Annotated in this window: 98 protein-coding genes and 15 pseudogenes (1 of these 113 running past the window's edge); 52 read left to right on the plus strand and 61 right to left on the minus strand. The window is 59.9% G+C overall.

Translation table 11 applies throughout. The annotated features are described in order from the left end of the window. A pseudogene (locus NKH16_RS16865) lies at positions 1 to 221 on the plus strand (TadE/TadG family type IV pilus assembly protein); the annotation flags it as partial. Between the two features lie 890 nt (positions 222 to 1111). Here the strand turns inward: NKH16_RS16865 and NKH16_RS16870 are convergent. Continuing rightward, complete coding sequence (locus tag NKH16_RS16870; protein ID WP_352648747.1) at positions 1112 to 1234, minus strand: KTSC domain-containing protein; 123 nt, start codon at positions 1232 to 1234, stop codon at positions 1112 to 1114. Between the two features lie 279 nt (positions 1235 to 1513). On the opposite strand from NKH16_RS16870, the pseudogene NKH16_RS16875 reads away from it, so the two are divergent. Further along, positions 1514 to 1865 (plus strand): annotated as a pseudogene (locus tag NKH16_RS16875) (transposase); the annotation flags it as partial. Between the two features lie 22 nt (positions 1866 to 1887). Here the strand turns inward: NKH16_RS16875 and NKH16_RS16880 are convergent. The 3 genes from NKH16_RS16880 to eglC all read right to left on the minus strand — a co-directional run bounded on the left by NKH16_RS16880 (position 1888) and on the right by eglC (position 6432). Continuing rightward, positions 1888 to 3198, minus strand: a complete 1311-nt coding sequence (locus NKH16_RS16880) for an HlyD family type I secretion periplasmic adaptor subunit (protein WP_352900522.1) — start codon at positions 3196 to 3198, stop codon at positions 1888 to 1890. Then, a complete protein-coding gene (locus NKH16_RS16885) occupies positions 3198 to 4943 on the minus strand; it encodes a type I secretion system permease/ATPase (protein WP_352900525.1) in 1746 nt (581 codons plus the stop codon). The genes NKH16_RS16880 and NKH16_RS16885 overlap by 1 nt, the downstream gene beginning before the upstream one ends. A 97-nt stretch (positions 4944 to 5040) precedes the next feature. Continuing rightward, a complete protein-coding gene (eglC, locus tag NKH16_RS16890; RefSeq protein ID WP_352900527.1) occupies positions 5041 to 6432 on the minus strand; it encodes an endo-1,3-1,4-beta-glycanase EglC in 1392 nt (463 codons plus the stop codon). Between the two features lie 328 nt (positions 6433 to 6760). On the opposite strand from eglC, the gene NKH16_RS16895 reads away from it, so the two are divergent. The 3 genes from NKH16_RS16895 (at position 6761) to NKH16_RS16905 (ending at position 10664) form a co-directional block, all read left to right on the plus strand. Continuing rightward, positions 6761 to 7843 (plus strand): sensor histidine kinase, encoded by a 1083-nt coding sequence (locus NKH16_RS16895; protein WP_352900530.1) that lies wholly within the window; start codon positions 6761 to 6763, stop codon positions 7841 to 7843. A gap of 446 nt (positions 7844 to 8289) precedes the next feature. Further along, positions 8290 to 9399, plus strand: a complete 1110-nt coding sequence (locus NKH16_RS16900) for an OmpA family protein (RefSeq protein WP_352900533.1) — start codon at positions 8290 to 8292, stop codon at positions 9397 to 9399. A gap of 11 nt (positions 9400 to 9410) precedes the next feature. Beyond that, positions 9411 to 10664 (plus strand): caspase family protein, encoded by a 1254-nt coding sequence (locus tag NKH16_RS16905; protein WP_352900536.1) that lies wholly within the window; start codon positions 9411 to 9413, stop codon positions 10662 to 10664. Between the two features lie 62 nt (positions 10665 to 10726). On the opposite strand, the gene NKH16_RS16910 is transcribed toward NKH16_RS16905, so the two are convergent. After that, positions 10727 to 11233, minus strand: a complete 507-nt coding sequence (locus NKH16_RS16910) for a DUF6931 family protein (protein WP_352900539.1) — start codon at positions 11231 to 11233, stop codon at positions 10727 to 10729. Between the two features lie 257 nt (positions 11234 to 11490). On the opposite strand from NKH16_RS16910, the gene NKH16_RS16915 reads away from it, so the two are divergent. Further along, positions 11491 to 12027: an OmpA family protein gene (locus NKH16_RS16915; protein ID WP_352900541.1), complete on the plus strand. Its 537-nt coding sequence runs from the start codon at positions 11491 to 11493 to the stop codon at positions 12025 to 12027. 65 nt (positions 12028 to 12092) lie between these two features. Here the strand turns inward: NKH16_RS16915 and NKH16_RS16920 are convergent, their stop codons facing one another. Continuing rightward, complete coding sequence (locus NKH16_RS16920) at positions 12093 to 12530, minus strand: hypothetical protein (RefSeq protein WP_352900544.1); 438 nt, start codon at positions 12528 to 12530, stop codon at positions 12093 to 12095. Positions 12531 to 12823: 293 nt separating this feature from the next. Further along, positions 12824 to 12991, minus strand: a pseudogene (locus NKH16_RS16925) (integrase core domain-containing protein); the annotation flags it as partial. 244 nt (positions 12992 to 13235) lie between these two features. On the opposite strand from NKH16_RS16925, the pseudogene NKH16_RS16930 reads away from it, so the two are divergent. Then, positions 13236 to 14303, plus strand: a pseudogene (locus NKH16_RS16930) (IS110 family RNA-guided transposase). Positions 14304 to 14316: 13 nt separating this feature from the next. Here NKH16_RS16930 and NKH16_RS16935 read toward each other — a convergent pair. From NKH16_RS16935 to tssL, 7 genes and pseudogenes are all read right to left on the minus strand, one after another. Further along, positions 14317 to 14529 (minus strand): annotated as a pseudogene (locus NKH16_RS16935) (DDE-type integrase/transposase/recombinase); the annotation flags it as partial. Between the two features lie 95 nt (positions 14530 to 14624). Then, positions 14625 to 16958: a M23 family metallopeptidase gene (locus NKH16_RS16940; RefSeq protein ID WP_352900547.1), complete on the minus strand. Its 2334-nt coding sequence runs from the start codon at positions 16956 to 16958 to the stop codon at positions 14625 to 14627. Next, positions 16955 to 17365, minus strand: coding sequence for a DUF1036 domain-containing protein (locus NKH16_RS16945; RefSeq protein ID WP_352900549.1), 411 nt, complete (start codon positions 17363 to 17365; stop codon positions 16955 to 16957). The genes NKH16_RS16940 and NKH16_RS16945 overlap by 4 nt, the downstream gene beginning before the upstream one ends. A 108-nt stretch (positions 17366 to 17473) precedes the next feature. Next, entirely contained in the window at positions 17474 to 20161 is a 2688-nt protein-coding gene (locus NKH16_RS16950) for a serine/threonine-protein kinase (protein WP_352900552.1), read from the minus strand. A 5-nt stretch (positions 20162 to 20166) separates the two neighbouring features. Next, complete coding sequence (locus tag NKH16_RS16955; protein ID WP_352725110.1) at positions 20167 to 20940, minus strand: PP2C family protein-serine/threonine phosphatase; 774 nt, start codon at positions 20938 to 20940, stop codon at positions 20167 to 20169. 173 nt (positions 20941 to 21113) lie between these two features. After that, positions 21114 to 24677: a type VI secretion system membrane subunit TssM gene (tssM, locus tag NKH16_RS16960; RefSeq protein ID WP_352900555.1), complete on the minus strand. Its 3564-nt coding sequence runs from the start codon at positions 24675 to 24677 to the stop codon at positions 21114 to 21116. Between the two features lie 22 nt (positions 24678 to 24699). Next, on the minus strand, positions 24700 to 26208 hold the full coding sequence (gene tssL, locus NKH16_RS16965; protein ID WP_352900557.1) for a type VI secretion system protein TssL, long form: 1509 nt from the start codon (positions 26206 to 26208) through the stop codon (positions 24700 to 24702). Here tssL and NKH16_RS16970 point away from each other — a divergent pair. Beyond that, positions 26171 to 26473: a hypothetical protein gene (locus NKH16_RS16970; protein ID WP_352852202.1), complete on the plus strand. Its 303-nt coding sequence runs from the start codon at positions 26171 to 26173 to the stop codon at positions 26471 to 26473. The genes tssL and NKH16_RS16970 overlap by 38 nt on opposite strands. A gap of 24 nt (positions 26474 to 26497) precedes the next feature. On the opposite strand, the gene tagH (NKH16_RS16975) is transcribed toward NKH16_RS16970, so the two are convergent. Beyond that, positions 26498 to 27553 (minus strand): type VI secretion system-associated FHA domain protein TagH, encoded by a 1056-nt coding sequence (gene tagH, locus NKH16_RS16975; RefSeq protein ID WP_352900560.1) that lies wholly within the window; start codon positions 27551 to 27553, stop codon positions 26498 to 26500. Positions 27554 to 27795: 242 nt separating this feature from the next. Here tagH (NKH16_RS16975) and NKH16_RS16980 point away from each other — a divergent pair, with 242 nt between their 5' ends. Genes NKH16_RS16980 through NKH16_RS16990 form a run of 3 tightly spaced genes read left to right on the plus strand, consistent with a single transcriptional unit; the run spans position 27796 to position 30956 of the window. Beyond that, the gene (locus NKH16_RS16980) at positions 27796 to 30126 is read left to right on the plus strand and encodes a type VI secretion system Vgr family protein (protein WP_352900564.1); all 2331 of its coding nucleotides are present in this window, start codon (positions 27796 to 27798) and stop codon (positions 30124 to 30126) included. A gap of 12 nt (positions 30127 to 30138) precedes the next feature. After that, positions 30139 to 30564, plus strand: coding sequence for a DUF6484 domain-containing protein (locus NKH16_RS16985; RefSeq protein WP_352692836.1), 426 nt, complete (start codon positions 30139 to 30141; stop codon positions 30562 to 30564). Next, on the plus strand, positions 30564 to 30956 hold the full coding sequence (locus NKH16_RS16990; protein ID WP_352746843.1) for a hypothetical protein: 393 nt from the start codon (positions 30564 to 30566) through the stop codon (positions 30954 to 30956). Before NKH16_RS16985 ends, NKH16_RS16990 begins: the two co-directional genes overlap by 1 nt. Here the strand turns inward: NKH16_RS16990 and NKH16_RS16995 are convergent. The 18 genes from NKH16_RS16995 to NKH16_RS17080 are packed head-to-tail and all read right to left on the minus strand — an operon-like array spanning position 30926 to position 51339. Continuing rightward, on the minus strand, positions 30926 to 31765 hold the full coding sequence (locus tag NKH16_RS16995; protein ID WP_352900567.1) for a hypothetical protein: 840 nt from the start codon (positions 31763 to 31765) through the stop codon (positions 30926 to 30928). The genes NKH16_RS16990 and NKH16_RS16995 overlap by 31 nt on opposite strands. Further along, the gene (locus tag NKH16_RS17000) at positions 31762 to 32880 is read right to left on the minus strand and encodes a DUF4150 domain-containing protein (RefSeq protein ID WP_352900569.1); all 1119 of its coding nucleotides are present in this window, start codon (positions 32878 to 32880) and stop codon (positions 31762 to 31764) included. Before NKH16_RS17000 ends, NKH16_RS16995 begins: the two co-directional genes overlap by 4 nt. Next, on the minus strand, positions 32877 to 33902 hold the full coding sequence (locus NKH16_RS17005; RefSeq protein ID WP_352900571.1) for a beta-ketoacyl synthase N-terminal-like domain-containing protein: 1026 nt from the start codon (positions 33900 to 33902) through the stop codon (positions 32877 to 32879). The genes NKH16_RS17000 and NKH16_RS17005 overlap by 4 nt, the downstream gene beginning before the upstream one ends. Continuing rightward, complete coding sequence (locus NKH16_RS17010) at positions 33899 to 35002, minus strand: DUF2169 family type VI secretion system accessory protein (protein ID WP_352692826.1); 1104 nt, start codon at positions 35000 to 35002, stop codon at positions 33899 to 33901. The genes NKH16_RS17005 and NKH16_RS17010 overlap by 4 nt, the downstream gene beginning before the upstream one ends. Next, the gene (tagF, locus tag NKH16_RS17015) at positions 35002 to 35529 is read right to left on the minus strand and encodes a type VI secretion system-associated protein TagF (RefSeq protein WP_352900574.1); all 528 of its coding nucleotides are present in this window, start codon (positions 35527 to 35529) and stop codon (positions 35002 to 35004) included. The genes NKH16_RS17010 and tagF overlap by 1 nt, the downstream gene beginning before the upstream one ends. Next, positions 35526 to 39059, minus strand: a complete 3534-nt coding sequence (gene tssM / locus NKH16_RS17020) for a type VI secretion system membrane subunit TssM (protein WP_352900577.1) — start codon at positions 39057 to 39059, stop codon at positions 35526 to 35528. Before tssM (NKH16_RS17020) ends, tagF begins: the two co-directional genes overlap by 4 nt. 1 nt (position 39060) lies before the next feature. Further along, complete coding sequence (gene icmH / locus NKH16_RS17025) at positions 39061 to 40383, minus strand: type IVB secretion system protein IcmH/DotU (RefSeq protein WP_352900579.1); 1323 nt, start codon at positions 40381 to 40383, stop codon at positions 39061 to 39063. 4 nt (positions 40384 to 40387) lie between these two features. After that, positions 40388 to 41722, minus strand: coding sequence for a type VI secretion system baseplate subunit TssK (tssK, locus tag NKH16_RS17030; protein ID WP_352900582.1), 1335 nt, complete (start codon positions 41720 to 41722; stop codon positions 40388 to 40390). Positions 41723 to 41761: 39 nt separating this feature from the next. Beyond that, on the minus strand, positions 41762 to 42217 hold the full coding sequence (tssJ, locus tag NKH16_RS17035; RefSeq protein ID WP_352900584.1) for a type VI secretion system lipoprotein TssJ: 456 nt from the start codon (positions 42215 to 42217) through the stop codon (positions 41762 to 41764). Between the two features lie 3 nt (positions 42218 to 42220). After that, complete coding sequence (gene tagH / locus NKH16_RS17040; protein WP_352900587.1) at positions 42221 to 43696, minus strand: type VI secretion system-associated FHA domain protein TagH; 1476 nt, start codon at positions 43694 to 43696, stop codon at positions 42221 to 42223. Next, positions 43693 to 44754, minus strand: coding sequence for a type VI secretion system baseplate subunit TssG (tssG, locus tag NKH16_RS17045; RefSeq protein WP_352900589.1), 1062 nt, complete (start codon positions 44752 to 44754; stop codon positions 43693 to 43695). The genes tagH (NKH16_RS17040) and tssG overlap by 4 nt, the downstream gene beginning before the upstream one ends. After that, positions 44718 to 46592 (minus strand): type VI secretion system baseplate subunit TssF, encoded by a 1875-nt coding sequence (tssF, locus tag NKH16_RS17050; RefSeq protein WP_352692810.1) that lies wholly within the window; start codon positions 46590 to 46592, stop codon positions 44718 to 44720. Before tssF ends, tssG begins: the two co-directional genes overlap by 37 nt. Before the next feature lies 1 nt (position 46593). Next, entirely contained in the window at positions 46594 to 47349 is a 756-nt protein-coding gene (gene tssE, locus NKH16_RS17055) for a type VI secretion system baseplate subunit TssE (RefSeq protein WP_352749835.1), read from the minus strand. Continuing rightward, complete coding sequence (locus NKH16_RS17060; protein ID WP_023678576.1) at positions 47336 to 47797, minus strand: Hcp family type VI secretion system effector; 462 nt, start codon at positions 47795 to 47797, stop codon at positions 47336 to 47338. The genes tssE and NKH16_RS17060 overlap by 14 nt, the downstream gene beginning before the upstream one ends. A gap of 46 nt (positions 47798 to 47843) precedes the next feature. Next, positions 47844 to 49346, minus strand: coding sequence for a type VI secretion system contractile sheath large subunit (gene tssC / locus NKH16_RS17065; RefSeq protein ID WP_023720342.1), 1503 nt, complete (start codon positions 49344 to 49346; stop codon positions 47844 to 47846). A 2-nt stretch (positions 49347 to 49348) separates the two neighbouring features. Continuing rightward, positions 49349 to 49885: a type VI secretion system contractile sheath small subunit gene (gene tssB / locus NKH16_RS17070; RefSeq protein WP_352452817.1), complete on the minus strand. Its 537-nt coding sequence runs from the start codon at positions 49883 to 49885 to the stop codon at positions 49349 to 49351. A 6-nt stretch (positions 49886 to 49891) separates the two neighbouring features. Next, positions 49892 to 51070, minus strand: coding sequence for a type VI secretion system protein TssA (tssA, locus tag NKH16_RS17075; protein WP_352900593.1), 1179 nt, complete (start codon positions 51068 to 51070; stop codon positions 49892 to 49894). Positions 51071 to 51117: 47 nt separating this feature from the next. Continuing rightward, a complete protein-coding gene (locus NKH16_RS17080; RefSeq protein ID WP_352692803.1) occupies positions 51118 to 51339 on the minus strand; it encodes a hypothetical protein in 222 nt (73 codons plus the stop codon). Between the two features lie 67 nt (positions 51340 to 51406). On the opposite strand from NKH16_RS17080, the gene tssH reads away from it, so the two are divergent. From tssH to NKH16_RS17090, 3 genes and pseudogenes are all read left to right on the plus strand, one after another. Further along, complete coding sequence (gene tssH, locus NKH16_RS17085; RefSeq protein ID WP_352900597.1) at positions 51407 to 54157, plus strand: type VI secretion system ATPase TssH; 2751 nt, start codon at positions 51407 to 51409, stop codon at positions 54155 to 54157. Between the two features lie 278 nt (positions 54158 to 54435). Continuing rightward, positions 54436 to 54582, plus strand: a pseudogene (locus NKH16_RS35020) (FadR/GntR family transcriptional regulator); the annotation flags it as partial. 234 nt (positions 54583 to 54816) lie between these two features. Next, positions 54817 to 54990: pseudogene (locus NKH16_RS17090) on the plus strand (DUF736 domain-containing protein); the annotation flags it as partial. Positions 54991 to 55089: 99 nt separating this feature from the next. Here the strand turns inward: NKH16_RS17090 and NKH16_RS17095 are convergent. Both NKH16_RS17095 and NKH16_RS17100 read right to left on the minus strand, forming a co-directional pair. Next, positions 55090 to 55614: a Ros/MucR family transcriptional regulator gene (locus tag NKH16_RS17095; protein ID WP_352900600.1), complete on the minus strand. Its 525-nt coding sequence runs from the start codon at positions 55612 to 55614 to the stop codon at positions 55090 to 55092. Positions 55615 to 57772: 2158 nt separating this feature from the next. Further along, positions 57773 to 58831, minus strand: a complete 1059-nt coding sequence (locus NKH16_RS17100) for a LacI family DNA-binding transcriptional regulator (RefSeq protein ID WP_352900603.1) — start codon at positions 58829 to 58831, stop codon at positions 57773 to 57775. Positions 58832 to 58992: 161 nt separating this feature from the next. Between NKH16_RS17100 and NKH16_RS17105 the strand changes: the two genes are divergently transcribed. The 5 genes from NKH16_RS17105 to NKH16_RS17125 all read left to right on the plus strand — a co-directional run bounded on the left by NKH16_RS17105 (position 58993) and on the right by NKH16_RS17125 (position 64423). Next, positions 58993 to 59982 (plus strand): autoinducer 2 ABC transporter substrate-binding protein, encoded by a 990-nt coding sequence (locus NKH16_RS17105; RefSeq protein ID WP_352692793.1) that lies wholly within the window; start codon positions 58993 to 58995, stop codon positions 59980 to 59982. 86 nt (positions 59983 to 60068) lie between these two features. Continuing rightward, positions 60069 to 61583 (plus strand): sugar ABC transporter ATP-binding protein, encoded by a 1515-nt coding sequence (locus NKH16_RS17110; RefSeq protein ID WP_352692791.1) that lies wholly within the window; start codon positions 60069 to 60071, stop codon positions 61581 to 61583. Beyond that, positions 61576 to 62577, plus strand: a complete 1002-nt coding sequence (locus NKH16_RS17115) for an ABC transporter permease (RefSeq protein ID WP_352692789.1) — start codon at positions 61576 to 61578, stop codon at positions 62575 to 62577. Before NKH16_RS17110 ends, NKH16_RS17115 begins: the two co-directional genes overlap by 8 nt. Then, positions 62574 to 63569, plus strand: coding sequence for an ABC transporter permease (locus NKH16_RS17120; RefSeq protein WP_352900606.1), 996 nt, complete (start codon positions 62574 to 62576; stop codon positions 63567 to 63569). Before NKH16_RS17115 ends, NKH16_RS17120 begins: the two co-directional genes overlap by 4 nt. 5 nt (positions 63570 to 63574) lie before the next feature. Further along, complete coding sequence (locus NKH16_RS17125; RefSeq protein ID WP_352648972.1) at positions 63575 to 64423, plus strand: sugar phosphate isomerase/epimerase family protein; 849 nt, start codon at positions 63575 to 63577, stop codon at positions 64421 to 64423. 518 nt (positions 64424 to 64941) lie between these two features. Here NKH16_RS17125 and NKH16_RS17130 read toward each other — a convergent pair. Further along, on the minus strand, positions 64942 to 65127 hold the full coding sequence (locus NKH16_RS17130; protein ID WP_352900609.1) for a hypothetical protein: 186 nt from the start codon (positions 65125 to 65127) through the stop codon (positions 64942 to 64944). A gap of 330 nt (positions 65128 to 65457) precedes the next feature. On the opposite strand from NKH16_RS17130, the gene NKH16_RS17135 reads away from it, so the two are divergent. Beyond that, complete coding sequence (locus NKH16_RS17135; protein ID WP_352900612.1) at positions 65458 to 66207, plus strand: NYN domain-containing protein; 750 nt, start codon at positions 65458 to 65460, stop codon at positions 66205 to 66207. Here NKH16_RS17135 and NKH16_RS17140 read toward each other — a convergent pair. Continuing rightward, positions 66208 to 66576 (minus strand): annotated as a pseudogene (locus NKH16_RS17140) (DUF2726 domain-containing protein); the annotation flags it as partial. 281 nt (positions 66577 to 66857) lie between these two features. On the opposite strand from NKH16_RS17140, the gene NKH16_RS17145 reads away from it, so the two are divergent. From NKH16_RS17145 to NKH16_RS17160, 4 genes are all read left to right on the plus strand, one after another. Continuing rightward, on the plus strand, positions 66858 to 67358 hold the full coding sequence (locus NKH16_RS17145) for a type I restriction-modification system subunit M N-terminal domain-containing protein (protein WP_352900615.1): 501 nt from the start codon (positions 66858 to 66860) through the stop codon (positions 67356 to 67358). Between the two features lie 4 nt (positions 67359 to 67362). Further along, complete coding sequence (locus NKH16_RS17150; protein WP_352900617.1) at positions 67363 to 67797, plus strand: HsdM family class I SAM-dependent methyltransferase; 435 nt, start codon at positions 67363 to 67365, stop codon at positions 67795 to 67797. 86 nt (positions 67798 to 67883) lie between these two features. Further along, complete coding sequence (locus NKH16_RS17155) at positions 67884 to 68234, plus strand: transposase (protein ID WP_352900620.1); 351 nt, start codon at positions 67884 to 67886, stop codon at positions 68232 to 68234. 116 nt (positions 68235 to 68350) lie between these two features. Continuing rightward, a complete protein-coding gene (locus tag NKH16_RS17160) occupies positions 68351 to 68695 on the plus strand; it encodes an IS3 family transposase (RefSeq protein ID WP_352900747.1) in 345 nt (114 codons plus the stop codon). Here NKH16_RS17160 and NKH16_RS17165 read toward each other — a convergent pair. The 13 genes and pseudogenes from NKH16_RS17165 to NKH16_RS17225 form a co-directional block, all read right to left on the minus strand. Next, positions 68635 to 68922 (minus strand): annotated as a pseudogene (locus NKH16_RS17165) (transposase domain-containing protein); the annotation flags it as partial. The gene NKH16_RS17160 and the pseudogene NKH16_RS17165 overlap by 61 nt on opposite strands. 903 nt (positions 68923 to 69825) lie before the next feature. Further along, on the minus strand, positions 69826 to 70464 hold the full coding sequence (locus NKH16_RS17170; RefSeq protein ID WP_352900623.1) for a ribbon-helix-helix domain-containing protein: 639 nt from the start codon (positions 70462 to 70464) through the stop codon (positions 69826 to 69828). Next, on the minus strand, positions 70454 to 70852 hold the full coding sequence (locus NKH16_RS17175; RefSeq protein ID WP_352900625.1) for a beta-barrel domain-containing protein: 399 nt from the start codon (positions 70850 to 70852) through the stop codon (positions 70454 to 70456). The genes NKH16_RS17170 and NKH16_RS17175 overlap by 11 nt, the downstream gene beginning before the upstream one ends. Positions 70853 to 70969: 117 nt before the next feature. After that, positions 70970 to 71563 (minus strand): hypothetical protein, encoded by a 594-nt coding sequence (locus NKH16_RS17180; RefSeq protein WP_352900628.1) that lies wholly within the window; start codon positions 71561 to 71563, stop codon positions 70970 to 70972. Continuing rightward, complete coding sequence (locus NKH16_RS17185) at positions 71560 to 72150, minus strand: L,D-transpeptidase (RefSeq protein ID WP_352900631.1); 591 nt, start codon at positions 72148 to 72150, stop codon at positions 71560 to 71562. Before NKH16_RS17185 ends, NKH16_RS17180 begins: the two co-directional genes overlap by 4 nt. Next, the gene (locus tag NKH16_RS17190; RefSeq protein ID WP_352900634.1) at positions 72134 to 73297 is read right to left on the minus strand and encodes a CpaE/TadZ family protein; all 1164 of its coding nucleotides are present in this window, start codon (positions 73295 to 73297) and stop codon (positions 72134 to 72136) included. The genes NKH16_RS17185 and NKH16_RS17190 overlap by 17 nt, the downstream gene beginning before the upstream one ends. Beyond that, complete coding sequence (locus tag NKH16_RS17195; protein WP_352900636.1) at positions 73294 to 73929, minus strand: TadE/TadG family type IV pilus assembly protein; 636 nt, start codon at positions 73927 to 73929, stop codon at positions 73294 to 73296. The genes NKH16_RS17190 and NKH16_RS17195 overlap by 4 nt, the downstream gene beginning before the upstream one ends. Before the next feature lie 2 nt (positions 73930 to 73931). Continuing rightward, positions 73932 to 74465: a TadE/TadG family type IV pilus assembly protein gene (locus NKH16_RS17200; protein ID WP_352900638.1), complete on the minus strand. Its 534-nt coding sequence runs from the start codon at positions 74463 to 74465 to the stop codon at positions 73932 to 73934. Continuing rightward, positions 74465 to 75949, minus strand: a complete 1485-nt coding sequence (locus tag NKH16_RS17205; protein ID WP_352900641.1) for a TadE/TadG family type IV pilus assembly protein — start codon at positions 75947 to 75949, stop codon at positions 74465 to 74467. The genes NKH16_RS17200 and NKH16_RS17205 overlap by 1 nt, the downstream gene beginning before the upstream one ends. Before the next feature lie 64 nt (positions 75950 to 76013). After that, positions 76014 to 76280, minus strand: a complete 267-nt coding sequence (locus NKH16_RS17210; protein WP_352753116.1) for a hypothetical protein — start codon at positions 76278 to 76280, stop codon at positions 76014 to 76016. A 10-nt stretch (positions 76281 to 76290) separates the two neighbouring features. Continuing rightward, a complete protein-coding gene (locus NKH16_RS17215) occupies positions 76291 to 77736 on the minus strand; it encodes a type II and III secretion system protein family protein (protein WP_502896531.1) in 1446 nt (481 codons plus the stop codon). Positions 77737 to 77790: 54 nt separating this feature from the next. Further along, positions 77791 to 78828 carry a Flp pilus assembly protein CpaB gene (cpaB, locus tag NKH16_RS17220; RefSeq protein ID WP_352900646.1) on the minus strand — a complete coding sequence of 346 codons (1038 nt, stop codon included), beginning with the start codon at positions 78826 to 78828 and terminating at the stop codon, positions 77791 to 77793. 85 nt (positions 78829 to 78913) lie between these two features. Next, positions 78914 to 79087: a Flp family type IVb pilin gene (locus NKH16_RS17225; protein WP_352507998.1), complete on the minus strand. Its 174-nt coding sequence runs from the start codon at positions 79085 to 79087 to the stop codon at positions 78914 to 78916. A 537-nt stretch (positions 79088 to 79624) separates the two neighbouring features. Here NKH16_RS17225 and NKH16_RS17230 point away from each other — a divergent pair. From NKH16_RS17230 to NKH16_RS17260, 7 genes are all read left to right on the plus strand, one after another. After that, the gene (locus tag NKH16_RS17230; protein WP_352900648.1) at positions 79625 to 81007 is read left to right on the plus strand and encodes a TadA family conjugal transfer-associated ATPase; all 1383 of its coding nucleotides are present in this window, start codon (positions 79625 to 79627) and stop codon (positions 81005 to 81007) included. Next, positions 81007 to 81978 (plus strand): type II secretion system F family protein, encoded by a 972-nt coding sequence (locus NKH16_RS17235; RefSeq protein WP_352900651.1) that lies wholly within the window; start codon positions 81007 to 81009, stop codon positions 81976 to 81978. Before NKH16_RS17230 ends, NKH16_RS17235 begins: the two co-directional genes overlap by 1 nt. A gap of 20 nt (positions 81979 to 81998) precedes the next feature. Continuing rightward, positions 81999 to 82940, plus strand: coding sequence for a type II secretion system F family protein (locus NKH16_RS17240; RefSeq protein ID WP_352900653.1), 942 nt, complete (start codon positions 81999 to 82001; stop codon positions 82938 to 82940). A 54-nt stretch (positions 82941 to 82994) separates the two neighbouring features. Beyond that, positions 82995 to 83546, plus strand: a complete 552-nt coding sequence (locus tag NKH16_RS17245; protein ID WP_352900655.1) for a tetratricopeptide repeat protein — start codon at positions 82995 to 82997, stop codon at positions 83544 to 83546. Positions 83547 to 83555: 9 nt separating this feature from the next. Then, positions 83556 to 84062 carry a prepilin peptidase gene (locus tag NKH16_RS17250; protein ID WP_352900658.1) on the plus strand — a complete coding sequence of 169 codons (507 nt, stop codon included), beginning with the start codon at positions 83556 to 83558 and terminating at the stop codon, positions 84060 to 84062. 122 nt (positions 84063 to 84184) lie between these two features. After that, positions 84185 to 84982 carry a sterol desaturase family protein gene (locus NKH16_RS17255; protein WP_352900661.1) on the plus strand — a complete coding sequence of 266 codons (798 nt, stop codon included), beginning with the start codon at positions 84185 to 84187 and terminating at the stop codon, positions 84980 to 84982. A gap of 19 nt (positions 84983 to 85001) precedes the next feature. Then, a complete protein-coding gene (locus NKH16_RS17260) occupies positions 85002 to 85631 on the plus strand; it encodes a methyltransferase family protein (RefSeq protein WP_352900664.1) in 630 nt (209 codons plus the stop codon). A 109-nt stretch (positions 85632 to 85740) separates the two neighbouring features. Here the strand turns inward: NKH16_RS17260 and NKH16_RS17265 are convergent, their stop codons facing one another. Beyond that, positions 85741 to 86025: a hypothetical protein gene (locus NKH16_RS17265; protein ID WP_352900667.1), complete on the minus strand. Its 285-nt coding sequence runs from the start codon at positions 86023 to 86025 to the stop codon at positions 85741 to 85743. Between NKH16_RS17265 and NKH16_RS17270 the strand changes: the two genes are divergently transcribed. After that, a complete protein-coding gene (locus NKH16_RS17270) occupies positions 86024 to 86713 on the plus strand; it encodes a phosphatase PAP2 family protein (RefSeq protein ID WP_352900669.1) in 690 nt (229 codons plus the stop codon). The genes NKH16_RS17265 and NKH16_RS17270 overlap by 2 nt on opposite strands. Positions 86714 to 86792: 79 nt before the next feature. Beyond that, a pseudogene (locus tag NKH16_RS17275) lies at positions 86793 to 86948 on the plus strand (transposase); the annotation flags it as partial. Positions 86949 to 86993: 45 nt separating this feature from the next. Here the strand turns inward: NKH16_RS17275 and NKH16_RS35025 are convergent. Continuing rightward, positions 86994 to 88365, minus strand: a pseudogene (locus NKH16_RS35025) (IS110 family RNA-guided transposase). 792 nt (positions 88366 to 89157) lie between these two features. On the opposite strand from NKH16_RS35025, the gene NKH16_RS17290 reads away from it, so the two are divergent. Both NKH16_RS17290 and NKH16_RS17295 read left to right on the plus strand, forming a co-directional pair. Beyond that, the gene (locus NKH16_RS17290; RefSeq protein WP_352900679.1) at positions 89158 to 91077 is read left to right on the plus strand and encodes a choice-of-anchor X domain-containing protein; all 1920 of its coding nucleotides are present in this window, start codon (positions 89158 to 89160) and stop codon (positions 91075 to 91077) included. 250 nt (positions 91078 to 91327) lie between these two features. Beyond that, positions 91328 to 91780, plus strand: coding sequence for a hypothetical protein (locus NKH16_RS17295; protein WP_352900681.1), 453 nt, complete (start codon positions 91328 to 91330; stop codon positions 91778 to 91780). A 154-nt stretch (positions 91781 to 91934) separates the two neighbouring features. Here NKH16_RS17295 and NKH16_RS17300 read toward each other — a convergent pair whose 3' ends face one another. Further along, complete coding sequence (locus tag NKH16_RS17300; RefSeq protein ID WP_352900684.1) at positions 91935 to 94400, minus strand: adenylate/guanylate cyclase domain-containing protein; 2466 nt, start codon at positions 94398 to 94400, stop codon at positions 91935 to 91937. A gap of 74 nt (positions 94401 to 94474) precedes the next feature. Between NKH16_RS17300 and NKH16_RS17305 the strand changes: the two genes are divergently transcribed. Next, positions 94475 to 95728 (plus strand): YcaO-like family protein, encoded by a 1254-nt coding sequence (locus tag NKH16_RS17305; protein WP_352900685.1) that lies wholly within the window; start codon positions 94475 to 94477, stop codon positions 95726 to 95728. Positions 95729 to 95847: 119 nt separating this feature from the next. Here the strand turns inward: NKH16_RS17305 and NKH16_RS17310 are convergent, their stop codons facing one another. After that, on the minus strand, positions 95848 to 96123 hold the full coding sequence (locus tag NKH16_RS17310) for a site-specific integrase (RefSeq protein ID WP_352900688.1): 276 nt from the start codon (positions 96121 to 96123) through the stop codon (positions 95848 to 95850). A gap of 424 nt (positions 96124 to 96547) precedes the next feature. Between NKH16_RS17310 and NKH16_RS17315 the strand changes: the two are divergent. Next, positions 96548 to 96823: pseudogene (locus tag NKH16_RS17315) on the plus strand (glycogen debranching N-terminal domain-containing protein); the annotation flags it as partial. Between the two features lie 140 nt (positions 96824 to 96963). Here the strand turns inward: NKH16_RS17315 and NKH16_RS17320 are convergent. Next, a pseudogene (locus tag NKH16_RS17320) lies at positions 96964 to 97506 on the minus strand (CNNM domain-containing protein); the annotation flags it as partial. Between the two features lie 372 nt (positions 97507 to 97878). Here NKH16_RS17320 and NKH16_RS17325 point away from each other — a divergent pair. The 5 genes and pseudogenes from NKH16_RS17325 (at position 97879) to NKH16_RS17345 (ending at position 102400) form a co-directional block, all read left to right on the plus strand. Beyond that, positions 97879 to 98409 (plus strand): ABC transporter ATP-binding protein, encoded by a 531-nt coding sequence (locus NKH16_RS17325; protein WP_352900690.1) that lies wholly within the window; start codon positions 97879 to 97881, stop codon positions 98407 to 98409. A gap of 217 nt (positions 98410 to 98626) precedes the next feature. After that, positions 98627 to 98733: pseudogene (locus tag NKH16_RS17330) on the plus strand (transposase); the annotation flags it as partial. Positions 98734 to 98833: 100 nt separating this feature from the next. Then, positions 98834 to 99841: an AI-2E family transporter gene (locus tag NKH16_RS17335; protein ID WP_352900692.1), complete on the plus strand. Its 1008-nt coding sequence runs from the start codon at positions 98834 to 98836 to the stop codon at positions 99839 to 99841. A gap of 1193 nt (positions 99842 to 101034) precedes the next feature. Beyond that, entirely contained in the window at positions 101035 to 101664 is a 630-nt protein-coding gene (locus NKH16_RS17340) for a DUF1007 family protein (protein ID WP_352900750.1), read from the plus strand. Positions 101665 to 101686: 22 nt separating this feature from the next. Further along, complete coding sequence (locus NKH16_RS17345; RefSeq protein ID WP_352466347.1) at positions 101687 to 102400, plus strand: HoxN/HupN/NixA family nickel/cobalt transporter; 714 nt, start codon at positions 101687 to 101689, stop codon at positions 102398 to 102400. A gap of 165 nt (positions 102401 to 102565) precedes the next feature. Here NKH16_RS17345 and NKH16_RS17350 read toward each other — a convergent pair whose 3' ends face one another. The 3 genes from NKH16_RS17350 to NKH16_RS17360 form a co-directional block, all read right to left on the minus strand. Then, positions 102566 to 103354 (minus strand): hypothetical protein, encoded by a 789-nt coding sequence (locus tag NKH16_RS17350; protein ID WP_352900695.1) that lies wholly within the window; start codon positions 103352 to 103354, stop codon positions 102566 to 102568. 11 nt (positions 103355 to 103365) lie between these two features. Continuing rightward, entirely contained in the window at positions 103366 to 104016 is a 651-nt protein-coding gene (locus NKH16_RS17355; protein WP_352900753.1) for a HupE/UreJ family protein, read from the minus strand. A gap of 135 nt (positions 104017 to 104151) precedes the next feature. Continuing rightward, the gene (locus tag NKH16_RS17360; protein WP_352720463.1) at positions 104152 to 104535 is read right to left on the minus strand and encodes a hypothetical protein; all 384 of its coding nucleotides are present in this window, start codon (positions 104533 to 104535) and stop codon (positions 104152 to 104154) included. Between the two features lie 104 nt (positions 104536 to 104639). Here NKH16_RS17360 and NKH16_RS17365 point away from each other — a divergent pair, with 104 nt between their 5' ends. The 4 genes from NKH16_RS17365 to NKH16_RS17380 are packed head-to-tail and all read left to right on the plus strand — an operon-like array spanning position 104640 to position 108100. Beyond that, on the plus strand, positions 104640 to 104921 hold the full coding sequence (locus NKH16_RS17365) for a metal-sensing transcriptional repressor (protein ID WP_352900698.1): 282 nt from the start codon (positions 104640 to 104642) through the stop codon (positions 104919 to 104921). 8 nt (positions 104922 to 104929) lie between these two features. After that, entirely contained in the window at positions 104930 to 106267 is a 1338-nt protein-coding gene (locus NKH16_RS17370; protein WP_352900701.1) for a cation diffusion facilitator family transporter, read from the plus strand. A 60-nt stretch (positions 106268 to 106327) separates the two neighbouring features. After that, positions 106328 to 107650 carry an MFS transporter gene (locus tag NKH16_RS17375; RefSeq protein WP_352900704.1) on the plus strand — a complete coding sequence of 441 codons (1323 nt, stop codon included), beginning with the start codon at positions 106328 to 106330 and terminating at the stop codon, positions 107648 to 107650. A 9-nt stretch (positions 107651 to 107659) separates the two neighbouring features. After that, complete coding sequence (locus tag NKH16_RS17380) at positions 107660 to 108100, plus strand: YqaA family protein (protein WP_352900707.1); 441 nt, start codon at positions 107660 to 107662, stop codon at positions 108098 to 108100. 102 nt (positions 108101 to 108202) lie between these two features. On the opposite strand, the gene NKH16_RS17385 is transcribed toward NKH16_RS17380, so the two are convergent. After that, a complete protein-coding gene (locus NKH16_RS17385) occupies positions 108203 to 108421 on the minus strand; it encodes a hypothetical protein (RefSeq protein ID WP_352900709.1) in 219 nt (72 codons plus the stop codon). Between NKH16_RS17385 and NKH16_RS17390 the strand changes: the two genes are divergently transcribed. Genes NKH16_RS17390 through NKH16_RS17400 form a run of 3 tightly spaced genes read left to right on the plus strand, consistent with a single transcriptional unit; the run spans position 108411 to position 109769 of the window. Then, entirely contained in the window at positions 108411 to 108656 is a 246-nt protein-coding gene (locus NKH16_RS17390) for an ABC transporter substrate-binding protein (RefSeq protein WP_352900712.1), read from the plus strand. The two genes, NKH16_RS17385 and NKH16_RS17390, sit on opposite strands and share 11 nt — an antisense overlap. 11 nt (positions 108657 to 108667) lie before the next feature. Beyond that, positions 108668 to 109138, plus strand: coding sequence for an ABC transporter substrate-binding protein (locus NKH16_RS17395; RefSeq protein ID WP_352900756.1), 471 nt, complete (start codon positions 108668 to 108670; stop codon positions 109136 to 109138). Between the two features lie 28 nt (positions 109139 to 109166). Then, the gene (locus tag NKH16_RS17400) at positions 109167 to 109769 is read left to right on the plus strand and encodes an ABC transporter permease (protein ID WP_352900714.1); all 603 of its coding nucleotides are present in this window, start codon (positions 109167 to 109169) and stop codon (positions 109767 to 109769) included. On the opposite strand, the gene NKH16_RS17405 is transcribed toward NKH16_RS17400, so the two are convergent. Further along, positions 109766 to 109972: a hypothetical protein gene (locus NKH16_RS17405; RefSeq protein ID WP_352900717.1), complete on the minus strand. Its 207-nt coding sequence runs from the start codon at positions 109970 to 109972 to the stop codon at positions 109766 to 109768. The two genes, NKH16_RS17400 and NKH16_RS17405, sit on opposite strands and share 4 nt — an antisense overlap. Positions 109973 to 110009: 37 nt before the next feature. Beyond that, positions 110010 to 110480, minus strand: a complete 471-nt coding sequence (locus tag NKH16_RS17410) for a chromate resistance protein ChrB domain-containing protein (RefSeq protein ID WP_352900718.1) — start codon at positions 110478 to 110480, stop codon at positions 110010 to 110012. A gap of 125 nt (positions 110481 to 110605) precedes the next feature. Here NKH16_RS17410 and NKH16_RS17415 point away from each other — a divergent pair, with 125 nt between their 5' ends. The 3 genes and pseudogenes from NKH16_RS17415 to NKH16_RS17425 form a co-directional block, all read left to right on the plus strand. Next, complete coding sequence (locus NKH16_RS17415) at positions 110606 to 111583, plus strand: chromate resistance protein ChrB domain-containing protein (RefSeq protein ID WP_352900720.1); 978 nt, start codon at positions 110606 to 110608, stop codon at positions 111581 to 111583. A 9-nt stretch (positions 111584 to 111592) separates the two neighbouring features. Further along, complete coding sequence (chrA, locus tag NKH16_RS17420; protein WP_352900722.1) at positions 111593 to 113002, plus strand: chromate efflux transporter; 1410 nt, start codon at positions 111593 to 111595, stop codon at positions 113000 to 113002. 81 nt (positions 113003 to 113083) lie between these two features. After that, positions 113084 to 113684: pseudogene (locus NKH16_RS17425) on the plus strand (MFS transporter) (its annotated part continues 618 nt past the right edge of the window); the annotation flags it as partial.

The raw sequence follows: 113684 nt of genomic DNA on the forward strand, positions 1-113684 counted from the left end.
TCGGCTGGGCTCTGAATGCTATGTCGAGTGTTCGGTACACGCTGGAAACGTCGTCACGTGCGCTGCAAATGAAGAACTCGCTGACGCAGGCCCAGATCCAAGCCATTGCCACGGAAAAATTACTGGATTTGGGATTGAAAGACGTCGACGTAACAATAGCAATCGACGCCCCCAGCGGCGGCTTTCGCATGGCACATCTGACCGCCAATATGCGTTCGTGATCGAGTTCCCGTATTTCAACCGATATCCGATAAATTATCAGACAACTGTCACAGTTCCGTTGATTGGAACATAAGCCCCACTCTAGTCGGACGCCGCGGCCCACCACCCCGGACGTTCCTCTGCCAACCACCTTTGAGCCTCCTCACAGGTTGGTGCCAGAGCGGCTGTAAGACCGGCCTTGCGAAGGTTCACTTCCAGATCGAGCGCGATCATTGGCTCATCCTCAGCGACAAGGACCAGCGGCTTTTTCATATTCAGCAGCAGTGCACGTTTGTTGAACAATTCCGAGCCCGATGAGTCGAGTTAGCCTTTGCGCGCTGGCAGCTCAAGGAACAAGCCGCTTTGCCATCATTGGGTTCCAAAGGGCCGAACATAAACAGGTTTTCAACATGGGAGAAGACAAGTTCGCTCGCGAGCGACTGAAGGAGGGCAGGTCCAAGTTTTAGCCGATGAACCGGCATTGCGCAGGCGCAGGCGCGCGAGCTGATCGAAATGATCGCACCGACTATGCATCATTGCTGCGCGAGGCGTGAATACTGAAGAGCAGCGCGAGCGCCATCTGCGACAAAGCAGGCTGAAAATGAAAGCCCGTATCCCCCAGGGGACGCCGGCTTCGGGAACCGACCTGGCAGCAATCGTGTGAGGGGAAGTTGGACCTTCACCGCGAGGCGATGTTCCAAGGTCGATCACAAAAAGTCCCGCCGCACATGCCAGGACGGCGGGACCGATCGAGCGCCTTTGCACCAGGCGGGGGGATGGGGGTTGGGCTTGCCCGGTGCGCGCGGACGGTTCGGGAAGCTTAGGCGTATCACCGGCAATACGTCCACCAACCGACGGTTGGAGCGACAAGGACAAATTCGGTCACCGGCAGGTCGGGTCATCCTGGGTGCTATCGCTCGCCACCAGACGGTACCGGATGGTTTCGGATATGGTCGTTAAAGTAGCGCCCCTTGGCGAAAGCGGCTTTGAATTCGGCAAAGGTTTTCGGCGGTACGGCCTCAAATTCGTGCAGTTTGCCGCTGACTACGAATCACACCGAGAGGATTTTACTGTCGGGATCGTATTCTGTTTTGCCTATCGAGGTGTTGGGCATGACGGCGGCTCGATCGAAAAGCAATCAACGACCGGAGAGGCCGTCGCGTTTCTTATAACTGCAGCTATGGTAAGCCACCCAGCTCAATTCGGAGCGCTGCCGGCGAGAAGATGTGGATAGGGTTCGTCATCATCCGGCGGGCGCGCGCAAGATCGGCCCGACGTGGCGCGTCGGCGGGGCAGTGGACCGGGTCGCCGCCCCATGCTCTTAGACGGGCCGATCAATGGTTTCCGGCTGTATGTCGAGAAGGTGCTCTTGCCCACCCTCAAGCCGGGCGACATCGTCCTCAACGACAATTCTTCACACGAGGACATGAGGGGCAAGGCCGTCCGGCACGCCCTCGGCAAAGCCGGCGCCAAGCTCTTCTTCCTGCCGGAAATACTCGCCAGACCTGAATCCGATCGAGATGCTCTTTGCCGGGCTCAAGCACCTGCTGAGAAAGGCCGCCAGATGCACCACCGACCCCGTCTGCAGCGCCATTGGCGAAATCCACGATGCTCCCAGATCAAAGGAATGCGCCAACTATTTCACCGGGGCCGAGTATGGGTGATGGCCGAGTCAAGCACGCGAACTCAGTCCTCCCTGAATGCCCGACGGATTTGATCGTCCAAAGGTTTTAGGAGGTAAGACAGCATTGTGCGGCTGCCGGTCGAGAAGAACACCTCGACAGGCATACCGGGCGACAAGGTCAGGCCCTTCAGCCTCGTAAGCTCTGCACGTGGCAGGCTGACACGCACAGTATAGAAGCTGGTGCCGCTTCGCTCATCGATGCTGAGATCGGGGGAGATCTCACTGACGACACCATTCAGCTCTGGCGTTATCCGCTGGTTGAAGGCCGAAAGTCGCAACGTTGCGCTCTGCCTTGGCATCAGCTGATCAATGTCTTGCGGTGCCACACGCGCCTCGACCGTCAGATCATCTTTCACAGGGACAATCTGCATGATGAGCTCTCCCGCGGATATGACGCCGCCGACAGTATGCACGCCAAGCTGATGGACGACGCCAGTTTGCGGGCTGCGTATATCGATACGCTTGAGCTGATCTTCGGCCGAGACCTTTTGCTCGACCAACTCGGCGAGCTTTGCCTGGACGTCACGGAGCTCGGTTGCCACCTCGCTGCGCAAATCCTGGCCGATCTGAATGATCTGCAAGCGGATTTCGGATGTATGGCCCTTCGATTGCGCGATTGCGGCAGTCAGCTTCCCATGTTCGCCTTCAAGCCGGACTGCGTCACGCTCAAGTGTCGTTATGCGATCGATTGAAACCAGCTTGCGTTCCCAGAGCTTGCGCATGCCGTCGAGCTCAAGCCCGATCAATTTGATTTCCTCCCTTTTAGCATCCCTTTGCTCGGTCAAGCCGGCGACTTCTTCGGTGAGCTGAGCAATGCGCTCTCTCAACTGAGCCTTCTGGCCAGCGCGTGCCTGGCGACGAAATTCGAACAAGGATAGCTCGCCGGCCATCGCACGTCGGATCTCAGGATCGTCCTGCCGCGACGTCAGCGAAGATGGGAAGGCGATGGCGTCGGTGCCATCGCGCTCGGCTTCGAGGCGGGCCAGACGGGCCTCGAATTCGTCCAGGCTCTTGGTGACCATGGCTAAATCGGCCCGGGTCACGGTTTCATCGAGACGGATCAAAACCTGGCCTGCCTTCACGGCATCGCCTTCTCGCACGAGGATCTGACCGACCACGCCACCCGTTGGATGCTGGACCTTTTTAACGCTGGAATCGACGACCAGCCTTCCCGAAGCAATGACGGCTCCAGAAAGCTCCGTGACCGCGGCCAGGCTTCCGGCCCAGCCAACCAGGAGCATGCAGACCGCGAGGCCGCCGAAGAGATAGCGTCGAATGGTCCGGTCGATCGCCGATGCCGCGTCTTGCGTCATCAGTGTGTCGCCTCCTCAGGGCCGGAGACGACCTTCAGGGGAACGCCGCCCGAACGGGTTACCTTGCTCAAGACCTCATTCTTGGGGCCAAACGCCTGGACACGGCCGTTAGCCATGACGAGTACCTGATCCAGGCTTGCAAGCGCGCTTGGCCGATGGGCGACCACGACAGCAATGCCGCCTCGCGCCCGCACGCCCTCAATTGCCGCCGCCAGCGCGGCCTCCCCTTCGGAATCGAGGTTGGAATTGGGCTCGTCCAAGATCACGAGGAACGGATCGCCATAGAGTGCCCGTGCGAGCGCAACCCGCTGTCGCTGGCCCGCCGAAAGCGCCGACCCGGCCTCGCCGATCCGCGTTTCGTATCCTTCCGGCAGATGGACAACAAGGTCATGAACGCCGGCCGCGCGCGCCGCCGCCAGTATCTTGTCCGAAGAGGCTTGAGGTTCGAAACGTGCGATGTTCTCGGCAATGGTGCCATCGAACAGTTGCACATCCTGCGGCAGATAGCCGACATGGTTGCCCAGCTCTTGCGGCAACCACTGGTCGAGTGTTGCTCCGTCCAGCCTGACGGTCCCGCGGGCTGGAAGCCATATCCCGGCTATTGCTCGGACAAGCGATGATTTTCCGGACGCACTCGGTCCCACGATGCCAAGGCCGGCACCCCTTTCTAGCGCGAACCCGACATCCTGCACAACCACACGACGCTCGCCGGGTGGCGTGACGCAGATGCTTTCTACCGCAAGAGAAGATACAGGTGCAGACAGCGAGACACTCGTGGCAGTTTCAGGAAGCAGGGCCAAAAGCTGGCTCAGCCGGGTCCATGCCTGGCGAGCACTGACGAAACCCTTCCAGTGGGCGATAGCCAGTTCGACCGGTGCGAGCGCCCGGCTCATCATAATCGAACTGGCGATCATAATACCGGCTGTCGCTTCTTGATGAATGACCAGATAGGCGCCGATCGCCAGTATACCCGACTGCAGCATCATGCGCAGGATCTTCGAGATCGTGCCGAGCGTCCCAGCCAGATCGCTGGCTCTTGCGTTCGTGTTGAGAAAGTCGGCGTTGACGCTTGACCAGCGCTCGGCGATGCGCGCGCCAAAGCCCATCGCCTGCAGAGCCTCTGCATTGCGACGCGTCGCCTCCGCAAGCGTATTGCGCGCTGCCGCCTGGCTGTTTGCCCTCTTCGCAGGCTCCCTGGTGCGAACTTCGGCAAGCACAGTCAGGCTAGAGAGAATGATGGCGCCTGCCAGCGCCGTCATGCCGATCCAGAGATGGAACAGGAAGCATATTGCCAGATACAGCGGCATCCAGGGCAGGTCAAAAAGCGCAGTCGGACCAGTGCTCGACAGAAACGAACGCACCTGGTCAAGATCCCGCAACGACTGAAGGCCGTCGCCTGGGAGCTTGGTGCGCAAGGGCAAACGCATAAGGGCGGTATAGACTTGCCCGCTCAATCGCGCATCCAAAGCCATCCCGATGCGCACAAGCAACCGCGACCGGATAAGCTCAAGAACGCCTTGGAAAATGAACAGCATGCCGGCAAATACGGCAAGCCCGACAAGCGTCGGCACACTGCGGCCGGGTACGACCCGATCATAGACCTGCAGCATGAAGAACGAGCCGGTCAGCGCCAGAACATTGACGACGCCGCTCATCAGGGCAATTCCAGCGAACGCGCGGCGGAAAGAAGCCAAAACCGCAGCGAGGGTTGTTCGTGGCGGCTCGGACGAATGGGAATGCGACATCGCCTTCACATCGGTTCCAGTTCGGTCCCCGGCGCAAGGACCGTGCCCGCAATCAGGCTCGGTGTCTCCATACCGCAGCCACCGTCAGGTGTTGCGCCTAGATATGCCAATCGTTCAGCGCGTACGCGTGGATGTAGTCGATCTGCATTTCCGCAGGTGTAGCAAGCCCGTCGGCGGGCGCTCCTGCGAGCCCACCGACCGCCAGATCGACCAGCATATACATGGGATCGTGCATATCGGAAGGCGTTGCGGCACGAGCAACTTCAACGTCATCGAAATACCAGACGAGTTCGTCTTCTGTCCACAGCACTCCGTAATTGTGGAACCCTTCGGTATCCGCGGCATAGGCCGTCGAGGACACTGTCGTATGAGTTCCCGTCTCGTTGGAGTGGCTTGTCATAATGAGCTTGTTTGGATCCTGACCGAGCATTTCCACGACGTCCAGTTCCGGTGGCCAGGAGCCGTCAGCCGGGAGAAGCCAGAAGGCCGGCCATACACCTTGCTTTTCGGGCATGTCAGCCCGAATTTCGAAATAGCCGTAGGTTTGTGCGAAGGACTCATAGGTCGTCAGCAAACCTGACGTGTATTTGTAATCGTTTATGTAGGGCTGGATTGCCGCGGGAGCCCGGGCGGCGGTAATCGTGAGAACACCGTCCTCAATACTGAACGGGTTGACCGAACGCGTCGGGGCATAGTTGGTGTCGATATACCATTGAAGCTCCTTATTGCTCGTGAGCGAGCTGCCGTTCGCCGCACCCCACCAGAAGTTCGAGTCCCAGGTGCCGCTCGAGCCATTCCACAGGTCGAGCGTGTTGAACTCGTCCGAGAAGGTGAGTTCCAGATGCGACCTGTCCAGGGCCAGATCGAACTGGCCTGGGGTGAACTGGTCGATGGTCTTATTGGCGAAAACGAGAAATTCGTCATCGGACAGGTTAAGTCTGACGTTCGCCCCCGACTGGACCATGTTGGCGTGCACATCCTCGAAGGAGGTGAAGCCGAAGCTCCCGACGCGCGCGGTATCATCGGCGCCAAAATCGAGGATCAGGTCACTGCCGTTGCCGGGGGTCACGACGAAAATGTCCGCACCGGATCCGCCCTTGAGAACGTCATCGCCCTGCAAACCGTCGAGCGTCTGTTGGCCGGAGCCGCCGGCAACGATGTTGTTTAGCTCGTTTCCGAAAGCATAGTGTTTGTCGCCGGTGACCGTCAGGTTCTCGAAATTCGCTGGGAGCTTGTAACTCATCCAGGTCGAGATGGTGTCGACACCCTCGTTGGGCAGCTCGACGGCCTTGTTTTTGGAGGAATACAGATAATAGATGTCATCGCCCTTGCCGCCGTACATCGTCACGGTGACGCTACCGTCGGCGTACATGGAGTCGTTATAGATGCTGCCATAAAGTGTCGGGCCGGAATTCGTCGCCGAATACCACTTCACGGAGGACCCGCTGTAGGGGAGTGGAACACCCTTGGCGTTCAATACGTTGGCCATTCTGGTCCTTTCTCCTCTTTCTCGCCTCGATATCGGGCCTAACACCTATTGAGAGCAAAAGGAGCCAGTACCATTTAGCTTTCGAGTTCGGAGAGTTACCAAAAGCTTAATACGCAGCGGAGCTACCGGGGCCGCGTCACCCCTTCAAGGGCACAAGGCGTCGCACCCGGCGCTTGCCGCTCTCCTTCGGCCGGTCGCAATGTTAGACGTATGGCCGTTGCACACGACGCAAGGCCTGTTGTCATGTGCATGACGCGGTGCGAAAGCAGCCTTGGCGATGGCGGGGGCTCTGCGTTGTTGATATTATACGCACGGAACAGGCGCGCAAATGACACCGGATTCAGAAAAGGCCGAGGCGGTCGAGCAGTTGCTTGATACACCTGAGCTTGCAACCGCACTGGAAAGCGAACAGTTCAAAAAATTCCTTGACCAGGTGCCCATCGCCATTGCCGTTGCGAACCTGGCCGCTGAGGAGCGCGTAGTCTACGCCAACCCGGAATTCGAAAAACTGTCAGGCCTGACGGCCGCCAGGCTCACACGAGCAAACTGGGCAGCCCTTTTGGGCAAAGGCCTCCACGAGCAGAAGGACCGGCCACTTGCCGAGGCCGTGGTCGAGGAAACCGATTTTGTCGGCACCTACAGGCTGGAACGCAACGAGGATAAGCCGACGATCGTCGACGTTTATTCTAATGTGATTGAGGATGACAACGGCAAGATGTGCTTCCGGCTGGTGGCGCTGGTCGATGTATCGGCCCATGGCGAGGCGGGAGATGAGCGATCGGTGGAGGAGCTTGTCAGCGAGAAAGACACACTGCTGCGCGAACTGCAGCACCGGGTGAAGAACAACCTACAGATGATCACCGCACTGATCCGGCTGGAAAGCCGCAACGCGACCGAGGCCGACCGGAGACGGTTCGAGCGGCTTGCCGGTCGCGTCCACGCTCTGGCGATCCTCTACCAGACGCTAACGGCCGACGAGCCGAAAGAGGAGGTCGATCTTGGCGTCTATCTCAGCCAGATCGCGTCCGCGGTGATGAGCTCGCATGCAGTCGAGGGGATCCGCCTGGATATGAAGGTGGATACATATCCCGTGTCAATAAACGTCGCCATGCCGGCGGGACTGGTCGTCAACGAATTGCTGACCAATTCACTAAAGCATGCGTTCCGGGGGCGCGACGGCGGCACGATAACACTGCACAGCGTCGTCGATGGCGACGGCTGCCGGGTTATAGTGGCGGACGACGGAATCGGCCTGCCGGAAGGCGAGGTGTGGCCCAAGCCAGGCAAGCTCGGAGCGCTGATCGCGCGCTCGCTGACCGAGAACGCCAAGGCGCAGCTAGCTGTCGCGTCCAGCGCCAACAAAGGAACGAAGGTGACCATCCTTTTCAAGCGGTCGGCGGCAGCAAGCTAAACGATTGCCGTCGAACATGGCAGGCTGGCGGCTGGCTTCATGTCGCGGCTTTGGGCAGGTGCCTGCAAATACGCGGGACGCGCTTCGCGGCCTGCTTCACATGGTCGAAATCTTCAATCGAAGAGCCGCCAGCTGCATTCCGCGGGAGAAGCAGGATGGAGTAAGCCGGGCGTTTCCCTCGCTTGGCTGGTCCAGCGTGACCGGCTTCAAGACAGCGGCAGGTAGCGCAGCGAATATTCTCCAATCAGCTCCATTGTTCGCCAACAAGACTGCTTGTTCGCCCAACACCATTTTGCCGGACTTCCGCAGCCTGGGACCTGAGCGGAATTTACACCATTGCGGTCGATTGGCCGATGCTCGCCAAGCCTTGACAATTGTTCTATGCTCTCTTTGGCACGGCATGGTGGTGATTGCGACACGGAAGGCTGTTGTCCTGTGGGGGTTCAATGTTCGAAGTCGTCGGAGACTGGCGGAAAACGGGCTCGAGAAGCTGGTTAGCCCTAAACACCCTTGGCTTGATCGTCGCGCTATCGGTGCTGTTATTGCCTGGGCTGGAAAGCGCGAATGCACAGACGAATTGGACACTCGACCCGACGGCCTCCGTGCTCACCTACCAGTCGGTCAAGAAGAACACGATCGTCGAAACAAACAAGATCAGGAACATAGCCGGCACCCTTTCTTCGACGGGTGAGGCCAAGATCACCTTCGACCTCAACTCTGTAGACACGGGTGTCGACCTTCGCAATGTTCGCATGCGGTTCCTTTTCTTTGAGACATTCAAGTATCCGTCCGCCGAACTGACCGCAAAAGTTGACCCTGCCGCATTTGCCGACCTGGCGACCAAGCGAAGGGTCAAGGCAGTGCTGCCATTCCGCCTCAATCTGCACGGGGTCGACAAGGATTTCGAGGCCAATATCGTCGTGACCATGATCAGCGACAGCATGGTCTCCGTCGCTTCGGAGACGCCTGTTGCCGTACATGTCGAGGACTTCGGACTGCTGCCGAATGTCGACAAGCTACAGCAGGCCGCCAATGTGACCAACATTGTTCCGACCGCTTCCGTGTCTTTCGATTTCGTTTTCAACGCCGGCGGCAGCAAGCCCGCGGCCGTGCAGACGATCGCTGCAAGTACTGCCGACGTCGGGCCCGTCGCCACCGATGCCGCGAAAGCGAATTTCAGTGATGAGGAGTGCCTCAACCGGTTCGCGGTGCTCTCCCGCACTGGGGCCATCTACTTTCGGTCGGCGAGCGCGCGGCTCGACAACCAAAGCCGTCCGCTGCTGGCAGAGGTGGTTGGCGTGGTCGGCAAGTGCCCCCGCCTGAAGGTAGAGGTTTCCGGCCACACCGATTCCGATGGTTCGCCTGTAACCAACAAGCTGCTGTCGGAGCGCAGGGCCCAGGCCGTTGCCGATGCCATTGTTGCCGCGGGTATTGCACGAACGCAGATCACGGCAACCGGATATGGCGAGGAGCGGCCCGTTGCGGCCAACGATACGCCGAAGAACAAGGCGCTCAACCGGCGGATCGAGTTTTCCGTCACCAAGCTCGTCAACTGAGGAAGGACCTCTTGTTCCGGTGGGGCTTCGATCTGATTGCCTGTTTTGGCAGTGCCCTGCGCGCGATCGGGCTGGTGACACTCTCGCTATTATTGACATTGACGGCGGCCAATGCGGAACGCCGTGTTGCTCTAGTCCTTGGCAACTCCCAGTACCAGCATGCGCCGGCGCTGACCAACCCGGTCCGCGACGCGCAGGCTGTTGCCGATCGCCTTGCGAAATTGGACTTTGAAGTCGTCTCCGGTTTCGATCTGACCAAATTGCAGACCCAGACGACGATTGCGCAGTTCGCAAAGCAGGTTCGCGGCGCCGACATTGCCCTTTTCTTTTACGCCGGCCACGGTTTGCAGGTTTCAGGCAGCAACTACCTGCTTCCGGTCGATGCCGCATTGGAAGACGAGACCTCGCTTGATTTCGAGGCGGTGCCTGTCGAGTTCGTTTTGCGGCAAATGTCGCGCGAGACCAGTATAAGACTGATTTTCCTCGATGCCTGTCGCGACAATCCCCTGGCCGAAGTGTTGGCAAAGGCCGCCGGCGTCGAGGGAGCGAGAAGCGGGCTTGCCGAAATCCCGATCGAGAATGGCGGTGCGGGTACGCTGGTCGCCTTTTCCACCAGTCCCAATCAGGTCGCCTATGACGGATCGAGCGAACATTCGCCGTTCACGTCCGCGTTGCTTGCCCATATCGGGGCTTCGAACATCTCCATCACCGACGCAATGAACAGGGTTACCGCCGACGTGTTCAAAGCAACCGCCGGCAAGCAGCGCCCGTGGATCAATGTCTCGCTGACCACCGAGGTCGTTTTGCACAGAGTCGATCTCAATGCGCCGCTGATCGTCGGCGAAGCGACGGCTCCGCAACAAGCGGAAGACGGCTCGGATGGGCGCAACACCACCGCAAATTCGTCAGGCGACGATGAGGCACAGCTTGCGCTTAATGTCCTGCGGCAGAAAATCCCGAAACTGGCTTCGGACGATCCGATCTTTTTCGACCAACCTGTCGATTTCGGAGATCCAGCAATCGACGGCAAGAGTATCGCCGAGCTGATCACAGGCAAACCACTCTTCACTCCCGTGGAAGGGCTCGACAAGGCGGTGTGGAAAGGCAAGCACTGCAACGGCTGTCATGAGTGGAGTGAGGATCGGCTATGCGAACAGGCGAAAAATTTCGCCGCCAACGATGTCTCCGTTCTACGCCTGCAACATCCGCTTGGGACACGCTTCAAGGTGGCGCTGGCCAAATGGGCGCAAGGCGGCTGCAAGTGAGATCTGGGCCTTTCGGTTCGAAACCCCTGGGGACTGCGTCTATTGGAATGGTTCGGGTCCGATTAGCGCTGCGCCTCGATCTCGGCCAACTGCAGGCCCATTTCGACAAAGGCGGAGAGAACGGCAAAGCGGTCCGCCAGTGCGACGCGCGCCAGCCCTGCTAGAACACCGGCATTGACTGCATGGGCGGCAGAATGTCGCGGCAAGGCCGTCGGCGCGGCTGCGCCGACGACAGATCCGGCAACGCCAAAACCATTGTCACGCCCTTCCGCAGCCAAGGCAATCCAGGCGCCCGGCGTTGTCGGCGGGGTTGCCGCAGCCTCGCTTACCGCGGCAAGATGGCGGGGACTGTCCGGTTCGCTGACCCAGTCGCGTACAAGCGCGAGCAGCTCTTGATCTGTCTTATCGAGCAGCTCGCTCAGATGCCCCAGGCATTCATGGGCCCACCAGACCGCAGCCCGATCAGGAAGCAGGTAGGCACAAAACGTGATCGCCTCTTCGGGAATGGGCCCGGCGAGGAGATCGCGGCAAAACTCGATCGAACGCTGCTCGGTTGGAAGGGCTCTCATGTCTCTGACGACAGCGGGACAAGCCACAAAAAGATCCCGTGCCGTTTTGAATCGGAGCCCATTGGCCATGACGCCACGCTTTCATCGAGGACCAGTCGGTACTCAAGCCCCCGGCGTGGCGCCGGTCAAGTCTCAACTCGTGGGGACGGGAGATCGGCCGACACAGCCACGGGCTCGGCTTTTATTGACAGACAGATGCGTGGGAATTTGGTATATTCACGCTTGATAATATCGGATGCTCAACAGGAGTAACCGCTATGCGGTGGGCCAGTTCACCCTTGGTGTTGGCGGTCGTGGCTTTCTCGACCCATGTTTCCGCCGACCCTGTCCAGAAATCAGAAGACATCGTCAAGTTTTTTGCTGGCGCGGCCGACCTCGGCAAGTCTCGAGGGATTTGTGTCGGCACCGAGGAGCAGTGCAAGAGCAAGACCAAGGCAAAAGACGGGCCGGCCGACAAATCCAGTCTCGACATGCTGATCAATTTCGGGCTGGATTCGGCCGAACTGGACGCGACCGCACGCGCTGAACTCGAGGAGTATGCCAAGGCCCTGAAGGACAGCCGGATCAGTACTTTCCACTTCGTCGTCGAAGGCTACACCGACGCTTCCGGTCCGGCGCACTACAATGAGCGGCTGTCGCAGCGACGAGCGCAATCGGTGACGTCCTTCCTCACATCCAGTGGCATCGAGGCTGACCGCATCAACGCGATCGGGTTGGGCGAAGCGCATCCGCGTAGCCCCAATCCATACGACGCCGTCAACCGCCGGGTGGAAATGCGTATAAAGGCCGAGTAGCGTACGGATGCCGCCTGAAACTGTGCAGCAGTGCGTCAGGAACTGAGTGGCAAGCGCAGCGGCAGTCAGGCGAATAGGCTTGGAACGACCCCGGTCAGTTCTTGAGCACGCCGCCCACCCACCACACCGGAGCCGAAGAGCAACGCCTTGGTCAGGAAGTCGTTATCCTGGGGCGGCGGAGGATCGTCCCGCCGCACCACGGCCTTGCGGAAGCGCCGTTTCTGAACGACCTGCTGTTGTTGGCGGGGTTTCTGCGCCACCGGCCGCTTGGTGCGGACCTTCTGCGCAACCTGCTTTTTCGGCTGCGTCGTTCGGGCTTGATCGGCAGTATATCCGGCACGCACGGCTTCCATCGTCGGATCTGTCTGAATCAAGAGGAATGCAAGTTGCTCGCGCGTCAGATAGGTGGTCGGCGGAAGACCATTCTTGGCTTGCCAGATGCCGATCACCAGGCGGGTCTGCGGACCTATGTTTCGGTCGATGCGGCCAAGTTCGTTGCCCAACCCCTCGATGCGCAGTTGCAGGTCGATGCGGCTTTGGCGGTCAAGACCGATCGCACTTCTGTCAATTCGGTGCGCGCTGTTTGCTTACCTGGTCCGAAACGCCGACCGATGTGCGCACCGCAGAATCCGAGCTGGCATTCGCCTGGTCCTCATGACGTTGCCCCCAGTTTCTATCCAGTTTTTGAGTTCGTTTCCGGCGTGGGTTGTGCCCTGCTGGGCGGGTGAAGCGACGGGCGCTGGCGCGGAGCTTTTGGCATAGCGCAGCGCGAGCGACCGTCGCAGATTGAAGGTGGTGCGAACTCGGCCGGTGTCTGCCAGGCGATTTGGGAATGCGGCCGCGCGGTGTTGTAGTCGGCGCGCCACAGGGCGATGGCGACGCGTGCCTGAGCCAGCGAACTAAACAGCGTCTCGTTGAGCAGTTCATCGCGCAGTCGCCCGTTGAAGCTCTCGATGAAGCCATTATCCGGCATGATGTTCTTGGTGCCATCGTTTGTTCGGTCGTCAGGTTCGTTAAGCTTGGCGCATCCGGGCCACGGGGCACCGGGAGAACGCAAGTGCGGGCAGGCCGTCGTATGCAGATGAACTGCGAGTTCGAGCACATTATCTGGCCGCCCCTACGACTCGCCCGGATGCGCTGCGAGCGCGGATCCGTATTTGTCGTGTTGCCCGCTCGCTCCCTGTTCGTGACCAACGATGGAGGGAACCGTGCGTATTATCGGCATGGACATACACCGCGTAGCCGCCGAGGTCGTGTCGTTGCTTGATGGCGAGATTGTCAAGCTCGGCCGCGTTCAAATGCTGCGCAATAAGCTTGAGGAGTTCGCCAGGAAGGAACTCACCCACGATGATCATGTGGTGGTCGAGGCGACAGGCAATGCTGCTGCCGTCGCGATCCGGGGACCCTTGCCCTCCGAAGACAGGTCACCAGGCGGACACAGCTGGTTCGCCAGCGTTCGCGGCCGAAGAACCTGATCCAGTCAATCCTCCACGCCCACCTGATCCCGCCGTGTCCGCATGGGAACCTCGTCGGGATCAGCCGGCGCAAATGGCTGACGAGGCAAATATTGCCTGCGGATGAGCGCGCCGCTATCGAGCGCCACCTCGGCTTGATTAACCAGATCAACGAGGCGTTGACTGTGGTCGAGGCGGATATCGCCGTACATGCCCTTCAGGATGCGACAATCCGCCGCCTAATGACGTTGCCCGGCCTCGACGTCACCGTGGCTGCGAGCGTTGCCGCGGCAATCGGCGACATATGGCGCTTCAGCGATCCACAGAAGCTCGTTGCCTATCTTGGCCTCAACCCGAGCGTGCGGCAGTCCGGTAAGGGGCCAGCCTATCACGGTCGCATCACGAAGCAGGGCCGCGGCCATGCGCGGGGAATGCTGGTCGAGGCGGCATGGGCGGCTGTGCGATCGCCAGGACCTCTTCGCGCCTTCCACAAGCGGATCGCCTCGCGCCGCGGCAAGCACATCGCGGCCGTCGCCACTGCGCGCAAGCTTGCAATGATCATCTGGCACATGCTGAGCAAGGATACCGACTACATCTGGGCCCGGCCGGCCTTGCTCGCCCGCAAGTTCAGATCGGCGAGCTGCGTGCCGGCGTTCCGACCAGCCATGCCAGACGCGGCACCGCCTTCGACTACAACATCCCGGCCAAGCGGCCGAAGAACGATCCCGCGTCGAGAAGGCGGAAGCTGCCTATGCAGCAGCGACTTCCCGATGGCGAACGAGGCCGGAAAGGCAGAAGGCTGTGGAAAAAGCAGCCGAATGAGAAGAACGGGCTATTCTACAACATCCGTCTGCATCGGCTTGCCGGGCACAATGTAATGCCATTCGACGCGGTTCTGATCCGCCCAGGAGAGGATAGCGTTCGAGGTGAACTCGCTGCCATTGTCGCTGACGATCATTCTCGGCCGGCCGCGCTCGGTGATGAGCCGGTCCAATTCTCGGGCAACCCGCATGCCCGAGAGAGACGTATAAACGATGAGTGCCAGGCACGTCTGCTAACAAGGTCGAGTATAGCACTCGTTGGACCGAAAACCGGTCGTCTGCGCGCACCCAGGCGGTTACGATTTGCCGGGGCCATGCAGGCTCAAAGTGCACTCTGAACAGAGCTCAGCATCGCCGTGATCGCCTGTTTGTACTTTGCGAACTCGGGCGATGTCTGCCGGAGCTCCGTGGTGGTGGTCGTCTGCTGGCCCGCCGCGGTTGTGGCTGGGCTCAGTTTGCGACCCATCTTCCTTTCGGCCCAGTCCGCGACATAGCTGGCGGTCTTGCCCGTCAGAAAAGGATTGGCCTGAATGACGGCTGACCCGAGCACGGCGCTCAATTGCGCCGAACCCGATGCCGACAGCACCTGATGCGCGCCCTCCATGCCGAGAAAGTGGCAGAGATAGAGCCGGCCGGCTGTGATTTGGTGGCCGCGCGCACGAAGATAGGCTTCGCCTTCTCGCGCCAGATTGCGAACCATCTCGCGCGAGATCGTGGCGTCGTATCGCAGGGCGAGCAGGTCGGCAGTCGAGAGTGTGCGTGCAAGTTCGGGGCGGTAAGTGTTCATCATCCGGATCCAGGTCTTTGTGATGAATTGGCCGGCGCCGGTCGCTGAAGAATTTGGGTTCTTGGCACGGGCGCTGCCGCCACTTTCGACATGAACGATACGGTCGGTGAGCGTTTCCACGGCGGAAAGATCCGAAGCGACCGCGGTAACCGTGCCCAGTGGGTCGATCGCCGCGCCATTCTGATAGAGTTCGAAATGCAAATGCGGTCCGGTCGAAAGGCCGGTGGTGCCGATATAGCCAATGATGTCGCCAGCCTTCACCTTGGTGCCGACGCCGCCCTCGATTGCGAATTTCTGCATATGAGCGTAGCGCGTCTCGCGCCCGTTTCCGTGCGAAATCTTGACCAGATTGCCGTAGCCGCCCCCATCGCCCTGGAAGCTGATTTCGCCATCGAAGGCGGCTGCGATCGGCGTGCCGACCGGCGCCGCCCAATCGACGCCCTTGTGGATGCGAACGGTGCCTAGAATTGGATGCTTGCGCGGCCCGAAGGTCGAGGTCAAGACCCCGTTGACCGGTGTGACCATGCCGTTGGTGACCGTCAGCGAGCGGACCTGATCGTCGCCTGTCACGCATGCAAACTGGCCGTCGCCCTGCTGGAAGACGAAACAGTCGAGACTTTTTGTCGTGCCCTGGACACCCACATATAGCACCCGCCCGGCGCCTTCGTCCTTGCCGCGCGGCGTCTGCGAATAGATCAGTACAAGACGCTGGTCCTCGCTTGCGAAAGCGTCCAGATCCTGTCCTCTCGACAGATACATGATCGCTTCGCCGATCACGCCGGTCGGAACGCTGTTGCGTGCCGCTGTCGAGTAAATCGCGTCGAGCAGACGATACTGCCTTTTGTGTGCGCCTTCTTCCGGCGCACCCGAGTAGTTGAACAAATCTTCGCGTACCCAGGGATCAGCCCCCGAGACGAACACGCCTGCGGCATCACGCGTCAGCGTCCCGACAAAAACGTTCTTGGCGTAGATCGACACCTGCATTAGGGACATTGTTGTCGTCTCGCGGTTGGGTCGGTATCCACGCAGGGCGACGACATAACCCGGTTCCAGGCCGTCCCGGCTAAAGAGCGCCTTCAGGGCCTCGCCTGCCAGCCTAGCGTCGTCGGCGGAGAAATGCGCATCGAGCGCAACGCTGTCCAGACTGCGACTGTTGAGGATCTTCACGAAAGTGTCTTCGGTGGCCTCGAACCGCTGATATTCATTCGTGACAGTTGCGACGCTGGTGTTGTTTTCGATCTGGGTCTTCTGGAATGCGGGAAGGGCTGCGTCGCCTGCATCGATTGTTTCACCCCAGCCGGCTTCGGGATCGTCGGTGTCGGCCTGTTGATCCGAAGCCGGCGCGAGCTCACCCGCGGCAGGAGATGGCTCAAGATCGTTCTGCAGATCGCTGGAGGGCGCGGGGGCGGTGTTTCGTTGCGCCTGGAAGAATGCAAAATCCTCCTGCGTCGACGGTATCGTCGTCATGAATTTTTCGCTGGCGCTAAGCATGACGTCGGACAGGAACTCGATGTGTGACGAAACCCCTGCCGGGTCGAGTTCTGCCGGACGCGGAATCACGCGGCCTTTCGTTGCTGCGCCGTTATCGGGTGCGAGCGTGATCCACATAGGGTCCCCCGCCAGGCCGATAATCGCAGGCACATAGACAGATGCATCGGCCGGCACATCGTCGGCTCCTTCTACCGCGCGCAACTCCTCGTCTTCGTCGCCAAATGACCAATAGTCCGCGGTGAGGTAGAAGCCGACGGCGATCGAACACAGGAAAATCAAGGCGAAGCCGGCAATGAGCCTGCGCCAAAGCGTGCGCCGGCGAAGGGCGGCGCGCGCCTGCTTTTTCGCCTTGAAGCTGGTGTCGATCGCGTGCGTCACGGAGTGCTTCCGGTCAGGAAAAACGTCCACCGCACCTGTTCAAACGTATCGACTTCCACAAATCGCGCCGCGATATGACCGCGCTGCCAGCACTCGTCGATGCCGCGTATCGAGAACCGTCGACGCTCGATGCACATTTCAGTCGACCCGGTCAGGATCGCGTGGCCAAAAACGTCCGTGGCGTAGATGTAGATGTAGCGGTTCGTCAGTTCCTCGCGAATGACGTTCACGCACTGATTTGCGCCGATGGTCCACCAGCCATCGGTCTGGTCGGCATTGTCGATTGTCTGGCCGATAGCGAGGTTGACGACGTCGAGTGTCTGATTGCAGACCGTGAATTCGGCGCGCGCTTCATTGCATGAGAGCACGGCCAGGAGTGCCGCGCCCGAAACGACCGGAAGCCTCATGCGGCCTGTCAAGACAAGCAAGGCTCGAAACCGATCGCGCTGCTTTACGGGCAGGCCGTCAGACGAGCGGGGCAAAGGCGAGCGGTGGCGTTCCATCGGGCGGCCATGCTACCCGCCGAGCCGGAAATATTTGGCACTGGCCGAGAACTGAGATCCGTTGGTCTCGATTTCTTCGAGAATTTTGGGCAACAGCTGCGAGGCTGGGATTGGCGTAGAGAACGCAGCCGCCTGAATGTCCTGGGGGCCGGTGATCACCATAATGATCTGCGGCACGGCCTTGCCTGCAGCCCTGTCGGCGGCGCCGAGGCCGATCGGGATGCTGAAGGTGGCCTTGTCCGATTGTACGACCATACGGTCGTCGAGGTTGAACATCATGCCTTTGTGGTCGATCAACAGCACGCTGGAAATGAGCCCGCCATGCGTCACCAGCGTGCCGCTGATCGGCGTACCGTTCGGCACCGATGTTCGATCGAGAACCAGCTGCGGCTTGACGACTGCAGTCTGGCCCAGAAAGCGCAGGAAGTTGGTGACTTCGCACTGGGGCGGCTCGATGAGGCGCACGCTTATGTCCGGCTCAACGTGGAACTTTGCCTGGAAATCAGTCAACATTCGTTCGAATGGCTGAACCGCCGTCCCAAATCCTTCGATGTCCGCCCTCTTGTCGGTTATCGACGTGACGGCCGCATAGAAACAGTCGCCGCCGCTGAAGTCGCGAACCCACGAGACCCGTTGCGCTACGTCGTCAATGACCGGAGGAACTTCCGGCTTGGGTACGTTCAAGGTGACCGTGGCCTGGTCTGGCTGTCTGGCCGGCTGGTCGGCCTGCTGGCCCTTTGCGCTCATCGCATCTGCCTGGCCTGCAGCCGGCTCGGGAAAGGGCGCGGCCGATTTCGCCTCCGCCGGCTGGTTTGCCTGTCGTTCAGACTTTTGGCTCACCGCGACATCGGGCTTGGGGGCTGGCGGCGTTAAAGCTTTTTCGGCTGGTGGAGCGATTGGAGCGATCTTGCCAAGCGGGGGAGGCGTCTTCGGGCTGTCGCCGGCCGCGATGTCGGGCTGAACTGCCGGCGACATTTTTTCGGCCGGCGGCTGTGCCGCGCTTGCTGACGATTTCGGTGTTTCCCTGGCTTGCAGGGGGATCTTGGCGGGCTCTGCCGGCTGCGGCTTTTGGCTTTCGGCGACGTCGGGCCGCGGCGCTTGCGGCGTTGACGTTTTTTCGGCTGGTGTTGGAGCTGGAACGAGCTTGTCAGGCGGCGGAAGCGTTGTCGGGCTGGCGTTGGCAGCGGTATCGGGCTGAATTGCCGGCGCTACGTTTTCGGCCGGCGGCAGCGCTGCGCTAGCTGATGGCTTCGGGGCTTCCCCGGTTTGTGGGAGTATCTTGGGCGACTCTGGCGGTTGCGGCTTTTGAGGCGCAGCCGCCTCTGCCTGATTTTTAGTTGGCGATGCGGTGGTCTGCGTTCGCGGCTGCGCGGGTGGAGCTAGCTCTGGCGGCTTAGGAGCGTTCGCAACATTATCCGTCGCGACCGGCTTTGATGCCTCTGGTGCGGGCTCTGATGGTTCTGGGGCAGATAGCGATGTCGTGCCGGCGCTCGGCGTGGTAGGCGTCATAAAACCGCTGACATAGAGGCCAGCAACCGCGGCGAGAGCCAGCGTCGCGAAGGCAGAAATCGCGATGATTCGGGTCTTTGTGGACTTTCCAGTCCTGCCACGTGCGACCGCGCGTGGCGGGCTGGCGACTGCTGAAGGCCGCCGCGGTTCGGACAGCAGCGCAGGCCGGACATGCGGGACGAAGCGCTGCCCACCTGAACTTGCCGTCGCAGGCGCGTCACGCCCCAAATCATAGGAAGGCTGGGCCTTGGACTCAGGCGCAAGTGTTTGCCCCGCTCGTGGCAAACCCGGCCGATCGCGGGTCGGGACGAACGTTGGTGGCGTTGTCCCTTCGTCCTCGTCACGCGTCATTCTGGCGATTTCCGCCATGCTCACCGGGCGGTCTCGCGGATCCGGCTGCAGCATGGCTTCAAGAATGCCACGAAAATCGTCCTCGATGTCGGACAGGTCGGGCACGGTCCGGCGCTTTTCGATGATCTCGAATTGCGACCCGCTCATGTCGATCGGCTTCCCGCGCAGAGCGGCAACCAGCACCAGCCCCAGGCTGTAGATGTCGGATTGCTCGCTGACGTCGCCGCTGTACAGCCCCAGCTGTTCGGGCGAAACGTAGTTGTACTTTCCCGCGAATTTTCCGCCGATCAGGGTCTCCCCGCCGACGGTCGCCGATCGCGCAATACCGAAATCGATGATCTTGGCGTGGTCGACTCTACCCCCTGGCAAGATGATGTTATCGGGCGAGAGGTCGCGGTGAATTGCTCCCGCTTGATGCACGGCGCTCAGACCCGACGTGAGGCGATGGCAGAGCTTGCGTACCTCTTCAGTCGGCATCGGGCCACGTCGCATGATGTCGTACAGCGACTCGCCGTCGACAAATTCCATGGCAAGGTAGGGACGGCCGATGCCTGGATCGATGGTGAAGACGTGATATCGCACGACCGCATCATGCGACAGGTGATTGAGGATTGACGCTTCCTTGCGGAACAAGGACAAGATCGTCGGGTCGCGGGCAAATTCGGGCAGGACGATCTTGATCGCGACGTGGTCGCCAGTCTGGATGTTGTGGCCACGGTAGACCTCGCCCATGCCACCGAATGCGATCCGCTCGTCAAGTTCGTAGATGCCGCTGAGTTGCGTGCCGACCGCGGTATTGGCCAGCTGCGGCGATATTCGCGTCTTGTCGTCGGCGCTCATCAGCCTCAACCCTCCGCTCTGGACAGATCAGGGTAGGGGGGGTGTCCGTTGTGCCCGTTTGCGAACTTCACCAGCACAATGGTGACATTGTCTGTTCCGCCCCGCGCCAGCACCATTTGCAGCAGATTTTCGCAAGCCGCCTGAGGGGTCGCAGACACCACCACGGCCCCGATTTCGGCGTCGGTCAAATGCGCCGTCAGCCCATCTGTGCACAACACGAAGATGTCTCCCGGCATAATTTCGCCTTGCTGGAAATCGATGACGATTTCGTCGCTGACGCCGACCGCATGCGTGATGACATTGCGGCGCGGCCAGGTGAGCGCCTCGGCTGCGCTGATCATGCCGCGATCGAGAAGTTCCTGAACTTCGGTGTGGTCCCTCGAGATCTGCGAGATCGAGGCATTACGGACCAGATAAACCCGGCTGTCGCCCGCCCACAGGCAGGCAAATCGCCCATCCATCGCCAACAGGGCGGCAACGGTGGAGCCGATGGTTATGCCGCGAGATTCGGAGATCCTGCGGATGTCGGCGTTGGCGCGGCTCAGCCTGTCTTCGAAGCGCGCACGAAGATCCGGCGCGGAACTAGCAATGCCGATCGTGGCCAGATGATCGACAATGCTGGCTGAAGCGACCTCTCCGGCTTCATGTCCACCCATTCCGTCGGCCACCACCCACAGGCCGGTTCGTGGCTCGACTAGATAGTTGTCTTCATTGTGCTCACGGACACAGCCATTGTGGCTCACGCCGAAGCTTTCAAAGGAAAGGGCGACATCGCTCACCTTGCCACCAAGCGCTTCTCAAAGCGTCCTCTGCGGCGCATCTTCAGGCGCTCGCTGCTGCCACTTTGCCACAGGCTGGAATATTAAAGTATCGAAATTTAGCTTTGAGCCCGTGACGCGGGATCGCAGCCAGCTTTGGCGCCCTAGTTGCACCAGGTGAGGCTCAAATCCTCTCAAAACGCCTTCGGGCAGCTGAATGCGGAAAGTGCGGGAAGTAAGAAGGGACTGGGTCCGGAACCGGTCTGGATCGTGTAGCTGACGTCGCGTCCGCCGATTACGAAGCGCGCCTCAACAGTGCCGTCTTTGCTGGTGATCGTCGCCTTGTCCAGCAACCTCTTGAGCGACCACGGCCCTTCGAAGCTGATAGCGGATTCGCGGCCCGGCATTTCCGGCATCAGTCTCAGACTGGCGGATGCCGAGGCCGCACCGCTCGGCCAGGACACAGTGCTTGGCGTGTTACCCGCCTGATTGCTCTGGACGATCTGGCCATCGACGTCGAGCACCGCAGTATCTGCATCACCGTTCAGCGAGAACGGGGTAAAGGTCAGGTTGACCGACGGCATTGACCCACCCGACGGGAAAAATGCGCCGCGGATTTCAGCAGCCAGCTGAAAGTTTTTCAGCGTCGACTTCGACAGGTCGCGTCCAAAGCGCGCATCCCGTTTCCAGCTCCAGTCCTGGCCGCTCATGTCGATCAAGGAAGCAAGGTTTTGTGCGAAGAACCGGTCCATCAGGCCGCCTGGAGAGAACAACTTGGCGAAGTCCGCCATCGCAACATCCTGGGTACCATCGCCGGCGAAGGGGTAGCGGCCGTTGACCGCCTCCTCGCAGGGCTGCGTGACGGCCTGGCCGAGCATCTCGTTCAAATTCGTCAAGGAAATTTCAGCCGCGTTGCCCTCAAATTCGTTTGCAGTTGCGTTGACCATTCTGCCGAGTTGCTTGGGCAGACGCGATGCATTGGCGCGAAGGGTGGCTATCTGCAGCTGCAGGTTGGCGTTGACACGTTCCGTCTGCAAGGGGACCTCGGTTGCCAGTTGCAGACTCTGGTGGATGTCGCGAAAATTCTGGGTCAGCGCATCGATGGGTCGGTGTCCAAAAGGCCCGCTTACCAGAGCCTGGAAGGACCTGAACTGCGCTTCGATGTTTGCCCCAGGGCTCTGGCTTTGAAATTTCGCGGACCCCGTACCGGCACGGCTTTGCGACTTTGCGGAGCTAATTTGAATGCCGATGCGAGCCAGGCCCTTGGCCATGTCCGCGACATCCTGATACTGGCGCATGAGGGTGCCGGCTATCACCCCAGTGCCCGAGTCTTCGCCGGAGACAGGGTCGCGCGCCAGGGCTGTTTCCTCGGCAATCGCGGTAAAAAGCTGTTCGATCGGCGAGCTTGGTGCGGCAACGGCGGAAAGCGCGACATAGTGCGGCTTGTCGTTCAGCATGGCTTTGAATTTCAAACCATCGAGAACGCTGTTCCACGCGGCTGCGAACTCCTTGCCGTATCGATCGAGAAGTTCGGGGCCGAGCTGGAGCAACTCCTGATCGATGCCGCCTTGCTCGCCGCCACCGCCCAGGACCCACTGGTCGTCGACGAGCGTCTGCGCAATGCGCGAAAGCTGTCCGAGATAAAAGCTGTTGAATCCGGCATGGGTGTAGAGACCGGGAATACGAAGCTTCGACAGATCGCCGCCATCGACGCGCTCGAACACAAGCTGCGCTTCCGGCCCGCCTTTTTGCGAAACAGAAAAATCGTCCAGCGCAGCCGCGTACACCGCCGACTTGATCAATGCGGACGCACGATCGGTAAGGCTCATGCGCCCGAGTGAACGTTGGGCGGCTTCCACAAGCGGCTGGTTGAGTTCGAAAACCGGATCATAGGCATCGTCCAACGCAAGCATGGCGCGCAGGTGCTTTTCGAGCTGCGCACGTCCTTCGCGGTTGCTCTCGCCTGGATACCGGTTCTGTTCCCAATCCTGCTTCATCCAGGAGATGATCAATGCGTCATCGACCTTGGGTGCCTTGCCGCCGAGCATCAGGTAGATCTTGAGCGGTTCGTAGAGCGCGGCGGGCTCAGCCGTCGTCGCCTGGACGGTCCGCTCCGCCTGCACAAGCAGACGCGACCGCAACATTCGTTCCAGTGCTTGCCGGTAGGCCGTTGTCGATGCCGAAAGAAGCCTTTCCCGCTGGCTAAGGCCGATCGTTTCCTCGATCGGGGTCGGTAAGTCACTGGTTTCAAAACCGGCCGGCATGTTGCGCAACTGGTCGAGCGGCCCGATGACGTTTTCAAGGTCGACATCGGTGACCGTCGTGCTTTTGAGCAGAGCGTCGGCTGTCTCGCGATATTGGCTCGTGGCCTGCGTCGTGGAGGCAATCAGCGAGCGGTTGGCCATGAAGCTCATCCCGAGCGCGCCAAGGGCCGCTGCAGTGATCAAGGCTATGATGCCAAAGCCGCCATATCTGAGGGCCGCTGCCCGCCTCTCGCTCGCTCGGTTATAGGAAACCCATCCGGATTCGGCGAAAATGACATCAGTCAGGAGATCGTGCAAAAAGAAGCTCTTGCCGGTCCCGGACAGGTGGGGGCGGGAATTGTTGCCGAAACTGCGGCCGATTGCGCCCAACACTTGATCGATCGGCGTTCCCTCTTGGGTCCCCGACGAGAAGTAGAGCCCACGCAAGCTGACGTTCACTTGGCTACGGACCGGATCGAACAGGCTGGTCACGAAATTGGCAATTCGGCCCTTGAGCGCGTAAAACTGGGCCGGAAAGCCAAAGATCGATATGCGCGAGACCGGGTCAGGCTCTTCCTGCAGGCGATCAGGCATCTCGTCCGCCAAGCGGATCGCCAGTGCATCGAATTCGGCCGAAGCCTCACCGGCCATGTTCTTGTTGCGGTCCGTGGTCTGGAATGTCGCGCCCCAGACCTTGCGCCTGCGCGGCTCCTCGAAACTGCCGAAATAATCCATGAAGCCGGCAACAAGATCGGCCTTGGTGAACAGCAGGTACACCGGAAACTGGATTTTCAGCGTCTCGTGGATCTCCCTCAGGCGACTGCGCATTTCAACGACATGGGCGTCAAGCTGCTGGTCATCGAGGCTGATGAGATCGGCAAGGCTGATGGCCAGGATAACCCCGTTGATCGGTTGTCTGGTGCGGTGTTTTTTGAGCAGTGACAAAAACGCAAGCCAGCTCTTGCTGTCGCTTCCAGCATTGGAATCCTGCGTGGTGTAGCGTCCCGCCGTGTCGATCAGCACAGCCTTTTCGGTAAACCACCAGTCGCAGGAGCGGGTGCCGCCAACACCGGCCACCGGCTGGGCGTGTCCTGAACCGGCAAGCGGAAAATTCAGACCCGAATTGACCAGTGCCGTCGTCTTGCCGGCGCCCGGCGGGCCAATGACGATGTACCAGGGAATGTCGTAAAGGAAATTGCGCTTGCCGCTCGACCGCTTGAGTGTTGCGATGGCCTCACTCATGCGCGCCTCGAGCACCGGTGAATCGTCATTGCGCCCGTCGTTGCGGACAATGACCGTCTCGAGCGCTTTTTGCGCCTTTCTCACATGCCAAGCGCGCACTCCGTAAACGAGGGCCGCGGTCGCCATGATCGTGCCGATGATTGTCGCACGCAACCAGACAGGTCCCAGCGGCCGGATATCGGCGAAGCGGATCAAAGGTCCAGCAAACCAGATCGCCGCCGCAAAACCGGCCAACGCGGCCGTGCTGAATATCCGCGGCAGCCAACGCATCATTGGCGTTTCCCACCGGCGGTGTTCACAGCGTTTCCTCCTTGAGGATCATCACGTCGACACGGCGGTTCTTGGCGCGGCCCTCGGACGTCGCATTGTCGGCAATTGGCTCATCTTCGCCCTTGCCCTCGGCGGTTACTCGCGAGGGATCGCTAAGCTTCGCGGCGATCATTGTCTCAACAGCCTTCGCGCGGGCGACCGAAAGGTCAAAATTCGATTTGAACGTGCTTGATTTCCGTGGTTTCACATTATCCGTGTGGCCAACGATCGTGATTGGCCCTGGCTCGTGCTCAAGGGCTGCGGCAATCTGTGTGGCCAGGGGCAGAAAGTCGGGCTTCACTTCGGTCTTCCCCGGCTGAAACAACAATTGATTGTTGATCTCCACTACGATGAAGTCGCCTTTTGTGCCGATGGTCATCCCGCCGAGCTCGACTTGCGTGGACAGTGCTGAGCGGATGCGGTCGATCTGGCCGGTCACGGCAGGCGAGGCGGCTGTCACCGGTTTGGCGAGTGGGGGTACCACACTGGCGCGCTCGATCGTCACAGTCGTCGAGGGATTGAGCGCCAGCAATTGTCTGGCTGCAGCATCGCCTTCATCGGTCATGAACGCCCGCAACGTGAAAAACGCGGCCGTCACCAGGGCTGACGCCGCTGCAGCAACTCCCCAGAGCGGCAGGCGGGTCGAAGACGGCACCATCATAGCGGCCATGCCTTGCCAGCGGGGGGAGATGTCCTCTCCGGCGCGGGCCCTGAAGTAGCGAAGCGTCTCGTAGACGTCGCGCCGCACAGGTTCGAGACTGGTATCGTCGCGCGCCAGGCCACGATACTGGCCCTCAAATCCCAGGGATAGGCAGACATGCATCAGCTCGAGCAGGTCTAAGTGTGGCTCAGGATTGGCCAGCACCTGGTTCAGTGCTTCGTAAAAGCCGCCGCCGGTGGGCTCGATGTGAAAGAACCGCGACAGCATACTGTGCTGTGCCCAGGTGTCCTCGCCGGCCCAAGGCAGGTTGCCGACAAGATCGTCGGCCGTTTCGCAAAGGGCAAACTTCGCGATCCGCGCATCCTCTTCGGCAACCCCTGACTTCTCCAGCATCCAGTCGAACCTCTCCATCGCCTCGGCGATATGTTCGGCCAATGGCGCCGCCTGTCTTTCGACCGGCACGAGCCTGAGATGCCCGAACAGGACGAGCAACGGTGCTGACCCAGCGAGGATCGGATTTGCCGTCGAATATTTTACCGTGTCTGCGGCGCCGAGCAGCACCTCCTGCTGAATGCTCGGCCTTGACCCGGCCGCCTCGGCTCTGACCGCTGTACCGGACGATGCTCCCTGATAAAGAATGGTTCCGGATCTCCAGTCCGGCGGCATATGCCGACCTATGTCAGGATCGAAAACTGTCGATTCCTTGACATGCGGGGGCGCGACGGTCTTCGCAATCGGTTCGTTTGCGGCTGGTTTCGCATTCTGCCCGCGTCGTGGATTGGTGCGGATGACGGTCTTGCGGACCGGGCCGAAAGGATCGTCCTTCGAGCTCATCGCCGATATGCCGCTGCCGTGCAGTGTCCGCGCTCGCGTGCGAGAGGCGCCAGATCTTTCCTGGCTGGATAGGGCAGGCAATGGTCCTTCCGGCAAGGCGGTCCGGAGCTACAAGAAACAATGGCGCCGCAATGTGACATTTGCCGCAGACCCCCAGGTCAATCAGGCTTACCCGCTTGGCGAACTGTCGTATGTGATCGTAGTCCCAGATGTTGTCGATTGGAACATGATGCGGCGCGCCGATGCGTTTTTCTTCGTCTGCTAAAGCGCCGCAGTCTGTTGGGCCGGTCTATTTTTGCTTGTCAGCTTTTGCATACGCTTCGCCAAAATAGGCCAAGAATATATCAAGCATGCCGTTTTCGTGTGGTTCCTCCATGCTCCTCCACGTCCCGACAAACGCGTCCCATGCTTGGGCCTTCTTCGAGGTAAACGATGTCGGCGGGAGCTTTTTACCGATCGCCTCCGGCGAAAGGTCATCAAGCAGTCGCGAGAGCGCTGCTTGCATAGCGGCATAGGTGGCAAATTCGTGCGCCTTGAGATCGCGGAATGCGTCCTCGATGCTGTGCCTGGCATCGAGATAGCCGGCCCTGCGCCGCGCGAACATGATTTCGAGTATGTCGTCGGTGCCTGGGACAAATTTGAGAGGATTGTTTTCAGCGGAGCTTATCATCGTCCGGTGTGGGCTCTTGGTTAATGTCTTTGCAGCCGCACGTGCCTTCAGCAGCATGGCCAGTTGCTCGACCACCGTGCGCAGCACCGCGCCGATTTCGGCAGCGACTTCATGCGGATCACGCAACTGGAACAATTCCGGCGAAATGCCTGCGGCGATTGCAATTTCCCGCAGCACCTCGTCTGTCGTCGAAGGCAAGGTTGCAGGCGGCGACGATGTCGATGGCGGCGCTTGCCCGAGCCATCGCTCTGCCGAACTGAAAAAAGGCTCGCCTCCGGAATCGGGCAGCCGATCGGCCGCGACCGGCATGTGTCGTTGCGTCGAACCTCGGTCAGCCTCCGGATGACCTGGCGTTGCGTGCTCGTCGTCAATCGATACAAGGATGACATAGCGGCCGACCAGGAGCCTGTCGCCGTGGTCTAGCCGGCGCGGACCGGTGATGCGTTGGCTCGATCCATTGATGAAAGTGCCATTGCGCGAAATGTCGTGCAGCCAAAACGCGCCTGCCTCGTATCGGATCTGGCAATGCCGGCCGGAGATGAACTTGTCAGGGTCGGGCAAGATCCAGTCGCAATGTTCGCGCCCGATTTTGAAGCTGCGATTACGCGATCTGTAGCCGGGCGACACGCCAGCGGGCAGGGCATCAACGTTGCTGATCTGCAGACTGATTAACATGCGAAATCGCCTGTGTGATCGCTGGCGGCCTTGCCGACAGGATACTCCATGTTTTTAGCGTGGCTAATCCCAATATTCGCATCCCAGTCGGTCCTATTCGTGGTCAGCTTTGGCCTGCACAACAAACATGTGGTACGCTCGAAATGGACTGGCAACCATCAGGGTTTGATGTGATTTCGAGTTCCTGATTAGGATCTTCAAATCCACTGGGCTGGCCGCCAGGCCGAGGAGGGGCACGACCCATGCCAAGTGAACAACGTGCCACGGTTGTGCAAACGCCAGTTGGCGCTGAACTGTTGACCTTTACACATCTCGTCGGGCGCGATGAGATCAGTCGTTGTCTGGCCTATACGGTCGGGTTCGTGAGCCCCAGCCACGATATCGATCCGCTGGAGATGCTGGGTGGCCCCGTCTCGATCGAAGGTGAAGCCGACCCCCAGCGCTGGTTCAGCGGCATCGTGTCGGAGTTTCGCCTCACCCGGATCGAGGATCGACTGGCCTATTACGAAGCAGTCGTCAGGCCATGGCTCTGGTTTCTCGGCAATACTACCGACTGCCGTATTTTCCAGAACATGAGCGTCATCGAAATCGTCGAAGAGGTTTTCTCGAAATATAGCACGGCAAAATTCGAGAAACGCCTGCAAGGTTCCTATCCGCCGCGCGAATATTGCGTGCAATATGATGAGACCGATCTCGACTTCGTGCAGCGGCTGCTCGAGCACGAGGGCATCTTGTATTTCTTCGAGCATGGTGAGGGCAAGCACACGCTTGTGCTCGCCGATGCCATGAACAAGCTCAAGCCGGCGCCGGGCTATGAAAAAGTGCCGTACCACTTTGAGGGGCAGGGCTCCCGGCGCGATGTCGAATACATTACCGAATGGATTCCGGGCAGCTCCGTGCGGCCGGGCGCCTATGTCCATACCGACTATGATTTCAAGAAGCCGGGCGCTGACCTGATGGCCAAATCCGCCCAGCCGTTCAGTCATAAGCTGGCTACGGGTGAAAATTACCGTCAGCCCGGCGCGCATCTCGAAGTAGGCCGCGGCGACAGCCTGGCGGCAATCCGGCGCGAGGAAATCCAGGCGGTGCACCAGCGCATTGCTGCAGTCGGCACCGTGCGCGGCCTGTATTCCGGCTGCACGTTCAAGCTGGACGGTTTTCCGCGCGAAGACCAGAACCAGGAGTATCTGGTGGTCAGCGCCGAATACAGGCTGTTCGATCCGGGCTACAGAGCCCTTGCCGATGTCGAAAGCGAAAACTTCAAGGTGATCCTCGGCGTGGCGCCGACCGCCTTGGCCTATCGCCCGCCGCGGGTCACGACACGGCCGATCATGCGCGGCCCGCAGACGGCGACGGTGGTCGGCCCGTCCGGCGAGGAAATATTCACCGACAAATATGCACGGGTGAAGGTGCAGTTCCACTGGGACCGTCTCGGCAAGAAGGACCAGAACAGCTCCTGCTTCGTGCGGGTCTCGCAGACCTGGGCCGGCAGCGGCTGGGGTTTCATCCAGATCCCGCGCATCGGCCAGGAGGTGATCGTCGACTTCATCGAAGGCGACCCGGATCTGCCGATCATCACCGGCCGGGTCTACAACGCCTCGCAGATGCCGCCCTACGGACTGCCGGGCAGCGCCACGCAATCCGGCTGGAAATCCGACTCGTCGAAAGGCGGCGGCGGCTACAACGAGCTGATGTTCGAGGACAAGGCCGGCTCCGAACTGGTCAATTTCCAGGCGCAGAAGGACCACAACCTTCTGATCAAGAACGACCGCACCAAGCTTGTGCAGCACGACCAGTCCGACCGCATCGACCACGACGCCAAGCACTCCGTCGGCCACAACCTCGACGAGGACGTCGGCAACAACAAGACGGTCAAGGTGGGCGTCGACCAGACCACGGATATTGGCAACAACGATACCGAGACGGTGGGGGTGAACAGGTCGCTGACGGTCGGATCGAACGAGACGATTCACGTTGTGGCGAATTCGACCGAGAATATCGATGCCAACCATTCGCAGACCGTAGGATTAGTTCAAACAATCACTGTTGGCGCGGCTCGTATCGATTCGGTCGGCGCCGCCGAGACCCGAACCGTCGGGGCGGTGCAGATGAACACTATCGGGGCGACACGGTCGGTCAGTGTGGGTCTCGGCCAAAGTCACGACATCGGCGCTTCCGACAGTTGGAAGATCGGAGCCAACCAGGGCATCGACATAACTGGCAACCAGAGCGTCAACATCGGCGGTGGGCAATCAACAGAGATCGGCAAGGCTCGGACAGCCAAGGTAGCCGCGGATGATATCACCGATATCGGCGGAGCCCACACGCTCAAGATAGCAAAGGGCAGCGGGATTACCATTGCCGAAGACGGCTCGATTGGTGTCGGGAAGAAGCTGGTCATAGACGCCGGAGACGAGATCACGATCAAATGCGGCGACGCCTCCATTATAATGAAGAAGGATGGAACGATCGGCATCAAAGGAAAGGACATAACAATAACCGGCAGCGGCAAGATATTCGCCAAAGCGTCCGGTGACATTGTCATGAAGGGTTCGGAAATCAAACAAAACTGAGGAAACCGTCAGGTGGCAAAGATCATCGAACGAATCGAAGGCGTCGTAATCGGGATTTTTCTCGGTTTCGGCGAAGGTGGCCCGCTCGTTGTGTTTCCGGGCAATCCGAAGGATACGGCCCTTCCGGCTCGTAGTCTCGCTGAACTGAATTCCGATATGATTGGCTCCGAGGTCGCATTGTTGTTTGAGGACGGCGACCTAGGCCGGCCACTAATTGTCGGGCGTATCGTTGAACCAAAGGGAAAATCTGTAGCTCCTCATGTCGTCCGCGACGGCGAACGGGTGAGAATCACAGGCGAGGAACGCATCGAACTGCGCTGTGGCAAGGCCGTGATCATCATGGAAAAGGATGGCCGCATCACCATTCGCGGCACCTATGTGACGAGTCATGCCAGTGCCGCGAATCGTATCCGGGGCGGTTCCGTGAATCTGAACTGATGCCGGCGCCCATCCTACGCGAAATCGTCCGCCAGCACGCCGAAATGGCGGCGTTTCTATGGACTGTCTACGACTACAATCTGCTGCATCCCGGCGAAAATCCCGAGATGGACGATGAGCGGATAGCTAGATTGGTCGAGAGACTAGAAGCACATCTGGATGGGCTGCGGGTGGCCGGAGATGCGGGAAAGGAAATCGTCAAGGAGCGCTACGACGAGTTTCCTGAGGCTGGAGAGCTTTTCGTCCTTCGAATGCTGACGACCAGATCGACTGTTCGCATCGTCGATCTCAATCTTGAGAAGGTTCGAAAATATCTCACCAATGCGGGCACATCGGTTGCGGCTAGCGTACGTGCTCCTGGTCAGTCTGGTATTTCCCTCCCAAAGAAATAGCGAACTCCCGGTCTGAATTCGAACAGGTCGACTTCGTCGAAGAGTTGCTCAAGGGCAGCGGCCGCAGGTTTTCGGTTCAGCTGAATATTCTTGTAAAATTGCGAAAGGTCGAATCCGGTGAATGCCTCTATTAGGTTTCTGGCGGTAACGACGTCTTCGTTGTCATAGGTCTCCCCAAGGGTATTCAACAAATTGAGCGCCAGATCCTCAATGTTTACGGGCTTGCCGTAGAGAAAGGACTGGCGCGAAGAATTAGGAAAATTTGCACGGATCTCATCGATTTTTAGCTCAACGGCTTTCGCGTATTCAACTACGTCATATTGGCGACGCCCAGGTTCATACTCATCGATCGAATCCGGCACAACTTGCGGTCCATCGAAGATATCTCCGACCGAAGCCTCCAAGGTGATCGACAAATGATATGGAAGGTCGGTATCGCTGTCGACGGTGACTTCATCTCTGTAGAACCAGACCGCCTTCTGCGTCGCATCCAAAATGCCGCTCCTTGAGAGAGCGATGCAGAGCCATTCAATGGATTGGCTATCTTGCTGCAGCGATTGGCGAATTGGGTCCGCCACATCCAGGAGCAAGGTCCTTGGTGTGACGTACGGCAACAGCGCAAACGCGTCGATAACTACTTCCACCGAGGGGGAGGCTTCGAAGACTGTTGGAAACATTGCAGATGATGCGAAGTTTCCCTTCTTGCACTCTTCAAATATCTGCAGCAGCCGCGCTCCGGCTGGCGTCGAACGGCTGCGAAACTCGTTCGTCCCGAAGTGGAAAAGTTTGCCGCGCGCCGAGAATGTCATGGATAAGGGTTTATTCCTTGAAGCGTGCCTTGCGCCTCATTGATTTTGTCGCATTCGCCGGAAAGGGCGCCTTGGCCTATCAAGTTCTTGGGGGAATCGGGACATCCACCGGCATCTATGGGGGTCATGTGGTGCACTTTGCCCGTGTTTGTTCCGGTGCCTTTGCCGTCCCGTTTTAGTATCGCTTTTTTCACGGAATCGGTAATTCCAAGTATTTTTGTACGGACATGATGCAGTATGTCGACGTGAATAAGGTCTTTTTCGTTCTTTCTTCCAGCGTGCTTGGTTTCTAATTCTCTCTTCTTTTCCGGGTCTGCTTGCTCAAGAATTTCGGAATAGCTACGCGTTCCCTTGAAGTGGACACCGCAATCTTTATCCTCCTCATGCAGGTTTGGGCATTTTTCTCCCGTTGCTCGTGCATTTGCTACGGTCTTAGACGCCTCCTTGCGTTTTTCGTACTGATCCCACGCTTTCATGCGAGGCACCAAGCCTAACGTACCGGCTTTGGCTGTTTCTTCAATATTGACGATCTTAGCATTCGCCCGCTGCATGCGCTCCTTGTAGTATTCGGCCTCGGGGACAGTATCACACATCTCGCCGTTGGCTTTCACCTGATTGGCGTGGGCGGGTTCTGTCCCGCAGCACGGGCACTTGGTCTTTGGCGCCGACCCGCCACCAGGTCCCGGTCTCCCCACCTTAGCCTGCGGAGGTGTGTTTCCAACCTGATCGCTTGTATGATTGTTTGTCGAGATATCTGAGAACCGGCTGACAGGGAGGCTGTCCGCCTTTACATTGCTTGACCACGCTCGCGCGTATTCCTTACTGGTGTTAGTAGACGAGATGACTCCTTTCTTGGCTGCGCTGCCGGCTTCCGTGCCAGTGGTCTTGCTGTAGTCCGATTTGTCCTTTTGGGTGATGTTCTCTCCGCCGATTTTGACGGTACCGGTGCCCTTCTCAGTATCCGAGTCCATTCCAAATGACGGATACGGGATCGGTACCCCTGGCGGTGTCGCTGGATTTTCGGGCGGAGTGAAACAGACATCTGGAAAGGCCGCGATGACCTTGTTGCCCTGGGCCTTTGCGGCCACCTCCAGTCCGTTGGCGAAGACAGTCACCAGGCGGCCCTCGCAGCCAGCACGGCAGCTCCACAAGCGCCTGCATCGTTGGAAGCCTCGACAAGCACCGGGTTCCCCGTCGCGTAGTTCTTTCTTGCCGCCATTAGTGCCATTCCGAGCATCAGAGGCGTGACCGCCGCACCAACATTGCCGAGGGTTTCCGCAGGCGACCACAGATCCTGGGACGGACACGGATTGCGCACCAGCCGTATCGATGCCAGCGCCGTCTGCTTAAACCAATACTGTTCGCCGATGAGATCTGAAATTCGATAGCCGAGGCGGTTCATCTCTATTCCAGTCTCACCCAACGCATGGCGATAAGCGGACGTCATACCGTCCGCCCTGAGCGGCAAGTCTTGCTTGTTGTAAATAGAGGCCGCCTCGCGCGAAAGGCCTAGTCCCGCTAGCCGAAATCCCCCCCGCCTCGGTGGCCCGCACAGGACTGCCGCCGCCGCTTCCCCAGGAATAAATCCGTTTGGATTGTCGGACGTTAGGAGTCGACGCTCCTTAAGGTAATACGTCGTGGCCAAGGTCGTCAAATAGCTATCAACGCCGGCAACCATCACGTATGGTATTTCGCCCGATACAATCATCCGACGCGCATGATCAAGCGCCACGTGTCCGGACGGTCGCCCATGGGCAACCACCCGTGACCGCGAATGCTTTTCGACTTCGGTGATCTCGGCGATACGGTCGAGCAGACGCAGCGTGCTTCTTACCGGCCGCCCTGGGCGGTCTTCCTCTGCCAAGCAAAGGATCAGCGCGGCTTGCCCACGCGCTTCCGGAACTTCTTCGAATGCCTCGACAATTGCGCCTGCGGCGAGATGCGCCATTCGTTTCTCGCCGATCCAATTGGCTGGCAAAGGTACCGGCGCGCCGATCAGCCACTCGTCATTTTCATCCTTGAAACGCGTTTCCTGAAAGCCATCAATCCCAGCCCGGATCGCTGCGCAAGCCGATGGTGCGTCAAGGCCAACCGCCGTAACCATGCCGACCGAAAGAATGTCGAGTGCCGGCCTCACGTGTTCTCCGCCTTCTGCGCCGCAGTCGTTTCATCGAAGCGAGAATAAGCACGAGCCGCAGCTCGTATCCGCACCATTGCCTCGGTCGGCGGGCCGATCCAGCATTCGCTGAAATCGAGAATAGTACGGTGAATGCGCTGCGATACGCGCCAGACCAACGAGAAGCGTCTGTTCTCCGGGTCGAAGAGGACAGTGTCTGGAAAGGTGACGCGCTCCGGGGCCTTCTGCCTACCCTCGAACAGCGTCAACGGCAATGCTGTCGATGGCAGCCGAAAACTCACCCGCCCGTCAGGTGTCAGATTCACCAGTTGCACTTCTTCGCCACCTCTTGGCAGGTCGATCTGCTGGTCCGGCGGTGCCATCTGGAAGTAGCGCTCGTCGAAATCCTGGGGCAGGAAGGGGAAGACATTGTCGATCCAGTTCTGGTCATAGGTGCCGCCAAATTCGATGCGTCCCGGCCAGCCGCGGCCCATCGGACCGAAACTCATCGGCTTATAGTCGCCGAATGGCGAGCGGATTTCTTCACCGACAGCTTGCGTATTCGGTAGCCGCAGGCCGGGAATGAGGCGCTGGTTCTTGGTTCGCGACCAGCCGGTGCCGACCGGGTTGTATTTGTAACTCGCTGGCAGTTTGTCCTCTGGATCGAGCCGGTCGGTGCCACCCCAGGCGACATCGTAGGAAATTGCCATGCGCAAGAAGGGCTGTGGCGACGTGGCAGTAAACACTGGCCCGACGGAGCGCCACTCGCGGTGGCCCACGACCTCGAAGAGCTTCGACCAATTGCCCACCTTGATGCCGACCGGCACGCGTTCGGCCGGACGTCCTCCCGGCGCATAGGCAAAGGCATTGGCAATCACGTCACAACGCGGCTTGCGGAAGGCGAAATCGGTTTCCCATAACGTGGCCGAATAACCAGGCACGCCGGTGTGCGTGTCGGCCATGACCAGCGGAATCTGTTCCACCGATTTTTGTACCGGTCCGCCGGGCGTGGCGGGAAAGTCGAACGTGCCTTTGACCACCACGACGATCCACTCATGGCCGGCCTTGTCCATGCCCATGGTGAATTCGTGCGGATACCCCATCTGGTTCCAGATCTGCATCAACTGGTCTCCCAGTTGGCGGCAAAGATCTGCTCCAGCGTAGCTTGCGGCGACAGCGGATCGACGTCGAAAATGTCCGAACGCGCTGTCCACATCACCATATCGCTGATGACCTCTTCGCCCGGCTCGACAGGCGGTACTGGCAGTGCGCTTAAAGCGGTATCCAATTCGCCAGGCGTCAGCTCGCCCTGCTGGGCGGCGACGGCCGCTTCTTCGATCCCGGAAAACCACGCATCGGCGCGAGCCAGCTGAACGGAAGCCTCAGAAAGCTGCGCGACGATGCTCAACGGAAACTGCCTGCCAACCCTATCGACGCTCTGCAAGATAATGCCCGCCGACGCGTCGACAAAGCCCGGACCCGTTAGGAACCGTAGCGCCGTGCCGCGCGGCCAGGTTTCCGAGCCCATCAGCGGCACAATGTGCTGCGCCAGCCAGCGGTCCCAGACGCGCACAAAATCCCCCGGCAGCCGCCGCGTGACGAAATCGCCGGTGGCAGGCATCTTGCCGTAAAAGCCGGGCAGGATCATATCTGCGGCGGACATGAAAATTTCTTGAACATTTGCAGGTTGTACGGGTTTTCGACGCTGGCGGCCTTGAGTTGGAAATCGGCGTACATGCCTTTTGTGCCAAGGCGCAGGCTGTAGACGTCCGACAGCGAGGTGCCTGTGAAGCGACCGCTGCGCAACATTCTCAGCCACGCCCAGCTGCCGGTCTCGTTGAGCAAGATTTCGGGCGAGCCATCGATCGGCTGGAAGGCAAGCGAGATGACGCCCGTGCCGTCCTTGCCAGGCCACGTCATCGGCTGCGGCCTCGTTGCGTTGTTATAATAGACGAGGTTCTGGCCATCGAGATTGAGCGTCACGCGCGCGACATTGGGCGACAGATCCTTCGGTTCGAGCGTGAAGCTCATAAGCGGGCCAGTACCGCCGGGAAAGAGATCATCGCGGATCCGCCTTGCCTGTTCAAACGCGGCCAGTGCCGAGGGGTCGAGGCCGAAATCAGCGCGCCATTTCCATGGCTGCGCCGACGTGTCGACATAGCTGATCAGGTGGTCGTTGATGAAGGTGTCGATCAGTCCTGCCGGTCCGAACAGGCGGGCGAAGTCGCGGACATTGACGTCGACGGCGCTGTCCGGGCTGAAAGGATAGCGGTTGTTGAGTGCTGCCTGGCAGAACGGCAGGATGTCGGCGCGCCAGATGGCGTTGAGCTCCGAGGTGACCGCCTTCTGCGTCAGCCCGCTGGTATCGCCAGCAATGCCGCCCAACCAGTCGTCGACCGGGTCGGGCAGGATCTGCGCCTGCCTGGCAACCGCTCCAGTCAGTTCGGCGAGGCCGCCCTGTTTCTTGATGGCGTCCTGGGGATCGGGATTGGCCGTCACCGTCTGCAGCACGTTGGACAGTGCGGTGAGCGCGACAATGGCGGCGTCGAGCGCCGGCGGCTGGCCGTCGACCTCGGCGATGGCACCCTTGAGCGGCTTGAAATGCTCGGCCACCAGAGTGCCGGTAAGATCCACTTCGTCGGCGGAGCCCGCACGCGGCAAAAGCTTTGCTCCGGTTTTTACGATCTTGCCAAGCTTGCCCAGCTTGCCCAGCAGTTTCGAGCCACCTGCCGCCGCCTTGTCGTTTGCCGGCGCTTCATCGGATCGCGTAAGCTCGGTCTCCTGGACCACCGCGGTGACCAGGCGCTTCAGCGCGGAGTCGGCGCTTGAAAGATCCTTGAGGTTTTCACTGGCGACGTTTAGGTCGGTCAATGGCGCCAGCCTCATGTCGCGCAGGAAGCTGTCCCATTGCGCAATATAGTCGTCATAATAAAGTTTCAGAATATCCTCTGACAGCGCCGACACCGAGGTTTCGGAATTTTCCGAGCAACCGCCGGCGAACACCGCCCGGTCGAGTGCTGCCTGGGCGGCGACATCCTCGACCCGGTCGAGAATGGCGTCATGGAAGCCGGCATAGGTGAATGCTCCCGAAATGCCGACCCGAAGCGTCTTGTCGGAACGCCGCGCAAAGACCTTGGCGCCGTTGGGGCCGGCGAAGTTGGCAGGAATCCATTCCTTGAGCGCAGCCACCGCCGGGTCGGCCAGCAGCTGCTTGTAGGCACGCGCCGGCAAGGAAATCGTGCAGACGGTTTTCAGTGCCTCCGCAACCAGCGCCTGGTCCGGGGCGATATAACTGGCGTCAACCGCCATGCGACGGATCGCGGCAAGCTGGTGCTCTTCGGCGTCAGCTGTCGGAAAGGGGGCAGCCGCGGCGAATTCAGGCAGACTGTTGACCCACCAGCTCTGGGCGAAGTCTGGATCCATCTGAGAAAGGCCGGTCATCATGCGATAGGTCTTCAGCGCGCCAAGCATGAAGTCCGGATCGCGGATCTGCCGCCACATCGTCGCCTCGAGCAGCGCCACCATGTGCGGCTCGAGAACGTTGCGCAAAGCATGGTCGTAAGTGTCGGTCTGTGCCCGCACCAATTCCGCCGAGGCTGATGGCCCCAGCAAATCCTGTGCCGCGCCAGGCGGCGGGGTGCGGGCATTTGCGACCTCATCCATCGCACCGAGGGCGACATCGATGGCAGGCTGTTCTACGGATGCCGGGTTTGCCGCGGCCGAGGTCAGTGGCGTTTGCAGCGCCTCGAACTGGCTTGCCTGGGCCGTGATCGCGTTGCGGTTGTCGTAATAGGACCAGGTGAATAAACCGCTGACCAGCAGGGCGGCTGCGGCACATGCGGCGGCCGCGCCACGCCAGATCCAGGCGCGGCGGCGTTGCGCCAGCGGATCGAAGGTGCCTAGGCCGGCTTCCTTGAAGATGACTTCTGTGAGCAGGTTCTTTAGGAAGAAGCTGCGTTTTTCGACACGCGGCGCGGCCAACGCCCGGCGCGGCGGAAGGCCGAAGGAGGCAGACAGCGCTGCGGTCAGCCGATCGATGGGCGCCCCTTCCTGGGTCGCCGACGTCAGATAAAGGCCACGCAGCCAAGCGGCCTCCTCATACCGGCTTTCGCCGAACATCGCCTCGATCAGTACCTGGATCGGCTCGGACAGGCTGGCGAGTTGGGCGGGAAACCTGAAGATTTCGGCGCGGGCAGCAAGCTTGTCTTCGTCCTCCAGCCGGGGCACCAGCCGCCGCTCGAGCTCGGTTGCTAACGTCGCGATTTCCCGCTCGATGGTCTTTGCATCGACATGCGCGTCGAGTGCGAACGTAGTCCCCCAGACCTGCTCGCGCGCAGCCGTCGACAAACCGCCGAAGAAAGGCTCGAACCCCTTGATCAGGTCGGCTTTTGTCAGCATCAGATAGACCGGAAGGCGGATTTCGAGGCGGTCGTTGAGCTCGGCCAGCCGACGGCGGATCTTGCGGCCATGCGCCTTGATGGCGTCGTCGCCCTCCGAAAGCACATCGATCGAAAGCGCGACGATCACCCCGTTGAGCGCCCGACGGCCCCGGTGCTTCTTCAAAAGGTCGAGGAAGCCCAGCCACTCCACTGCGTCGACGTCGGGTTGGCTCTCCTGTTGGACATAGCGGCCTGCAGTGTCGATCAGAACCGCACTCTCCGAAAAGAACCAGTCGCAATTGCGCGTGCCGCCGACCCCTTGCAGGTCGTCGGTCAGGTCGATCTGAAAATTCAACCCCGACTGGCGCAAGGCCGTGGTCTTGCCGGTGGCCGGCGGTCCGACGATCACGTACCAGGGCATCTCGCGCAGGAACTTGCGACCACCCAGTTTGCGGCGCTTCAGCTCGGCCATGACCTCGCCGAACTTGGCTCCGACGGCAGCGACATTCTCTTCGCCGGGGCTGAGTGGCTTCTCTACCGCCGGCGCGGCGATTTCGGCGACGAACATACGGTTGGCACGGATCGCCCGACGCTGGGCGGCGATCAGCCAGATCAGCCAGAAGATGACCAGCAGCGCGATGATGACGATGCGCACATTGTCCGCGGCGAAAGGGTCGTAGGGCCCGACCCTGACGATCGGCCCGAATACCCAGATAACCAACGAAAGCAGCGTGATGCCAATCAGTGTCCACAGCCAGCGCGATGTCAGGACCGCCCAGAGGAAGCGCAGGATGAACATCTCACAGCCTCTTTTCGACCAGCACCTCAACGCGCCGGTTCAGGGCCCGGCCCTCGCGCGTGCCGTCGTCGGCCACTGGATCCGTGGCTGCCCGGCCCTCGGAATGGACGCGTTCCTGCGGCACTCCGTTTTGTACGAGCATGTCGGCAATGGTCTGGGCGCGAGCCTCTGACAGTCGCTGGTTGGTCGACAGCGGATTGGTTCTTTGCAGAGGGACGCCGTCCGTATGTCCGACCACAGTGATGTTGCCGATCAGGTCCTGATTGGCCAGGATCACCTTGGCGATCGAGCCGATCAGCGGCTCGAATCCTTCCGTCAGCGTTGGCCGCGACGACTGGAACAGTTCGGGATTGGAGGCCTGGATGACCAGCTTGGCCAGCGAAACGCTCTCCGTGCCGCTCAGAGCCGATCTGAGATTGCCCGGCGCGCCGGCCTCAAATTCGGGCAGCAGCGCGAAATCCACAGTCTCCGGCGGCGGGACATCGACGGTTGGCGATACACGGCTGATGTCGGCACGGGTCGGCGGCGGCAAGGCGCGGACCAGAGCTGAAAGCTCAACCGCCTGGCTGCTTAGTCCCACCGAGAGCCCGACATAAGTCGCGGTGGCGATAACCGCTGCGGCCAGGGCCATCACCCAGATCGGAACGATGAAGCGCTGCGGCTCATCGGTTGCGATGACGCCTTTCCAGTTTGGCGACAGCGGGGCATTCTCGGCGTCGGCATCGCGCAGGAAACGTGCCGCCGCCACACGAACGGCATTGAGCGAGCGATCGCCCGACCGGCCGGGCACGCGATACTTGCCGCGAAAACCGAGTGCCAGGCAGTCATATTGAAGTTCCAGCAATTCGCGATCGCGGTTCGGATGGCGTTCCAGTTCGTCGAGCCGTGTGAAGAACTGCGTGCCGGCGTCGACGTCGCCGCGCAACATGACCACAAGCGGCTGACGCGGCCATACGCTGGCCCCGCCCCAGGGCGTGTTCAGGGCCAGATCGTCGAGCAAGGCAGCCACTACCCATGCTGCCTGATCGGCCCGTTCCATCGACGACCCCGCCGCCATCGCCGTGTCGCGTGCCCGAACCAGTTCTTCGAGCAGCCGAGTGCGTAACACTTCCGGATTCTCCGGTGGCAGCGCGCTCTCAAGCTCCGGCGCAAACTCGAGCAGGGGCGCGAAGGCGTTGACAAGGCCGTTCGGGTGGGTGCGCGAGCGTTTTACCGGCCCGCCCGGCAAGGATGCCCCCATCGGTCGCGGCATCGGCGTGCCGGTCAGCCTGATGCGAGTGCGTTCGCGATCCTCCGACAGTCCGAAAGGATCATCCCGGCTCATGGTTTCACCTGTTCACCGAATAGCAGTCCACCTGCGGTTCGCTCGGCAGTACACCCGAAACGCCAATGACGAAGCCTGGGGCACCGAGCAGCGATGCCCAGTGCTCGCTTTTCTGGTCGAGCTCAAGGCACAGCCGATCGCCGTCGTAAGGAATCTCGCGCGGTTGCGAATGAAGCGGTTTCAGCGGGATGCCGGGCAGGCGGGACTTCCACAGGCCCTCGAACTCATCCGCCGAGCCCACGGTCGCCTGGTTGACGAATATCTTGCGTAGCGCGTCCTCCGACAGTTCCGAACCGACCCGGATGACGATCCGGCTGGCCACCAGCAGCTTCGGATTGTCGATGCGGATTTTCCAAACATTGGTCGAATGGCGCATGACGGGCAGCGCGCGCGATTTCGGCTCGATGTAGCGCAGGCTCAGGATCAGTGAGCGCAATGCATCCGCCAGCGCCGAAAACGGTGGGCCGGGCGCCATGTGATCATAAGCCGGCAGCTCGCCCAGTCGCCGCGCGCTCGAGCCGTAGGTCGCCATCGAGCCGGCAAGCCCGGCCAGTTCCAAGTAAAGTTCGGCCGGATGGAAGACATCCTGCGCCAGCATATGGGCCAGTCGCGGACGCGCCGCGTTGGCGAGGTTGAGCATCAACAGGTCTTCGACGCTGCGCCCTGGCCCGCCCATGACCATCTTGCCATGCGCCTCGGCGATCTGGTCGAGGCCTGTGACGACTTCCAGAAGCAGTTGCCGGTACCAGGCCACTGCACCGGTAACCAATGCCGGTGGCAGGAACGTCTCGTCCAGCGAAACGCCGCCATCGGCACGAACCCCCTTGATGCCGGCTATCGGCAGGGCGGTATAGCCGCCGACCGATTTGCCGGGTGCAAGCAACAGCGATTGCGGTCGGGCGATTTCGATTTCTTCGGGATCTGAACCGCCCTGGACGGCATCGCGCACCGAAACGATCCGTCCATGATAGCGCGCACCGCTTTGCGGCGCATGCGCCGGATCGAAGCCAATGCCGCCGGCCGGCTCGAGCGGCAAGGCGACCAGCACCGGGCCGGCGCCTGTATCCGGGGTGACCGGCAGCGGACGCGGCGCGTCCATAAGATCCGGAATGGAGAAGGGGGTTCCGTCCGGGAAAATGCCTCGTGCAGACAGGATCGAGATCTGGCCGGCATCGAGCAATGCCTTATCCAGGGTCAATTGCTGAAAGCCGAACGTATGCAGCTGGCCGGCCTGCAACGCGCCGCGCACAGTCGCCTCGAAGAAACGATCCTGCTGCTGGAAATGCTGGGTCCGCAGAAAAAGGCCCTCGGACCACAGCACCCTGTTTGCATCGCTCATCCGGCTACTCTCTGCATCGAGCTCCCCTTGCCTTGGCCGTCAGGCGGAAATGCCGCCGCTGCCGAGTGTGACACTGATCGTAAAGTTTGATCCGGGCGAAACCGATTTGGTCGTCCGCCAGTTTCGTCCGCCAGGCTCACGGATAAATGCAACGAAGCCCAGGGCCGTCGCATCCGGTTCGACCGTAATGGTCTTGGTCGCAGTTTTTCCAGGCGCGACGGCAATCTGGTCGGATCCGATGAGATCACCTGCCAGTGCCGAGCCGGCATCCCCCTGCAAGGCAAAGTAGTCGGCAGAGTTGAACTTACCGGTGCTGCGTAGCCGCATGACCAGCACCGTCACTGGCCGGTCGCCGCCGCCTGGTCCAGGGTTCATGCCGGCCGCTCCTGACAGCTTGACCGTGATGACCGACGGTTTTGGCGGCCCGGCGCTTTGACAGGCCGTAAGCAGCCCGGTCGCGCCCAAGGCAACGATAAATTCGCGTCGATCGATCATGTCTTACTCCTCCTCATATGCATCCCGAAAATCGGCGCCGATTTCGCCGAGAAAGCTCTTTTCCGCGCTCTCGGCGATTTCACGATGGCGTTTCTGGTAGAGCTCCCACAGCTTGGCGCCGCGCCCGCCCGACAACAGCGTGCCGATCGCGGAGCTCGATTTCAGCTCTTCTTCGATGGCTGCCGGCTCAAAACGGTCGACCATCCGCCGCAAGGCAGCCTGCACGCCGCGCCAGGCGCGCACGTGATGCTGTGCCAGATCGCGAACCGCATCCGCGATAGCCGCTTCGCCGGCGAGAAATCCGGGGCTGCGTTCGGCGATAAGCGTCACGATTGCGTCGTCGACCGTCGGCAGAAACTTGAGTGGATTGACCTCGGAGGCTCCGACCATTGTCTGGGCAACGCGGGCATTTCCCTTTTCTTCGGCACGCTTGCGCAGCAGCTGCATCAATCCTTCCATCATAAGCCGGTATTCGCGGCCGAACTTTTCCATCTCGGCGACGGCGTCGCGCCCGGGAAAATCGGCTTCCGCGACACCCATACCGCGCAGGAATGCGGTGCGAAGCGCCATGTCGGCGTGCTGCCTCGCAGGCGGCTGGCGAGCGGGGCTGGCGGCTGCGCCTGCTCGCATCGGGGGAGGGGCATCTGCCCCTCGCACGGGCACGTCCCAGGGATGGGCCGCTTGCTGTGGCTGGGCGTCGCGCTCGCGCTGCCCGGTTGAGCTGGCGCCGCTTCCCGGGTTGGGCGCTGCGGCTGGACCAAAACCGAAGTCGTCGTTGAATTCCGGCAGCTTTGCCGTCGCAGGCTCCGTAGCGCCGTTGGGGAACGACACCGACTCGAGGCCAAATGGGTCTGTCTGCTTGGGTGCGCTGGCTGGTTCTGGATAGTTTGCGGTGCCTTTGGATACTGGTGTTGCGATCGGATCGAGGCTGAACGGGTCGTCGAAAGCAGGCGAGCTGCGCTGTCTGGAATTGGCGCGTTCGAACGCACCCGGGATCGGCTGCTCGAAAGGGTTCGGCAGCTCGGCTGGACGTGGCCGCTGCGGCTCTTCTTCCACGGCGGCTGAAAAGAAATCGTCACGGCCGATGCTGACCGGCGCCCGAGACGCCGGCGGTGAGCGCTCCGGAACCGGCGCTGCGGCTGCTGCTGTGGCTTGGGCACTCGACGTCTGCAGATCGACATGCACGATGTAATCGCCCAGTCTCAGCCGCATGCCATTGCGAAGACGCGTCGACTTGCCGACGCCGAGCGGGCTGTCGGAGTCGTCTATGAACAATCCGCTGCTCGATGTATCGGTGACGAAATATCCGTCGCGCCCACCGCTGATCCTGCAATGGGCGCGCGAAACGAACATGTCGGGATCGTCGATCTGCCAGCCGGCGTCCGCGCTGCGGCCGATCACCAGTTCCCCCTCGTCAAGCCGGGTCTGCCGTACCGCCTGGGTGCGTGGCCCTTGCTCCAGCGTCAGCAGCAGACTCATGCCGCGACCTCCGCCCCTTCCTGCCGCCAGCCGACTAGTGTCCGCAGCCGCATGTCGTCAGCATCGCCCCTTTCAGCGGGCCGCGCAAGCCACGCGGTCCGGGCGAGTTGCACGGTTCCGATACGCGGCGGCGGAACGGCATCGCGCGCCAGCACGATGCGCAGATCGACGTCGAGCGATGCGCCGACCATGTCCCTAACGGCTTGCTTGAACAATTTGAGGCGTTGACCGCCCGGCAGGAACGCCTTGAACTCCTCATAGCCCAGCGGGCCGACGCGGAGCTCGATCCTGCTTTGACGGTTGAAGACGCGCGGACCGATCGTCGCTCCCCGACCGAGCCCTGCGTAGGCTTTGCCAACGCGGGTCTGGAGCGCGGCTGGTATGGTCATCCAGGCAGCGATGAACTCCCTGATCTGGACCGGCACCTTGAACGCCTCAGCCAGGAACAATGTCAGCCGCTCGGGGCCGTCGACCTGATTGGCAAGCGAAGCGGCCTGGCGCAGCTTCACTGCGTCCAGTTCGGGGTTGTAGGTGCCGGGAAGCCCTATTCCCGCCATGGCTTCAAGCATGGCGCGAACGCGCCCGCCTACCGGGCGCTCGACCTGAACCGCCGGATGCGCATCCGCCCAGGCCCTGTAATACAGCGCAATCATGCGGTTCTGAAGAATGTTGACGAAGTCCATGAACGTTGTGTCGCTGGTCTGCTGCGCATCGGCGCCGGTGAACCAGCGTTGCGACAGGCGATCGAGTACCCAGCGCGTCAAATGCAGGGGCATCGGACCTTCAGGCCCCATCAGACCGATGTTTGCGACCGTGACCCGAGCGGGCGCTTTGTCAGTCGCTTCGCGGAATTCTGCCAAGTCCTTGGCGAAAAAGCTGAGACGGACATGCTGCCCGAGCCGCGACGGCTCGCGCTCCGGCGGGCCGGAATAGCCGAACAGCCCGCCTCTTCGTTCGAGTCGCCGCAACAACTCGAAGAAGTCGAATGCATCCGACAGCTCTTCGGACCGGCCAGGCTTGTCTAGATCAGGTAGCGATTGCCGGGCGTCATGGGCCATGGCACATCCTCCTGCTTCTGCAGCAGCCATGTGCGGGTTCGCACAAAGCCGTTTATTCCGGCATGACGGGCAAACAGCCGTGCCAGCAAGGCCGAAAGCAGCAAGGTGCTCTGCCCCGCCAGAACCGATTGATCGACATGCAATGTCACCTCCGTGCCTCGTCCGAAGCACATCGGCCCATCGATCTGCAGCCGTTCGATGACCGACCGGGAGTCGATGCGCACGATCGAGTGCACATTGCGGGCGAGGCTCGGGTCTCCCCTGTCGGCGTAAAGCTCAAGCAGCGCATGCAGCGGATCGACGCCGCGGCCTTCTTTTGCAAGGCTTAGAAAGTTGAGCGCGAGCTGCGCTACAAGGCGCCAGGCGAGATTGTCGGCTCGCGATTCACCCGCCGCGCCCGCCGGCAGCGCTGCGGGGATGGCTGGGCGAGGCGGGCGCAATGCGCCGAGAAGCCGGATCGTCTCGACCGGATCGCCGGCTTCCAGAGTCAAGGTAGGGTTGTCGTCAAGAATCGGCAGATCGCGGTTGGTGCAGAGCGCCACGACGTCGACGCGCTTCAGCGGCCGGTTCGGAGGACTTTCCGCGGGACGCGAAATCGCCAGGAAAACGTCGTCGCCCGTGTATGAAGTACGGGTGAGGCCGTCGCGCCGTTCCTCCTCCGTCGGGCGGCGTGGGCGCCGTTCGGTGGAATAAACCCAACCGCTACCGCGGTTCTGTCCCAGGCTGAAGAGCTCCGGGATTGCGGCGTCGCTCCCCTCGCTGTCGGCGTCCTCGACGCGGATAACCCGATAGATTTCGAAGTCCCGCGCTCGCGTGCGGTCGGCATGCAGCACCTGCCGCGTCTTGCGTGGATCGAGCTCGACGACGTTGCACTCACGTTCAAACAGATTGATGATCGGCGTTGCGAAAAGTTCAAAATCGGCCGCCGTCACATCGGCAACTTCAGGCACCGGACGCCTGAAGATGAAGATTATCTCGAGTTCGGCTGTGCATGTGCGCACGATGGGCTGCAATCCCGAAACCCGAGCATAATGAAAGCGCTCCGGCATCATGAAATATTCGCGCAGAAGACGGTACCCTTCGAAGGTCGGACGTGTACGAGGCATCAGCGCCTCGTCATCGTTGATGCCGACCATTTCAGGTACCGGCAACGGCGATATCGGGTTGGCCTTGCCTTCCGGCCGTGCACCAACGGCCGCGCAGGCGCCGAAAATCGCGTCGAAAAGCAGTGGTGCCTTGGTGCGCGCGGAAAAGTAGAGATCAAGCCGGTCGAGCGACAGTTCGTCGAGCTTGCCTTTTCCGGTACGAGCCAGCGTGATGCGAAGCGCCGCCTCGCCATCCACACCGCCGATCCGCGCGATGCCGGCTGCAGCCAAGGCGCTGCGATCCTGAAAATAGCCGACCGAGGTGATGGCAATCGGCCACAGCGTGATGTCCTGGGCGGTGGTGAACGTGCAACGCGTCGACAGGCCTGGCTGGAGGCTGGAAACCAGACGCGTATTGCGTTTGACGACATGGCCCCCAATCATTGTCTGGACCTGCTGGCCGGGTTTGAACACCACCACGGCCGTTGCCGGCGCCGGCGTGACAAGATCGGGATAGAGAACATCAAGGACGGCGCGCGAGAAACGCGAGCGTTCCGCATCGACCTTGAGTCGGGTCCGCGCGGCCAAAAAAGCAACGCCGTCAAGCAGCCGCTCGACGTAAGGGTCCGGACAGGGGACCGTATCGAGTGAAAGGTTGCGCGCCACCGCGGGATGCATGTCGGCAAATTCTGCCGCGAGCGCTCGGATATGGGTCAGTTCCTCCTCGTAATATTCTACGAAGACCCGGTCCATCTCAGGCTTCCCTAAATTCGGTCCGAGCCAAGCCGTTATCGAGATTGATCGTGGTGCGCAGGCGCATGCGTTCGGGCGTGGGCGTCATGATCAACACCGCATCTATCTCGATCCTGAGGCCCACGGTTTTGTCGCCAAGGGTTACGGTAACCTTTGTTGCACTGTCCTTGAGACGCGGCTCGAAGGTGGCAAGCACCGAGCGGATCTCGCGCGCAAGGGCCTCGCGATCAAAGTCGCGGGAAGAACGGCCCGAGAAGGAAGGCACTCCGTAATTGACGACGCTGCGACGCACCTCCGGAAAATCGGCGAGCGACGGTGGGTTGTCCGTTGCCTGTTCGCTTTCAAGGTCGGAAAGCAGCGGAACGGCCTCGAAGCGCTCGGTATTGAACAAAGCCTCGACATCGCGCCGCACGGCTTCCTTGAGCACACGCGCCGACACCACCACGCCGCGGCTTTCGATTTCAGCGCGGTGCTGGCTCTGAAAGGCCAGGCGATGCAGACGCCGCTTCTGGTCGGCCGTCAACTCCGCGTCGGCGTCGATGAGCCGCGCGCTGGCCGCAACAAGATTGTCCAGCCGCTCCGCGCCAAGCTCGTCCTGCAGTGCCTGGCGCAGCCCGTCTATCTCGGAGGTCATACCCGGCAGATCGTTTACGAGGCGGTCCCATAGAGAGGGCTGGACGGCTTCGCGCTTTGCTCGCGAGCTGCCGCTACCCAGCGACTTGTCCGCGCCGGGCCGCCGGGCCTCACTTGCCGACATAGACATCCATTTCGATTTCGTCGTTGTCGTCGTAGACGAACTTTATTTTCTTGTAGGCAAAGCTGACCTCTTCCTCGATCAGGTCTTCCTCATCCTCGGCCTGCGACATGTCGTATTCCATGATCGAGGCGTCGGTGAGTGTGACGACCAGGTAATCCTTGGTCTCGCCATCAATGGTCCGCCGTGCCGAAAACACGACTTCGTCCAGGGCCTTGTTTTCGAACAGCGCCTTTTTCAGGTAGGGCGAGGACTTGTCATAATGCTTGGTGAACTTGATCATACCCAAGGATACACGACCGCGGCGCGAGAGCGAGTTTGGATCATAGGGTGCGATCATCTTGTAATCGACGCCATGGATTTCGATTTCGTCCTCATGGCCATCACGAGTGCTTGGACCTTTGATATCCGGAACCTTTAGAAAGCCATCAATCTTCGTATTTGTGGGCATTGTCTTTCTCCACCGCTTTCAAAAACCAAGATGTTGTTGCTGCAAATCAAGTCTTTACGGACGGAAGTTCCGAAACCAGCCGGAGCGAGGCATTGATACCCTCCAGCTGATAATGCGGGCGCAGATAGAAGCGGGCATTGTAGTAGCCTGGGCGTCCCTCCACGCTGTCCACCTGAACCTCGGCGGCGGCGAGCGGGCGCTTGGCGCGCGCCTTGTCATCGGCAAACGCCGGGTTGGCCAGCACATACCGGTTGATCCATTCGGTCAGCCAGATCTGCATGTCGGAGCGCTCCTTGAACGAACCGACCTTGTCGCGCGCGATCGCCTTGAGGTAGTGGGCAAAGCGCGAGACCGGGAAAAGGTAGGGCAGGTTGGCGCTCAGCCGCTCGTTGGCCTGCGCATCGGGGTCGACCAGCCGTCCCGCCCTTGTCTCGTCGTCCTGCAGCGAATGGGCGCCAATGAAGGCGGCGAGATCGGTGTTTTTTCGATGCAGGATGGGCATCAGGCCGAGCTTGGCCAGCTCCGCCTCGCGCCGGTCGTCGATGGCGACCTCCGTCGGACATTTCATCGCTATCGAGCCATCATCGGTCGGGAAGCTGTGCACTGGCAGGTTGAGGACCGTGCCGCCATTTTCGACGCCGCGGATCTGCGTACCCCAGCCATAGAGCTTGTGGCTGCGGTTTATGTTCACGCCCATCGGGAAGGCAGCGTTCATCCAGACATATTTATTGTGGTCGCCATGCACCTCCTCCTCGAAGGTGAAGCCCTTCACCGGAACGGTATCGGTGCCATACGGCAGCCGCGCCAGAACGCGAGGCATGGTCAGGCCGATGTAGCGTGCATCCTCGCTCTCGCGCAGCGACTGCCAGGAGGCATAGGCGGGGTTGGAGACGATCTGCTGCAGGTCCTGCGGATTCGGCAATTCCTGCCAGCTATCCATGCGGAACAGGCGAGGCGAGGCAGCTGCGATAAAAGGCGTGTGCGCTGAGGCGCAGATGCCGGAGATGTTGCGCAGCAGACCGACGTCGCGCGGGTGGTTGGAGAATTCGTACGCACCGATCACACAGCCGATCGGCTCGCCGCCAAGCATCGAATACTCGTCCGTGTAGACTTTCTTGAAGATCGGGCTCTGATCCCACATCTGGCCCTCATAATCCTCAAGCGTGTCGGCCAGCTGCTCCTTGGAGATGTTCATCACCCGGATCTTCAGCTTCTGATCCGTCTCGGTATTGTTTACGAGATACCACAGGCCACGCCATGTGCCCTCCATTTCGCGCACTTCCGGCGCGTGCAGGATCTCGTTGACCTGTTCGGAAAGCATCTTGTCGATTCCGGCAATCAGCGACTTGATCGACTTGATCGCATTCGACGAGATGGTCGTGGTATCGGAACGTGTCTGCGCTGCAAGTGCGAGATTGCGCACCAATTGCTGCAGCTTTTCGCTGTCGTCCTTCTTGACCTTGAAATCCTTCTCGAGGAGTCCGCTGAATTCTCCAAGATCAATGGTTTCCGCCTCGGCGACGGCGGCGGTTTTTTGCTGTTCGGCCATGGTCATTCCCCTGCCTTGTCGTCCGCCAGTGCCTGGCTGGCGATCTGGCCAAGAAGCGGTTCATTGTTCAGCAGTTGCGCAATACGCTTTTCGGCGTCGACGCGCCCGTCCATGAAGCCGAGAAGTTCCTCGAGTTGGCGGCGCATCTTGAGGATTTCGGCCAATTGGGGCACCTGCTCGGCAATCTTGTCCGGCGCAAAATCGCCCATCTTGGTGAAGGTGAGGTCGAGCGCCAGCTCCTCGTCCCGCTCGGCGCCTTCGGCCTGGGGCAGCGTATTCTTCACGCGGGCTTTCACGCGTGGTCCAAGTGCCTCCATGAAACGCGGGAAACGGTTCGCATCGGTCTCGACAAGGGAGCGGTCCAGTATCGACTTCGACGCTTCCTTGGTCTGCGAAGCGCCTGAAAGGTCCGCCATGACGGCCATGACGAACGGCAGCTCGATTGTCGTTGGACTGCCATAGGTTTCCACGTCATAGGCGATCTGCACCCGCGGCGCGCGATTTCGTTCGATGACCTTGGCTTTGCTTTCGGCTGGCATTGCTTGCTACCTTTCATCCTTCTGAGCCGTCTTCTTGGCATCGGGAACGCCGGCAAGAAGCCGGAACTCCTTCAATCCCGACGGGGCGAGATCTTCCATCAGTTCTACAAAATCCATATGCACCATCCGGCGCACACGGCGGGCGAGGTGGGGAATCGGGCTCGACGGTTCGGTGCGGTCATAAAAGGCGACTACGAGGTCCAGGCATTTCACCACGTCGTCGCGCGATGAAATCCTGTCAGGGAGTCGGGTGCTCGAGTCCGCGCAGCCAGCCACACTTGCCATTGCATCGGCTCCATGACCGTTTCGGGCAGGCATTACCGGTTCTGCAAGCGAAGGGGACGGCTTTGCCGAGCCATTCGCCATCGCGCCGGCAGCCGAGTTGCGCTCGAGGGTTGTCAACAAACGCTGCAGGAACCGTTTTAATTCCGGAATGGTGGTCCCGCCGCTGCCTTCAAGGCGAGCGTTGAGGGCTGTCTCGACGGCTTCCAGTGCCGCGACCGCCGCGCGCGCATTGGCGATAAGCGACTGCATTTCCTCATTGGCTTGATCCGCCTGTGCCGCGCACCCGGCACGGACCCGATTCAACAGTTGTCCGTGCGCACTGACAAGCGCTGCCTTTTCGGCCGCATTCAATCCTGACGCTGCTTCTTGCAGCATGACGCGGTCGTCGAGCGCAGCGTGTTCCAGGTCGCGTCCGCTGATCGGCCCGATCGAGCGTGGCGCAAAGAAAGTCATTTGCCGCAGGTTGGCCAGCAGCCCGTCCTGACCATTTTGAAGTTCGAGCAGCGCGTTGATGCGGCGCAAGGCGGCCTCGCGAGGCGACGTGTTGGGGCGCAGCGCCGGGTGCATGGTTTCCCAATGCAGGTCGAACGTCCGCCCAATAAGCGTCAGACCCTGCGCCAACCCGGCCAGTCCCTGCTCGTTGGCCAGTGCGCGTGTGACAATTACAATCAGGCGCAAGTCGCGGCCACGCGCGCGCAATTCCTCAGCCTTGGTGAGCACTGCTGGCCAGTCAACGGGAATGGTGCTTTGCGAGACCGGCCTGTTGTTGCCGTCATGGACAACCTTGACCTGGGGCTCCGTCAGGCGCTCCAGTTCGTGAAACGCCGGATCGTTACGCAAATCCTCTCCCGACGGATTTTCACCGTCGAGCGGAGCAAGCCAGAGTGCGACGTCGATCACACCGATCCCCCAGTCGCCGGCCCTGAGGCCGACCTGCCCCTACGTTATCACACGGTTGCGCTTTTCCACAATTCAGCGAGTGCGGAAAAATTAACAAAAGCTAATGCAGCCTTGTCTTGATTGTGGAATCCGAAAGGCGTGATTGCCGAGCCCTGGACCGGAAATGTCGTGCCTGGGATCTCAGGCTCGTGGTTGTTTGCAGCCGGCGATGCAGGATCTTCCACCAATGATGGGAGCCCGCATAAACGGGGATCGAAACCTTTGTTCATCCCGCACTTTGTCAAGCGGCTGCTTATGTGGCAGGTTATCCACTTGCAGAGTGCAGGAGCACGTTCGATGGAACAGCGCCGGTCATCGCAGAGTTTCAAGCGCAAGGAACTGGTCGGCAAGCTCAATCCTCTAGGGTTGCGCGCCTTCAAGGCAGCGGCCGACAGCGCCAAGCTGCGCGGCAATCCTTACGTCGAACTCGTCCACTTCATTGAGCAGCTCGTGCTCTCCGACCGCTCGGATGTGCAAATGATGATCGCCGATGCGGGACTGGATGCGAGCCGACTTACGGCCGATATGACGCGCGCGGTGGACAAACTGCCTTATGGCGCAACCTCGATCGAAGAGTTTTCGGACCATATCTTCCACGCCATCCAGGAGGCATGGAATCTGGCAACACTGGAATTCGGCGTGGAGGAGGTTCGCAGCGCACATGTTCTGCTTGCTTGCCTGAAGACACCGGTACTGGAAGGCCTGCTGTCGAAGATCAGCGGCGAGTTCGACAAAATTGACGCCGACGCCGTAGTGGCGCGCTTCGCCGATATCACGGAGGGCTCACTCGAAGCCGGCGCTTCGCCTACGGTCGCCGCGGCAGAGGCGCCGCGGCGGGTTCCGGGGGGGGATTCGGCACTGGCCAAATATGCCACCGACCTGACTCAGCGCGCCCGCGACGGAAAGATTGATCCGGTCGTCGGCCGCGATCCGGAGATCAGGCAGATTGTCGACATACTGATGCGGCGCCGCCAGAACAACCCGATCCTGACCGGGGAGGCGGGTGTCGGCAAGACCGCAGTCGTGGAGGGTTTTGCTCTGCGCATCGCCAAAGGCGATGTGCCGCCCCCACTGCAGGGAGTGAGCGTGCGCATGCTCGACGTTGGATTGATGCAGGCAGGCGCTAGCGTAAAGGGTGAATTCGAAAAGCGGCTGAAGGCCGTAATCGACGAAGTTCAATCCTCTGAAGCGCCGGTCATCCTCTTCATCGACGAAGCTCATACCCTGATCGGTGCCGGTGGTGCTGCCGGAACCGGCGACGCTGCCAATCTGCTCAAGCCGGCGCTGGCGCGCGGCGAACTTCGCACGATAGCGGCAACGACCTGGTCGGAATACAAGCAGCACATCGAAAAAGACCCGGCACTGACCCGCCGCTTCCAGGTGATAAAGATCGACGAGCCTTCGGAATCGGTTGCCATCCTCATGTTGCGCGGCGTAGCCGGCGTTCTCGAACAGCACCACGAAGTGCAGATATTGGACGAGGCGATCGACGCGGCGGTCGCCCTGTCGCATCGCTACATCCCGGCGCGCCAGTTGCCGGACAAGGCGGTCAGCCTTCTCGACACCGCCTGCGCGCGTGTCGCCGTATCGCAGCACGCCACGCCGGCCGAGGTCGAGGACATCATGCGCCGTCGTCAGGCGCTGGAGGTCGAGCGCGGCATTATCGGCCGCGAGGCTGCAATCGGCATCGAAGTGGCTGAGCGGCAGGCACGGGTCGAGGCTGGGCTTGCTGAGACCGAACGCACGCTAGTAGCCGCGCAACAGCGCTGGGAGCGCGAAAAGGCGCTGGTGGCCGAGATACTCGAACTGCGCGCCAGGCTACGCGGTGACGGCGTGCCTCTCGATGCCGTGAAAGGGCAGGAGGCCGCCACTGAGACAGAGAGCGTGGACCTGCCGGAGACCGAACGGTCCAACGCCGGGACGAAGGTTGCGGCGGGAGGCGGTACTTCTCCTCCCGATCCGGCTGCCGATCTCGCTCGGCTGCGCGAACTGATGAGCGAACTGGCCGAGGCGCAAGGCGAAACACCGCTGATCCTGCCATCGGTCGACCGCAACGCCGTGGCGGCGGTGGTCCAGGACTGGACGGGCATCCCGACGGGGCGGATGCTGTCGAGTCAGACCGAGAAGGCGCTGCGGCTCGCGGCCACTCTGTCCGAGCGCGTTGTCGGACAGGATCACGCCATGGAGATGATCGCCAAGCGCGTGCAGACCAGCCGCGCCGGTCTCGGCGCTCCGGAAAAGCCGGTGGGTGTATTTCTGCTTTGCGGCCCCTCGGGCGTCGGCAAGACCGAAACCGCCTTGGCACTGGCCGAAACGCTTTTCGGCGGAGAGCAGAACCTGATCTCGATCAACATGTCTGAATTCCAGGAGGCGCATACGGTCTCTACCTTGAAGGGCGCGCCGCCCGGCTATGTCGGCTACGGCAAGGGAGGAATTCTCACCGAGGCCGTGCGACGCAAACCCTATTCGGTGATCCTGCTCGACGAGGTCGAGAAGGCGCATCCAGACGTGCACGAAATCTTCTTCCAGGTCTTTGACAAAGGGATGATGGACGACAGTGAAGGTAGACGCATCGATTTCAAGAACACGCTGATCCTTCTTACGTCGAATGTCGGCTCCGAAGTGATTATGGACCGGACAAGGAATGGCGCGGTCCGGGCAGGGCTCGACGAACTGGACACCGCATTACGCAGCCCATTGCTGAAAGTCTTCCCTGCGGCCTTTCTCGGCCGGGTGGTGACCATCCCCTACTTTCCGCTTTCGGATTCGATGATCGAAGCGATCACCCGTCATCAGTTCGCCAAGATTGCTCGCCGGCTGCGCGCGACCAACGATGCGGAATTGGTAATCGGCGACGGTGTAATGGATCTGGTCAAGACCCGCTGCACGGAGATCGAATCCGGCGGCAGAATGATTGACGCCATCCTAACCAACACGCTTCTTCCGGAACTGAGCCGCGGCGTGCTGAACCGGTCGCTCACGGGCGAAAAGATGACGAAGGTCACGGTTGGCGCCTCAGGCCAAGGGTTTACCTATTCCTTCGAATAGGCCAGGCGAATTATGGCGGCCCCTTTCGGCCGATTACTGCATTGAGCTGACGTCCGCTAATTGATACCTGCGGCTTGCACGCGCTCAGCTCGCTATCCGAGGACAATCATCGCCGCCATCGCCCGCAGTTCTGCCTGCTGGAAAAGCGCGCAGCCGACCGGCGAGCGAGATGCGGTGCATAGCAGAGGACACATGATGACTTTAGCAATCTCGCCCTCGGAAGCTGAATTTTCGTATGATGACTTCGATTTTATCTTGCGCCGGGTGTATGCGACGTCATGGCCCGCAAAAGTTGGAGGACCCATGCAGCAGGTCGAACATCGAACGTCCCGCAGGTCGTTCGTTTCGGAGGCGCAGATGCGCTGCGTGACCAGATCGAAGCAGGCTTCTACGCGCCTGGTGACAAATTGCCGACAGAACCCAGCGCTTATCTAGCACGCGTTCACATCCTCGGCGGACAGGTTGGGAGCCTCAAGGCGCTCGGGCCTTGTCTTGACCGCTTGGTAGCGATCACCAACGGCACGGAGCGATGAGCGTCAGCCGGCGCTCCAAAGCCGCCACAAACAACTGGCGCGAGGCGCCAGCGTCACTTCGGATCGCCGCCACCTCGGCGTGAAGGACGGTGAGGTTCACCCCGGTCGAAGTCGAATGAGAAATGCTTCCGCATCTTCGCCGGCGCTACCGAGTTCGGCGCCGCATGGAAGAAGACCTCGCGCGCGGGCCGCGACTATCACTCGGTCAAGCTCGACGATCCGAGCTTCCCCGCTCCGATCTATGCGAGCCTGGTCGAAACCGAGACCGAGGGCGAGTTCTCCCTCATCTGGTCCGCCCCACCGCAGAGTCATCCGCCCAAACGGAGCACCGCCGCAAAAGGCGGGGCTTCGCCATGTTCAGGTCCGCTGCTGACTAGCACATACGTTGGGTGCAGCACTCTAAGCTTTAAGGGGTGCCTTGCGCGCCTTCCTCACCGGCGACTTGATTGCGGTTGTCGCTGCCGCGGTGCGAACAGCTCGTTTTGGTTTTTCTGCCGCAGCTATTGCTGGCACTGCTGCCTTGCGCCCCAGGCCTATCGATTTTGCCAGGGCCGAGCGGGTAGCCGTGTAGTTCGGCGCCACCATCGGATAATCCGAGGGCAGGTTCCATTTCTGGCGGTATTGGTCAGGGCTCAGATTGTAATGCGTCCCAATATGACGCTTCAAGGATTTGAACTTCTTCCCGTCTTCCAGGCAGATGATGAAATCCGGTGTCACCGATTTCTTAATCGACACCGCGGGCTCCAGTTTGACTGCGGCCGGAGCCACGGGCTTGCCGACCCCTTGCAAAGCGGCATGGGTGTCCCCGATCAGCTTCGACAACTCGCCGACCGGCAGAGGATTGTTCGAAACATAGGCGGAAACGATGTCGGCGGTAATTGCTACGAGATCAGCCTGGTCGTTTTGGTCTGGAGAAACCGTCATCGAGCTTTCCTCTTGTCTAATGGCGCGCGTTGAAATGGATGAGCTGTTTATTGCCAACCAGGCAAACAATTCGTTATTCCGCAACAAACCCTTTTCCCCACAAATATCAAGCCGGCAAGCTTCGCTTTCATCGCCTCCAGACAAGCTTGGACGCGCTCGATGGCGACAGCCGTGCTGGTCGGGAATACTGAAAGCGAGCAGCGGCTTCGGACAGCGCTGCCCTATTCCGTGCGTACGGCACGCCGAGCATGGCCGGGGCGCTGGCCCGCGAGCGACGGATCATCAGCGCGACGATCGCCGCAACATAGGGCATCATCAACATATATTGGTAGGGAATGGCTATGCCGATGCCTTGGATTTGCAATTGCAGCGCGTCGAGGAAGGAAACACTAGTGCCGCTACCAAATCGGGTAGGGCCGCCACAGGCCGGCGATGAGGATGATGATCGCCAGCCAGCCGCGTCCGTTGGTCATGTCCGGCACGAAACGCGCCGCTTGGCCGACAGAAAGAAACGCCTGCCAGCCCCGCCATCAGGCCGCCGAAGACCACGGCAGCATACTGGACCGGTGCAGAGGCATCTCCATGGGATATTTTCGCGCACCTACGCTCACATATACCGGATAGTTATAGCGAACTCGTGCACGGTGCCTGCCGTCATCTTCATACCTGATGGCGCCGTTCGCGTCCGTCTCGACCAGGCCAATAGCGACGTCAAAGTCATAGTCCCCATATAGCGAGACATTGTTGTTCACGACGCTGAGCTGGACCGACGTGGCATCTGGCTTGGCTATGAGGCTCTGACGCTCTACTCGCAAATGTTGGACTCGAGGACGCGGCGCCGCCTCGGAAGAGGTAGGCCCACTACCGACGATGATCTTCCGAGGTTCGTCGAACGAGCGCTTAGAACAGGACCACCCTTGCCGTAGGTGTGGGAGGTTGAAGGCCTGCAAGGCCCTGGGCGGCTTCTCGACCAATATGGGCATTTGGAATTCGATAAAGGACAGCCGGCCAAGGCCAGAGCTCCGTAGCATGCACCCGCACTCCAAACACAGCCATCGCATTAAGACGCAGGCCGAATAAATTTTCACCAATATTCCGGACTGAGCGGCTAAGCAACGGTGGAGCAACCGTACGTTTGTTACATCCAATTGAAGCCAATCGGGAATAGTCCCAGCGGGGCGTGTCTTTGGGGATGGATTGGATGAGCAATGCGCAACGGGTAACTCCAGTTCTAGAACAAGCATCGCTGCACTTCTAAATAGGGCCGAGTATGGCGACACAGTTTCGATGAAAACGGCACTGAAGCAAATTAGGCAGGCTCCGCCTTGTTTGGTCGCATCCGACGAAGAGCTAACCGAGGCGATCGTCGAAGCAGCTGCCATGGGCCTGTCTCAATGAGTGGCATATTATCCTGGCGATTTGGCCTTGTTGAAACAGAGGTCTTTCATCGTGTCTGCGCCGAGGCCGGTATCTCGGTTAGTAGCCAGCAAGCGGAGCGCCTGAGCATGACCGCAGTGGCACTCTTCTCGGACGGCGAGTTCGACGAGGCTGTTCTTTATGAACGCCTTCGGCTTGTTGCCGGCTCTCTGCCGAGAAAGGACCAAGCATGACTCCCATCATCGGGAAGCCCTAGCGAGCGTTGTCGGTCGATATGACCTTGTCGATCGAAACGTGGGCGACAGGACAAGCGATCCCGCAGCAATACTGTGAGGCGAAGGGTTTGCTGCCTTTGCCGAACTTCCCTGCGCGCCGGTGTTCCACCGCGGAAAAAGCCCGCCGCACGGTTGGGTGCGGCGGAGCCGGACGGGCGCTGTTGCACCAAGCTGGGGACTAGGTGGGCGGGCTTGCCAGGTGCGCGCGAGCCGTAGACAAACTTAGGCGCATGAGTTGGCCATACGTCTAGTAACCGCCAGTTGGACTGGCCCGAAATCAGATTTCCACTGTCAAGGGACAGGACAGTTCCCGGAGCCCTGCCCGACGGGATCGACGCCGGCTGCATCCGACCGGTTCAGATCAGAGCCGTGCACACGTCATGAACAGGCAAACCCGCGCACCCCTGTGAGGTACGAACCGCCGCTGGTTTCCATAACGACGCTACACGTCTCGGGTCTTGATACCTGCGTGCGGGGAGCTGTGCAAAGATCCGTTCTCGGGGCGCTCACGCTATATCCTTCAGCGTGTCGAGCGGCCCTTTCAAAGCGGACCTCGGTTGGATCAACTCCGGCGCAATCAGGAAAATCTGCGGGGCCGTCGGCGGTTCATTGACCAGTTCGAACGCTTTCGCAATCATCGCCTCAAAATTCTGCCGCACCATGATTACGGGGAAGGGCAGGAAAGAGGCGAATGGGTCATAGTCGTAGCAACCGACGACAAGCTCGCTAAACATCTCCGCCGGCCGGCCCGCCATGAAACGCAGCAGACCCTCCATATTGATCGACGAATTGATGAACAATGCGCGCGGCAGCTTGCCACGGCGTTGGCAAAATGCCTCGAAGGCACGCAACGTTATCTCGGGCGAATAGCCGGAGGACTGTACTCCGTCATCAGGGTCGGCGCCCAACAGTGCCTTTTTGGTCGCATGGAAAGCGGCGATGCGTTCGCGGCTTGCGTGGTCGTTGCGGCCGCCAAACAGAAACAGCTCGTCCGGCCGCAGGGGGTCATCATTGCCGAATTGGCGGATGATTGCCTCCGTCAGCATCCGCGCGCCCTCATAGTTGTCGCTGATCACCGAATGCGCCTTTGCTCCCGGCAGGTCGATGTTGACATGCCTCAGTCCCGCCGCCTCGCAGACCTCGTGCACGCCGTCCGGATCGGTGGCGCCGACGATGAAGAGCTGGTCGATTGAGTAGGAAATCAGCGTCTCCGCGGTCCGCCGTTCCTCTTCCGGGTCGCGGCTGGCACTGACCACGACCGGGCATTGACCGCGGCTGCGCACATGTCCCTCAAATGTCTGCGCCATGGAGGAGAAGTAGCGATTGTCGTGGATGGGCAGCATCAGGCCGACCAGGCCCGATCGCGACCGTCGCAAGCCTCGCGCCTGCAGATTGGTGGTGTACTGGTGGCGTTCGGCGAGGCTGAGAATTGTTTCCGCCGTGCTTTCTTTGATGCGGCGCTTGCGCCAAGTGCCATTCAGCACCGCGCTCACGGTCGACGGCGAACTGCCCGATAGCACGGACAGATCATAGATCGTCGCCTTCTTCTTGACCTGCTGATCCATGTGGCCCTCCGGAGGGTCTCTTTAGAGCAATATCCCGCTGGAGCAATATCTCCCTCGACGAGCGCATCTTGATGCAAGATAGTTTTTGCACCATCGATTGTGCAAGCACAAATCGGTGGCGGACGTATGTTCCCTTTGGGAACGCTATGGGAGGAGTACAGATGAAAAAAATCATGATCGCGGCGCTCGCCGCGACCCTTATGGTTGGCGGATCAATCGCTGCCATGGCTCAGCAGGCCGGCAAAGTCGGCGTCGTCGTCAAGATCGGCGGCATTCCCTGGTTCAACGCAATGGAGGCGGGGATCAAGGAGCGCGGCCAGAAGCTCGGCGTCGACGCATTCATGGTTGGCCCGACTAGTGCCGATCCGGCACTGCAAGTTCGCGCCATCGAGGATCTGATCGCACAGGGCGTCAAGGTCATAGGTGTCGTGCCGAATGACGCGAAGGTGCTTGAACCTGTCCTGCAGAAGGCGAAGGACGCCGGCATCATCGTCATCACGCATGAATCGCCCGGCCAGAAGGGCGCCGACTGGGATTTCGAACTCGCGTCCGCGACCGGCTTCGGCGAGGCTCATGCCAAGCTCTTGGCGGACAAGATGGGCGGCAAAGGTGAATATGCAGTCTTCGTTGGTTCGCTGACGGTGCCGCTGCACAATGCCTGGGCCGATGCGGCAATCGCGTATCTGAAGAAGAACCATCCGGACATGAAGCTTGTCGGCGATCGTTATGGCGTCGCCGAGGATGTGGACAAGAGCCGCAGCACTGCACTTGACCTGATTTCCGCCAATCCCGGCTTGAAAGGCTTCCTTGCCTTCGGCAGCCAAGGCCCGATCGGCGCTGGCCGCGCAATCGAAGAGCGCCGGAAGGTGGGCCAGATATTCGTGCTCGGCCCATTCTCGCCGGGGCAGGGACAGAAGCTCATCAAGAGCGACGCGATCTCCGGCGGCTTCATGTGGAATCCGAAGCAGGCGGGTGAGGTTTTCGTCACGCTGGCCGACCAGCTCATGAAGGGCAAAGAAGTCAAGGATGGCGATACGATCGAAGGGCTGGGGACAGTCAAGCCCGACTTCGAAAACCATAACATCATCGTCGATCAGCTGGTCCCGATCAACAAGGACACTGTCGACGGCCTTGCGGCGATGGGCCTGTAAAGCCTCGCAAGGCTGTGGCAGCCGGGCTGGCCTCGAGCCGGCCCGGCTGAGGATGTGTCAACGCGATTAGATCCAGGTTCAACTCGATGGCTGATCAGGCACCCGATGGCTCCGCGTCACGGCCGCTGCTATCGCTCCGAAATGTCAACATGACGTTTGGCGGCGTCAAGGCGCTGAAGAATGTCAGCTTCGAGGTTCTGCCGGGCGAGGTGCATTGCCTCGCCGGCGAGAACGGTTCAGGCAAGAGCACGCTGATCAAGGTCATCACTGGCGTGTACAGGCCCGAGGCCGGCGCCGAGATCGACTATGACGGCCAGAGCTACGCCCATATGTCGCCGGTGACGGCGCAGGCCGGCGGAATTCAGGTCATCTGGCAGGACCTCGCCCTGTTCCCCGAGATGACCGTCGCCGAGAACATCGCGTTCCAGACTGTCATCGGCCGCTGGCCGCGACTGGTGAACTATGCCGAAATGCGGCGTGTCGCGACCAACGCCTTGCAACGTCTTGGTGTTACCCTCGATGTCGATCTCGCACTCCACAATTTTCCAATCGCACAGCGGCAGATCGTAGCTATAGCGCGCGCGCTCGTCGGCGAAGCGAAGCTTGTCTTCATGGACGAGCCGACGGCCTCGCTCACCCAATCTGAAACCGACTATCTGCTGGACATTGTGCGCAATCTGTCGGCGTCGGGCGTTGCCGTTGTGTTCGTCAGTCATCGCCTGGCGGAGGTTCTCGAAATCTCCAGCCGTGTGACGGTGCTGCGCGACGGCGCCTTGGTTGGCGTGTATCCGACCAAAGGTCTGACCCAATCGCGCATCACCGAGCTGATGACCGGTAAGACCTTCGACTATTCCGTCCTGCATCGCGATTTGAGCACGAGCCCGGTCATGCTTGAGGTTAAAGGGCTGTCGCGGCCCGGTGAATTCGAGGATGTGTCATTGACGGTCCGGCGCGGCGAGACGCTCGGCGTCACCGGCCTGCTTGGGGCAGGGCGCACCGAGCTGGCGTTGACCTTGTTCGGCATGCGCAAGCCGAGGTCTGGCTCTGTTGTGCTGGATGGCAGGCCCGTTCGCTTCGGTTCCAACCGTGACGCGATCGCCGCCGGCGTCGCCTATCTTTCGGAAGACCGGCTGTCGCTCGGCCTCATTCAGCCCCAATCAATTGCCGACAACATTGTCATTGCCTCGCTGGACAAGGTTCTTTCGGGCGGTTTCATTTCGAGCGATCGCAAAAGGTCCCTGGTCAGTAGCTGGATAAGGGATCTCGGCGTTAGGATCGGAATGCAGGAAGACGCGGTTTCGACCCTGTCGGGGGGAAATCAGCAACGTGTCGCCATTGCAAAATGGCTGGCCACTCAACCGAAACTGCTGATCCTCGACGGACCGACGGTCGGTGTTGATGTTGGCGCGCGTGCCGGCATATTCAATATCGTTTCCAAGCTGGCCGACAGCGGCCTGTCGATTATCCTGATCTCGGACGAGGTACCGGAAGTCTATTTCAACGCGGACCGTGTGCTGCACATGGCTCAGGGGCGCGTTGTCAGCGAATATATTCCCGGCGCCACGTCCCTCCAGGCGATCGAAGAGGCGGTCTATGCGTAGGTTTGTCCGCTCTCATGCAACAGAGCTGGCTTTGCTCGCCGTGATCGCGGTCATCTGCGCCTTTCTGTCGTTTGCGACAGACCGGTTCTTCACCCTCGGCAATGCGTTTGACCTCCTGAACACAAGTTCGGTCAACATCATCTTCGCCGTCGGTCTGCTCGTCGTGCTGATTGCCGGCGGCATTGACATCTCCTTCGCGGTTGCCGCCTCCGTGGTGCAATATCTGACGGCAATAGTCCTTGGCTGGATCGGCGGCGGGAATTGGATTGTCGGCCTCACCATCGCTGGCGCATTGGGCGTCACGTTGGGCTGCATCAATGCTTTCCTGATCCACAGGTTCAGGATCATCTCGATCGTCGCCACGATTTCGACCTTCAACATTTTTTTCGGCTTGCTGATGTTCTTCACAGGCGGCGTTTCGATCTACAATCTGCCGGACTGGCTCACCACCCGCGTGGTGCTGTTCGAGCGCGAGATGGCTGACGGCACCTGGGCGGAGATCACCCTACCCGTGCTCATTATGGCCATGTGCGTATTCGCTACCTGGGGGCTGATCACGCGCACGACCACTGGTCGCCAACTCTACGCTTTTGGCGACAATCCGGAAGGCGCGCGCCGCTTCGGCATCAATGTTGGGGCCATGCAATTTATCGCCTTCGGCTGGCTTGGCCTGATGGCAGGCATCGCCGGTCTCGTCCAAGCGCATTACGCGCAGGAAGTCGTGCCTAACGCCCTATATGGGCGCGAACTCGACGTCCTGGCAGCCGTGGTCCTTGGCGGTGCACGGCTTGGCGGCGGCAAAGGCAGCGTGCTCGGCTGCATTCTTGGCGTTCTGTTGGTCTCGATCACCCAGAACGGACTTAATTTGATGGGCGTGTCGCCTTTCGCGTTCAAGATGATCGTCGGCACCATCATCCTAGCCGCCATTACCCTGTCGAACACCAGCATCGAACGCCTGCTGCCGTTCCTGAAAAGCCGGCGGGTGCCTTCATGACGGCTGTGATTGAACGCGTCCGCAACTTGCTTGGCCCCGAACTGGCAGGTCCGCTTGCTGCGTTCGTGTTAGTCATGATCGTGTTCGGCATTGCCGCACCGAACTTCCTTTCCCGGGCCACTTTTGGCTCCGTCGCCTACCAGCTGCCGGAGCTCGGCCTGCTCACACTCGCCATGCTGCTCCCGATCCTGACCGGCGGCCTGAACCTGGCCATCACCTTCACCGCCAACATCGCCGGGCTGACGCTCGCTTGGATCCTTCAAAGCCAGGGCGGCGTCGACGCGGGCATCGGTGCCTTTGTCCTTGGCGCGATCCTTGCCCTTGCGGTCGGAGCACTTAGTGGACTGATCATGGGGCTCGTCATCGCCAACACCAAGGCTCACCCGATCCTGGTCTCGCTGTCGATGATGATTTTCCTGCGCGGTCTCGGTGAGTTCCTGACGCATGGCGGCGACGTGTCCGGCTTTCCCAGCTTCCTGGCGCCGATCGGCTACGGTTCGATTCTTGGTATCCCGGTTCCGTTGCTCATTTTCATCACCTGTGTGCTGATCTGGCAGCTCCTGCTGACACGCATGAAGCTAGGCTTCAACACCTATATGATCGGCTCCAACATCGAGGCCACGCGCTACTCCGGCATTAATACGCGCAAGGTGCAGGTTCTGGTCTACACACTGTCCGGTGCGATGTGCGCGGTCGCCGGTATCATCATGCTGGCGCGCTTCAATTCGGTGCGTGTCGGCCACGGCGAGTCCTACCTGCTGATCACTGTGCTTGCCTGTTTTCTTGGCGGGGTCAATCCGTTCGGCGGCTTCGGTCGCGTGATCCCTGTCTTCGTCGCGCTCGTGGTGCTCCAGCTTCTGTCCTCTGGACTCAATCTGATGGGCGCCAACCAGCATCTGGCGACGGCGGTCTGGGGCATTTTGATGATCACGGTGATGATCCTGCGCTGGGCTGCCGGGCGCCTAAAGTTCCTAAACACAAACAAAGGGTGAGTTAGATGCATGGTTTTGGGGTCCACACCTCGATGTGGACGATGAACTGGGACCGGGCGGGCGCAGAGAAGGCGATCGCCGCTTCCGTCAAATACGGCATGGACTTTATCGAGATCGCGCTTCTGAACGCGCCGGCGGTCGATGCCGCGCATACGCGCGCCTTGCTCGAAAAGCACAATCTTCCAGCTGTTTGCTCGCTTGGCTTGCCGGAGCGGGCCTGGGCCTCGGTGCGGCCGGATGCCGCCATCGAACATCTCAAAGTGGCCATCGACAAGACTGCAGAGATGGGCGCTCTGGCGCTTTCCGGTGTGATTTTCGGTGGTATCGGTGAACGCACCGGCCTGCCACCCACCGAAAAGGAATACGACAACATCGCGCATGTGCTGACCGTCGCCGCCAAGCACGCCAAGACGCGCGGCATAGAGCTCGGAATCGAGGCGGTGAACCGCTACGAGAACCACCTGATAAATACCGGCGCGCAGGCCGTCTGGATGCTCGAGAAAGTCGGCGCCGACAACATCTTTGTCCATCTCGACACCTATCACATGAACATCGAGGAGAAGGGGGCCGCCAATGGTATTCTGGCCGCTCGCGAGCACCTGAAATATATTCACTTGTCAGAGAGCGATCGCGGCACCCCGGGCACCGGCAACTGCCCCTGGGACGAGATCTACGCAACGCTCGCGGCGATCGGCTTCAAGGGCGGACTTGCCATGGAAAGCTTCATCAACATGCCGCCGGAAGTCTCCTATGGCCTCTCCGTCTGGCGGCCGGTCGCGAAGGACGAGGCCGAAGTGATGGGCAATGGCTTGCCTTTCCTGCGCAACAAGGCTCGCCAATACGGTCTGATCTGACCCAATGCATGACGGGCAGGAGGCGGACGGCGCGAATATCGCGGTCTTCGACGTTGGCAAAACCAGCATAAAAGCTCTCGGCGATGACGTTCGACGGCGTGCTCGCCGAGAGTATTTCTGTCCGCAACGAGGTTCGGCCCGGTCCACCTTGGCGGGACCACGACCTCAAGGGCATTAGCGACTGGCTGTTCGGCTCGCTTGCCACTTTGTGTGCGGACAAGGAACAATGTGCGTAAGGAGTGGAGCCCATTGTGCAGGGGCAGAGCTGGAGCCGCCTCATGCCACCATTGCATCCGGCCTGGAAAACGTTGGGACCAATCCGGCCGGATCTAGCGCGCCGGTACGGCATACCGGAAAAAGCTGTCTGTCCTGACGGGCGGCCACGAGAGAAGCCTCAATGCTTACCGCTATCAGGCAGCAGGCATGCCCGATGCCTTCGTGATCTCTACCGCAACCTGGATTGTCGGAATGTGCACCGCGACCGGTCGGCGGCGTTTTGACCCTGGGCGGACGAGAGTTCAGTCATGTGGCAGGACAGGGAAGAGGGACATGCGGCCGACGCCGCGCTGGTCAGCTTGTTGATACAGCGGGGCACCTTTGCATTGCCGTCCCTCGGCGGCGATGACGGCCTCTTTGCCGGCAGCGCCGGGCGGGGCCGGTTCCTTGAGTGCAACCAAAGCATTGTCGGGCAGCGGGATGGTCATACCGCCCGCCACTCCTCTCATAGTGGAAGCTCGGGATCGTCTTGTGATAGGCAGGCCAGCGACATGGTATAGAGTGAGTGACAATGCAGTACGACGCGTTTGCCGCCCTACCTGATCCCGAGGGATGTTGCCGACGCGTTCGCACGACATGATAAGCCGACCAGTTAGACGGCTGCCGAGCGATATTTCCGCGTTGATCAGGTTGATGGGATATTTCGGCGTTTTCGCGCTAACTTCTCACTGAGTTCGCTGGGTTTGCCGGAGATCGCATGCTGATCGAGACCGTGCCAATGGCGCGAATTGACTTTACGTCTGTAAAAGAGGAACGTCATGACGGTCGAAATGAAGTCCCCTCGTCTTGCCGTTTTGATTGACGCTGAGAACGCATCGGCCAAGATCGCGGATGGCCTATTCGAGGAGATCGCCAAAATTGGCGAGGCCAGCGTCCGTCGCATCTACGGTGATTTCTCTGGTTCACGTTTGAAGGCGTGGTCCAACGTGGTGTCGAAACACGCGATCCAGCAGCAGTACGCCAACGCCACTGGCAAGAACGCATCAGACATCGCGCTGGTGATCGACGCAATGGATTTGCTCCATAGCGGTAGGTTCGACGGGTTTTGTCTGGTGTCGTCTGACAGCGATTTCACTCGTCTTGCCGCACGCATCCGCGAGCAGGGTGTCGATGTTTTCGGCTTCGGGGAGCAGAAAAAAGCCCCTGAGAGTTTCCGGCAAGCGTGCCGCAGGTTCATCTATACCGAAAACCTACTTCCAACCGCTCCGGCCAACTCCCCTGACGCAGCGCAGCCCGCCAAGCCCCTTCAACTTCCGAGCGCCGCCACGCCGATCATCAGGAAGGTGATCAAGCAGATGGAAAACGAAGACGGCTGGGTGCCACTTGGCGCGGTAGGCAATCAGCTTGCCAACTTGGCATCCGATTTCGATCCAAGAACCTTCGGCTTCCGTAAGCTAAGCGATCTCGTGCGGAAGACCAATGCGTTCGAAATCGAACAACTCGATGGCAGAGTTATGCGTATCCGGGTCAGGTCGGCAACAGCCAGTAAGCCAGAGAAGTCGGCTTAGCTATTGCGCTGCGGCTGGCCGATCCACAAGCTTCTCGACCAGTCGCCTGAGTTCGGAAGGTGTCGTGTGACCGCCGATAATTTCGTGATAACTGATGCCTGCCCGTCGCAGGGCTTCCTTTTTTACTGCATCACGTGCTGCTGCTGTGCCTTGGTGATGCGCATGGCCTTGGTATTCGAGTGCATGTCGAGGCAGACAGTTCTCGTCCACAAGAAGGAGGTCCACCCGTTTCGAGTTTATGCAGCTGTAGGCGTCGGCGTTGGCGCTACGCAGGATTTCGCCCAGTGACACTTGGGCCATCACCTGCCATCCCGGATTGCAGCCGATCACCATGCGATCAAGTTCCTTGAAGACGCGCACTTCGCTCCTGTAGCGGTCTGCAATGACGATTTTGCGGACTATGATGTGGGTAAGCCAGGGCGATGGACATTCGAGAAGACGGCGGGCCTCTACCCTCCGATAACAACCCACTTATCGCGACCCAAAAAGCTGATGCGAGCACGCTCGCGTGAGTGCTCTTGCGTCGCATGTCACCGAACCTGGTCCAGGTGGCCCAACGCCAGCCCTAGCTCTTTTGTTGCGCTGCCCCACCCATCGTCGCGATTGAGCTGCTAACACGCAATTGCAAGTGATTTGGGGATGTGGTCAGCGTGGCAGTCAAGAAGTCCGATATTTACAGACGCATCTGGCAGGGGTGCGACGTGTTGCGCGGCGGCATGGACGCCTCGCAATACAAGGATTACGTGCTCTCGATCCTGTTCGTCAAATATGTTTCGGACAAATACGCTGGCCAGCCCTATGGAGCCATAAAGGTTCCGCAGGCATCGAGCTTTGTGAATATGGTCTCCCTTAAGGGCGGGACCGACATTGGCGACCAGATCAACAAAAAGATCATCGCGCCGTTGGCTGCGGCCAACAAGCTCAGCGGCTTCCCGAATTTCGACGACAGCGGCAAGCTCGGGTCCGGCAAGCAAAAGCAGGACACGCTGACAAACCTGATAGCTGTCTTCGAGGACCCAGCGCTCGATTTCACGCGCAATCGGGCCGACGGGGACGATATCCTCGGTGACGCCTACGAATATCTTATGCGCCACTTCGCCACTGAGAGCGGCAAGGCAAAAAGGGCGGTTCTACACCCCCGCCGAAGTTAGCCGCGTGATAGCGCAGATCATCGGCATACGCGCCGCCAACACCACATCGCAGACCACCGTCTACGACCCCACCTGCGGCTCGGGGTCGTTGTTGATCAAGGTCGCGGATGAGGCGGGCAAGAAGGTGACGCTCTACGGTCAGGAGAAAGATGGCAGCACCGCCGGCCTCGCCCAGATGAACCTGATTTTGCACAATTATGCAAGCGCAGTTATCCACCCTGGCCAGAGCACTCTGGCCGCGCCCTCCTTCCGCGATGGCGAGGCCATCAAGACCTTTGATTTCGGGGTGGCCAATCCTCCCTTCAGCGACAAGCGTTGGAGCCAGGGAATGGATACCAATGAACTGAAGCCAGGACTTCTCATCAAGGAAGAGAGCACTGACACAGTCAATTTCCATCGGTTTGACGGATTGGGTGTGTCAAACGGCTTCCAAAACTGACCCTCGATTGGAGTGCGCCCCTCGGACCGGACAGGATGAACAAGCAGAATTGACTTGGAAGCCGGGCTTTCGAAGGATGGAAGCCCATGGTGACTTATCGCACGCACAGCATCGAGTTCAAACGTCAGGTAGTGCAGGAGTTCCTGTCCGGCGAGACGCTGCATGGTCTCGCCAAGCGGCACGAACTGCCGCGTAACCTGATCCGCATCTGGGTTCAGAAATACGAGGCCGGCTCCTTCGACGAAGACGTGGCGGTGGCCGACACGATGCAGACCTATGAGGCGCGGATCGCAGCGCTGGAGCGGCTGGTAAGCCGGCAAGCCTTGGAAATTGAGTTTCTGAAGGGGGCTCTGAAAAGCGTACCACGTCCGAGAAGCGGGACTACATCCGTGATCACCGGCCCGGCGGTGTCTCCATCGCTGAAGGATGCCGGCTGATGGGGATCGCGCGATCAACCTACTACGATCAGCCCGAAATCGCCGTGGATGACACAGCGCTCGTCGAGACGATGGGTGAGATCTCCGACAGCTTCGAAGCTTACGGCTATCGCCGCATGCAGGCGGCGCTGCGGCAGCGCGGCATCGTCGTCAACCACAAGAAGGTCAGACGGTTGATGCGCGAGCACGATCTGCAGCCCAGGATCAGGCGGCGCTTCATCGCCACTACGGACAGCGATCACGAGTCGCCGATCATCCCGAACCTGGCGAAGAACGTGACACCCGACGGCCCGAACCAGTTCTGGGTGAGCGACATAACATACATGACGATTGCGGCGGGCTTCGTCTACGTCGCGGTCATTTTGGATGCAGCCACGCGGGGTGGCGTGGAACGGCGTCGGCGCCGCGGCACCACCTCCAGCGTCTCGGTCATATCCTCACCCAGCTTGCGCAGCCGATGACGGCCGCAGCAGTAGCAAGCGGTCGGCGCCGGCTCGACCACGCGTTCGCGCGGCAGATGCTCGGGAAATGGCTGGCGCGCCGGTCGTTTGCGCACATAAGGCGCCACCTCGGTGGTCCGGGCCGCGGCCTGTTCGGCGGCGATCTCGTCTTCCGTCGCCGTGCTCTCGAGTTCCTCTAAGGTGAGCTCCATCTGGTCGTGCAGGCGGGCGGAACGTTCAGAACTCTGTGCTGCGCCTGAGTGAGGAGAGCCCAGCCCCTACGCGCAAGCGGATGTCCAGGAGCGCTTCGGCTATTCCAACACGGCATGGCGTTGACGGAAGAGAGAGTGTGAGTTTGAAGACGCAGACTTCTCGGTGGCACTGCCGTCTGGCTTCAACCTAATAATGTCTCAATCGACCAACGCTCAGCAGTGAGACTCGCGACAAGTGGTCTCGAGACAGTTCAACTGTCAGCGGCAAGCTGGGTCTCGAGATCGCCTTCTGAATTCGATATCAGGCGAGAGAACACTCGTTAGTCCGAATTGGCGGGCGCGGAGGAATACTGGTTTTTGCCTGTTGCCCTTGCTCGGCCCTGCCAATGCGATCCGTCGGGAAGCTTAGCCGATAATTCGCCTTGAGTCAGTGCGGCGACAAGTAGAGAGCAATCAAGTTCCTCAAGGAACGGAACCTTCAGGCCACTATGAGCTGCCATCCGAAGCGATCTCAATCTTGCTGTCTTCTCGGTACGTTCGGCACGCTCAGCCTCGGCAATGACCTTCGCGGAGCGGATAAGCTTTCTATTTTCCAGCCAACACATGTGTTCGATCCTGCAAAATTTCTTCTTGGAGCTTGCCGCAGCTTTTCGGCGGTTGCGCGCCGATCAGCCCAGTTCGGATCCAATTCTGCTTTCCGCTCGCCAAGCCTTCTCTGGCGCCAATACGTCGTCATGCCCTCTCGCTTCGAGGTTGTCGCCCTTCATTGTAATGAATCCGGTTGATTGGTGATGGTGCCGCTCCCGCCAAACGGCGCGGGCCGTTGGTTGGCAATAGCGGTCGGGCCTAATCGAAGTCTCGCAGACAGTTCCTATTCGCGCTAAATGACACGAAGCATCTTCTGCCCGAATTGAGCCTCGCTCGCCGGGAGCGGCAGCTCTAGTCGTTGACGAACGCCATCAGCAACTCCGGTTCGGGTACGGGCGCGCGTACTACATTCAATTGACCTCGATACCTTCGTTCGCCGGCCCCGATGACAAAGCCGCTGGCGATCGGAACTTCGCCGTTGGCATCGAGCCGGGCAAAAATGTCGGCGACGTTGAGATCTAGCGCCAGCTTGAGATCTGGTCGTGCATCATAGTCTGGTCCGATCGGCAACTGACGCTTGACCAGTTGCTGGAACGGAGCATTGAAAGTCAGGATCTTCTTCGATGACGCCAAGGCGAAAGCGGGCGAGGGGCAGGCAAGCAATATGGCATTGATCGTTCTGATCGATGCAAGCTTCCGCAGGGTCACGTTTTCATCCGCCAGCCCGTGTATGCAAGCCACCCGTATCGCCGATGTCAGGTTGCCAGTCTTGGTCGGACTTTCGGCGATCTCCTCGATCAGCATGCCGATTGTGCATTTCCTACTTTCAGCCATCTGCTTCAGAGATATCCAGAAAGCCTTTTCCAGACGAATGCCGCGGCGTATGCCGCCACGCGCGACGACCCGGAATTCCAGCCCGAAATCCTCTTTTGTGATCGTTAGAAGCAGCCGATCACGATTGGTGGGAGGAGAGGTGGCGCTAGCGCTCACTCATGGTCTCCTGACGCGCCTTGTTGATCGGCTTTAAAAGGTAACTCAGAATCGCCTTGCGACTCGTCTTGATGTCTACTGAGCATATTATGGCCGGGATGGTTGAATAAGTCTTGCCATCCCTCTCGAGCGGCGATTTGTCCGACGCGACACCAACCTGGTAAAAGGCTCCCCCGTTTTTCTGATCGACCAAACTGTCGGCGACCATGCTTGAGACCTTGCCTTCGATGCCGCCGAAGATCGAGAAGTCGTAAGCGGTGAGCTTTATCAGCGCCTCGCGGTGGTCGGGACGAATAGACGACATCGGTAGCGAGACCCGCGCTTCGATCAGCAAGGTTTCGTGGGTTGGCACGATGTCAGCCACGAGCACGAGGCTGGACGAAGGCACCGACCGTCCACCCGACAAAAACGACGAAAAGCGCTCCTAGAACGAATATGGACACCGATGCGCAAAGCGGCGGACGATCTTCTCTGGCAAGCATTCCCCACGCCCCTTACCCCGCTTCTAATCGATCTTGCGGTAATAGACCTTGCCGTCAGGCTGCTCTATGCGCTGGTAGGAGGAGCTTGGGGCAGGGGGCACCGCTGCTGCGATCCTCCTTTTGGGCGGGCGTGGTGCTTCGACGATACTGCGCTCGGTCGCTTCTTCACCATCGAGATCGCTGAGCGGCTCCGCCGTGGCGCTGGTCGTCTCAACAAGAGGCTCCGCCACGCTAGAAACGTCGTCGTGGACCAGCGGTAAGTTCTGTTCAATCCGGGCAATGCTGCCGTTGATCTGGCTGAAGCTACCCTGCAGTTGATTGTCCAGTTTTTCGAATCGGCTTTGAAAGCCGTTATTGACGGTGTCGAGCCGGGCCGCAATCCGTTGCTCGAACGATCCGAGCTGTTCCAGCTTACCTTCGACAGAGCGCAGATCGTTGATGCCGCGGAAGAGATAGACCGCGGCTGTTAAATTTGCGGCTGTGATCAGCAAGGCGCCTGCAGCGACAACGCCAATCATCCTGGCATTGCTCGGTTTCCCAGCGACCGCTTGCTCTATAGGTTGGGTCGCCGGCCCAATGTCGATCGCCGGCATGTCCGGGTCGCTAATCATCGTCATTGGACCACCACCTTTGCACCGACCGAGACGCGCCTGAAAAGATCGATCACATCGGTGTTGGTAAGACGAAAGCATCCCGATGTGCCGTCGAAGCCAACGCCTGAAGGGTCGTTGGTGCCGTGTATGCGATAAAGCGTGTCGTGCCCGTCTCTGGATAAGTAGAGCGCCCGTGCGCCGAGCGGATTGTAGGGACCAGCCGGCACCATCTCCGGCAGCTCCGGCTGGCGCGCGCGCATTTCTCTCGGTGGGCGCCATTCCGGCCATTCGGTTTTCGCCCCCACTTCAACGGTGCCGGTCCAGCCAAATCCGTCACGCCCGACGCTGATCTGGTAGCGCAGCGCCTCACCCTCTCGGGTCACAAGATAGAGCGCCTTCTCCTGCTTGCGGATAATAATCGTGCCCGGCTGTTCCGCGGTTTGGAAAACAACGAACTTGCGCAGGCTGGGGCCCATGGCTGGCAGCGGCGGCTGGTCCGATAGCGCGGAGCGGGCATCGGCGCAGTCCCAGGCCGATGCCCCCAATGCCAGGCCCATGATGCAGGCGCCCGCAAGCGTTGGAACGAAGCGATATCTACCGGGCAGTGTCATCGAGCCGCTCTTTGAACATCCGCTTCAAATCCTTGTTGAAGCGTGCCCGCCCGTCCACTTCGGAAGGCATGATGGCTCGGTTCAGCGCATCGGTCAGCAGCGCATTGTCCAAGGCAACCGATTTGATGTGCGGTGCCTTGAATATCTTTTCGAGTTCGCTGCGCGAAAAGTGGTTGCCGAACCATTTGCGCCTGTGCTTGTTGGCGACCAGCGTGATGTTCACCGAATTGCCGCGCAAATCGCGGATCTTCTTGTAGAGCCGCTTGCCCTGCCGCAGCGAGGCGACGTTGAGCTCGAACACGATGAAGATCGCGTCGCTCGTGGAAAGCACAGGATTCTGCCAGGGAGTTTCGATGTTGGGCAGGTCGATGACGATGTCATCGAAGCGATAGGCGACGAGGTCCAGCAGCCGGAACACGAAATCCGCGCCCTGCGGCTCGAATGGCAGTTGCGGCCTTTCGAAGGCGTACAGCGTCAGGCCGGACGGGCGCGAGAGCTTGATAACGTCCATCAGTTCGACATCGAGCCTTTCCGGCTGGCCGATGATGCCGGCAAGGTCGAACTGGTTGAAGAGGTTGAGATAGGCGCCACAATTGGCGCTTTGGAAGTCGAGGTCGACGAGGCAGGTCGAAGCTGCACGTTCGGCGGATTTCGAGGCCAGGAAGTCCGCGGCCGACAAAGCGAGCGTCGTGGCGCCGCCGCCGCCGCTAGCGCTGATGAAGGTGATGATGCGGCTCTTGGTGCCCTGGTTGCCGGTGTCGTGAAAGGTAACCGCATTCAGAAGCTCCTTGGCATCGAGTGGTTTGTGCAGCCAGTCCGAGGCGTTCATGCGCACCAGGATGCGCGTCTGTTCAGAGGTCAGCTCGTCTGAAACCGCAATCAGCGGCACGGCCGCCCACAGGGCGCGCCCCTCGACAATGCCGGGCTTGCCAAGCAGATCGCCATTGGCAAGGTCGAGGATTACGATGCCCGGCCGCGTGTCGGGGGTCGGGCCTTTGAGAAAGTCATCCGTTTCGGAAATCCGGACGTCATAGATCGCCAGCGCATCGAGCCGCGTCGCCACGTCATGCTTGAACTGCGGATCCGACGAGAACAGGGCGACCTGCTTTCGTTTGGTTGGGAGAACCTTGGTGTTGATAGCGTTCATGGTGATGTGCTCTTCAGGTCTTCGCCCGTAACCGTGCTTAGCATGGACGGCATGGTGACGTTCGCAAAGCCCATCAGCCCTTGCAGAAAGAAGAACTGAAAGGTCACGTTTTGAAGACTTACGGTGATTGTCGGCACCGGTCCGCCCAGCCGGGTCTGATAGCTCAAGCCAGTCGCGCTGTAGGTGACCACCACGTTATCGCGGCGCAAGCGCGGAAAGAAATGGCACATCCCGGGCCGTTGATTTGCTGCGAGTGGGGGACAGGCATCATCGTTGGTGTTTGCCGTGTCCCCGCGGAAGACACGGCTGAAGTTGGCGGCATTGAATGCGCCCCCGTTGGTGCAAGCCCCTGTGCCAGCAGTATATGTGCAGACGAAGGGGCCATATGCCGCGGCAACGACAGGCGCACCCGGTGTCGTCGTCGGCGCCGCAGTCGCAAGGGCCGTCGCAATGGGGTCTGAAATCGAGGCCAGCCGGGCGCCGAGCTGGACCGCCTTGGCAGCAGCGTTCCATTGGTAGAAGGCGTGAGCGAAATCGACGAAACCGAGGACAAGGGCAAACAGCAGCGTCGAAACAATGGTCATTTCGACCATCGCCGCGCCGTCGTCCGATTCCGCAAAACGCTTGATCATGATCAGAACCGGATCAGCCGCTCCTCGTGAGAGCCGTTCAGCGTGATCGGGCCGATGCCGATGATCGATAGCATGCCGACCCCGCTGTACGCCAAGGTACCCGCAGCCCTGACGATACAGACCTGCGCGGTGGTTGATCGATATTGGGCGACGCCGGCGACCACAGCGTCATGGCAGGAACCGGCGGCAGCGATTGTCACCGTCACATTCGATTTCTGCCAGCCGCTGACGCGGGCACTGCCTGTTCCCGCCGCATTGCCGAACACCGCGATATTTGCAGCAATGTCGGCGCAGTCGATCGCCGCAAGCCCGGCTTGTGTATACAATTGGCTGTTGCAGCGCGCGGCGAAGCGGCTTGCATCTGAAAGCCCGGCTTCCATCAAGAGTTTTTCGTGAATCAGATTGCCGAACTCGAACACGCCAGCCGCCAAAATCAGCATCAGCGGCGTGATCAGCGTCATTTCGATGAGCACTGCACCGCGCTGGTCGCATCGAAATCTATCGAGATGACGCAATAGCATTCCAATCATCGCCATCACCGGTAAAGCTGAGCTTCGTCGCGGAGGAAATTGTCTAGCGTGCCTTGGCCGCCACCCCCAGTAACGTCTACCAGTTCAACCATCACGGATGCGTCTTCCGACGGCGACGCAACCGGTTCAGTGAGCAAAAAGCTTGCAAAAGCTTCGACCGGCAGATCCGTGCTGTGGCCGGACAGATCGCTGCCGGCAGCTTGGAGTGCATTGCAGTTCAGGATCGCGCCGTAAATCAACCGACGGTCAACCGTCGTGACAGGGGGTTGGCAAGCTGCCGACGGGGTTCCGATCTCTCCACCGGTCGACGCCGTGCCTACCAACCCGGCCGATATTTCGTAACGGTAGACCTGATAGCGCGTCGGCTTGGTCGTATTCCATGAAGATGGATAGGCAGCGGAACCAAAGTTGGTGCTCCAGTAACCTGAGAAATTCCAATTTCCATCGCCCATCCGACCGCCGAGGTATGGTGTGGTCGCGTCGCGCGGAAGGCCCATTGTTCCAGCTTCGGTGAATGAAAGTTGGTTCATGGAAGGACATTGGTTTGCGCTTCCTCGGGTCTTGATTGCCCCTTTGCGGACGTTCGCGGCTGGACCGTATTCAGCACTATCGAAAGGGTTGCCGCTGGCTGCAATGCCGAAACGAACATTGAACGCGTCTTGCACTGGGCCGGCGTTCTGGCCAGTTTTCGTGCTAACGCTGGCGGAACTGTAGCAACCAACCGGCCTTGATGTTGCAATCGTCTGAGCGAGGGCTTGAGCACCGTTGCCCACACCGGCCGGAGGTTCGAGGAAACCGAAGTTGCCAGGACCAGCGGCAGCCCCGTTTCCGACCTTCCTCAGTTCGATCAGTCGACGATGGACAGCTGGATTTGCGATGGCTTGCTCGAGTGTGTATCCGCCCGCTGCATTCGTCCCGTTCACCGTCTCGTAGGGGTTGCACATAAAGACCGGCGTGAAATCGCAGACGCCGGAGGTGAAGCCCGCCACGGCGACTGCGCCGACATTGAAACTGTTGCTGGCGCCGGATGACAAGAAGGAAGCCGGGAAGATTGCGGCAAACCCGACCGGGGTTACAGTGACTTCAACAAAACGGGCAAGTTTGGCGTCATTCAGCTCGTCGGTGATCACATTGGCGGGCACAATCGGGAGATTGTCGGTGGCCGGCAACGAGCGAAGATATCGGCGTGTTACTCCGGCGGAAGCGAGCATTTGAGGAGGGCCGGCGGTCGAGAAGGTGTATCGATTGCTTACCAGCGTAGCGATCGCCCTGTCACCACGGCTGATAGAGTCCGACGTCCCATCCAGCTCAGCCGCGCCCGCCAGCGCAAACGCATCAGCCCCCTTCTGCAGATCGTTGTGCAGATTGTTGACCCGGCTCATGTCGATCACCAGCAGAGAAAATCCGATGATCGCCGGCAGCATGACGCTGACCAGTATCAGCGCTATTCCCCTCTGATCGTGCCAGAACGCGCGAATAATACGCAGCATGGCCTTGCTCTTTTGCTCCTTGACGCCAGGATCCCTCGTTTACCTGACGCGCTGATCCTTCCGTTCAATCCGCTGTGTCTTTCGGCGTCCCGACATTGACCGTGATCGCCGGCGGCGGCGGCGGTGGCGGTGGGAACTTGTAACTCTGGGCAAGAGCAGCAGCGCGCGCGCCATCCCCCTCAATAGCAGTTTTTTTCGACGCCGGATTGAGAGGGTCGACCGTTTGCAGAAGCGAATTGTATTTCTGGGTGTCGCCCGCGGCCAATGTCACCGTGTCGTAGCGGTTCAGATAGTCCGCGCAGCCCGTCAGCCCGCTGGCGCACAAAAGCATGATCAACACCCTATTTCTTGACATAGATCATCTTGTCCTTGGATTTCAGGTCGAGCATGTGGCCATAGGGGCCGACGACGCCTTCGCCCAGTTCATATTTGCGCACCATGTCCTTGGTTACTTCCAGTTGGCCGAGCACGAAAAATTCCGGGTCGTTGGCCGGCCGTGTCTTGTCGAATGGGGTCGCCAGTTGCTCGCCGGGTTTCACCGGGCGAACGATATGCGGGGTGACGATGACGACCAGTTCGGTCTCTTCCTTCTGATTGCTTGAATTGTGGAACAGCGCGCCGACAATCGGCACTTGGCCCAGCCATGGTACCTGCCTCTGGATTTTGGTATTCTTGCTGGACAAGAGCCCGCCGACGGCGAAACTCTGACCGTCGCGCAACTCGACGACGGTCGCCAGCTTGCGGGTGGTGAAGATCGGGTCGCCGGCCGGCGTGAAGCCGTTCAGGTCGCTTACCTCCGGCGCTAGCTTGATATGGATCTTGTCGTCGTTGAGCACGATCGGCGTGAACTGCAGATTCACGCCGAACTGCTTGTACACAATGTTGATCTGGCCATCGCTGTCGAGGCTGCGGATGGGTACTTCACCGCCGGCGTTGAAGCTGGCCGGCTCGCCGGAAAGTGTGGTGAGATTGGGCTCGGCCAACATGCGCACGACACCCTTTGCCTCAAGCGCCTCGATGATCAGATCGACCTTGATGTTGCTGTCGATGACGCGAGTGATCAGCGCCGCGAATGGATTGGTGTTCGACAGCAGGCCAGTGAGCAGACCGCCCGGTCCGAGCACCACGTTATCTTCATCGACGGCGGCAATGCCCGTTCCAGTTCGTGTCGTTCCGCTGTTGTTCGTGCTCCGGATCGACACACCAAGGTCACGACCGGCATTGCGCTTGGCCTCAAGCACGCGCACTTCCAGATTAACTTGCTGGCTGTCATCAACGGTAACGGCATTGATAATCGCGTCGGGACCGTATTGCTGGGCCACTTCCAGGATCGACGCCAGCGTGGCGCCGTCCTTCACATGCCCGCCAAGCCGGACCTTGCCATTGACCGAACCGATATCGATCCGCGATCTGGGCGCTACCTGCCGAATTGCCTGCGCCATATCATTGACGTCGACGCCGACCTCGATCTGGATTACGCCAAGCGAGCGCTTGTCTTCGGAAAAGAGATTGACGGTGGTGGTACCGGCGCCCTTGGCAATGACGTAGAGCGTCTTGTCGGTCATCGGCTGGGCATCTGCGATCTTCTCGTCGGCGACGACGATATCGCCAAGAGTGGCATTCACCTCAATCGTCAGCGATTGCGACATGGGCAGGAAGACACGATGGACCCTGGGGTTCGACACGTCGATACGGCGATCGGCTGCCGTAGCCTCAAGGCCGATCGGCAGTAATATCACCGAACAGGCCAGCGCGGCGGCTGCCAGTGTTTTCCGGACCGTTCGCATCTGCATTCCCCCTTTTGGCGGCTCTTCGGACGCTCTTTATCCCATATACCAGAGTTATCTTTGTCGCGGTACGTCATATGTTTCGAGCTTCACGCCCCGAAAAACGCCGATAGTCGCACGGGCTGACGGCTCCGGCTGCACATATTTGATCACTTCATTAACGACCTCTTGCGCTTCGGGTGCCGAGGTCACGGCCGGAGCAGGCTTTGCTTTGCTCAAGTCGTCGAGCCGGCTTCCGACCTGTTCGACGGCCCGAGTCAGGCCATTGATCTTGTCGTCCGCTCGCTTGCGCTCGGCTGCCGCAGCAGCATCCGCCGTCGCCTGCCTGGCGAGGTCGGCTTGCTTGGCTGCGACATCGGCCGGCGTTTCGCCGGTCAGGTCGGAAAGCGTGATGCGTTGGGTGATCTCGTCCTTGCCGGCTGCTGCCTGGCGAAGCGCCAGCGACAACTGGCCGGCGCCGGCGGCCAGCGTCAGCTTCTGAGCGTCCTTGGTGCTAGCCTCTACGGTCACCGATTTCACCACCGTCGGACTGTCCGTGCTTTCATCAGCGACCTGGTCGACGGCGAGCACCTTCATGCTCTGCAACAGCACGTCGACGAAACTCTGGTCCGCACCTCCAGGATTGCGCACGGTGCGGGTCAAGAGCACATCGACCCGATCACCTGGGAAAACGAATCCTGCGACCCCGAGCACATCGTTGACTCTGATGGAAACAGCTTTCATGCCTTCGCCGAGCACCGCCGAAAGAGTGGCGCGCTGGCCGGGGCCGGTAATCTTGGTGGCAAGAACGGGTTCATTGGCGCCGATCGCCTGCAGCGCCTGCTTTGTGCCTTCGCCAGCGAGTAGATCTTTTGTCGTCTTGAAAGCACCGGCCGGAACCGCGCCCGCCGGCCATGTGATTTCACGCAGCTTGTCGGCCGACAGCGTGTCGCCGAATTTCAAAGACACGGCCGCCACCACGATGGTATCGCGCGGCACGTCCGTCTTCGCCATAGCGCTGCGTTGACTGGTTAGCCAGATATTGGCGAGAACCACTGCGAGCACGCCGAATACGCCGGCGAGAACGATCATGATGACAGTGTTTGCACGCACTTTCTTTTCCCGCCAGACTCCGGATCACCCACCACATGGATCGACGCCGGGAGAGCCCCCCGGCGCCGATGATAAGACTAAGCTATCACGGCAACAGTGCGTAAAGCCCCGTCCATTGGCCAGCAACCCAGCCACCGACAAGAATGATGGTGGCGATCACTGCGACAGTGATGATGCCGAGCAGGATGGTATATTCGACCATGGCAGCGCCGTGTTCGTCGTCGCGAAACTGCCGGGTCATCGTCATCAGCTTTTTCATGCCAATTTCTCCCTTTGGAGGTTCAAACCCTGACGAGATGAGCCAAGGATGAAATCGCATACCTGAGCATCCTCCGTCGGCTAATCCTAGGGGCCGATAAAAAACAGAGTCAAATAAGTTAGCGGTTCTTTAACTTCTTTATACCTGTGCTGTGCCTGAAATGGTCATAACGTTTCGAGGTTCTGTCTGCAGCAAGACGTTGAATGTGCCTGCTTTTCGTCTGTCTTTAACCATTCGTTCACAATTTCGCCGCGCCTGTGGCAGAAGCGAGGCGATATTAGCGGATAGGCATATGCCATTATATCCAAGGGTTGTGCGAGCCCATAAAGCGCCTTTGTGGCCAAAAAGATACAGGGGATGTTTTGGCAGGCCCTTGTATACTTACGGCCGGACGCCTCCTTCGAATAGATGAGATGTTTTTTTGACCTAAGTGTTAACTGTGCAAGAGCATTGAGTTCGTGGAAGTGCTTGGTGCTGCCGTCTTGCGGGGTTGACGTTTAGGTTCCCCCAACGCGTGTCCAAGGGGGGTAGCGCAAAATGCTGGGCCGATTCACGAAAGGGCCAAGCGAGCCGCGGGTCGAGCCGAAGCTCGATCCGATCGTGCCGGCAGTGCCCGCACTCTCCCGTTCTGCGGACTTCGAATCGCCGGGGGATGATTTCCTCACGCTCAAGGTCGAACTCCACCGCCACTTGATTGATCGCTTCAACCTGACCGCCCTTGAAAGTGCGTCCAAGGAGGAAATCCTGAACGAGATTCGCCCCATCGTGCGGGAATTCGTTCGTGCTCGCAACGTGCCGCTTAACGCCCGCGAACTTGACCAATTGACCAGCGACACAGCTGACGAGATGCTCGGGCTGGGTCCAATCGAGCCGTTGCTCAAGGATGATTCGATTTCCGATATTCTGATCAACACCCACAAGCGAGTCTTCATAGAGCGGCGTGGCGTCATAGAGGAGACGGCGATCCGCTTTCGCGATGAAGCCCATCTGCTACGTATCATCAACAAGATCGTCTCGGCCATCGGCCGGCGCGTCGATGAATCGGCGCCGATGGTCGATGCGCGGCTGGAAGATGGGTCGCGAGTCAACATAGCGGTGCGGCCGATCTCGGTGGATGGCCCGCTGGTCTCGATTCGCAAGTTCTCCAAGAACCCCTATTCGCTCGAACGCCTGATGGCGTTTAATTCGATCCGCCAGCCGATGGTCGACCTGTTGCGCATTGCCGTGCAGGCCCGCAAGTCGATCCTGGTTTCGGGCGGCACAGGCAGCGGCAAGACGACCCTGCTCAATGCCCTGTCGAGCTACATCCCAGCCAGGGAGCGCCTGATCACCATCGAGGACGCAGCGGAACTGCAACTGCAGCAGCCGCATGTGGGCCGTCTCGAGACGCGTCCGCCCAATGTTGAGGGAAAGGGCGAAGTTCGCCAGCGCGAATTGCTGAAAAACGCGCTTCGCATGCGGCCGGACCGCATCATCGTCGGCGAGGTGCGCGGCGAGGAAGCCTTCGACATGCTGCAGGCTATGAACACCGGCCATGAAGGTTCAATGACCACCATTCATGCCAACACGCCCCGGGATGCGATATCGCGATTGGAACAGATGGTCGGCATGGCCGGTATGCCGATGAGCCACGATTCAATACGGGCTCAGATTGCCTCGGCCATCGACGTCATTGTGCAGACGCAGCGGCTTTCCGATGGTGGAAGGCGGGTTGTTTCCATATCAGAACTCACCGGTATGGAAGGCAATGTCGTACAGGTTCAGGAGCTTTACCATTTCGTCCGCCGCGATGTGACTGCAGAGGGCCAGATCGTTGGGGAATTTCGTGCGACCGGCATTCGTCCGCGCTTTGCCCAGGAAGCGGCGACCCTTGGCCATCAGTTCGCCAAGGACGCGTTCAACCCACAGGTCCCGCTCTAATGCCGACCGGCCAGACATTGCTCTACTTCATCTATGTACTGGCGGCTGCGTCGCTCATCCTCGCGGCCGAGGCTCTGTATGTGACTTACTCCAAGCGGCGCTCAACGGTCAGCACGATCAACCGTCGGCTGAAGCGGCTCGCCGATGACGCTCCGGCCGAACAGACCTTGCAGCGATTGCTGCGAGAACGTGGGCTTACCAGCTCGGGGGATTTTCTTTTCAATGCTGTTGGCCTGAACAGGCTGTACACCCAGTCCGGCATTACCGGGAATCCGCTGTCGTTCGTCGCGACATTTACTCTCGGTGGACTTGCCCTGGCACTGGTATTTGCGTTCCTGCTGCACTTCTCCGCCGTGGTTTCGTTGATCATCCTTCTGCTCATCGGATTCGTCCTGCCGTATCTGGTTCTCCGTCGCGCGCGCGCCACGCGAATCCAGAAATTCGCGAAGCAATTGCCGGATGCCCTTGAGATGATCGTGCGTTCGCTGCGTGCCGGTCATCCGACTTCCGTGGCTATAAGCCTTGTCGCGCGAGAAATGCCTGATCCGTTGGGCACCGAATTCGGCATTGTTTCAGACGAGATCACCTTTGGCCTCAGCCTTGAAAACGCGGTGCGAAAACTCTCGCAACGCGTCGGTTTCGAAGGTCTGCATTTGCTGTCAGTGTCGCTGTCGATTCAAGCCAAGACAGGCGGCAATCTTACCGAGATTCTGTCGAATCTCTCAGTGGTGCTGCGCGAAAGGCAGAAACTTAGGTTGAAGATTAGGGCGCTCTCTGCCGAGGGGCGAATGTCCGCGTGGATCATTTCCCTGTTTCCTCTTTTGATGCTCGCCATCCTCACGGGCCTGGCCCCCAGCTACTACGGTGATGTGTGGGGCAGCCCCTTGATCATGCCTGTGTTCCTGGTTTTCGGGCTCTGGGCGCTGCTCGGCGACTTCATCATGTACCGTATGGTGAATTTCGATTTTTGAGGGAGCGGAGCTATAGAGTTGTGACCCAGGATGTGAGCCTGCTGGTGTCCATTGCCGTCTTCCTGGCGGCCGTAGCGCTTTTCCTGGTTGGCGCGCTCGTCTTCTTGCCGGCGCTGCAGACGAGGAAACTGGTTGCGCAAAGCCTGATGGCAGAGGGCATTCCCGACCGCCGCTCGCTTTTGGGCCAGGAAGAACTGGCTAAGATTTCAGCACAGCGGCCGGTCGACGCCTACTTTAGATCGATCGAAAAGGAACGCGACGAGCCCAGCGCGCTGGACGCAAAACTATTTCGCGCCGGCTTCTATCAGTCAAGCGCGCCATTGATCTATACTCTGTCGCGCCTTGGCGCGGTCTGTCTTGGCTTTTCCGCGACGTACGCGCTCCTGTCGCGGATATTGCCACCCGAACTTCCCGGTCTTGTCGCCTTTGCAGGCTCTGCCCTGCTTGGGCTGGGATGCATCGTCATTCCGAGCATCGCTCTCGATCGGTTCGAAAAGGGACAAAAGCAGATCTATCGTCGCGGCTTTCCGGATTTCATGGACATGATGATCACCTGCGCCGATGCCGGCATGAGCCTCGAAGCGGCTGTCGAGCGTGTCGGCAGCGAACTGGCTGGCACCCATAGATGGCTCGGCATCCAACTCGCGATCATGAATCTTCAGTTGCGCGCGGGCAAGCCGTTGCGCGAGGCCCTGCGCGAACTATCCGACCGCGTTGGACTGGAGGAGGCGCGCGCGCTGGCCGTGCTGTTCCGTCAATCCGAAGAGCTCGGTACCAGTTTGACGGATGCCTTGCGCGTCTACAGCGACGAAATGCGGGGGCAAAGAATTCTCTTCGCCGAGGAACGCGCCAATGCTTTGCCTGTCAAGATGATGATACCGCTGGGGCTATGCATCTTTCCTGTTGTGATGATGGTCGTGATGCTTCCGGTGATCATTCGAATGAAGGGCATTTTCTTCTAGACAGGGATGTGCTTTGGTCAGGGGCGGGATCGGAAAGATTCCTTGGGGGATAAAATGACAAGGCCAATGTGCCTCGTTGCCGCTGCCAGTTTGCTGGCTGTCGTGCTTTCCGGTTGTCAGTCGAATGCGACGGACCCAACGGGAGTCGTCCGCACTAACGAGCCGGCGAAAGTGGAGCTTACTGCCTTCGGCGATGCCTTCGACGGACTGAAGACGGTCAGCGACGTCGAATATTATGCCTCGGACCTAGCCGTTGCCGAAGCCAAGAACCAGTTCCGCTCGGAAAATTATGGCAATGCGGGCGCCTTGTTCTACAAGGCGACGCAACTTGCCCCCAACGATGGTGTCGCGTGGCTGGGCCTCGCCGCCTGCAGCGACCGCATCCACCGCTTCGATCTCGCCGACAGGGCTTATGGCCAGGCCTTCCGGCTGATTGGGCCTACGCCCGAATATTACAACAATGTTGGCTATTCCTATCTGCTGCGCGGCAAGCTGCAGGACGCGCGCAGCAATTTCCTTAAAGCATACGAACTGGCTCCCAACGATCCGACCGTCGCCAACAATTTGCGGCTCCTGTCGTCCAGCGTGAAGAATCTCGAACGGTAAGGCGCTAGCATGTTGCTTGCCGGAGCGCTGCTGATGGAGGGGCTGGCGGTTTCTTTGCTGGCAAGGATCGCATGGCTCGACTTCACGACCCAAAAGATATCTAACCGCGACGTGCTGCTGCTTTTGTGTCTTGGGCTGGGTTCGCTGCAGTTTATGTCGATCCTGACCGGGTCGTGGTGGGACATGGGCCTGAGCGCGCTTGCCGGCCTTCTGCTGTTCCTTGCGCTTTTCCCATTCTGGGCCATGCGCAAGGTCGGCGCCGGCGATGTCAAGCTGATGGCGGTGGTTTCGTTTCTGATCGGCGGCAGCGGGCTCCTGGTGTTTTCCGTGCTGTTGCTGGTCTTCGCGCTTGCGACCGCGTTGGTCGTGAAGAATCCCTTCATGCTGCCCGAAGGCGCCTTCCGCCTCCACGTTCAGCATCTGGATCGCAAAGGCGTCGTCCCCTTCGGCGTGCCGATCTCGATCGCTGCTATCTGCACGCTAGGGCTTCAGATTTATGGCAACGCACGGTTTTAGGCGGGCTCTCAGCCTGACATGTTTGGCGCGCGAACTAAATTTTCAATTAACCTGTGAGAAACCATTAGCTTGCGCTCAAATTGGCGAAGTGCTTGGATTGCGTCTTGCCGGCGGGACGCCGTATGGACATTCTGAATATCAAAGCGCTCTTAATTGCGGTTCTGATCTTCGTTCCGATCGAATACCTGTTCGCTCTGCGACCCCGTCAAAAGATATTCAGGAAAGCCTTCTTCAACGATCTCATCTATGCGCTGTTTAATGGGATTCCGATAAGCCTTGGCCTGATCGCGGCTATCACGCTCGCAACGAGTACGGTGGGGCGGCTGGTGCCGGCCTTCGTCGGCAGCGCAGTATCATCGCAACCTGTTTGGCTCCAGGTGTCAGAGATCATTGTCATTGCGGACATTGGCTTTTACCTGGCCCACCGCACCTTTCACGCCGTTCCCTTTTTGTGGCGCTTCCATTCGATTCATCACAGCATTGAAGAACTGGACTGGTTGGCAGCGCACAGGGTTCACCCTGTTGATCAGGCTCTGACAAAGAGCGCGTCGCTCGTGCCTGTATATCTGCTGGGTTTCAGCAGCTCGGCGATCGCCCTGTTTGCACTAATTTTTCACGTCCACGGACTTTTGCTGCACGCCAACGTCAGGCTGAACATCGGCCCGCTTCGGTGGCTGATCGCGTCACCACAGTTCCATCATTGGCATCACGCTCACGAGCGCGCCGCATACGACAAGAACTTCGCAGGTCAACTTTCATTGATCGATGCGCTCCTCGGAACGATGTACCTGCCCGGTAACGCTGTCCCGGAGCGCTATGGCGTCGATGATCCGATTCCATCAACTTACGTTGAGCAACTCGCCTATCCAGTGATCCCGAAGGGCAGAACCAATGAAGCTCCCTCCACCAGAGATACGTGATTTCATCGGGCGTGCAACGATGACACTTTACTTCACGTTCTGTGCGACTTTGAAGGCCGCAACATTCTTGGTAGCTCTTGCCGGCGCAGAATGGACTGTGGCGTGGATTGTCGATCTCACCGCAGATGTGGCCGCTCTCGGCTTTCTCGTGCTCGTCGTTGGGATGACAGTGGCGCGTCTTCCGCCCCTGGGAACAGCGCAGGGAATCGAACCCCGAATCTCTGCGCTCATTGGATGCTTTGCCACCGCAACTTTGATTGCGGTCCCTAGCACACGGCCAAGTCCGCAGGTCGAGTTTCTTGCGGACCTGACCACCACAGTTGGTTTCGTGCTTTGCATCTTGTGCCTGTGGTGGCTCGGCAGATGCTTCAGCATCACCGCGCAGGCCAGACGGCTCGTCACGGGAGGCCCTTACCAAATCGTGCGGCACCCGCTCTACGTCTGCGAAGCGATCGTCCTGCTCGGCATTCTTCTCGGCAATGCGACATGGACGACCGTCGCAATCTGCGCGATTGCCCTCGCTTTCCAATATCGGCGGCTCGTGAACGAGGAGAGGGTCTTGCGAGCGGCGTTCCCCGAATACGACGCCTATGGACAGACCACGCCAATGCTCATCCCATCTTTATCCTCATTGTGCCGATGGCAGTGACTGTGCCCCATGCTGATCTGCTGTCTACGGATGTAAGGGTGTGCCTGGTGATCTTACACGGTGCCGTTAGGAATGCTTCACTCGCTGACCTAGGTGTTGGAACTCGAAATCACTTAGCAATTGTCGCCTTGGTCACAGCTCTTTTCGGGCTAATTGACATTTTTTGGTTGCCATTTTCTACAGTCGATTTTTCACCCAGGAACTGGATTGACATAAGCAAGGCGGCCCTTGTCCTCAGCGCATCTTGGATGGCATCCGCAATTGCGCTCCATAGATTGAGATCTGACACAAGCCCAATCGCCAGCGTAATCAAATATCTTTGTGGCTGCTTGAGAATCGTAGTCGTTTCCGCAGCAGCATTCATTCCGCTCGCCATTTCAACCACCGTCTTCATGTACCTGGCGTCGGCCACCTCAAGGCCGCTGGCGGACCCGGTTCTAGCTTCTATCGATTCCGGCCTCGGCTTCGACTGGCAGTGGTTCCTGGCCACGACCAACCAGCCGACTACAGCATCCGTCCTGGTTTTTGCTTATCACGCGCTGGCGTTTCAAATGCCGCTCGTTTTGTTAGTCCACGCGGTGAGAAACCAACGAGAACGAGCACTGGAGTTTGTGGCTCTTCTAGCGGTTGGCTCGGTCTTCACAGGCGCTCTGATGGCGTTGGCGCCAGCTGAAGGCGCTTATGCCTATTTCAAGCCGGCGCCCGGGCTATTTTCGAACTTCACCACTGATGCCGGAATGTGGCACCATAATGTGCTTATGGCGCTGCGATCAGGCGAGCCGTTTGATCTAATTATGACTAAAGGCACAGGGCTCGTCACGTTCCCGTCGTTCCACACGACACTTGGATTGGCAGTGGTCTATGCCGCGCGGACCATCCGGCCACTCTTTGTCGTGTTGGCTATGGTGAATACCGCCATGATCGTGGCCACTCTGCCTGAAGGCGGTCATCATTTAATAGATGTAATCGCCGGCATAGTCATCGGCATTCTCTCCATCATTGCAGTCAAGATGCCTAGCTATGCGCGCGGAAAGGCCGACCGCGTTGCGAGATCAGCCGTGGGATCGGACGCGGACCACTGAGTTGGCCACGGGCTGTTGCCCTCCGGCTGCCTGGCAATGAAGTGGCGGCGGCGAGACACAGCGAGGAGGAGCGCCGCCCTGCGGCGGCATCTGCATGCACAGGAAGAAGATCAACATCTCCACCGTGCTCGCCGGCCAGAGGTTCGGAATCACCGAAGTCGACGACGGCATTTGGCTCGTCTCCTTCATGCACTATGATCTCGGATATATCGACTTGGAACAGAGGACCTTGTAGACCATCGACAACCCGTTCGGCACGAGGGTGTCCACCCATGTCTTCCTAAGAAACAGCCGCAGCAGGGGTGGGCTCCATCCTCTGCAGTGCATATCCAAGCGATTTGGCACGACGCCGGACGTTGCTGAGAACCCGCTGCCGGTAGCCTTCTTCGTAATAAGAGGCTCCTGGGTCAAGCGTAGTCCATGCGATGGCGAAGGGCGTTGTAGATGAGAACACGGCGATCTTGCGCGCCGTCGCGGTGACAGCCTTGGCCTTCAATGCGGGAGGCCAAGCGGCGATAGAAGGCGCCCAACGCCGTCTGAGTGCGCCCCACCGCCGTCGCGCGCCAGCCGCAGCAGGGCCGCCACTCGACTGCAGGAGCGGCGCGTGCGCGACGACAGCACCTTGCCCCCGGAAATCTTGTTGTGCGGCGCTAGGCTCAGCCAGGAGGTGAAGTGCTTGGAGGTCGGCCAAGCCGAGAGGTCCGTGCCGCACTCGCTGACCAGCTTGAGCGCCAGGTATGGCCCGATCCCATGGATTTGTGTAAGATCGACGCCAAGGATCGCATGCAGGGCCTCGCGCACTGGAACCCCCGGCTCACAGGCCTGTGGCCGCTTATAGCGGGGAGGCGGTAGCGCCGCTGGCGGCGCCGGATGGGCGTCCTTCATGCGTTCCAAAACCACTGCGATCCGCTCATCGCACGCGGTCACCTTGACTTGGTATATCTCGTATAGCTCCAACGCTTGCGCCAGAGCGAAGACATGCTCCTCCCGATCGTTGCCGACGAGAGCCGCCCGAAGAGTCTCGGCTGAAGCCTTGCAATGTGGGTCACGGTAAGTGGCCAACTTGTCCGGATCGCGCTCGCCCCCACAAGGGCCCGCATAATGCGCAGCCCGGTGGCGCCCGTCACGTCCGTGACGACGTGATGGAGTTGCAAGTTCATTTCGGTCAGCGCCTTTTGCATGTGTTGGATGTGGGTAGCCGCCGCATCGAGCAGCCGCTCGCGCTGGCGCAGATAGCTCTGCAGCGTCGCGATCTCGCCGGTTGGCCGGAAGCTGGCCCGCAGCAATCCATATTCATGCAGACGCTGTAGCCATTCGGCATCGGATACATCGCTCTTGCGGCCCGGGACCTGTTTGGCCTCGCGGGCATTGACCAGGATTGCGTCAAACCCGTGCTGCTCAAGGATCTCGAAGAGCGGGATCCAGTAAACGCCGGTCGACTCCATCGCCACTGTCTTGACTCCGCACTGCTCAAGCCATGCGGCGAGGCGATGCAGATCGGCCGTGAAGGTTCCGAATGTCCGTACCGGCTCGGGATCGCACCGGGGCGAGACCGCGGCCACAAGTATGGTGGCTCCGATGTCGATGGCAGCTGCATTGGGATGGACCAGGGTGAGATTTCTTTTCCGGCGGGGCTGCGTCTTGCGCGTCATGGCATACTCCTCCTTAGCAAGGCTGGAGGGCTGGGCTGCGCGAAAATATCAATTTCCTAATCGGGATCGCCACATGTGGCGTCACCACTTTCAAGTCCGCAGGAGCCCATGGGCCACGTTTGGTAACGGGGTCGAGCCCACCAAAGACCGGACGGCCGCTCCCTCCGCGGCTATCATAGGGCTCCGCTGTTCTTCCGCCACAGGCGGACTGCCGTCCTTGCCCGTTAGGTACAAACTGTTACCCATGTCTCCGGGCCGTACAGTTTAAAGACGCTAGCGGGAGAGGGATACCGCCAATACAGTGCGGCCACTGAATTCGTTTGCTAACTCGACTACTTTGCAATAGAGGGCGGTTTGCAGCACCTTAAATCGTGTCCCCGCAACCACTTCTGTCATATTACGATAACCGTCTCGGTTTAACGGAGGCGGTTTTTTCGTGTAATGTCTGGTGCGAGGCCGGGCATTAGGGCGCATATTTTGCGCGAAGCCCTTCATGAACCTCAATACGTCAATCATCGGCGGAATGCGGAATGCGTCGTGCAAGAGATTGAACCAAAGCCCTCCGAAGGCAGAGATCACAGGTTCGAATCCTGTCGGGTGCGCCAATCCCGGCTTTGCGTGGCCAAGCACCGCGTCGCGGACCTCCAGGTTGAAGCCGAGATGCGCCAGTTGCAGTGCGCAGGCTGCCAGAAAAGCGTTTTGCTCTAAGGCCTATCACCCAAGCCGCTGTCGCGTTGGTCAATCTTCAGATAATCTGCAGAGCGAAAATGGCACAAGTCGGGGAGCACTACTTTGTTGCCGCTGCTAAGGGAATGGCCGGGACTGTTCCTATCGTCGCTTCTATTGCTGGCGACGGCTGTCGCCGCCCCGACGCAGGAAACCAACATCGGATCGCCTTCCGATACTTCAGCCGCAACGCTGGCCAACAATGTCACCGAGCTGCGCATATTTTTGACGGAAGATTCCGGGATGGTTCGGGGCGAGATCGCGACTGCTCGTCCATCCAATGTCGCGGAGCTCTCATTGGCGATGGAGGAAGGAACCGTCACATTTCGCGACGATGGCGCCGGGCCGGATCGAGTCAAGGGCGACGGCGTATTCAGCGCGCGTTTCAAGTTTGACACGACGGCGGAGTTCGAAGCGTTGCGCGCTGGCCTTAGGGCGACGATCGACGTTCTGCGCGATCCAGACCAGGACATCCTAATCCGTCGAGGGCCGCGCGACATCGTGACCGCGGCTGACGCGATCCGGGATGCCGAGCTCAAAACGCCTGAAATCCTGAACACAGCGCGCCAGGAGGCGGAGCGGGCAGCGCGCCTGCTGGACTTCCAAGACCCGTTGAGGGCCGCAAAGGCCCTCGACATCAACGTCGCGACAACACCGTTCCAGCGCCTGCCCGGCCCCCAATTCGACCCTTTGGAACGCAAGCAATTCAAGGTCGAATATCTCTTCGAGTTCCCGATCTTCACCACGTTTCCGCCGCCCGCACCGCGCGTCGCCATCGACCGTGATCGCTCGCTGCTGATTACCGCGAAAGACGTGGTCGAGGATGGCGATCGCAGCTTCGATGCCTGCACCGGAACCGGCTCGCCCGGCGGGCCGTGGAGCTTCGGCCACCTGATGCGCGAGCTGGCATATGACACCGGCCTCACGCCTGAGGAATTTACACTGCACTGGCTGTTGAGTTGGCGACTCCCGCATGAGGTCAACGGTTGGATCGTCCCCGCGCGCGACCATCAGCAGCTGCAACATTTCATCGACGGATGGCGCGGATTGTCCCCCAACGGGCTGCTCGACATCGACTACTTCCCGGCGCGGCTTCTCGCCATAGTGAATCGACCCGACCTTGCAGACCGTATCGGTTTCGGCGACGTGGGCAATGCAGGAGAGGGGCGGCTGGTATTCGGCTTGATGACCGGTTCCTGTACGCCAGCGAGCTTTACAGTGATCTTCGAATACGGCATCGCTGCCAATTCCTGCATAGAGGTCAAGGCATGGCAACGACGTTGGAAAGATCTTGACCAGTTTGGCGTCGGCACTGCTGCCTATAATCAGGCACTGGAATCCGTTACCCGCGCCTTCACCGATCACGGATCGAAACCGAGCCAACTTCCCAATGCGAGTTCGCTCAGTCGGATGAGGACCAACGAGAACGTGCTCGCCAGTGGTTGGCAAATGCGCGAATTCCGCCTTGAAGAGACCGGCCTGCTCGACGTTGTCCCGGTGAAGCAGACGCCGGACAACGGATTCAATGGCAGCGGGATCCTACTGGACTATTTCGTCATCAACGAAGCCGACATTCTCAACGACCGGCATGTTGTTCGGGAGCGCTTTCCGGACGATCTCGACCCGTTCCTGGGTGGCGCGGCAAAGACCTTGTTTGAAAGCTTCTTCTGGTCGGCCCCGAATCTCGACAGCCTAATCGAGCCTTCCGAGACGCGCCGCAAGTTTTCGCTCGCCACCTGCAATGGCTGCCATGCAGGTGAAACGGGCACCCGATTCACTCATATCGGAAACGAAGGCAGACGCGAAATGGGCCAGCCTGCAGAACTCTCCGGATTTTTGCGGGGCGAGACCGTCACCGTGCCGATGAGCGGCAGCGCTTTGCGGCGTTATGAAGATTTGAAGGAGCGCGAGACTGCCATGTCGGAGCTTCTCGAAAATTCCTGTTTCTGGCTCCTGGCCTTTCAGCGATCTCCGCTCGTCCACTGAAGACGTACCGTCACTTGATGGCACTGTGCCTGGAATGATAGTTTGGCCGGACGTTGGCCTTCGCCCCGCGGACTAGCTCCACCACCGCGGGTAGGGAACGCCATGCTTATGTATTGGCGCCGCCGCGCGGTATGGCGGGGCAATCCTCTTTGCAGTGCTCGGAATTCTCAAGAGCGCGCGCGACCGGACCGAGCCGGCTTGAGTTCTCGAACTTACTTGAGATCCAATTTTTCAAGGGCGGAGGAAGCAAATGGCAAAACTTAAGATATTCGACAATAATAATACCAATGTGAACGTACCGAGCAAACAAGGGTACATCAATGTTGCTACCGGTGTGATCAATGATTTTATCAATTTCGAGAGTGAGTCTGACAAGAATAGATCTGATTTACTTCAACAGTATGCGGGTAATAACTATATCATATATCAACTTACTAGGAATCCAGAAACAAACGTTCAAATTGACAGCAACAACTGTAAGGTGAATATCGTACTTGATGGGAGAAAGAAGCCCGGCGTCACTTTCGGTAAGCATAATATAGTATTGCCTGAGATTGAATCGGGCGACCCTCCATTGGATGCTGGCTACCTGTCTGAGCACGTGAAGGCAATTAGTGAGCTATACGGGGCCGGTACATCGCCAGAAGTGGACCAAGCCTGCAAATTCCTGTTCGGATTGATGCTGCTCACCCGCTGCCGTTGAGGCGGCCGTTAGATCAGCCGGCGGGACCTGCTTTTGGGGACCGCCGGCCATTGATCGCGCCATGGCCCACTGAGCCAGTCAACACCTCACTTGTCCCTAAAACGAAACGACCAGTCTCAAAGGTGAGCGCGGATCGCGCTATTGTTTGCGAGGATCATTCTGCCTGGCATAGTTGCTCCAGATCTCGCCGATCCTCGTCCCGCTTGATGGGGAAGGCTTCTACAAACCAGCGCAAGATGTCCTTCGGCGTCGGGGGCCTGGGCCCTGCCCAGGCCGCAGTAATAGACGTGTGCAACTGCATAAGCGCCGCACGAGCGTCATCCGTTCTGCCCAGCTTGCGCAGGGCGGCAGTTTTCCAACCGGCGGTGTCGACGATTGCATTCCTCGACCGGTCGGCCGCCTCTACAGCGCCTTCGAAATCCCCAGCAAAATAGCGGATTACCGCGATGTGAGACCATTGATAGTCCAAAAACATGGATGTCAGAACCATCGCACGCTCTAGGAACTGCGTAGCTGGATCGACGCGGCCCATGAAAGCCATACCCAGAGCGGCCGACACCAAAGTTTTCGGACTGTTAGGGTTGAGTTCAGCGGCTAGTTCGTAGTGCACTTCCGACTGTTCGAAGTGTCGGGTCATGGCTGTTGACCAAGCGACGACCAAATGATTGCGTGCGTCCAGGGGATCGAGGGCCACAGCGCGCTGGGCCAGTTCAGCCGTCCGCTTGGTTATGGAAGGATCGGCAGCAATTCCGGGTCGGATGAACTGCCGTGCATTGTGGATGCTGGCCAGACTGGCATAGGCGGGAGCGAAGTTCGGGTCGGCAACGATTGCACCTTCGAACAGCCGTTCGGCCTCGTCGTCGGCATCTGGTGCCCAGCGAGTTAGTAAATCCTCGCCACGCAACCAAGCATCATAAACACCGAGGTTTTGCGGGAGGCCCCTGACTTGCCGGGACAGCCTGTCATGTGAAAGGTAAACCTCTAGAGTTGAAGCGATCTTTCCGACTAACTGCTTCTGCAGAGATAGCCAGTTGCCGAGCGAAAACCTAAAAGACTCACTCCAAATGACTTGGTTCGTGTTGGGATCGCCTACCGATACGACCAATTGCATATCATCTTGGTAGTCCACGCATTGGGCCGTCAGTAGATAGTCCGTGTCGGGACCTTCGATCGCGGCATCCTTCAACTCGATGACTGTGAACTCCCGAAATTTGGACAAATTGACGATTAGTTCCGAGCGGAATCCCCATACCAGAAGAGAGATTTTCTTAGTTCGCGTCTCGAATTTTCCGACCGCGAGCGTTGGCGCGGGTCCGCTCGGCCGCAGTGGTTTCCCTCTGCTCAACAATTGCGGGCCGGGACCCTTAAGCGCCTCTGCCAAAGCCGTCGTTTCCATGCTAGGCAGCAACTGATATCGTTCGCGCAGAAGATCGCGCAGATTTTCATAGACGCGCATTGCAGCGGCGACATTGTGCAGTTCCGCATGGTGGCGGATGAGACAGCGCGCAGCGCCTTCATGGCTAGGTTCGAGGACTAAGAGGGCATTTGCTGACCTGCGCATTGCAGGTTCGGATATCTCGAAGCGTTCCAGCATGGCCTCTAAGGCCTCCAATGCGTGGTCACGCCAGTTGTGCCTGGTCACACTCAGCCATGCGCTGAATAGGTCGCTGGTGTCTTCTAAGCCATATAAGATCGCCTCGGACCAATCCGATCGTTTGAGCAGCAGGTCGTCAATCTTGCCCTCTCCAAGATCGTTCAACATGCGAACGACATCGACGGTTATGCGCGAGGGGCTCAACCCGATAATACTTCCGCGTCTGAGAATTCCTGCCTTGGAGCCACCTGCAATTGATCTTTCTGCGATCTGTAGGCAGTTCGCCATCGCACGCCGAGCGGCTACCGGGCCACGTTCTGGCCAGATCAAGGTAGCCAGCCGGTCATGCACCTCCTGAAAATTGCGGGACAGTGCGAGGTATCCAATCAGTGCCTGCGCTTTCGGGGAACGCAATGCGATTGCTTCGCCATCTTCCCTGTAAAGGCCAAGCCCATCGATGACCGAAATCAGTCGCTGATGGCCGTTGTCCAGGACATCAGCAAGGTTGGAGGCAACCACGTTGTAGAGCGTCAGCGGCTCAGGCATGTTCTTCAAAGCGGGCCGCCCGGCGAACCGAAACCGCCACCGCCCGGTGTTGCGGGCCGCCCAATAGACGTCTTGCGTGACACACACACCGCCTGGCTCGGCCATAGCCTGCACCCGAGCAGCCACGTTTATCGCATGGCCGAACACGTCGCCGTCACGGCGATGAACCTCTCCAATATGCAATCCGATCCGGAACCGACTGTAAAACGCTCTGCTGTCTAGGAGGTCAGCTAGGCTACCCTGCATGAAAATGGCGTAGTCGATGGCGTTCGATACACCGTCGAACAGTATCAGGACCCCGTCGCCGGTCGTCTTGATGAACTCGGCGCCGAATTCCTCGCAATGGGTTTGGAAGAGTTGGAAACACTGCGAAACGAGATCCAGTGTTCCAAGTTCGTCGGCCGCGGTTAGCTGGCTATATTGAGCCAGATCCGCAAACAGGATTGATTTAAGGGTCGCTCGCTCCGGTCTCGCTTGCATAGTCGCCGCTGATGCCCTGTCGAATGTGTTATTCTGCTCCCCAATGCAGGCTTAGTCGACGATACAACGAACTGATGGCAAATGCTTTCATAGATGGGTGTAGCGAGCTCGCCAGAGTCGGCGAGCTGTTCGACGTAATTAACCTGCCTGTGACGGATGTTCCGGCTCACTTCGCTATCGCGATCCCTAAGAATGTTTTGTTGCAAGTGCCGGTAACGCCGCGCTCAGCAATGCCCGAAACTGGCAGGCTGGCGAGCGGCCGAGGATTGAGCATGGGCGACTGCCGAGCGAGTTGCCTTGGCGAGGCAGCCGAACTCTTCAGTTGCTGCTCATGGGGTGATGAGCCGTTGATCACCGCTACAGTCGACGAGATCGGGTCAGCGGCAATCGCTCCTGAAAGCCTGAACGGCTTCAGTTCCCATCAGATCGTCGCCCGCGATGTATGGAACAAAGAAAATATTGGCTTTGATTGGCGACCGCCGATCAGGGATGAATCTGCCGCGCTGGACTGGCTGAAGGTTGAAGATGCATTTGGGGGGGATGGGGCGTTCATACCAGCAGACTTTGCTTTCATAGGACGGAAAGAGGCCGGCGAGGAGGGCGCGGTCGCCATCGGCGATAGCAGTGGGTGCGCTGCAGGGCCTAGTGCGGACGCCGCGAAACTGGCTGCTATCTTGGAGCTAGTCGAGAGAGATGCGACAGGTCGCTGGTGGTATGGAAGAAGGCAGCGCCAAATAATTGATCCGTCCTGTCTCTCGGGCATCGATGCTCTTGTTGATTGGCTGTGGGATCGCGAGCGTCGAACCTGGCTCTTCGACATTACCTCGGACATTAACATCCCGGTGATTGCCGCCGCTTCTGCTGAACCGGAAGGCAAAGACGTCTCGCTAGGCTTTGCTGCGGGCAAAAACCTACAGTCCGCTGCGACAGCTGCCTTGACGGAGATGCTTCAGATGGAGATTTCGCTCGGGGCTTCACGAGCGCTTGGCGACGAAGCTGGCGCTTGGTCGCGATGGCGAGAGAAAGCCTCTATGAAAACGCCACCTCTGAATATGGCCCCGATCCAACACGTCGCGCCAAGTCTACCTCATCCAGCGGTTGAACGTGACCTATCGGACGTACTCAACGCCTTGGCGCATAGAGGAATCGATTTGTGGTTTGCCGAAATGACCCGCGCGGAAATCGGGATTCCCGTGTTTCGCGCCGTATCTACCCTGCTTTGTCACTACAAACCACGGTTCGGACGCGCACGTCTCTTTGCTCCCGATGCCCGCGATCTAAGCTTCGATACCGGCTCTCCCGCCGACCAGCCGTTGCTTTTAGTTTAGTATTGGCAGCATGAGGGAGGACCTCCACCCAGGATGGTCTAACCTTTAGGTCTGCACCGGTCTTTCCCGCCGCAAACGGTAGGTCTCGTTCATTTGGTGGCTGCCCGTCGGGCATTCGGTCACTGCACGATGCCCATTAGGTGCTCGCTGCAGGTCTGCAATGCGGCACGCTTTTCTGCCAGATAGTCGTGCTTATTGTAGGTCTTCTGCAATCCCGGCTTTACGTGGCCAAGCACCGCGTAGCGGACCTCCTGGTTGAAGCCGAGATGTGCCAGGCGTGTCTCGCATTTCACGCGAAAGTCGTGGATGCGGTAATGCTGAAGGGTCGCAGCCTTGTCGCCAAGCTCCTCACGCAGATGATTCTGGGCCGCATCGTCCAGCGCTCGCGTAACCAAGGCGTGACGGGTGCGCTTCGGTAGCCGGCTTGTAGGATCAGCTCGTGAACAAGGTGTTTGGCAGTCACTTTGTCGGGTCGGCAGTTCGTCCAAACGTTCATACAAGGCCTCCCACCTCAGCGAGAACCCAAGGGAATATTCATGATCCTCTGTCGGAAAAATCAAGAAGAATGTTTGATAACTTCTGAGTGGGAATCAGGGGGACAAGCCACGAAGCGAGCCTCTATACTCTTTGACCTGACGCTCAGCCAGCCGGCTAAGGACCTTCTTCGGTCGGCCCCTGTTTGGCCCGATCAATAGCCGCAAGTAATGACTGTAGGGTTGGCGGCAGTTCTGGTTCGACCCCCAGATTTAAGAACGTTTGTACGTGATGACGATAGCCTTCGGAACGGATCAGTTTCCGAAACGCTTCGGAGACAGACTGATGGTCTGCTTTGTTGCTCGTTGTCATGTTCGGGAAGTCCGTCCCAATGAGCCGCAACTCGCCCGCAACGAATGGGTTCCATCAGGAGGCCGGAATATTTGGTTGAAATTTCTGAGCGGGAGATCGGATAACTGGCTCGCGCAAAGACCCCCCGTTGCTCAAGCGCATTACTTCACCAACTACTTCGCGCGCGAGATTGCGTTGCCGGTCCGTGTCGACTTCGATGCCGATTTCCGAGACATGTTCGAGGTGCGCGGCACCACGCGTAGCCATCGCGGTCGTGCCTATGACGCGCTGACTGGTGAGGCAAGCGTCACATTCGGTACGAAGGGCTTGATAATGTGGCGCGCCAGTCGGTCATTGCGGAGCCGGATCAGGTGCATTCCAGTTACGCCGAGTTCCGCATTGTCGTGCCGAGCCGTGACCGCAGGATCCTCCATCTGGACGTTGCCGAGACCATTCAGCATTAGAATCGCCGGCCTGAGCAGAAAGAGGAACAGACCGAGCGGACGCACGACCCAGAGCGCAGTGTCTTCGCTGCGCTGGAGCGCCAGACTCTTTGGTGCGAGCTCGCCAAGCACGATGTGAAGCGCGGTGATCATGATGAAAGCGATCGCGACGGCGACAGTGTGTGAGCCCGCACTCGCCAACGACCCGAGCAGCCCGATCAAGAGAGGCTCGACGAGATGCGCGAGAGCAGGTTCGCCGATCCAGCCGAGTGCCAGCGATGAAATGGTGATGCCGAGCTGGGTCGCCGCCAGATTGGCATCGAGATTGTCGACGGCCCGCTGGAGCGCTGCCGCGTTCAGCCGCCCAGCCGCAGCGAGTTCGGCAACTCGGCTTCGGCGCACGGCGACCAAGGAAAACTCGGCGGCGACAAAGAAGCCGTTTGCGGCCACGAGTAGGAGAACCGACAAGATTCCAAGAATGTCGCTCAAACTGCCATCGCCTGTCGGCATGATATCCTCTTAATGACGCTATTGGATACTTCTCTGAAGCGCAAATGATGGCATTGCGCAATCGCTATCAGCATCACGATCGCCAGAAGCATAATCCCCTGATGGCGATGGTGGTGCATCTACTAGCGACTGATCACGGTGCGGTCGAATACGTTGAATGCGGCAAAGTGCGTGGTCCAGCCTGGCTTGCAGCGCGGGTCATGTACCGACGCGCCCCATTCTTGGCGTGGATGCGCAGATCACATGAAGGCAGACGCCACACGCAGCCCGGCGATAAAACTCAAATGATTGGGCTTGAACTGCTGACGGTAACAGGGCTGAAGCCTGGGCGAACGCTATCCGCATCAGCTCTCCGGCGGACACTAGCAGCGCGTGGCGCTGGCCCGCGCGCTGGTCTATGAGCCGAACGTGATTCTGCTCGATGAGCCGCTGTCAAATCTGGACACCAAGTTACGCGAAGAAGCGCGGATCTGGCTGCGCCGCCTCATCACCAATCTCGGGCTATCGGCGCTGTGCGTCACCCATGATCAGGTGGAAGCGATGGCGCTCGCCGACCGCATCCTGCTGCTCAACGGCGGCCAGATCGAACAGGACGGAACACCCAAGCAAATCTACAACAAGCCGAAGAGCCTGTTTGCAGCAGAGTTCATGGGTGCCAGCAATCGCCTTGACGGCGTGGTCACCGCCATCAACGGCAACCGTGCGGAAATTGTCGCCAACGGCATCCATCTTGTGGGCAGCGCCCAGCAGGAGCTGACCGTCGGCGCCAAAGTCACGGCACTCGTCCGGCTTGAGCGGGTGACGTGGTCCGGGGAGGACGGCCCTGGACGTATCGCCATGACCTGCGTCGAGAGCCTTTCCTTGGCGATCGGCATGAAGTCATTTTCGAAAGCAATGACCTGACCATCCGGAGCTATTCCCGGGACGCCCTTCCGTCCGGCCAATACCATGTCGAATTCCGGTTCGAGGATCTGATGGTCTTCGCGGCGGAATGAACTTCGGCGTTCACCACCAAGAGGATCATTCTTGCCGACCGGCATGACATTCTCGAGCGGCTGACCTGCCACGGGCAATTTCCTCCACCTGAGATTAGAGTCCGGCTCGATTGAAGGGCGGACTGATGAAAAGAAAGCGGTTTACGGAAGAGCTGATCATCGCGGTCCTGCGTGAGCATGAGGCGGGGCAAAAGCGGGCGACCTGGCGCGCAAGCATCGGACCTCCGAGGCGGTTAGCCTTACACACGTGTTGAACGCGTGTTCGCTTGCGCATCACCGGGTATCAAAGCAAATATACCCGGAGAGGACTTGGCTGCTTCTGCAGGTGAAAAGTGCTGACTTTCTCACGGTTCTATCTCGCGTCGTGTCTGCTCGCGCTCATTGCGCTCGTCGCCGTTCTCGAACTCGGGCTGCTTCCGGCACTGCTTTCGGGCCTTCTCGTGTTCAATCTCGTTCATTTCGCTGCACCGATGCTCCATCGAATCGGCGTTTCCAACAGCGTGACGAAAAGCCTTGCGCTGACCTTGGTGGCATTGATTTTCACGCTCCTGATAGCCGCCGCTATCTTTAGCGGCATGTCGCAATTGACTGGCGGTTCGGAGAACGTCGTGACGCTCCTCAAGAAGATGGCCGAGATCATCGATACCGCGCGCGTCCATCTCCCGACCTGGGCGATGGCCTATTTTCCATCAAACATCGAGGAACTGGAAGTCTTCGCGGCCCGGTGGCTCCGCGAACATGCCGGCCAGCTTCAACTCGTCGGGCGGGATGTCGGCATCCTTGTGGTCCACATTATCGTCGGCATGGTGATCGGCGGCTTGATCGCGGTGAGCTCGGCGGCGCCATCGCGCGAGCCCGGCCCACTGGCGGTCGCGCTGGCAGATCGTGTCAACATTCTGAGCAAGGCCTTTCGCAACATCGTGTTCTCGCAAATCCGGATTTCGGCGTTGAATACGTTTCTGACGGCGGTCTATCTCGTCGCTGTTCTGCCGTCCTTCGGCATCGATCTGCCATTCATCAGGACAATGATAGCGCTGACTTTCGTCGCCGGCCTTCTGCCGGTCATCGGCAATCTGATCTCCAACACGGTGATCGTGGTTGTCAGCCTTAGCATCTCCTTCCTTGCAGCACTCGGCTCGCTTGCCTTTCTCATCGTCATTCACAAGCTCGAATACTTTGTAAACGCCAAGATCATCGGTTCGCGGATCAATGCGCGTGCCTGGGAGCTACTTCTGGCGATGCTTTTTATGGAAGCCTGGTTTGGTATGCCAGGTCTTGTCGCCGCGCCGATCTATTATGCCTATCTGAAGGCTGAACTGACGATGCGCGGGCTAATCTAGGGTTGGGCAGGTGGCGATTTGACGACGCAAGCAAGGTGGCCAGCACCAGCCGGCCAGCGTTCATCGCTCCTTTGATCCCCACCCTGGTGGAGAAGCCTCCCGAGGGCCGAGGGATGGACACACAAGTTCGACGGCTACCGCGGGTCTTCAATGCGGACCGCGTCCGGAGAATAACTGGCGAATGATACTACGGGGCGACGGCGCAGCCGCCGACAGTCGGATGGAGGTCGATCTCGTCGCAGCCGCTGGGCCCGCTACTCTTGACTAACGTGCCAGAGGGTCCATTTTTTGACCCTGCGGTGTGCTGATGTCGAAGCCCCTCTTTATCCCGGCGCTCGCTGCTATATGCCTGAGATCGCCGCTGGTGCGTGCCGATAATGTCGATCTGGCGTTGGAAGCTTTTCACGGTATTTGTGTTGCCCATGGACCTGACTTCGAACGAACCGTCCTGCGGCCAGGAGACGCGGATGGACTCCGTTGTCTGGCGACGCAGCACTTGCCCCGTCGATGACGTAGACGCCCTCCAGGGCTTGGGAGGCGACCGGTGACGACCTTTCCGGCCAAACCATGATCGCGGTGACAAAAGCCACCTTGAATGGCAAGTCCGTGCAAACTTGCTCCATAAAGCTATTCGATGTCGACCGCGCGGCATTCGAGGAGCGTTTCTTCGCCGGACGGATGCCGAAACAATCGGCGAGGACAGAAACGGAATGCAAGTTTCCAAACTCTACATAAACTCTACATATTGACAGCCGGCAATCGCAAGCAGCTTGTCCATTTGCCGTTCCCGAGGTCCCGGATCACATCGAACACGGTCATTGCAAGCTCGATCGCGGACGACTGGGGTGGATCAGCTGGTGTTATCTGCACGGGACGCGGGGCTTTTTGCGTTTGCAAGGAACTCGCGATAGGAATGCTCTGAATCGATCAGGAGCAGGAAATTGAGCGATCGGCAAAAGATTATCTGGATGATAGTGCTGGCAATCCTTGCTGGTATCGCGGTGATCATGCTCAAACATTCGCTGAAGGGCGACCTTGGGTAGCTGCCTCCTTAAATGAAGCAACACAGCCCTGATCGATCAAGGTTGGTATGGGCTTTGGCCCGTCCCATTTCGGCCTGCTTGCAATGGCAGGTGTCCTGCCTGATGCGGAATCGACGAGCGAAATGTGAGCGAAAAGTGCAACTCACAGGCATGGTATCCGGCGCGGCGCTGTTGCTCGCTTCGGCCGCGGCAGCGAACGCCCATCCGCATGTCTTTGCCGAAGCGAAGCTGGACCTGACCGTCGGTCCAGACAGCACGGTCAAGTCGCTTCGGCATCTCTGGCGTTTCGACGACCTCTTTTCCAGCACTGTGCTGATGGAATTCGACAAGAATTCCGACCTTGTCCTTGATGCGAAGGAACTCGATGAAGTCGCTCTCACCATCCATGCCTCGTTGGCCGAGTACAACTATTTTCAGATGGTGACCTTGAACGGCAAGGACGTGACGATGGCGCCACCCCCGAAGTTCAGCGTCAGCTATGAAAACGATCAACTCGTCGTCCAGTTCGAAACGCAGCCGAAGGACCCGTTGGCCCTTGCTGGAAAAGTCAGTATCGGTGTCTACGATCCGACCTTCTACACGGCAATCGACTTTACCGACGACGACAAGCTTGCGGTGGCCGGTCTGCCGCAAGGCTGCTCACGTTCCGTCGTCCGTCCAGATCCGGACACGGCCATCGCGCAGAACCAGAAGAGCCTGACAGACGCGTTCTTCAGTGATCCGACGGGGACCGATCTCGGCAAGATTTTCGCGACGCGCCTCGAATTGACGTGCGGCTGACCCCGGAGCCGGTTCGATGGCCATGTTCCAGACGCTGGTCGAATTCCAACGCACGATCTACCTGGCGTTGGCCGAGCAGATCAAACTGCTTGCGGCCGGCGGCGGTTGGCTGGCGTTCACGGCCTTTCTGCCCATGGGCATTCTGTTCGGTGCGGCGCATGCGCTGACGCCGGGCCATAGCAAGGCTGTCCTGGCCACCTATCTGGCAGGATCGGACGCCAGCGTCCGGCGTGGGCTTCTGGTGTCGCTGACACTCTCCTTCACGCATGTAACGATTGCCGTGCTGATCGCGGCGCTCTCGTTGCCGTTGGTATCGATTGCCCTGGGCAGTGTTGGCCGCGCCCCGCTGCTGGAAGACGTCAGTCGGGGCCTGCTTGGCCTGATCGGCATTTGGATGCTCTGGCGCGCATTGAGCCACGGCCATCACCACAAGCATGAGGGCGAGGCCGTCGGCGTCATGGCCGGCCTGATCCCATGCCCGCTGACGCTTTTCGTGATGACCTTTGCGATATCCAGAGGCGTTCCGGTCGCCGGCATTCTTTTCGCAATCACAATGATGGCCGGCGTGGCGCTGACGCTGTCTTGCGTTGCGGTGCTGTCGATCCTGTTTCGTGAACGTCTGGTGCATTTTTTCGATAGCCGGCCACGCCTGTTCGATGCCATTTCCCGAGCCATTGAGGGCGCTGCCGGCTTGGCGCTTGCCGGCGTAGCCGTTTGGCAAATCTCGTCGGGCTGAAATGCCGTGAACCAGATCGAGCGATGGATCAAGACCCGTTTACCTGAAGGTCAGCCGTGTCTTCGTCGCGGCGCAAAGCTTCGACGCGCATCTGCGCTCGTCGGTGGAACAGACGGATAGGTGACGCCCGACGAGTCGAAGTGGCGCCGGGCGACCCTGTATGCGCTAGATCATACGCTTGATGTCGATGTAGTCGCCTTCAGTCTGGATCGTCAGGGTCACGTCGCTGTCACCGCGGTTGCGCCAGAACCAACCATGATTTCCATCGAAGGCGGCTTCAATGGCACCTTCGTCAGCTGGAACGCTGCGACCCTTTTCATAGCTGACGGACTGACCGCCGCCATCGCCGTGCGTCTCGAAGTTCACCACGCCGCCGTCAGCTGTCCAGGAAAAGTTTGCCTTGGCGCCCTGCCGCATCACGAGCTTGACTTCGGCACCCTGGCCTGGCGCCAACGTGAAGGATAGCTCGTCTTGCCTTCCATCTGGCTGGATCGGGGCTTCCGAGGTTGCTTCGGCGGCAGGCGTTATAGCAATGGCCGGAGCCTCGGCAGGAGCGATCTCTCCAACTGTCACATTGTCTTGGGATACGGCCTCCCCAGTTGGCGACGGCTGCAAAGCAGGCCGTTCGGCGGTCAGGGCGACGAGGAGGTTTTCAATTCGGTCCATGCGCGCCATCAACTCGGCCGGAGGGACCATTTGCGTCATCCGCTCGGTTGGTGCCTTCGCGCTGGCCATTTCGTCGGCTGCCGCCTCGGCTGCCAGCTGTGTCTTGATTTCGCCCATTCTGGTGAGGCCGAGCAATCTGCCTGCTCCGGTCGGGTCGATCGCATACTCGGACGGCATGACGACCGTGATGACCAATGCGAAAGCCGTCAGCGCGGCAATGAAGGTGGAGCGCTTCAGCTGCGCTGACGTCGGCAAATCGGCGCGGCTGGGAAGGTCGGTGTTGTACATGATTCGGTTCCTTATGCGGCGACGAACAGGCCGGTGAGCTGATATCCGATCAGCAGGAAACCAGCCGTCATCATGATGACGTTTGCGGTATAGGCGTGGCGCCAGAAACTTCGTGTCCGGCGCCAGTAGCCCATCACGATCAGGATGGCGCCAAGAGCCAAGAGCTGCCCGATCTCGACGCCGACATTGAAGGCCAAAAGGTTGGCCACCAGGCCGTCCGGCGAGATGTTGTATTCGATGATCTTCGTCGACAGGCCGAAACCATGGAAGAAGCCGAAGACCAGCGTCGCGATCTTGGTGTTCGGCTGGAAGCCGAGCCATCTCTGGAAAGCGCCCATATTGTCCAGCGACTTGTAGACCACGGACAGCCCGATGATGGCGTCGATTATGTAGCTGTTGATGCCGACGTTGAAATAGACGCCAAGCAGCATGGTCGTGGAGTGGCCGAGCGCGAACAGGCTGACATAGATGCCGATATGCTTCATCCGGTAGAGGAAAAAGATTACCCCGAACAGGAACAAGATGTGGTCGTATCCGGTCACCATGTGCTTGGCGCCGAGATAGATGAAGGGCAGCACGTTGATGCCCGAGATTTCCTGGATGTAGCCCTTGTCGCCGGCAGCGACGGCATGGGCAAAAGCTGCTCCGGTCAGCACCGGCAGGGTCAGGAGAGCGATAAGCAGGGGAAGGGCGGGCCGCCAACGTTCGCGACACGAGCGTGACCGGCCCCGGTCGAAGGGTCCTTGCACAAGATTTCCAATCTTCGTCGTTGAGGGTGGCCGCGTGAGCGGCCGCGATCATGCGGCGAGGAATGGTCTCGGCGGTCGCTCGAGCCGGAATGTCGTGCCCGGATCGATGAAAGTCGGCGGATAATTCAGCCAGCCCCGCTCGACCTGTGGAACGGTCGGTGCGAAGTCGGAGGGTGTACTCGCCGTCTCGTGCGAGTGGTCTGCCGCATTGTGCCCGTGAAAATGGTCAGAGCCCTGCTCACCCGAAACGCCATCATCGTGTGCATGGTCATGATCTTCGATCTGCGCGGCGGCTCCGCCGTGACGTTCAACCGCGGTGGCAATCGCGATCGGATCGTGTGAGGTCGAATAGCCGAAAGGACGGAGCACGCCGAGCATCATCGCTAAAGCGATGACCAGACAAAAAACTGTGCTGTGGATCCGATTCGGCATGAACGGCGATTATTCTCTAAAATCCTAACGAATGGTTTTTGCTACATTAAAATCGAGGCCTCTTTGAGGCTTGCATATCCACTCCAGGAGGATAGTATCGAAACATGGGCGAGCAACGTCACATCCACGAAACCCATCCCGATATCGTCAAACGCCTGAAACGGGCCGGCGGACATCTTAGGGGTGTGATCGACATGATCGAAGCAGGCCGGCCCTGCCTCGATCTCGCCCAGCAGCTTCATGCGGTCGAGAAGGCCATTTCGCAAGCCAAGAAGACCCTGATCCAGGATCATCTCAACCATTGCCTTGAAGACGTTGTCGGGCCCTTGGCGCGCGAGCAGCGCCGCTCGATCGACGAGTTCAAGGACATCACCAAGTACCTGTGAAAAGCGCCATGATGGACAACGTTCGCGACTGGCTTGGGTTTGGCGCGATGACGCATGGCATGGAGGGGCACGGACACGACCACGCTGATGGTGGCCATGGCCACACCCATGGCGTCATCGATCCGACGATCGCCACGACGACGCGCGGCATCTGGGCGATCAAATGGTCGTTCGTTGTTCTGGCGATCACGGCAGCGCTCCAGCTTGTGGTCGTGTTCCTCTCCGGCAGCGTGGCGCTGCTGGCCGACACGATCCACAATGTCGGCGACGCGGTCACGGCGATCCCGCTGTGGATCGCGTTCGTGCTGGCCCGCCGCAAACCGAGCAAGACGTTCACCTACGGACTGGGCCGCGTAGAGGATCTGGCCGGGATCGTCATCGTTCTCATCATTCTTTTCAGCGCCATCGTCGCTGGCTACGAGGCGATCGACCGCCTGATCAATCCGCGGCCCATCGCATTTCTTGGCTGGGTCGCCATCGCCGGCCTCATAGGCTTCATCGGCAACGAAGCGGTCGCCGTATTTCGTATCCGCGTCGGGCGAGAGATCAATAGCGCTGCGCTGATCGCGGACGGCTACCATGCTCGCACCGACGGCTTTACCAGCCTGGCGGTCGTGCTGGGCGCTATCGGCGTCTGGCTGGGCCTGCTGCTTGCCGATCCGATCATCGGACTTCTGATCACTGTGGCGATCTTCGCCATCGTCTGGCAGTCGTCGAAAGCGGTGTTGACCCGCATGCTGGACGGTGTCGAACCTGGCATCGTCGATGACATCCATCACGCTGCCGAGCACATATCCGGCATCGAGCATGTCCATAGCGTGCAGGCACGCTGGATCGGACATCGTCTGCATGCCGACGTCGCGGTCAGTGTACCGGAGACGGCGACGGCCAAGGAGGTGCTGGGCGTAACCGAAGCCCTCAAGCAGGAGTTGTTCGCTCACTTGCCGGCGTTGGCGGAAGCCAATGTCCGCCTGGTGAGCCCGGCCGGGCCCGCCGTCACTGGCGCGGAAACCTCTCATGCTCACCATCATGCGCCGGAGCCCTTCAAGGTCGCCTGCGATCTGGCTGAAGGGACATTGGAAATCGTCGATACACCGGCTGGCGAGCGGATGCGGCTGACCATCGATCGCCACGCCGACGATCTGACGGGGACGGTGATCATCGATCGACCCGAAGGGCCAGAGACGCTTCGCCTCGAGCCCGCCGCTGACAACCATCATCGGCTTGAGAGCACCGTCGCCCCTGCCGAGCCGCATGAGTTCCAGGCGAGGTTGATCCTGGCCGCGAAGGGTCGCGAGCAGGTGCTGCCGTTCAAGATGGTCGAGCCGGAAGGTCACCATCACTGAGACAGGCAGGCCGTTCGCGCCAGTTCTCGACGAACCGACATCCGCTGCAAGAAGACAAATATGCTTCAGGTCCTGGCCAATCGCACTTACCGTCATCTCTTCCTGGCCCAGGTCATCGCCCTGATCGGCACCGGCCTTGCCACCGTGGCGCTCGGGCTGCTGGCCTATGATCTTGCCGGCGCCGATGCCGGCGCGGTGCTCGGCACGGCGCTCGCCATCAAGATGATCGCCTATGTCGGCGTGGCGCCTGTCGCCGCTGCGTTCGCCGAGCGCCTGCCGCGTCGCACCATGCTGGTTTCGCTCGACCTCATCCGGGCTGCGGTCGCGGTGTTCCTGCCCTTCGTTACCGAAGTCTGGCAGGTATATCTTCTCATCTTCGTCCTGCAGTCGGCGTCGGCAGGCTTCACTCCGACCTTCCAGGCCTCGATCCCTGACGTGCTGCCCGAGGAGAAGGACTACACGCGGGCCCTGTCGCTGTCGCGACTGGCCTACGACCTGGAAAGCGTCGTCAGTCCCATGCTGGCGGCGGCGCTGCTTTCCGTCATCAGCTTCCACGGCCTGTTCGCCGGTACGGTTGTCGGCTTCCTGGCGTCCGCGGCGCTGGTCGTCTCCGTGGTGCTGCCCAGCCCGCAAGCCTCGGAGCCGCGCGGCATCTATGAGCGCACGACGCGCGGAATCCGCATCTATCTGGCGACGCCGCGATTGCGCGGGCTGCTGGCCCTTAACGTTGCCGTCGCGGCGGCAAGCGCGATGGTGATCGTCAACACGGTCGTCCTGGTGCAGGCGCAGTTCGGCCTCTCGCAAAGTGACACGGCGCTGGCGCTCGCAGCCTTCGGCGGCGGATCGATGATTGCAGCCCTTGCCCTGCCGCGGCTGCTGGAGAACGTCCCGGACCGGGTTGCGATGCTCTCGGGCGCCGCGATCCTGGTCGCGGGCGTGCTGGTGGGACCGCTCGCCGGCAGCTACTATCTGCTGCTGCCGCTCTGGTTCGTGCTGGGGCTCGGCTATTCGCTGGCGCAGACGCCTTCGGGCCGATTGATCAGGCGTTCCGCCGATGCCGTCGACCGGCCCGCTCTGTTTGCTGCCCAATTCGCGCTTTCGCATGCCTGCTGGTTGATCAGCTATCCCATTGCCGGCCGCCTCGGTGCGGCGATGGGATTGCCCTTCACCTTCATTCTGCTCGGCATCATTGGCGCCGCAGCCCTGCTTGCCGCGATCTGGCTCTGGCCGAAACACGATCCCGACGTGCTTGTACATACGCATGTCGATCTGCCTGAGGACGACCGGCACATCGGCGACGCAGTATGGTCGGAAGCGGGCTATGAGCATTCGCATGGCTACGTCGTCGACGATCGGCACCCGAAATGGCCCACGGCAAGCTGAGAGCTCGAAATGCTTGGCGAGCTCGCCATCTATGGCGGTCTTTTCCTGACCGCGTTTGCCGCGGCGACCATTCTGCCGATGCAATCGGAAGCAGCGCTTGCGGGACTGCTTCTGACAGAAAGCTATGCTCCGGCTCTGCTCATCGCCTCCGCAAGCGCAGGCAATGTGCTCGGCTCGATCGTCAACTGGTGGCTCGGCCGGGGGATCGATCGCTTTCGCGACCGCAAATGGTTCCCGGTAAAGCCCTCGGCGTTGGCGCGCGCGACGCGATGGTATCAGCGCTATGGACGATGGTCGCTGCTGTTGAGCTGGTTGCCTCTTGTCGGCGATCCGCTGACGGTTGTGGCGGGAGCGCTGCAGGAGCCATTCTGGAGCTTCCTTGCGATCGTCACGATCGCGAAGGTCGGCCGCTACCTCGCGCTGGCGGCGATGACGCTGAGCTGGATTTAGCGCTTGTCGAGACCCGCGCCGGCACGGCGACATTACCCGAGACGGCGCTTTCCTTTGCCGGCCGCAACGCTGCGCGCCAACTTGGATTTGCGTCGCATATGTCTATACAAATGGGAATGCATGTGTACAATCGCTACCAACAATCAAAAAAGGGGAACTGAAATGATCACTCTCGACCGCCGCAATTTCCTTGTTTCCACCGCCGGCCTTGCCTTCGCCGCCGCGCTGCCACGCACCGCCTTTTCCGAAACCAACGACACGCTGAAGATTGCCATCGCCGCGGAGACCGGTGATCTCGAGCTGCTGCAGAATGGAGGTCATCGCCGACAAGGCCGTTCGCGATGCCGTCTATGCATCGGTCGACCGCGCGGCGATCGCCAAGGTCCTGTTCGAGGGCTTTGCCGACCCGGCCGCCGATCTGTTCCCAGCGAATGTGCCCTCGTCGGCCAAGCGGCATGACGTGCCGGTGCGTGATGTCGCGGCGGCCAAGAAGATCCTCGCCGATGGCGGCTGGGTCGACAGCGGGGTGCCTGGACCAAGGCTGGCTCTCCTCTGACCATCGACTTTCTGGTTTCCGAAGAGTCCCTACCGGGATCGCGGCGCATCGCCGAAATGGTTCAGGGCCAGTTGTCCGAGGTCGGTTTCCAGGTCCAGGTCTCTTCTGTCGACAACGCCACCATGCATGAACGACGCCCCGCCTTCGACTATGATCTCGCTTTCTTCACTACCTATGGCGCTCCCTATGACCCTCACGGGACCCTTGGCAATGCTTTCGTCTCGACGGCGGACAGCGGGCCTGACGGCAAGATCTATGTCTCGGACGCGCTCGACGGCGTAGTCAAGGCTGCGCTCGAGGCGAGCGGCGCCGAACGCGACCTGAAGATGCAGGCCCTCTACGACTGGCTCTACGACAACACCGCCATCTGTCCGCTCGTCGTCAGCCAGCGGCTGTGGGCCCACAATCCGCGCGCGGAGAATTTCTCGCTTCCGGCGACCGACTATGACCTGCCGTTCAAGGCGATAACGCTGAAGGCCTGAAGAGTTCGAGCCCAAGCGAGGCCTGACGATGAAACGCACGATCCTGCGACGGATGTTGCTTGCCTGCCTTTTGATCCTGGCGGCATCCGCGCTGACATTCGCCCTGGTTGCGGCGGCTCCGGGCAATGTTGCGGCGCTCATTGCCGAGCGTGCGGCAGGTCCCGGCGCTGACGCGCAAATGATCGCCAAGATCGGCAACGAGCTCGGTCTCTACGACCCGTTGCCGATCCGCTACGGACGCTGGCTTTCCGGCGCGTTGGCCGGCGATTTCGGCATATCGCTGCGAACGGGAAAGCCGATCTCGTCGGAGTTTGCCGCCCGCATCCCGATGACGGCGGCTCTGCTTGCCGGCGGCGGCGTTCTCGCCTTCATTCTCTCGATCACGCTCGGCATTGCCGGCGCCGTCAGCAATGGCGGCTTCATGGACAGGTTCCTCCATGCATTTTCGCTGATCGGCGCGTCGACCCCGAACTTCTTCATGGCGGCGCTGCTGGTCATCGTGTTTTCGGTGATGCTCGGCTGGGTACCCACCTTCGGGACCAGCGGCTTCACCTCATGGCTTCTGCCGTGGGTGACGATCGCGCTGTTCCCGGCCTCCGTACTCAGCCGTGTCGTTCGGGTCAACCTCTAGGAAGCGATGTCGCGGCCCACGCCGTCGAGCGAAACCTTCAGGTCCGTTCGTGGCAACCCGACCCGGTAGACGCCGCCAGGCATTTCCGTTCCGGCTTTGCCCAGTGTTTGCGCGACTGTCTGCCAATTGGATGCCGCCGATGCCGGTTCCAGCAGCGCCGAGACCGCGATCAGCATCGCGCCGCTCACGAGTTTTGCACGCATGGGAGTTCTCCTTGATCTGCCCCCATCGCCCAGCTTTTCAAGCCACGGCCGGTTTCATGGCAGGTGGCCAACTATGCGTTTCCGCCTTGCGGCGCGAAGCCCAGGCATAGAGCGCGTCGTAGATGACGAAGCCGTGCTTGAGCACTTCCTGGTCGTCGGGCGTCACGTCCCTGAGCCCCATGGAGATCGCAAGCAGCCCCGCCGACTGTGGAGTAAGATCGTGCCGATCCGTGTCGGCGCCGCGAACGATCGAAGCGATCGTCACGATGGCTGGATCGCGCTCGAGGCCGTATTTCGAGACGAAGGTGTCGAAACTGCAGCCGTCGCCGACATGCGTGAATTCGACGCCCGGCACGTCGTACGGTGTGGCGCCCGTTTCCTCGGCAACACAGATCACCTGATCGGGTAGCACGAACAGGAATTCGGACTCCTTGTCGATGAAGCGGGCGATCAGCCAGGGGCAGGCAATGCGGTCGATGACCGGACGTTCGCGGGTAACCCATTTCACAGCGTTGTCTCCCTTGTTTTGGCAACAAGCCCAGGCGGCCCACTGCCATAAGGAGGTCAAGGCTACGCCCGAATATGAAATGATACAAGTGTTGCATTTATTTTTGCACGTGATACGGTTCACTTATGAGTGAGGGGGAAACGACGGAACAGCGCTGGCTGCTCCTTATCCATCGGCTGCCGAGCAAGCCGGCCTATTTCCGGGTGAAGATCTGGCGGCGGCTGCAAGGCATCGGCGCGGTCGCGGTAAAAAGCACCGTCTATGCACTGCCGGCCAATGCCGAGACGCAGGAGGATTTCGAGTGGCTCCTGAAGGAGATCGTCGCGGGTGGTGGCGAGGCGATGGTGTGCGAGGCGCGTCTCGTCGACGGATTGTCGGATGCCGAGGTCCAAGCGCTCTTCGATGCGGCGCGTGATGCCGACTATGCGGAGATCGCCAAGGAAGCGCGTGGTCTCGCCGCCGAGATCGGCGCGAACGCCACGCCGGAAAAGCGTGCGGAGACACGGTCGCAGCTCGGCCGAATACGCAAGCGGCTCGCCGAGGTGGACACGATCGACTTCTTCGGCGCCACAGGTCGCCTCGCGGTCGAGGGTTTGCTCGGCGAGCTCGAGACGCATCTCGTGGAGGACCGGCCCATGACCGAGGAGTCAAAGGCGACTGAGCCGATTACTGACCTCAAGGGCCGGATCTGGGTGACACGCCGCGACGTGCACGTCGACCGGATGGCCTGCAGCTGGCTAATCCGCCGCTTCATTGATCCAGACGCCGTCATCCGCTTCGTCCCGGGCAAGAGCTATGCGGCAAAACCGGGAGAGCTGCGCTTTGATATGTTTGACGGTGAGATAACCCATGAGGGCGACCGCTGCAGCTTCGAGGTGCTGCTCACCCGGGCCGGGCTTGACGACCCGGCGCTGCAGGCCATCGCCGAGATCGTCCATGATATTGACCTCAAGGACGGCAAGTTCGGGCGCGACGAGACGACGGGCATTGCCAGCCTAATCGCGGGCATCGCCATGACGAATAAGGGCGACGAGCAGCGGATCGGGCAGGGCGGCCCGGTCTTCGACAATCTCTACCAGTATTTCCGCCAGAAGCGCGGGTGAGGGGAACCAATGACCAGCGTCCATGCCGTCCATCCGAATGCGCTGGGGGATGAACCTTCGCATGGCATCCCCTTCCGCGAAGCAGTGCGGGTCTGGGCGCGAGTCGCTGCATTGAGTTTTGGTGGCCCGGCCGGCCAGATCGCGGTAATGCATCGCATCCTCGTTGAGGAGAAGCGCTGGATCGGCGAGACGCGATTCCTGCATGCGCTGAACTACTGCATGCTGCTGCCAGGACCGGAGGCCCAGCAGCTCGCCGTCTACATCGGGTGGCTCCTGCATAAAACCCGAGGCGGGCTCGTGGCCGGCACGCTGTTCGTACTGCCCGGCGTCCTCGCCATCATGGCGCTGAGCTGGATCTATGCAATATTTGGCAATGTCGGCGCGGTGCAGGCGCTTTTCTTCGGTCTGAAGGCCGCCGTCCTCGCCATCGTGCTCGAGGCGGTTATCCGGGTCGGCAAGCGGGCGCTCAAGAACAAAGTCATGATAGGCCTCGCCGCCGCCGCCTTCATCGGGCTCTTCCTGTTCCATGTCCCATTCCCGCTCATTGTCCTGACGGCCGGAGTGATCGGGTACGTCGGCGGGCGGGCCGGGCTGGCAGCTTTCATGGCGGGCAACGGCCATGGCAAGGTCGGCGGCAAGCAGGTCGCCGACGCGGAATCGGCGCTCGGCGAAGGCATTCCTGCCCATGCTCGCCCGCCGGTCAGCTGGTCGTTGAAGATCGGAGGCGTGTTTCTGGTGCTATGGCTGGCACCTGTCCTCGGCTTTTTCGTGCTGTTAGGGTCCGGCAATGTCTTCGCCGATATCGCGGTCTTTTTCTCGAAGATGGCGGTCGTGACCTTCGGAGGCGCCTACGCCGTCCTTGCTTACGTGGCGCAGCAGGCTGTCGATACCTATGGCTGGCTGAAGCCTGGCGAGATGCTGGACGGCCTCGGCATGGCGGAGACGACGCCTGGCCCCTTGATCATGGTGACCCAGTTCGTCGGCTTCATGGGCGCGTTCCGGGCGCCGGGATCGCTTAATCCACTGCTCGCCGGAACGCTGGGCGGCCTGCTAACCACCTGGGTCACCTTCACGCCTTGCTTCCTGTGGATATTTGTTGGTGCGCCATTTGTGGAAACTCTGCGCAGCAACAAGGCCTTGTCCGCCGCGCTGGCGACCATCACGGCGGCCGTGGTGGGCGTGATCCTGAACCTGGCGGTGTGGTTCGCGCTTCACGTCCTGTTTGGATCACTGCGCGAGGTCAAAGGATTCGGCATGACATTCGATGTGCCCGTGCCCAGCTCCGTCAACATCGCGTCGCTCGTCCTGACATTGGGTGCGCTGCTAGCGGTGTTTCGCTTCAAGATCGGCATGCTCCCGGTGCTCGCCGGCTGTTCGATCCTCGGGCTGCTCTACGGGATGGCGACAGGAGCGATCTAACCCGTGCAGCCAGCGCCGCTTACCAGGGGTAAGGAGGCATCGTTGACGTTACAGCGGCTCGTTCACGGCTTGCGCAAAGCTATTCCGAAGCGGCGCTTCAGGCTCCTTCCCGTCGGTGCTGAGCCGACTGCTGCGAACCTGCTGATATCAAGGGGACTGCGGGCGTTCAGTGACGGTCTGGTCAGCATCCTGCTTCCCGCCTATTTGGCCACGCTCGGCTTCGACGCCTTCGAGATCGGAACCCTGTCGACGGCGACGCTCGCCGGTTCAGCCGTCCTCACCCTGGCCGTTGGGATCGTCGCGCATCGCTTCTCCCGTCGTGCCCTGCTGACCGCAGCGGCTGTCCTGATGATAGCCACGGGGATCGTGTTCGCTGCAGTTCGCGACTTCTGGCCGCTGCTTCTCATCGCATTCGTCGGCACGCTGAACCCATCTTCAGGGGACGTCAGCGTGTTTCTACCGCTCGAACATGCGCAGCTTGCTCAGAACGTCACCGACCGCGGCCGCACGGCGCTCTTTGCGCGCTACAGCCTCATCGGCTCCCTCGCCGGCGCCGTCGGGGCGCTGGCCGCCGGAGCGCCCGACTTTCTCCGCGACGCCATCGGTCTGGAAACAGGCCCTCCAGGCAGCTTTTCTACTTTATGCCTCGCTTGGGTTGGCGGCGGTGCTCCTCTATCGGCGG

Origin of the sequence: Mesorhizobium sp. M1307 (assembly GCF_040318155.1) — a bacterium.
Classification (GTDB): domain Bacteria; phylum Pseudomonadota; class Alphaproteobacteria; order Rhizobiales; family Rhizobiaceae; genus Mesorhizobium.

What these genes read in the sequence shown, in the direction of transcription:
- NKH16_RS17080 (WP_352692803.1), bottom strand. Translation starts at nt 51,339, where the DNA reads ATGAACAAAGGTTTCGATCCCCGTTTATGCGGGCTCCCATCATTGGTG.
- tssL (WP_352900557.1), bottom strand. Translation starts at nt 26,208, where the DNA reads ATGAGCTCGAAGGACGATCCTTTCGGCCCGGTCCGCAAGACCGTCATC.
- NKH16_RS16915 (WP_352900541.1), top strand. Translation starts at nt 11,491, where the DNA reads ATGCGGTGGGCCAGTTCACCCTTGGTGTTGGCGGTCGTGGCTTTCTCG.
- NKH16_RS17350 (WP_352900695.1), bottom strand. Translation starts at nt 103,354, where the DNA reads ATGTACAACACCGACCTTCCCAGCCGCGCCGATTTGCCGACGTCAGCG.
- NKH16_RS17060 (WP_023678576.1), bottom strand. Translation starts at nt 47,797, where the DNA reads ATGCCCACAAATACGAAGATTGATGGCTTTCTAAAGGTTCCGGATATC.
- NKH16_RS17210 (WP_352753116.1), bottom strand. Translation starts at nt 76,280, where the DNA reads ATGCTTTTGTGCGCCAGCGGGCTGACGGGCTGCGCGGACTATCTGAAC.
- NKH16_RS17200 (WP_352900638.1), bottom strand. Translation starts at nt 74,465, where the DNA reads ATGGCGATGATTGGAATGCTATTGCGTCATCTCGATAGATTTCGATGC.
- NKH16_RS17385 (WP_352900709.1), bottom strand. Translation starts at nt 108,421, where the DNA reads ATGACCTCCATTCTGCAGCAGCTCGAGATCACCGGTCTCCGCGGCGAT.
- NKH16_RS17250 (WP_352900658.1), top strand. Translation starts at nt 83,556, where the DNA reads ATGTTGCTTGCCGGAGCGCTGCTGATGGAGGGGCTGGCGGTTTCTTTG.
- NKH16_RS17205 (WP_352900641.1), bottom strand. Translation starts at nt 75,949, where the DNA reads ATGCTGCGTATTATTCGCGCGTTCTGGCACGATCAGAGGGGAATAGCG.
- NKH16_RS16980 (WP_352900564.1), top strand. Translation starts at nt 27,796, where the DNA reads ATGCCAAGTGAACAACGTGCCACGGTTGTGCAAACGCCAGTTGGCGCT.
- NKH16_RS16995 (WP_352900567.1), bottom strand. Translation starts at nt 31,765, where the DNA reads ATGACATTCTCGGCGCGCGGCAAACTTTTCCACTTCGGGACGAACGAG.
- NKH16_RS17120 (WP_352900606.1), top strand. Translation starts at nt 62,574, where the DNA reads ATGACGGCTGTGATTGAACGCGTCCGCAACTTGCTTGGCCCCGAACTG.
- NKH16_RS17155 (WP_352900620.1), top strand. Translation starts at nt 67,884, where the DNA reads ATGGTGACTTATCGCACGCACAGCATCGAGTTCAAACGTCAGGTAGTG.
- tssJ (WP_352900584.1), bottom strand. Translation starts at nt 42,217, where the DNA reads ATGATCGATCGACGCGAATTTATCGTTGCCTTGGGCGCGACCGGGCTG.
- NKH16_RS16895 (WP_352900530.1), top strand. Translation starts at nt 6,761, where the DNA reads ATGACACCGGATTCAGAAAAGGCCGAGGCGGTCGAGCAGTTGCTTGAT.
- NKH16_RS16950 (WP_352900552.1), bottom strand. Translation starts at nt 20,161, where the DNA reads ATGAGCGCCGACGACAAGACGCGAATATCGCCGCAGCTGGCCAATACC.
- NKH16_RS16910 (WP_352900539.1), bottom strand. Translation starts at nt 11,233, where the DNA reads ATGAGAGCCCTTCCAACCGAGCAGCGTTCGATCGAGTTTTGCCGCGAT.
- NKH16_RS17010 (WP_352692826.1), bottom strand. Translation starts at nt 35,002, where the DNA reads ATGCAGATCTGGAACCAGATGGGGTATCCGCACGAATTCACCATGGGC.
- NKH16_RS17265 (WP_352900667.1), bottom strand. Translation starts at nt 86,025, where the DNA reads ATGAAGACGGTGGTTGAAATGGCGAGCGGAATGAATGCTGCTGCGGAA.
- NKH16_RS17375 (WP_352900704.1), top strand. Translation starts at nt 106,328, where the DNA reads ATGCTTCAGGTCCTGGCCAATCGCACTTACCGTCATCTCTTCCTGGCC.
- NKH16_RS17365 (WP_352900698.1), top strand. Translation starts at nt 104,640, where the DNA reads ATGGGCGAGCAACGTCACATCCACGAAACCCATCCCGATATCGTCAAA.
- NKH16_RS17415 (WP_352900720.1), top strand. Translation starts at nt 110,606, where the DNA reads ATGAGTGAGGGGGAAACGACGGAACAGCGCTGGCTGCTCCTTATCCAT.
- NKH16_RS17100 (WP_352900603.1), bottom strand. Translation starts at nt 58,831, where the DNA reads ATGGATCAGCAGGTCAAGAAGAAGGCGACGATCTATGATCTGTCCGTG.
- NKH16_RS17180 (WP_352900628.1), bottom strand. Translation starts at nt 71,563, where the DNA reads ATGACGATGATTAGCGACCCGGACATGCCGGCGATCGACATTGGGCCG.
- tssM (WP_352900577.1), bottom strand. Translation starts at nt 39,059, where the DNA reads ATGTTCATCCTGCGCTTCCTCTGGGCGGTCCTGACATCGCGCTGGCTG.
- NKH16_RS17230 (WP_352900648.1), top strand. Translation starts at nt 79,625, where the DNA reads ATGCTGGGCCGATTCACGAAAGGGCCAAGCGAGCCGCGGGTCGAGCCG.
- NKH16_RS16885 (WP_352900525.1), bottom strand. Translation starts at nt 4,943, where the DNA reads ATGTCGCATTCCCATTCGTCCGAGCCGCCACGAACAACCCTCGCTGCG.
- NKH16_RS16990 (WP_352746843.1), top strand. Translation starts at nt 30,564, where the DNA reads ATGCCGGCGCCCATCCTACGCGAAATCGTCCGCCAGCACGCCGAAATG.
- tssE (WP_352749835.1), bottom strand. Translation starts at nt 47,349, where the DNA reads ATGTCGGCAAGTGAGGCCCGGCGGCCCGGCGCGGACAAGTCGCTGGGT.
- NKH16_RS17390 (WP_352900712.1), top strand. Translation starts at nt 108,411, where the DNA reads ATGGAGGTCATCGCCGACAAGGCCGTTCGCGATGCCGTCTATGCATCG.
- NKH16_RS17215 (WP_502896531.1), bottom strand. Translation starts at nt 77,736, where the DNA reads ATGCGAACGGTCCGGAAAACACTGGCAGCCGCCGCGCTGGCCTGTTCG.
- NKH16_RS17300 (WP_352900684.1), bottom strand. Translation starts at nt 94,400, where the DNA reads ATGCAAGCGAGACCGGAGCGAGCGACCCTTAAATCAATCCTGTTTGCG.
- NKH16_RS17185 (WP_352900631.1), bottom strand. Translation starts at nt 72,150, where the DNA reads ATGACACTGCCCGGTAGATATCGCTTCGTTCCAACGCTTGCGGGCGCC.
- NKH16_RS17105 (WP_352692793.1), top strand. Translation starts at nt 58,993, where the DNA reads ATGAAAAAAATCATGATCGCGGCGCTCGCCGCGACCCTTATGGTTGGC.
- NKH16_RS17125 (WP_352648972.1), top strand. Translation starts at nt 63,575, where the DNA reads ATGCATGGTTTTGGGGTCCACACCTCGATGTGGACGATGAACTGGGAC.
- eglC (WP_352900527.1), bottom strand. Translation starts at nt 6,432, where the DNA reads ATGGCCAACGTATTGAACGCCAAGGGTGTTCCACTCCCCTACAGCGGG.
- NKH16_RS17135 (WP_352900612.1), top strand. Translation starts at nt 65,458, where the DNA reads ATGACGGTCGAAATGAAGTCCCCTCGTCTTGCCGTTTTGATTGACGCT.
- tssM (WP_352900555.1), bottom strand. Translation starts at nt 24,677, where the DNA reads ATGATGCGTTGGCTGCCGCGGATATTCAGCACGGCCGCGTTGGCCGGT.
- NKH16_RS17130 (WP_352900609.1), bottom strand. Translation starts at nt 65,127, where the DNA reads ATGACCATCCCGCTGCCCGACAATGCTTTGGTTGCACTCAAGGAACCG.
- NKH16_RS17380 (WP_352900707.1), top strand. Translation starts at nt 107,660, where the DNA reads ATGCTTGGCGAGCTCGCCATCTATGGCGGTCTTTTCCTGACCGCGTTT.
- NKH16_RS17235 (WP_352900651.1), top strand. Translation starts at nt 81,007, where the DNA reads ATGCCGACCGGCCAGACATTGCTCTACTTCATCTATGTACTGGCGGCT.
- NKH16_RS17260 (WP_352900664.1), top strand. Translation starts at nt 85,002, where the DNA reads ATGACACTTTACTTCACGTTCTGTGCGACTTTGAAGGCCGCAACATTC.
- NKH16_RS17360 (WP_352720463.1), bottom strand. Translation starts at nt 104,535, where the DNA reads ATGCCGAATCGGATCCACAGCACAGTTTTTTGTCTGGTCATCGCTTTA.
- tssF (WP_352692810.1), bottom strand. Translation starts at nt 46,592, where the DNA reads ATGGACCGGGTCTTCGTAGAATATTACGAGGAGGAACTGACCCATATC.
- NKH16_RS17115 (WP_352692789.1), top strand. Translation starts at nt 61,576, where the DNA reads ATGCGTAGGTTTGTCCGCTCTCATGCAACAGAGCTGGCTTTGCTCGCC.
- NKH16_RS17400 (WP_352900714.1), top strand. Translation starts at nt 109,167, where the DNA reads ATGAAACGCACGATCCTGCGACGGATGTTGCTTGCCTGCCTTTTGATC.
- NKH16_RS17245 (WP_352900655.1), top strand. Translation starts at nt 82,995, where the DNA reads ATGACAAGGCCAATGTGCCTCGTTGCCGCTGCCAGTTTGCTGGCTGTC.
- NKH16_RS17340 (WP_352900750.1), top strand. Translation starts at nt 101,035, where the DNA reads ATGGTATCCGGCGCGGCGCTGTTGCTCGCTTCGGCCGCGGCAGCGAAC.
- NKH16_RS16880 (WP_352900522.1), bottom strand. Translation starts at nt 3,198, where the DNA reads ATGACGCAAGACGCGGCATCGGCGATCGACCGGACCATTCGACGCTAT.
- tssB (WP_352452817.1), bottom strand. Translation starts at nt 49,885, where the DNA reads ATGCCAGCCGAAAGCAAAGCCAAGGTCATCGAACGAAATCGCGCGCCG.
- NKH16_RS16900 (WP_352900533.1), top strand. Translation starts at nt 8,290, where the DNA reads ATGTTCGAAGTCGTCGGAGACTGGCGGAAAACGGGCTCGAGAAGCTGG.
- NKH16_RS17305 (WP_352900685.1), top strand. Translation starts at nt 94,475, where the DNA reads ATGGCAAATGCTTTCATAGATGGGTGTAGCGAGCTCGCCAGAGTCGGC.
- NKH16_RS17225 (WP_352507998.1), bottom strand. Translation starts at nt 79,087, where the DNA reads ATGAAAAAGCTGATGACGATGACCCGGCAGTTTCGCGACGACGAACAC.
- tssC (WP_023720342.1), bottom strand. Translation starts at nt 49,346, where the DNA reads ATGGCCGAACAGCAAAAAACCGCCGCCGTCGCCGAGGCGGAAACCATT.
- NKH16_RS17405 (WP_352900717.1), bottom strand. Translation starts at nt 109,972, where the DNA reads ATGCGTGCAAAACTCGTGAGCGGCGCGATGCTGATCGCGGTCTCGGCG.
- chrA (WP_352900722.1), top strand. Translation starts at nt 111,593, where the DNA reads ATGACCAGCGTCCATGCCGTCCATCCGAATGCGCTGGGGGATGAACCT.
- NKH16_RS17295 (WP_352900681.1), top strand. Translation starts at nt 91,328, where the DNA reads ATGGCAAAACTTAAGATATTCGACAATAATAATACCAATGTGAACGTA.
- icmH (WP_352900579.1), bottom strand. Translation starts at nt 40,383, where the DNA reads ATGAGCCGGGATGATCCTTTCGGACTGTCGGAGGATCGCGAACGCACT.
- tagH (WP_352900560.1), bottom strand. Translation starts at nt 27,553, where the DNA reads ATGTTAATCAGTCTGCAGATCAGCAACGTTGATGCCCTGCCCGCTGGC.
- NKH16_RS17255 (WP_352900661.1), top strand. Translation starts at nt 84,185, where the DNA reads ATGGACATTCTGAATATCAAAGCGCTCTTAATTGCGGTTCTGATCTTC.
- NKH16_RS17095 (WP_352900600.1), bottom strand. Translation starts at nt 55,614, where the DNA reads ATGACGGTTTCTCCAGACCAAAACGACCAGGCTGATCTCGTAGCAATT.
- NKH16_RS17345 (WP_352466347.1), top strand. Translation starts at nt 101,687, where the DNA reads ATGTTCCAGACGCTGGTCGAATTCCAACGCACGATCTACCTGGCGTTG.
- NKH16_RS17195 (WP_352900636.1), bottom strand. Translation starts at nt 73,929, where the DNA reads ATGATCAAGCGTTTTGCGGAATCGGACGACGGCGCGGCGATGGTCGAA.
- NKH16_RS17270 (WP_352900669.1), top strand. Translation starts at nt 86,024, where the DNA reads ATGTACCTGGCGTCGGCCACCTCAAGGCCGCTGGCGGACCCGGTTCTA.
- NKH16_RS16945 (WP_352900549.1), bottom strand. Translation starts at nt 17,365, where the DNA reads ATGAGGCTTCCGGTCGTTTCGGGCGCGGCACTCCTGGCCGTGCTCTCA.
- NKH16_RS17370 (WP_352900701.1), top strand. Translation starts at nt 104,930, where the DNA reads ATGATGGACAACGTTCGCGACTGGCTTGGGTTTGGCGCGATGACGCAT.
- tagH (WP_352900587.1), bottom strand. Translation starts at nt 43,696, where the DNA reads ATGAGTCTGCTGCTGACGCTGGAGCAAGGGCCACGCACCCAGGCGGTA.
- NKH16_RS17110 (WP_352692791.1), top strand. Translation starts at nt 60,069, where the DNA reads ATGGCTGATCAGGCACCCGATGGCTCCGCGTCACGGCCGCTGCTATCG.
- NKH16_RS17160 (WP_352900747.1), top strand. Translation starts at nt 68,351, where the DNA reads ATGCAGGCGGCGCTGCGGCAGCGCGGCATCGTCGTCAACCACAAGAAG.
- tagF (WP_352900574.1), bottom strand. Translation starts at nt 35,529, where the DNA reads ATGATCCTGCCCGGCTTTTACGGCAAGATGCCTGCCACCGGCGATTTC.
- tssG (WP_352900589.1), bottom strand. Translation starts at nt 44,754, where the DNA reads ATGGCCCATGACGCCCGGCAATCGCTACCTGATCTAGACAAGCCTGGC.
- tssH (WP_352900597.1), top strand. Translation starts at nt 51,407, where the DNA reads ATGGAACAGCGCCGGTCATCGCAGAGTTTCAAGCGCAAGGAACTGGTC.
- tssK (WP_352900582.1), bottom strand. Translation starts at nt 41,722, where the DNA reads ATGAGCGATGCAAACAGGGTGCTGTGGTCCGAGGGCCTTTTTCTGCGG.
- NKH16_RS17190 (WP_352900634.1), bottom strand. Translation starts at nt 73,297, where the DNA reads ATGAACGCTATCAACACCAAGGTTCTCCCAACCAAACGAAAGCAGGTC.